This window comes from Streptomyces pyxinae (assembly GCF_024756275.1).
Taxonomy (GTDB): domain Bacteria; phylum Actinomycetota; class Actinomycetes; order Streptomycetales; family Streptomycetaceae; genus Streptomyces; species Streptomyces pyxinae.
Genome location: NZ_JANUGQ010000008.1, coordinates 172,186 through 263,191 on the forward strand (window position 1 = coordinate 172,186; position 91,006 = coordinate 263,191).

Annotated in this window: 83 protein-coding genes and 2 CRISPR repeat arrays (1 of these 85 cut by a window edge); of the genes, 58 read left to right on the top strand and 25 right to left on the bottom strand. The window is 72.7% G+C overall.

Features of this window, described 5'->3' with window-relative positions; genetic code table 11:
- The 13 genes from NX801_RS12150 to NX801_RS12210 form a co-directional block, all read left to right on the top strand.
- On the top strand, positions 1 to 837 hold the 3' portion of the coding sequence (locus NX801_RS12150) for a UDP-N-acetylmuramoyl-L-alanyl-D-glutamate--2,6-diaminopimelate ligase (RefSeq protein ID WP_258787504.1). Its footprint begins 825 nt before the window's first position; 837 of the gene's 1,662 nt are visible here — the last part of the coding sequence; its start codon lies off the left edge, out of view; the stop codon is at positions 835 to 837.
- A 4-nt stretch (positions 838 to 841) separates the two neighbouring features.
- A complete protein-coding gene (locus NX801_RS12155) occupies positions 842 to 2,272 on the top strand; it encodes a UDP-N-acetylmuramoyl-tripeptide--D-alanyl-D-alanine ligase (RefSeq protein ID WP_258787505.1) in 1,431 nt (476 codons plus the stop codon).
- A complete protein-coding gene (gene mraY / locus NX801_RS12160) occupies positions 2,269 to 3,339 on the top strand; it encodes a phospho-N-acetylmuramoyl-pentapeptide-transferase (RefSeq protein WP_258787506.1) in 1,071 nt (356 codons plus the stop codon). Before NX801_RS12155 ends, mraY begins: the two co-directional genes overlap by 4 nt.
- Complete coding sequence (gene murD, locus NX801_RS12165) at positions 3,321 to 4,751, top strand: UDP-N-acetylmuramoyl-L-alanine--D-glutamate ligase (RefSeq protein WP_258787507.1); 1,431 nt, start codon at positions 3,321 to 3,323, stop codon at positions 4,749 to 4,751. Before mraY ends, murD begins: the two co-directional genes overlap by 19 nt.
- Before the next feature lie 51 nt (positions 4,752 to 4,802).
- Positions 4,803 to 6,215, top strand: a complete 1,413-nt coding sequence (gene ftsW / locus NX801_RS12170; protein WP_258787508.1) for a putative lipid II flippase FtsW — start codon at positions 4,803 to 4,805, stop codon at positions 6,213 to 6,215.
- A gap of 6 nt (positions 6,216 to 6,221) precedes the next feature.
- Positions 6,222 to 7,313: an undecaprenyldiphospho-muramoylpentapeptide beta-N-acetylglucosaminyltransferase gene (murG, locus tag NX801_RS12175; protein ID WP_258787510.1), complete on the top strand. Its 1,092-nt coding sequence runs from the start codon at positions 6,222 to 6,224 to the stop codon at positions 7,311 to 7,313.
- 111 nt (positions 7,314 to 7,424) lie between these two features.
- Positions 7,425 to 8,243, top strand: coding sequence for a cell division protein FtsQ/DivIB (locus tag NX801_RS12180; protein ID WP_258787513.1), 819 nt, complete (start codon positions 7,425 to 7,427; stop codon positions 8,241 to 8,243).
- A 278-nt stretch (positions 8,244 to 8,521) separates the two neighbouring features.
- Positions 8,522 to 9,739 (top strand): cell division protein FtsZ, encoded by a 1,218-nt coding sequence (gene ftsZ, locus NX801_RS12185; protein ID WP_258787514.1) that lies wholly within the window; start codon positions 8,522 to 8,524, stop codon positions 9,737 to 9,739.
- A 4-nt stretch (positions 9,740 to 9,743) separates the two neighbouring features.
- Positions 9,744 to 10,487 carry a peptidoglycan editing factor PgeF gene (gene pgeF / locus NX801_RS12190; RefSeq protein ID WP_258787515.1) on the top strand — a complete coding sequence of 248 codons (744 nt, stop codon included), beginning with the start codon at positions 9,744 to 9,746 and terminating at the stop codon, positions 10,485 to 10,487.
- Positions 10,488 to 10,561: 74 nt separating this feature from the next.
- The gene (locus NX801_RS12195) at positions 10,562 to 11,281 is read left to right on the top strand and encodes a YggS family pyridoxal phosphate-dependent enzyme (protein WP_258787631.1); all 720 of its coding nucleotides are present in this window, start codon (positions 10,562 to 10,564) and stop codon (positions 11,279 to 11,281) included.
- A 133-nt stretch (positions 11,282 to 11,414) separates the two neighbouring features.
- Positions 11,415 to 12,104 carry a cell division protein SepF gene (locus NX801_RS12200; protein WP_258787516.1) on the top strand — a complete coding sequence of 230 codons (690 nt, stop codon included), beginning with the start codon at positions 11,415 to 11,417 and terminating at the stop codon, positions 12,102 to 12,104.
- A gap of 68 nt (positions 12,105 to 12,172) precedes the next feature.
- Positions 12,173 to 12,469, top strand: coding sequence for a YggT family protein (locus NX801_RS12205; RefSeq protein ID WP_258787517.1), 297 nt, complete (start codon positions 12,173 to 12,175; stop codon positions 12,467 to 12,469).
- A 76-nt stretch (positions 12,470 to 12,545) separates the two neighbouring features.
- A complete protein-coding gene (locus NX801_RS12210) occupies positions 12,546 to 13,718 on the top strand; it encodes a DivIVA domain-containing protein (protein ID WP_258787518.1) in 1,173 nt (390 codons plus the stop codon).
- Positions 13,719 to 14,192: 474 nt separating this feature from the next.
- On the opposite strand, the gene ileS is transcribed toward NX801_RS12210, so the two are convergent.
- Positions 14,193 to 17,324: an isoleucine--tRNA ligase gene (gene ileS, locus NX801_RS12215; protein WP_258787519.1), complete on the bottom strand. Its 3,132-nt coding sequence runs from the start codon at positions 17,322 to 17,324 to the stop codon at positions 14,193 to 14,195.
- Positions 17,325 to 17,881: 557 nt separating this feature from the next.
- Between ileS and NX801_RS12220 the strand changes: the two genes are divergently transcribed.
- The 5 genes from NX801_RS12220 (at position 17,882) to NX801_RS12240 (ending at position 22,772) form a co-directional block, all read left to right on the top strand.
- Positions 17,882 to 18,628 (top strand): TraR/DksA family transcriptional regulator, encoded by a 747-nt coding sequence (locus tag NX801_RS12220; RefSeq protein WP_258787520.1) that lies wholly within the window; start codon positions 17,882 to 17,884, stop codon positions 18,626 to 18,628.
- A gap of 94 nt (positions 18,629 to 18,722) precedes the next feature.
- Positions 18,723 to 19,277, top strand: a complete 555-nt coding sequence (lspA, locus tag NX801_RS12225) for a signal peptidase II (protein ID WP_258787524.1) — start codon at positions 18,723 to 18,725, stop codon at positions 19,275 to 19,277.
- A gap of 359 nt (positions 19,278 to 19,636) precedes the next feature.
- Entirely contained in the window at positions 19,637 to 20,578 is a 942-nt protein-coding gene (locus NX801_RS12230) for an RluA family pseudouridine synthase (protein ID WP_258787525.1), read from the top strand.
- A complete protein-coding gene (locus tag NX801_RS12235; RefSeq protein ID WP_258787527.1) occupies positions 20,575 to 21,054 on the top strand; it encodes a GNAT family N-acetyltransferase in 480 nt (159 codons plus the stop codon). The genes NX801_RS12230 and NX801_RS12235 overlap by 4 nt, the downstream gene beginning before the upstream one ends.
- A gap of 131 nt (positions 21,055 to 21,185) precedes the next feature.
- A complete protein-coding gene (locus NX801_RS12240; protein ID WP_258787529.1) occupies positions 21,186 to 22,772 on the top strand; it encodes a Na+/H+ antiporter in 1,587 nt (528 codons plus the stop codon).
- Positions 22,773 to 22,896: 124 nt separating this feature from the next.
- On the opposite strand, the gene NX801_RS12245 is transcribed toward NX801_RS12240, so the two are convergent.
- Positions 22,897 to 24,105, bottom strand: a complete 1,209-nt coding sequence (locus NX801_RS12245; RefSeq protein ID WP_258787632.1) for a mechanosensitive ion channel family protein — start codon at positions 24,103 to 24,105, stop codon at positions 22,897 to 22,899.
- Between the two features lie 30 nt (positions 24,106 to 24,135).
- Between NX801_RS12245 and NX801_RS12250 the strand changes: the two genes are divergently transcribed.
- Complete coding sequence (locus NX801_RS12250) at positions 24,136 to 24,705, top strand: dienelactone hydrolase family protein (protein ID WP_258787530.1); 570 nt, start codon at positions 24,136 to 24,138, stop codon at positions 24,703 to 24,705.
- Between the two features lie 51 nt (positions 24,706 to 24,756).
- On the opposite strand, the gene NX801_RS12255 is transcribed toward NX801_RS12250, so the two are convergent.
- The 4 genes from NX801_RS12255 to NX801_RS12270 form a co-directional block, all read right to left on the bottom strand.
- On the bottom strand, positions 24,757 to 26,472 hold the full coding sequence (locus tag NX801_RS12255) for an alkaline phosphatase D family protein (protein WP_258787531.1): 1,716 nt from the start codon (positions 26,470 to 26,472) through the stop codon (positions 24,757 to 24,759).
- Positions 26,473 to 26,705: 233 nt separating this feature from the next.
- Positions 26,706 to 27,518 (bottom strand): DsbA family protein, encoded by an 813-nt coding sequence (locus NX801_RS12260; protein WP_258787532.1) that lies wholly within the window; start codon positions 27,516 to 27,518, stop codon positions 26,706 to 26,708.
- Between the two features lie 85 nt (positions 27,519 to 27,603).
- The gene (locus NX801_RS12265; protein ID WP_258787533.1) at positions 27,604 to 28,290 is read right to left on the bottom strand and encodes a hypothetical protein; all 687 of its coding nucleotides are present in this window, start codon (positions 28,288 to 28,290) and stop codon (positions 27,604 to 27,606) included.
- A gap of 203 nt (positions 28,291 to 28,493) precedes the next feature.
- Positions 28,494 to 29,819 carry a DUF2252 domain-containing protein gene (locus tag NX801_RS12270; protein ID WP_258787534.1) on the bottom strand — a complete coding sequence of 442 codons (1,326 nt, stop codon included), beginning with the start codon at positions 29,817 to 29,819 and terminating at the stop codon, positions 28,494 to 28,496.
- A gap of 561 nt (positions 29,820 to 30,380) precedes the next feature.
- Between NX801_RS12270 and dnaE the strand changes: the two genes are divergently transcribed.
- On the top strand, positions 30,381 to 33,923 hold the full coding sequence (gene dnaE / locus NX801_RS12275; RefSeq protein ID WP_258787535.1) for a DNA polymerase III subunit alpha: 3,543 nt from the start codon (positions 30,381 to 30,383) through the stop codon (positions 33,921 to 33,923).
- A 158-nt stretch (positions 33,924 to 34,081) separates the two neighbouring features.
- On the opposite strand, the gene NX801_RS12280 is transcribed toward dnaE, so the two are convergent.
- Complete coding sequence (locus NX801_RS12280; RefSeq protein WP_258787639.1) at positions 34,082 to 34,297, bottom strand: hypothetical protein; 216 nt, start codon at positions 34,295 to 34,297, stop codon at positions 34,082 to 34,084.
- A gap of 240 nt (positions 34,298 to 34,537) precedes the next feature.
- Here NX801_RS12280 and NX801_RS12285 point away from each other — a divergent pair, with 240 nt between their 5' ends.
- The 4 genes from NX801_RS12285 (at position 34,538) to NX801_RS12300 (ending at position 39,431) form a co-directional block, all read left to right on the top strand.
- Positions 34,538 to 35,824 carry an NYN domain-containing protein gene (locus NX801_RS12285; RefSeq protein ID WP_258787537.1) on the top strand — a complete coding sequence of 429 codons (1,287 nt, stop codon included), beginning with the start codon at positions 34,538 to 34,540 and terminating at the stop codon, positions 35,822 to 35,824.
- Between the two features lie 360 nt (positions 35,825 to 36,184).
- The gene (locus NX801_RS12290) at positions 36,185 to 37,165 is read left to right on the top strand and encodes an ABC transporter ATP-binding protein (protein ID WP_258787538.1); all 981 of its coding nucleotides are present in this window, start codon (positions 36,185 to 36,187) and stop codon (positions 37,163 to 37,165) included.
- 672 nt (positions 37,166 to 37,837) lie between these two features.
- The gene (locus NX801_RS12295) at positions 37,838 to 38,674 is read left to right on the top strand and encodes an ABC transporter permease (protein ID WP_428986125.1); all 837 of its coding nucleotides are present in this window, start codon (positions 37,838 to 37,840) and stop codon (positions 38,672 to 38,674) included.
- A 34-nt stretch (positions 38,675 to 38,708) separates the two neighbouring features.
- Complete coding sequence (locus tag NX801_RS12300) at positions 38,709 to 39,431, top strand: DUF2567 domain-containing protein (protein ID WP_258787540.1); 723 nt, start codon at positions 38,709 to 38,711, stop codon at positions 39,429 to 39,431.
- Between the two features lie 51 nt (positions 39,432 to 39,482).
- Here the strand turns inward: NX801_RS12300 and ybaK are convergent, their stop codons facing one another.
- The 3 genes from ybaK to NX801_RS12315 all read right to left on the bottom strand — a co-directional run bounded on the left by ybaK (position 39,483) and on the right by NX801_RS12315 (position 42,050).
- Complete coding sequence (gene ybaK, locus NX801_RS12305) at positions 39,483 to 39,986, bottom strand: Cys-tRNA(Pro) deacylase (protein WP_258787634.1); 504 nt, start codon at positions 39,984 to 39,986, stop codon at positions 39,483 to 39,485.
- 115 nt (positions 39,987 to 40,101) lie between these two features.
- Positions 40,102 to 40,842, bottom strand: coding sequence for an LON peptidase substrate-binding domain-containing protein (locus NX801_RS12310; protein WP_258787541.1), 741 nt, complete (start codon positions 40,840 to 40,842; stop codon positions 40,102 to 40,104).
- 5 nt (positions 40,843 to 40,847) lie between these two features.
- Complete coding sequence (locus NX801_RS12315; RefSeq protein ID WP_428986126.1) at positions 40,848 to 42,050, bottom strand: hypothetical protein; 1,203 nt, start codon at positions 42,048 to 42,050, stop codon at positions 40,848 to 40,850.
- 299 nt (positions 42,051 to 42,349) lie between these two features.
- On the opposite strand from NX801_RS12315, the gene NX801_RS12320 reads away from it, so the two are divergent.
- The gene (locus NX801_RS12320) at positions 42,350 to 42,856 is read left to right on the top strand and encodes a nuclear transport factor 2 family protein (protein ID WP_258787543.1); all 507 of its coding nucleotides are present in this window, start codon (positions 42,350 to 42,352) and stop codon (positions 42,854 to 42,856) included.
- 31 nt (positions 42,857 to 42,887) lie between these two features.
- Here NX801_RS12320 and NX801_RS12325 read toward each other — a convergent pair whose 3' ends face one another.
- Positions 42,888 to 44,498, bottom strand: a complete 1,611-nt coding sequence (locus NX801_RS12325; protein WP_258787545.1) for an oxidoreductase — start codon at positions 44,496 to 44,498, stop codon at positions 42,888 to 42,890.
- Positions 44,499 to 44,955: 457 nt separating this feature from the next.
- Here NX801_RS12325 and hisD point away from each other — a divergent pair, with 457 nt between their 5' ends.
- The 10 genes from hisD to NX801_RS12375 all read left to right on the top strand — a co-directional run bounded on the left by hisD (position 44,956) and on the right by NX801_RS12375 (position 55,264).
- Entirely contained in the window at positions 44,956 to 46,278 is a 1,323-nt protein-coding gene (gene hisD, locus NX801_RS12330) for a histidinol dehydrogenase (protein WP_258787547.1), read from the top strand.
- A complete protein-coding gene (locus NX801_RS12335; protein WP_258787552.1) occupies positions 46,275 to 47,396 on the top strand; it encodes a histidinol-phosphate transaminase in 1,122 nt (373 codons plus the stop codon). The genes hisD and NX801_RS12335 overlap by 4 nt, the downstream gene beginning before the upstream one ends.
- Positions 47,393 to 47,986, top strand: a complete 594-nt coding sequence (gene hisB, locus NX801_RS12340; protein ID WP_258787553.1) for an imidazoleglycerol-phosphate dehydratase HisB — start codon at positions 47,393 to 47,395, stop codon at positions 47,984 to 47,986. Before NX801_RS12335 ends, hisB begins: the two co-directional genes overlap by 4 nt.
- A complete protein-coding gene (locus NX801_RS12345) occupies positions 47,983 to 48,150 on the top strand; it encodes a hypothetical protein (RefSeq protein ID WP_258787554.1) in 168 nt (55 codons plus the stop codon). The genes hisB and NX801_RS12345 overlap by 4 nt, the downstream gene beginning before the upstream one ends.
- 94 nt (positions 48,151 to 48,244) lie before the next feature.
- Entirely contained in the window at positions 48,245 to 48,889 is a 645-nt protein-coding gene (gene hisH, locus NX801_RS12350) for an imidazole glycerol phosphate synthase subunit HisH (protein WP_258787555.1), read from the top strand.
- A gap of 84 nt (positions 48,890 to 48,973) precedes the next feature.
- Positions 48,974 to 49,699 (top strand): bifunctional 1-(5-phosphoribosyl)-5-((5-phosphoribosylamino)methylideneamino)imidazole-4-carboxamide isomerase/phosphoribosylanthranilate isomerase PriA, encoded by a 726-nt coding sequence (priA, locus tag NX801_RS12355; RefSeq protein ID WP_258787556.1) that lies wholly within the window; start codon positions 48,974 to 48,976, stop codon positions 49,697 to 49,699.
- The gene (locus NX801_RS12360; RefSeq protein ID WP_258787557.1) at positions 49,696 to 50,130 is read left to right on the top strand and encodes a RidA family protein; all 435 of its coding nucleotides are present in this window, start codon (positions 49,696 to 49,698) and stop codon (positions 50,128 to 50,130) included. The genes priA and NX801_RS12360 overlap by 4 nt, the downstream gene beginning before the upstream one ends.
- Complete coding sequence (gene hisF / locus NX801_RS12365) at positions 50,127 to 50,882, top strand: imidazole glycerol phosphate synthase subunit HisF (RefSeq protein ID WP_258787558.1); 756 nt, start codon at positions 50,127 to 50,129, stop codon at positions 50,880 to 50,882. The genes NX801_RS12360 and hisF overlap by 4 nt, the downstream gene beginning before the upstream one ends.
- 507 nt (positions 50,883 to 51,389) lie before the next feature.
- Positions 51,390 to 54,836: an RHS repeat-associated core domain-containing protein gene (locus NX801_RS12370; protein ID WP_258787559.1), complete on the top strand. Its 3,447-nt coding sequence runs from the start codon at positions 51,390 to 51,392 to the stop codon at positions 54,834 to 54,836.
- A gap of 236 nt (positions 54,837 to 55,072) precedes the next feature.
- Entirely contained in the window at positions 55,073 to 55,264 is a 192-nt protein-coding gene (locus tag NX801_RS12375; RefSeq protein WP_258787560.1) for a hypothetical protein, read from the top strand.
- Between the two features lie 650 nt (positions 55,265 to 55,914).
- Here NX801_RS12375 and NX801_RS12380 read toward each other — a convergent pair.
- Positions 55,915 to 56,661 carry a hypothetical protein gene (locus NX801_RS12380; protein ID WP_258787561.1) on the bottom strand — a complete coding sequence of 249 codons (747 nt, stop codon included), beginning with the start codon at positions 56,659 to 56,661 and terminating at the stop codon, positions 55,915 to 55,917.
- Positions 56,662 to 57,174: 513 nt separating this feature from the next.
- On the opposite strand from NX801_RS12380, the gene NX801_RS12385 reads away from it, so the two are divergent.
- Complete coding sequence (locus NX801_RS12385) at positions 57,175 to 58,983, top strand: M4 family metallopeptidase (RefSeq protein ID WP_258787562.1); 1,809 nt, start codon at positions 57,175 to 57,177, stop codon at positions 58,981 to 58,983.
- A 116-nt stretch (positions 58,984 to 59,099) separates the two neighbouring features.
- Here NX801_RS12385 and NX801_RS12390 read toward each other — a convergent pair whose 3' ends face one another.
- The 6 genes from NX801_RS12390 to NX801_RS12415 form a co-directional block, all read right to left on the bottom strand.
- Positions 59,100 to 59,552 (bottom strand): hypothetical protein, encoded by a 453-nt coding sequence (locus tag NX801_RS12390; protein ID WP_258787563.1) that lies wholly within the window; start codon positions 59,550 to 59,552, stop codon positions 59,100 to 59,102.
- Positions 59,553 to 59,619: 67 nt separating this feature from the next.
- Positions 59,620 to 59,943 carry a hypothetical protein gene (locus tag NX801_RS12395; protein WP_258787564.1) on the bottom strand — a complete coding sequence of 108 codons (324 nt, stop codon included), beginning with the start codon at positions 59,941 to 59,943 and terminating at the stop codon, positions 59,620 to 59,622.
- Positions 59,837 to 61,363 carry a hypothetical protein gene (locus tag NX801_RS12400; RefSeq protein WP_258787565.1) on the bottom strand — a complete coding sequence of 509 codons (1,527 nt, stop codon included), beginning with the start codon at positions 61,361 to 61,363 and terminating at the stop codon, positions 59,837 to 59,839. The genes NX801_RS12395 and NX801_RS12400 overlap by 107 nt, the downstream gene beginning before the upstream one ends.
- A complete protein-coding gene (locus NX801_RS12405) occupies positions 61,360 to 62,076 on the bottom strand; it encodes an ABC transporter ATP-binding protein (RefSeq protein WP_258787566.1) in 717 nt (238 codons plus the stop codon). Before NX801_RS12405 ends, NX801_RS12400 begins: the two co-directional genes overlap by 4 nt.
- Before the next feature lie 167 nt (positions 62,077 to 62,243).
- On the bottom strand, positions 62,244 to 62,510 hold the full coding sequence (locus NX801_RS12410) for a hypothetical protein (RefSeq protein WP_258787567.1): 267 nt from the start codon (positions 62,508 to 62,510) through the stop codon (positions 62,244 to 62,246).
- 30 nt (positions 62,511 to 62,540) lie between these two features.
- Positions 62,541 to 62,909 carry a helix-turn-helix domain-containing protein gene (locus NX801_RS12415; protein WP_258787568.1) on the bottom strand — a complete coding sequence of 123 codons (369 nt, stop codon included), beginning with the start codon at positions 62,907 to 62,909 and terminating at the stop codon, positions 62,541 to 62,543.
- 502 nt (positions 62,910 to 63,411) lie between these two features.
- Here NX801_RS12415 and NX801_RS12420 point away from each other — a divergent pair.
- The 3 genes from NX801_RS12420 to NX801_RS12430 all read left to right on the top strand — a co-directional run bounded on the left by NX801_RS12420 (position 63,412) and on the right by NX801_RS12430 (position 66,045).
- Positions 63,412 to 63,723: a hypothetical protein gene (locus tag NX801_RS12420; protein ID WP_258787569.1), complete on the top strand. Its 312-nt coding sequence runs from the start codon at positions 63,412 to 63,414 to the stop codon at positions 63,721 to 63,723.
- A 393-nt stretch (positions 63,724 to 64,116) separates the two neighbouring features.
- Entirely contained in the window at positions 64,117 to 64,914 is a 798-nt protein-coding gene (locus NX801_RS12425) for a S1 family peptidase (protein WP_258787570.1), read from the top strand.
- 225 nt (positions 64,915 to 65,139) lie between these two features.
- The gene (locus tag NX801_RS12430) at positions 65,140 to 66,045 is read left to right on the top strand and encodes a LysR family transcriptional regulator (RefSeq protein ID WP_258787571.1); all 906 of its coding nucleotides are present in this window, start codon (positions 65,140 to 65,142) and stop codon (positions 66,043 to 66,045) included.
- Between the two features lie 42 nt (positions 66,046 to 66,087).
- Here the strand turns inward: NX801_RS12430 and NX801_RS12435 are convergent, their stop codons facing one another.
- Positions 66,088 to 66,270 carry a DUF397 domain-containing protein gene (locus NX801_RS12435; protein WP_258787572.1) on the bottom strand — a complete coding sequence of 61 codons (183 nt, stop codon included), beginning with the start codon at positions 66,268 to 66,270 and terminating at the stop codon, positions 66,088 to 66,090.
- A gap of 3 nt (positions 66,271 to 66,273) precedes the next feature.
- Entirely contained in the window at positions 66,274 to 67,155 is an 882-nt protein-coding gene (locus tag NX801_RS12440) for a helix-turn-helix domain-containing protein (RefSeq protein ID WP_258787573.1), read from the bottom strand.
- Between the two features lie 227 nt (positions 67,156 to 67,382).
- Here NX801_RS12440 and NX801_RS12445 point away from each other — a divergent pair, with 227 nt between their 5' ends.
- The 6 genes from NX801_RS12445 to NX801_RS12470 all read left to right on the top strand — a co-directional run bounded on the left by NX801_RS12445 (position 67,383) and on the right by NX801_RS12470 (position 72,616).
- Positions 67,383 to 67,778 (top strand): ATP-binding protein, encoded by a 396-nt coding sequence (locus tag NX801_RS12445; protein ID WP_258787574.1) that lies wholly within the window; start codon positions 67,383 to 67,385, stop codon positions 67,776 to 67,778.
- Positions 67,772 to 68,152, top strand: coding sequence for a hypothetical protein (locus NX801_RS12450; RefSeq protein ID WP_258787575.1), 381 nt, complete (start codon positions 67,772 to 67,774; stop codon positions 68,150 to 68,152). The genes NX801_RS12445 and NX801_RS12450 overlap by 7 nt, the downstream gene beginning before the upstream one ends.
- Before the next feature lie 340 nt (positions 68,153 to 68,492).
- Positions 68,493 to 69,278, top strand: a complete 786-nt coding sequence (locus NX801_RS12455; protein ID WP_258787576.1) for a class I SAM-dependent methyltransferase — start codon at positions 68,493 to 68,495, stop codon at positions 69,276 to 69,278.
- 103 nt (positions 69,279 to 69,381) lie between these two features.
- Positions 69,382 to 70,107 (top strand): tRNA-dependent cyclodipeptide synthase, encoded by a 726-nt coding sequence (locus NX801_RS12460; protein WP_258787577.1) that lies wholly within the window; start codon positions 69,382 to 69,384, stop codon positions 70,105 to 70,107.
- Positions 70,079 to 71,308: a cytochrome P450 gene (locus NX801_RS12465; protein ID WP_258787578.1), complete on the top strand. Its 1,230-nt coding sequence runs from the start codon at positions 70,079 to 70,081 to the stop codon at positions 71,306 to 71,308. Before NX801_RS12460 ends, NX801_RS12465 begins: the two co-directional genes overlap by 29 nt.
- Before the next feature lie 57 nt (positions 71,309 to 71,365).
- A complete protein-coding gene (locus NX801_RS12470) occupies positions 71,366 to 72,616 on the top strand; it encodes an MFS transporter (protein ID WP_258787580.1) in 1,251 nt (416 codons plus the stop codon).
- 66 nt (positions 72,617 to 72,682) lie between these two features.
- Positions 72,683 to 72,955: direct repeats of the CRISPR family, unit length 29 nt; unit sequence CGGAACACCCCCGCCTGCGCGGGGCCGAC.
- 1,045 nt (positions 72,956 to 74,000) lie between these two features.
- On the opposite strand, the gene NX801_RS12475 is transcribed toward NX801_RS12470, so the two are convergent.
- From NX801_RS12475 to NX801_RS12490, 4 genes are all read right to left on the bottom strand, one after another.
- The gene (locus NX801_RS12475) at positions 74,001 to 74,612 is read right to left on the bottom strand and encodes a hypothetical protein (protein ID WP_258787581.1); all 612 of its coding nucleotides are present in this window, start codon (positions 74,610 to 74,612) and stop codon (positions 74,001 to 74,003) included.
- A complete protein-coding gene (locus tag NX801_RS12480) occupies positions 74,609 to 75,904 on the bottom strand; it encodes a hypothetical protein (RefSeq protein WP_258787582.1) in 1,296 nt (431 codons plus the stop codon). Before NX801_RS12480 ends, NX801_RS12475 begins: the two co-directional genes overlap by 4 nt.
- On the bottom strand, positions 75,901 to 76,698 hold the full coding sequence (locus NX801_RS12485) for an ATP-binding cassette domain-containing protein (protein ID WP_258787583.1): 798 nt from the start codon (positions 76,696 to 76,698) through the stop codon (positions 75,901 to 75,903). Before NX801_RS12485 ends, NX801_RS12480 begins: the two co-directional genes overlap by 4 nt.
- A gap of 74 nt (positions 76,699 to 76,772) precedes the next feature.
- Positions 76,773 to 77,177: a hypothetical protein gene (locus tag NX801_RS12490; RefSeq protein WP_258787584.1), complete on the bottom strand. Its 405-nt coding sequence runs from the start codon at positions 77,175 to 77,177 to the stop codon at positions 76,773 to 76,775.
- 517 nt (positions 77,178 to 77,694) lie between these two features.
- Between NX801_RS12490 and NX801_RS12495 the strand changes: the two genes are divergently transcribed.
- Both NX801_RS12495 and NX801_RS12500 read left to right on the top strand, forming a co-directional pair.
- Entirely contained in the window at positions 77,695 to 78,708 is a 1,014-nt protein-coding gene (locus NX801_RS12495) for a threonine/serine dehydratase (protein ID WP_258787588.1), read from the top strand.
- A 126-nt stretch (positions 78,709 to 78,834) separates the two neighbouring features.
- A complete protein-coding gene (locus NX801_RS12500; RefSeq protein WP_258787589.1) occupies positions 78,835 to 79,362 on the top strand; it encodes a DUF6879 family protein in 528 nt (175 codons plus the stop codon).
- A 108-nt stretch (positions 79,363 to 79,470) separates the two neighbouring features.
- Positions 79,471 to 79,864: direct repeats of the CRISPR family, unit length 28 nt; unit sequence GGAACACCCCCGCATGCGCGGGGCCGAC.
- 378 nt (positions 79,865 to 80,242) lie between these two features.
- Here NX801_RS12500 and NX801_RS12510 read toward each other — a convergent pair.
- Positions 80,243 to 80,878 (bottom strand): TIGR03085 family metal-binding protein, encoded by a 636-nt coding sequence (locus NX801_RS12510; protein WP_258787591.1) that lies wholly within the window; start codon positions 80,876 to 80,878, stop codon positions 80,243 to 80,245.
- 58 nt (positions 80,879 to 80,936) lie between these two features.
- Here NX801_RS12510 and hisI point away from each other — a divergent pair, with 58 nt between their 5' ends.
- From hisI to lgt, 11 genes are all read left to right on the top strand, one after another.
- The gene (gene hisI, locus NX801_RS12515; RefSeq protein ID WP_258787593.1) at positions 80,937 to 81,287 is read left to right on the top strand and encodes a phosphoribosyl-AMP cyclohydrolase; all 351 of its coding nucleotides are present in this window, start codon (positions 80,937 to 80,939) and stop codon (positions 81,285 to 81,287) included.
- Positions 81,288 to 81,298: 11 nt separating this feature from the next.
- Positions 81,299 to 82,786: an anthranilate synthase component I gene (locus tag NX801_RS12520; RefSeq protein ID WP_258787594.1), complete on the top strand. Its 1,488-nt coding sequence runs from the start codon at positions 81,299 to 81,301 to the stop codon at positions 82,784 to 82,786.
- A gap of 14 nt (positions 82,787 to 82,800) precedes the next feature.
- A complete protein-coding gene (locus NX801_RS12525; RefSeq protein ID WP_258787598.1) occupies positions 82,801 to 83,466 on the top strand; it encodes a TIGR02234 family membrane protein in 666 nt (221 codons plus the stop codon).
- A 123-nt stretch (positions 83,467 to 83,589) separates the two neighbouring features.
- Complete coding sequence (locus NX801_RS12530; protein ID WP_258787599.1) at positions 83,590 to 83,841, top strand: HGxxPAAW family protein; 252 nt, start codon at positions 83,590 to 83,592, stop codon at positions 83,839 to 83,841.
- A gap of 326 nt (positions 83,842 to 84,167) precedes the next feature.
- On the top strand, positions 84,168 to 84,617 hold the full coding sequence (locus NX801_RS12535; protein WP_258787600.1) for a DUF2752 domain-containing protein: 450 nt from the start codon (positions 84,168 to 84,170) through the stop codon (positions 84,615 to 84,617).
- A 349-nt stretch (positions 84,618 to 84,966) separates the two neighbouring features.
- Positions 84,967 to 85,776 carry an indole-3-glycerol phosphate synthase TrpC gene (trpC, locus tag NX801_RS12540; protein ID WP_258787601.1) on the top strand — a complete coding sequence of 270 codons (810 nt, stop codon included), beginning with the start codon at positions 84,967 to 84,969 and terminating at the stop codon, positions 85,774 to 85,776.
- A 9-nt stretch (positions 85,777 to 85,785) separates the two neighbouring features.
- On the top strand, positions 85,786 to 86,067 hold the full coding sequence (trpM, locus tag NX801_RS12545; protein WP_428986127.1) for a tryptophan biosynthesis modulator TrpM: 282 nt from the start codon (positions 85,786 to 85,788) through the stop codon (positions 86,065 to 86,067).
- A 185-nt stretch (positions 86,068 to 86,252) separates the two neighbouring features.
- On the top strand, positions 86,253 to 87,545 hold the full coding sequence (trpB, locus tag NX801_RS12550) for a tryptophan synthase subunit beta (RefSeq protein WP_258787602.1): 1,293 nt from the start codon (positions 86,253 to 86,255) through the stop codon (positions 87,543 to 87,545).
- Positions 87,542 to 88,402: a tryptophan synthase subunit alpha gene (gene trpA, locus NX801_RS12555; protein WP_258787603.1), complete on the top strand. Its 861-nt coding sequence runs from the start codon at positions 87,542 to 87,544 to the stop codon at positions 88,400 to 88,402. Before trpB ends, trpA begins: the two co-directional genes overlap by 4 nt.
- Before the next feature lie 15 nt (positions 88,403 to 88,417).
- Positions 88,418 to 89,527: a DsbA family protein gene (locus tag NX801_RS12560; protein WP_258787638.1), complete on the top strand. Its 1,110-nt coding sequence runs from the start codon at positions 88,418 to 88,420 to the stop codon at positions 89,525 to 89,527.
- Positions 89,528 to 89,695: 168 nt separating this feature from the next.
- Positions 89,696 to 90,808: a prolipoprotein diacylglyceryl transferase gene (gene lgt / locus NX801_RS12565; protein WP_258787605.1), complete on the top strand. Its 1,113-nt coding sequence runs from the start codon at positions 89,696 to 89,698 to the stop codon at positions 90,806 to 90,808.
- The last annotated feature ends 198 nt before the right edge of the window (positions 90,809 to 91,006 follow it).

A 91,006-nucleotide genomic window follows, 5' to 3' on the forward strand; every position in this document is an offset into this window, starting at 1 on the left:
TACTTCCAGGCCAAGGCGCAGCTCTTCACGCCCCGCCGCTCCCGGCGCGGGGTGGTCAACCTCGACGACGAGTACGGCCGGCGGCTGGTCGACGAGGCGTCCGTGCCGATCGTCACCTTCTCCGCCGAGGGCCACCCGGACGCCGACTGGCGCGCCGAGGACGTGGAGATCGGCTCCCGCGGCTCCGACTTCACCGTGGTCGGCCCGCAGGGCAACCGGATCACCGCCCGCGCCCCGCTGCCCGGGCCGTTCAACGTGGCCAACACGCTGGCCGCGATCGTCACCCTCGCGGTGGCCGGAATCGACCCCCAGACCGCCGCCGACGGTGTGGCCGCCGTTCCCGGCGTCCCGGGCCGCCTGGAGCGGGTGGACGCCGGACAGCCGTATCTCGCGGTGGTCGACTACGCCCACAAGACCGACGCCGTCGAATCGGTCCTGCGCTCGCTGCGCAAGGTCACCGGCGGCCGGATCCACCTGGTGCTCGGCTGCGGCGGCGACCGGGACGTCACCAAGCGCGGCCCGATGGGCGCCGCCGCCGCCCGGCTCGCCGACACCGCCGTCCTCACCTCCGACAACCCCCGTTCCGAGGACCCGCTCGCGATCCTCGCCGCCATGCTCGCGGGCGCCGCCGAAGTGCCGGTGCACGAGCGCGGCGACGTCCTGGTGGAGGCCGACCGGGCCGCCGCCATCGCCGCCGCCGTGGCCCGCGCCGAACCCGGCGACACCGTGCTGATCGCGGGCAAGGGCCACGAGCAGGGCCAGGACATCGCGGGCGTGGTCCGCCCCTTCGACGACCGTCAGGTCCTCCGCGAAGCAATCCAGAACAGTCAGGGATGACAGAGTGATCGCCCTCTCCCTCGCCGAGATCGCCGGAATCGTCGGCGGGCAGTCGTACGACATACCGGATCCGGCCGTACGCGTCACCGGGTCCGTCGTCATCGACTCCCGCCGGGTCGAGCCCGGTGGCCTCTTCGCCGCCTTCGCCGGTGAGCGCGTCGACGGCCACGACTACGCGCGCGGCGCCGTCGAGGCGGGCGCGGTGGCCGTACTGGCCACCCGCCCCCTCGGCGTGCCCGCCATCGTGGTGGACGACGTCCAGACGGCCCTGGGCGCGCTCGCCCGCGCCGTCGTGGAACGCCTCGGCACCCATGTCGTGGCGCTGACCGGCTCGGCCGGCAAGACCAGCACCAAGGACCTCATCGCCCAGCTGCTCCAGCACAAGGCGCCCACGGTCTGGACGCCCGGCTCCCTCAACAACGAGATCGGCCTGCCCCTCACGGCGCTCACCGCCACCGAGGAGACCCGCCACCTCGTGCTGGAGATGGGAGCGCGCGGAATCGGCCACATCCGCTACCTCACCGGCCTCACCCCGCCGCGGATCGGCCTCGTCCTCAACGTCGGCACCGCCCACATCGGCGAGTTCGGCGGGCGCGAGCAGATCGCGCGGGCCAAGGGCGAGCTGGTCGAGTCGCTGCCCCCGGCCGACCGCGGCGGTGTCGCGATCCTGAACGCCGACGACCCCCTCGTACGGGAGATGGCCTCCCGCACCCGGGCCCGGGTGGTCCTCTTCGGCGAGGACCCCGAGGCCCCCGTCCGCGCCGGGAATGTCCGGCTCACCCCGGACGGGCGGCCCGCTTTCCGGCTCTACACCCCCACCGGGTGCGGCGACGTGACCTTGCGCCTGTACGGTGAGCACCACGTGTCGAACGCGCTCGCCGCGGCCGCCGTCGCCCATGAGCTGGGCATGTCCGTGGACGAGATCGCCACCGCGCTCTCCGGAGCGGGCACCCTCTCCCGCTGGCGCATGGAGGTCACCGAGCGACCGGACGGCGTGACGATCGTCAACGACGCCTACAACGCCAACCCCGAGTCCATGCGGGCCGCGCTGCGCGCGCTGGTCGCCATGGGCGGTCCCGCACGGGAACGGGGCGGGCGGACCTGGGCGGTGCTCGGCACGATGGCCGAGCTCGGTGACGACGCGCTCGCCGAGCACGACGCGGTCGGACGGCTCGCCGTCCGGCTCAACGTCAGCAAGCTCGTCGCAGTCGGGGGCAGGGAAGCGTCCTGGTTGCGACTGGGCGCTTACAACGAGGGTTCGTGGGGTGAGGAGTCGGTGCACGTGTCCGACGCGCAGGCGGCTGTCGACCTGTTGCGCAGTGAGCTGCGGCCGGGTGACGTCGTGCTGGTGAAGGCATCCAGGTCGGTCGGTCTGGAGCGGGTGGCGCAGGCGCTGCTCGACGACGCGACCGAGGGTGAGGTCGCCGGCCGATGAGGCAGATCCTCTTCGCGGGGGCCATCGGGCTCTTCCTCACCCTGATCGGTACGCCGCTGCTGATCAAGCTCCTCGCCCGCAAGGGCTACGGGCAGTTCATCCGGGACGACGGCCCGCGCACCCACGGCAGCAAGAAGGGCACGCCCACCATGGGCGGCATCTCCTTCATCCTGGCCACGCTGATCGCCTACGCCCTGGCCAAGGTCATCACCGGCGAGAACCCGTCCTACTCGGGCGTGCTGGTGCTCTTCCTGATGGCCGGCATGGGCCTGGTCGGCTTCCTGGACGACTACATCAAGATCGTCAAGCAGCGTTCGCTGGGCCTGCGGGCCAAGGCCAAGATGGCCGGACAGCTGATCGTCGGCATCGCCTTCGCCGTGCTGGCGCTCCAGTTCGCGGATCTGCGCGGCCAGACGCCGGCCTCCACCCGGCTCTCCTTCATCACCGACTTCGGCTGGTCCATCGGCCCGGTGCTCTTCGTGGTCTGGGCGCTCTTCATGATCCTGGCCATGTCCAACGGCGTGAACCTGACGGACGGTCTGGACGGCCTGGCCACCGGCGCCTCGGTGATGGTCTTCGGCGCGTACACCTTCATCGGGCTCTGGCAGTTCCAGGAGGCGTGCGCCAACGCCGAGACCCTCACCAACCCGAACGCCTGCTTCGAGGTCCGCGACCCGCTCGACCTCGCCGTGGTCGCCTCCGCGCTGATGGGCGCCTGCTTCGGCTTCCTCTGGTGGAACACCTCGCCGGCCAAGATCTTCATGGGCGACACCGGTTCGCTCGCCCTCGGCGGCGCCCTCGCCGGTCTCGCCATCTGCTCCCGCACCGAGCTGCTGCTCGCGCTGCTGGGCGGCCTCTTCGTGCTGATCACCATGTCCGTGGTCATCCAGGTCGGTTCCTTCAAGATGACCGGCAAGCGGGTCTTCCGGATGGCACCGCTCCAGCACCACTTCGAGCTCAAGGGCTGGTCCGAGGTCCTGGTGGTGGTCCGGTTCTGGATCATCCAGGGCATGTGCGTCATCGTGGGCCTGGGGCTCTTCTACGCGGGATGGGCGGCCGACAAGTGAGCGCCGGCTGGCAGGGCAAGCGGGTCACCGTCGCCGGGCTCGGGGTGAGCGGCATCCCCGCCGCCCGGGTCCTGCACGGCCTCGGCGCGGTCGTCACGGTCGTCAACGACGGCGACGACGAGCGTGCCCGGGCCCAGGCCGCGGAGCTGGAGGCGGCCGGGATCACCGTCCGCCTGGGCGACGGGGCCACCCTGCCGGAGGGCACCGAGCTGGTCGTCACCGCGCCCGGCTGGTCCCCGGACAAGCCGCTGTTCGCCGCCGCCGAGCGGGCCGGCGTCCCGGTCTGGGGCGACGTCGAGCTGGCCTGGCGGCTGCGCGGCCCGGACGCCGCCCCCTGGCTGGCGGTCACCGGCACCAACGGCAAGACCACCACCGTGCGGATGCTCGCCTCGATCCTGGAGGCGGCCGGGCTGCGCACCGCCGCCGTCGGCAACATCGGCGTCTCCCTGCTGGACGCGGTCACCGGCGACGAGCGGTACGACGTCCTCGCCGTCGAGCTCTCCAGCTACCAGCTGCACTGGGCGCCCTCGCTGCGCGCCCACTCCGCCGCGGTGCTCAACCTCGCCCCGGACCACCTGGACTGGCACGGCTCGATGGCCGCCTACGCCGCCGACAAGGGCCGGGTCTACGAGGGCAACACGGTCGCCTGCGTCTACAACGCCGCCGACCCGGCCACCGAGGACCTGGTCCGCGCGGCCGACGTCGAGGAGGGCTGCCGGGCCATCGGCTTCACCCTCGGCACCCCCGGCCCCTCCCAGCTGGGCGTCGTCGAGGGCATCCTGGTGGACCGGGCCTTCGTGCCCAACCGGCAGCAGCAGGCCCAGGAGCTGGCCGAGGTCACCGACGTGGACCCGCCCGCCCCGCACAACGTCGCCAACGCGCTCGCCGCCGCCGCGCTCGCCCGCGCCTTCGGCGTGCCGGCCACGGCGGTACGGGACGGGCTGCGCGCCTTCAAGCCGGACGCCCACCGGATCGAGCACGTGGCCGACGTGGCCGGGGTGCGGTACGTGGACGACTCCAAGGCCACCAACACCCACGCCGCCGAGGCGTCGCTCGCCGCCTACGACCCGATCGTCTGGATCGCCGGCGGCCTCGCCAAGGGCGCCACCTTCGACGAACTGGTCACCGCCTCGGCACCCCGGCTGCGCGGGGTGGTCCTGATGGGCGCCGACCGGGCGCTCATCCGGGAAGCCCTGGCGCGACACGCGCCGGAGGTACCGGTCGTGGACCTCGACCGGACCGACACTGGGGCGATGCCGGCGGCGGTCCAGGAGGCGGCCCGGCTCGCCCGGCCCGGGGACACCGTGCTGCTGGCCCCGGCGTGCGCCTCGATGGACATGTTCGTCAACTACAACAAGCGGGGCGAGGCGTTCGCGGAGGCCGTCCGCGCCCTCGCCGCCGAGCGCGCCTGATCCGGACACCGGGTCCGGGCCGCGCCGGGCACGACCGGAGGGGACAGCGACATGCGGGTCAGTGACACCGCCGCGCACGCGCCGCACCGCGCCCTGGGCCTCGCGTCGCGCGGCCGGACCGCGGGACCGGCCCGGCCGCCGGCCGCCCGGGGCGGTGCGGGCGCCGGCCGGACCCGCCGTCCCTCCGCCCCCCGGTCGGGCCCGCCGCGCGGCAACCGGCTGCGCGCCGCCTACGAGCGCGCCCGCCGGGCCTGGGACCGCCCGCTCACCGCGTACTACGTGATCCTCGGCGCCGGGCTGCTGATCACCGTGCTGGGCCTGGTGATGGTCTACTCGGCGTCCATGATCAAGGCGCTGGAGCTGTCGCTGCCCGCCTCCTACTTCTTCCGCAAGCAGTTCCTCGCCGCCGCCATCGGCACCGGACTGCTGCTCTTCGCCTCCCGGGTGCCCGCCAAGCTGCACCGGGCGCTCGCCTACCCGCTGCTGGTCGGCACGATCTTCCTGATGATCCTGGTGCAGATCCCCGGGATAGGGCACGCGGTCAACGGCAACCAGAACTGGATCTATCTGGGCGGCCCCTTCCAGCTCCAGCCCAGCGAGTTCGGCAAGCTGGCGCTGATCCTCTGGGGCGCCGACCTGCTCGCCCGCAAGCAGGACAAGCGGCTGCTCACCCAGTGGAAGCACCTGCTGGTCCCGCTGGTCCCGGTCGCCTTCCTGCTGCTGGGACTGATCATGCTCGGCGGTGACATGGGCACCGCGATCATCCTGACCGCCATCCTCTTCGGCCTGCTCTGGCTGGCCGGCGCCCCCACCAGCCTCTTCGCCGGGGTGCTCACGGTGGCCGCCACCATCGGCGCCGTACTGATCAAGACCAGCCCCAACCGGATGGGCCGGCTCGCCTGCATCGGCGCCACCGAACCGGGCCCCGGCGACTCCTGCTGGCAGGCGGTGCACGGGATCTACGCCCTGGCCTCGGGCGGACTCTTCGGCTCCGGACTCGGCGCCAGTGTGGAGAAATGGGGCCAACTGCCCGAGCCACACACGGACTTCATCTTCGCCATCACCGGGGAGGAACTGGGCCTGGCGGGGACGCTGTCGGTACTCGCCCTCTTCGCGGCTCTAGGCTATGCGGGTATTCGCGTGGCCGGACGCACGGAGGACCCCTTCGTGAGATACGCCGCGGGAGGCGTCACCACCTGGATCACGGCCCAGGCCGTGGTCAACATCGGCGCGGTGCTCGGACTGCTGCCGATCGCCGGGGTGCCCCTGCCGCTGTTCTCGTACGGGGGGTCGGCCCTGCTGCCGACCATGTTCGCCGTCGGACTGCTCATCGCCTTCGCGCGTGAGGAGCCCGCCGCGAGAGCGGCCCTGGCCATGCGGCAGCCCCGGTGGGGCAGACGGGCCGGGCTGAGTTGGAAGTCGATGCGACGGCGCGTGACGAAGCGCACGTCCGGAGAGCGGTGAATTTCGGTGCATGTCGTACTCGCCGGTGGGGGGACCGCCGGCCACATCGAGCCGGCGCTCGCCCTGGCGGACGCCCTGCGGAGGCAGGACCCGACCGTGGGGATCACGGCCCTCGGCACGGAGCGGGGTCTGGAGACCCGGCTGGTGCCCGAACGGGGTTACGAGCTGGCGCTCATCCCGGCCGTGCCGCTGCCGCGCAAGCCGACCCCGGAGCTGATCACCGTCCCCGGCCGGCTGCGCGGCACCATCAAGGCGGCCGAGCAGATCCTGGAGCGCACCAAGGCCGACTGCGTGGTCGGCTTCGGCGGCTATGTGGCCCTGCCCGGCTATCTGGCGGCCAAACGGCTCGGGGTGCCGATCGTGGTGCACGAGGCCAACGCCCGCCCCGGGCTGGCCAACAAGATCGGTTCCCGGTACGCGGCCGGGGTCGCCGTCGCCACCCCCGACAGCAAGCTCCGGGGCGCCCGCTACATCGGCATCCCGCTGCGGCACACCATCGCCACCCTGGACCGCGCCCGGGTCCGCCCCGAGGCGCGCGCCGCCTTCGGGCTCGACCCCAACCTGCCCACCCTGCTGGTCTCCGGCGGCTCCCAGGGCGCCCGGCGGCTCAACGAGGTGATCCAGCAGGTCGCCCCGGTGCTCCAGCGCTCCGGCATCCAGATCCTGCACGCGGTCGGCCCCAAGAACGAGCTCCCGCACGTCGACAACATGCCCGGCATGCCGCCGTACGTCCCGGTGCCCTACGTGGACCGGATGGACCTGGCCTACGCGGCGGCCGACATGATGCTCTGCCGGGCCGGCGCGATGACCGTGGCGGAGCTCTCCGCCGTCGGACTGCCCGCCGCCTACGTCCCGCTGCCGATCGGCAACGGTGAACAGCGGCTCAACGCCCAGCCGGTGGTCAAGAAGGGCGGCGGACTCCTGGTGGACGACGCCGAGCTGACGGCCGACTGGGTGCAGTCCCAGGTCCTCCCGGTGCTGGCCGACCCGCACCGGCTGTACGAGATGTCCCGCGCCGCCGCCGAGTTCGGCCGCCGGGACGCCGACGACCTGCTCGTCGGCATGGTGCACGAGGCGATCCAGCAGGCTCGCCGCTAGGGCCCCGCGTCCGGACCGGGGCCGGGCCGGGGCGGCATCCGGACCACAGGCCCCGGACCCGGACCCGGGGGCCGGCCGGGACCGGCCGGCCATGAACGGAAGGCAGGGAGCATGGCCGGACCGACCACCACCCGGCGCGGAGCGGGCCGGAAGCCCGCCGGCGCGTCGGCCCGGCCCGTGCGCCGCCCTCCGGCGCCCCGCGCCCCCCGGGCGCCCCGGCGGCACCGGTTCGGCCGCCGCCCGCTGCTGCTGCTCGCCGGCGTCCTGCTCGTGGTCACCGGGGTGCTCTGGCTGCTGTACGGCTCCGCCTGGCTGCGGGTGGACCGGGTGACCGTCTCCGGCACCCGGGTGCTGAGGCCCCAGGAGGTCACCGAGGTCGCCGCCGTGCGGCTCGGCCGCCCGCTCGCCGCCCTGGACACCGACGCCGTCGCCGGCCGGCTGAGCCGTGAACTCCCGCGCGTCGCCACGGTGGAGGTGGACCGGGAGTGGCCGGGCACGGTCGCGCTCAGGGTGACCGAGCGCAAGCCGGTGCTGCTGCTCCGCAAGGACGACCGGTACACCGAAGTGGACGCCGGGGGTGTGCGGTTCGCCACGTCCCGTCAGGCGCCGGCCGGGGTCCCGGTGCTCGAACTGACCGCCCGCGCGCGGGGCATCGCCGCCCGGCGCTTCTCCGCCGACCGGCTCACCCGGGAGGCGGTCCGGGTGGCGGGCGACCTGCCGGCCCCGGTGGCCAGGGCCACCCGGACGGTCAGGCTCGCCTCGTACGACTCCATCACCCTGGAACTGGCCGGCGGCCGGACCGTGGTCTGGGGCAGCGGCGAGAACGGCGGCGCGAAGGCCCGGGCGCTCACCGCGCTGATGAAGGCGGCGCCCGGAGCGGCGCACTTCGATGTGAGTGCGCCCACCGCCCCCGCCGTGGCGCGGAGTTGACGCGCATAAGCGCTGGCCAGCACCCTGGTTGGGCAGCGCTCAGGTTGATCACATAGGGTGAAAAGAAAAACGGGAGGTTCGGCGTGTTCGTTGAACGCGCGCCGCTTGTCGACTTAGTGTCCTGTTCGGAGAGTCCAACGAACAGTCACACTGGTAACCCTAAACTTCACCTTTAGGGTTTGGGTCGGCGTTCCGGACCGTCCCATCGGCATCCGTCGTCGCGACGCGTCAACCACAGCGGAGCGGCGACACGTAAATCGAGGCGAGAGGCCTTCGACGTGGCAGCACCGCAGAACTACCTCGCAGTCATCAAGGTCATCGGTGTCGGCGGCGGTGGTGTCAATGCCATCAACCGAATGATCGAGGTCGGTCTCAAGGGCGTCGAGTTCATCGCCATCAACACGGACGCACAGGCCCTGTTGATGAGCGACGCCGACGTCAAGCTGGACGTCGGCCGGGAACTCACCCGCGGCCTCGGCGCCGGCGCCAACCCGGCGGTCGGCCGGAAGGCGGCAGAGGACCACCGCGAGGAGATCGAGGAGGTCCTCAAGGGGGCCGACATGGTCTTCGTCACCGCCGGCGAGGGCGGCGGCACCGGCACCGGCGGCGCCCCCGTGGTCGCCAACATCGCCCGCTCGCTGGGCGCCCTCACCATCGGCGTGGTCACCCGCCCCTTCACCTTCGAGGGCCGGCGCCGCGCCAACCAGGCGGAGGACGGCATCGCGGAACTCCGCGAAGAGGTCGACACCCTCATCGTCATCCCCAACGACCGGCTGCTGTCCATCTCGGACCGCCAGGTCAGCGTGCTCGACGCGTTCAAGTCCGCCGACCAGGTGCTGCTCTCCGGCGTCCAGGGCATCACCGACCTCATCACCACCCCCGGCCTGATCAACCTGGACTTCGCCGACGTCAAGTCGGTCATGTCCGAGGCCGGTTCGGCCCTGATGGGCATCGGCTCGGCCCGCGGCGACGACCGCGCGGTGGCCGCCGCCGAGATGGCCATCTCCTCGCCGCTGCTCGAAGCGTCCATCGACGGCGCCCGGGGCGTGCTGCTCTCCATCTCCGGCGGCTCGGACCTCGGTCTCTTCGAGATCAACGAGGCCGCCCAGCTGGTCAGCGAGGCCGCCCACCCCGAGGCCAACATCATCTTCGGTGCCGTCATCGACGACGCCCTGGGTGACGAGGTCCGGGTCACCGTCATCGCGGCCGGCTTCGACGGCGGCCAGCCGCCGGCCCGCCGGGACAACGTCCTCGGCTCCACCCCGGCCAAGCGCGAGGAGCCGGCGCCGCCGGCCCGCGCCACCGAGCCGGCCCGCCCGCTCGGCGGCCTCGGCACCGTGCCGGCCCGCGAGGAGACCCCGGCTCCGGCAACCCCCGAGCCCGCCCCGGCGGCGAACGAGAGCCTGCCGTCCAGCACCCCGCCGGCCGTGCCCACGGCCCGCCCGTACCCGGACACCCAGGCCGAAGAGCTGGACGTCCCGGACTTCCTGAAGTGACCCCGTGATAGGACAGCACGACTCCGAGAGCGGCGCCCACTTCGCCTTCACCGACCGGTGGGGCGGGGTGAGCGCCGCTCCGTACGACGAGCTCAATCTCGGCGGCGCGGTGGGGGACGACCCCGCCGCCGTCACCACCAACCGTGAGCTGGCCGCCAAGGCGCTCGGCCTCGACCCCGGCCGGGTCGTCTGGATGAACCAGGTGCACGGCCGGGACGTCGCCGTGGTGGACGGACCCTGGCCGGCGGACACCCCGGTGCCCGCCGTGGACGCGGTGGTCACCGCCCGGCGCGGCCTCGCCCTCGCGGTGCTCACCGCCGACTGCGTGCCGGTCCTGCTGGCCGACCCGGTCGCGGGCGTGGCCGGGGCGGCGCACGCCGGACGGCCCGGGATGGTCGCCGGGGTGGTCGCGGCGACGGTCGCGGCGATGGTCCGGCTGGGCGCCGAGCCCGCCCGGCTGATCGCCCGCACCGGACCCGCCGTCTGCGGCCGCTGCTACGAGGTGCCCGCCGCGATGCGCGACGAGGTCGCCGCCGCCGAACCGGCCGCCCGGGCCGAGACCGGCTGGGGCACCCCGGCGGTGGACGTCGCCGCCGGCGTGCACGCCCAGCTCCGCGCGCTCGGCGTGCGCGACCCGCGCTCCTCCGGGATCTGCACCCGGGAGTCGGCCGACCACTACTCGTACCGGCGCGACCGCACCACCGGCCGGCTCGCCTCGTACGTCTGGAACGCGGAGGCGGGGGCGTGAGCGGGGAGCCGATCCAGGGCGCCGGGGCGCCGGGCGAGAGCAATGAGACCGGGGAGCCCGGTGAAACCGGTGACCTGACGGAGCGCCGGGCCGAGCTCGCCGGCAACCTCGCGCGGGTGGAGGAGCGGATCGCCGCCGCCTGCGCGGCCGCCGGCCGCCGCCGCGAGGACGTCACCCTCATCGTGGTCACCAAGACCTACCCGGCGAGCGATGTACGGCTCCTCCATGAGCTGGGCGTCCGTCAGGTGGCGGAGAACCGGGACCAGGACGCCGCGCCGAAGGCCGCCGCCTGCGCGGACCTGGACCTCACCTGGCACTTCGTGGGCCAGTTGCAGACCAACAAGGTCCGTTCGGTGGCGGGTTACGCTCAGTTCGTGCAGTCGGTCGACCGGTTGAAGCTCGTGGGCGCACTCTCCACCGCGGCGGTGCGCGCCGGGCGCGAACTGGGGCTTCTGCTCCAGGTGGCGCTGGACGCCGAGGCCGCCGGGCGCGGGGAGCGCGGCGGCGTCGGACCGGACGGAGTGGCCGAGTTGGCCGACGCGGTGGCCGCCGCCCCGGGGCTCCGGCTCGGCGGGCTGATGACGGTCGCGCCGCTGGCCGGACCGTACGCGGGACGTCAACGGGCCGCGTTCGACCGACTGGTGGAAATCTCGGCCCGCCTGCGCCTCGACCACCCGGCTGCCACCATGGTCTCGGCGGGGATGAGCGCGGATCTGGAGGACGCCGTGGCGGCCGGGGCGACACATGTACGCATCGGTACGGCGGTACTCGGAGTCCGTCCCCGGCTCGGGTAACGTCGCGAAGCAAGTCGGACCACAGCAGAAAATATGGTCATTTCCGTCAAACGGCGGAGGGACCCCGTGGATCGCGGGCACTCGGTGACGTTGCCGACGTTGCCGATCCACCACAGAGCGGAGGACTCAGAGCATGGCCGGCGCGATGCGCAAGATGGCGGTCTACCTCGGCCTCGTGGAGGACGATGGGTACGACGGCAGGGGCTTCGACCCCGACGACGACTTCGAACCCGAGCTGGAACCCGAGCCCGACCGGCACCGCCACCAGCCTCCGCACCAGGCCGTCCACCAGCCCGCGCCGGCCGCCGCCCACGCGGGCGGACCGGCCGCCCACCCGGTCGCGCACCCCTCCTCGGTGGCGACCGAACGCGAAGAGCCCCCGCGGGTGGTGGCCCAGCCGCCCGCCCAGCGCGAGCCCGTTCCGCTTCCCCTCGAAAGCGGACGTCCGGCGCGAATCGCCCCCGTGGCATCCATCACACCTGAACGCCCGAGCCTGGAGAAGAACGCACCGGTGATCATGCCCAAGGCCGTGTCCGAGCGGGAGCCGTACCGCATCACCACGCTGCACCCCCGGACCTACAACGAGGCCCGTACCATCGGGGAACACTTCCGCGAGGGCACTCCAGTGATCATGAATCTGACCGAGATGGACGACACCGACGCGAAGCGACTTGTCGACTTTGCAGCCGGTCTGGTCTTCGGTCTGCATGGCAGCATTGAGCGCGTGACGCAGAAGGTGTTCTTGTTGTCGCCTGCTAACGTCGATGTCACGGCGGAGGACAAGGCCCGCATCGCAGAGGGCGGATTCTTCAACCAGAGCTGAGAGCACGACACCGGAATCGGCCGGCCGCACGGCCGGCGCATGAGAGCCAGGGGAGAGGGAAGCGCGGGATGGGCGTGGCGCTGCAGGTGATCTACATCGCGCTGATGTGCTTCCTCATCCTGCTGATCTTCCGACTGGTCATGCAGTACGTCTTCCAGTTCGCCCGTTCATGGGAACCCGGGAAGGCGATGGTGGTCGTTCTGGAGGCCACCTACACTGTCACCGATCCACCACTGAAACTTCTGCAGCGGTTCATTCCGCCGCTGCGTCTCGGGGGTGTGGCACTCGACCTGTCCTTCTTCGTTCTGATGATCATCGTCTACATCCTGATCACCGTCGTGAACACCTTCGCGATGAGGGTGTGAGGGTCCCAGGTGTAGCCCAGGTGTAGAGCGATACCGGTCCTGCCGACTGCCGACGACTACTAGAGGTGAAGAAGAGATGCCGTTGACTCCCGAGGATGTGCGGAACAAGCAGTTCACGACCGTCCGCCTCCGAGAGGGCTATGACGAGGACGAGGTCGACGCCTTCCTCGACGAGGTCGAGGCCGAGTTGACGCGTCTGCTGCGGGAGAACGAGGACCTGCGCGCCAAGCTGGCAGCCGCCACGCGCGCGGCCGCGCAGAATCAGCAGAACCAGCAGCAGGGCATGCGCAAGCCTCCGGAGCAGCAGGAGCGGCCGAACGGTCCCGGCGCTCCGGTGCCCGCCGCCATATCCGGACCCCCGGTCCAGCAGCAGCCGCCGCAGATGGGTCCGCCCCAGCTGCCGGGAGGCGCGCCTCAGCTGCCGGCCGGTCCCAGTCACGGTGGTCCGCAGGGCCATGGCGGCCCGCAGGGCCATGGCGGCCCGCAGGGCCACGGCGGTCCGCAGGGGCCGCACGGACCCATGCAGGGCGGCCCGATGGGCGGTCCGATGGGTCAAGGGGGCCCGATGGGCCAGGGCATGGGCGGCCCCATGGGTGGTCCGATGGGCGGCCACGGTCCGCAGATGCCGCAGCCCGGTCAGGCTCCCGGTGGCGACAGCGCCGCCCGGGTGCTCTCGCTCGCCCAGCAGACCGCCGACCAGGCGATCGCGGAGGCCCGTTCCGAGGCCAACAAGATCGTCGGTGAGGCCCGGTCGCGCGCCGAGGGCCTGGAGCGGGACGCCCGCGCCAAGGCCGACGCGCTGGAGCGGGACGCCCAGGAGAAGCACCGCGTCGCCATGGGCTCGCTGGAGTCGGCCCGTGCCACCCTGGAGCGCAAGGTCGAGGACCTGCGGGGCTTCGAGCGGGAGTACCGCACGCGGCTGAAGTCGTACCTGGAGAGCCAGCTGCGCCAGCTGGAGACCCAGTCGGACGACTCGCTGGCCCCGTCGCGGACGCCGGCCGCCGCCTCGCTGCCGCCGTCGCCGTCGATGGCCCCGGCGGGTGCGGGTGCCCCGTCCTACGGGTCCAACCCGTCGCCCATGGGCGGCAACCCGAACGGGATGGGCGGTGCTCCGTCGTACGGCGGGCAGCAGCAGATGTCGCCCGCGATGACCCAGCCGATGGCACCGGTGCGGCCGCAGGCGCCGCAGCCGATGCAGCAGGCGCCTTCGCCGATGCGTGGGTTCCTGATCGACGAGGACGACAACTAGTCGGTCCGTGCAGGTGGTAGGGCCGGGCCCGGAACGCTTGTTCCGGGCCCGGCCCTTTTGTGTGTGCGGTGCGGTGCGCTGCCGTGCGGGGCGCGGTGGTGTGGGGTGCGCGCCCTGGTGGGTGGGGCGTTGCGGTTCTGCGCGCGGTGCGCCTTGTGGGTGGGGCGTCGCGGTTGCTTGGGCGGTGCGTGTCCGGGGTGCGTTGCGCTTGTGTGCGCGGTGCGGGTGGGGTGCTGCCGGTGGGGTGGGGGCGTGGCCCCTCCGGGCTCACCTCCTCGGAGCCGGCGGAACAACCGTTACCGGGATGAGTGGGCCGGGTATTACCGCCGTCTCCTGCGGGGGCGACCCTGGGCGCCCCCACCCCGGGCCGTCACTCACGTGTCCGTGCGTGGGTGGCCGAGCCCTCCTCCGGATGTCTGTCTGTACGGGGAAGGCCCCCCGCGGGTGAGTCGCGGGGGGCCTTCCGGGGGTGGGTCACGCCTTGTGGAGGCGGAAGGTGAGGGAGAGGGGTTCGTCGGTGAAGGGGGGGCCGTAGGAGTCGTCGGCCGGGCCGGTGGCGAAGTCGGTGGCGAGCACCTCGTCCGCGATCAGGGTCGCGTGGTCGGCCAGGGCTGAGGCGACCTCGGGGTCGGCGGACTCCCAGCGCAGGGCGATGCGGTCCGCGACGTCGAGGCCGCTGTTCTTGCGGGCCTCCTGGATCAGGCGGATGGCGTCGCGGGCCAGGCCGGCGCGGCGGAGCTCGGGGGTGATCTCCAGGTCCAGGGCGACCGTGGCGCCGGAGTCGGAGGCGACCGACCAGCCCTCGCGGGGGGTCTCGGTGATGAAGACCTCCTCGGGGGTGAGGGTGATGGTCTCGCCGTTGACGTCGAGGGTGGCCCCGCCGGTGCGGAGGGCGGCGGAGAGGGCGGCGGCGTCGGTGGCGGCGACGGCCTTGGCCACGTCCTGGACGCCCTTGCCGAAGCGCTTGCCGAGGGCGCGGAAGTTCGCCTTGGCCGTCGTGTCGACCAGGGAGTCGCCGACCTCGGAGAGGGAGGCGAGCGAGGAGACGTTGAGCTCCTCGGTGATCTGGGTCCGGAGGTCGGGCGAGAGGGCCGTGAAGCCGGTGGCCGCCACCAGGGCGCGGGAGAGCGGCTGGCGGGTCTTGACGCCGGACTCGGCGCGGGTCGCCCGGCCGAGCTCGACCAGCCGTCGGACCAGGTCCATCTGGGCGGAGAGCTCCGGGGAGATCGCGGCCCGGTCGGCCTCGGGCCAGCTGGTGAGGTGGACCGACTCGGGGGCGTCCGGGGTGACCGGGACGACCAGGTCCTGCCAGACCCGCTCGGTGATGAAGGGAGTGAGCGGGGCCATCAGGCGGGTGATGGTCTCGACCACGTCGTGCAGGGTGCGCAGCGCGGCCTTGTCGCCCTGCCAGAAGCGGCGGCGGGAGCGGCGTACGTACCAGTTGGAGAGGTCGTCGACGAAGGCGGAGAGCAGCTTGCCGGCTCGCTGGGTGTCGTACGCCTCCAGGGCCGAGGTCATCCCGTCGGTGAGCGAGTGCAGCTCGGAGAGGAGCCAGCGGTCCAGCACCGGGCGGTCGGCCGGGGCCGGGTCGGCGGCGGAGGGGGCCCAGCCGGCGGTGCGGGCGTAGAGGGCCTGGAAGGCGACGGTGTTCCAGTAGGTGAGGAGCGTCTTGCGGACGACCTCCTGGATGGTGCCGTGGCCGACCCGGCGGGCCGCCCAGGGGGAGCCGCCGGCCGCCATGAACCAGCGGACGGCGTCGGCGCCGTGCTGGTCCATGAGCGGGATGGGCTGGAGGATGTTGCCCAGATGCTTGGACATCTTGCGGCCGTCCTCGGCCAGGATGTGGCCGAGGCAGACGACGTTCTCGTAGGCGGACTTGTCGAAGACCAGGGTGCCGACGGCCATCAGGGTGTAGAACCAGCCGCGGGTCTGGTCGATGGCCTCGGAGATGAACTGTGCGGGGTAGCGCTGCTCGAACAGTTCCTTGTTGCGGTAGGGGTAGCCGTACTGGGCGAACGGCATGGAGCCGGAGTCGTACCAGGCGTCGATGACCTCGGGGACGCGGGTGGCGGTCTCCCGGCAGGTCGGGCAGGGGAAGGTGACGTCGTCGATGAACGGCCGGTGCGGGTCGAGGCCCGACTGGTCGGTGCCGGTCAGCTCGGACAGCTCGGCGAGCGAGCCCACGCAGGTGAGGTGGTCGTCGGCGCAGCGCCAGAGGGGGAGCGGGGTACCCCAGTAGCGGTTGCGGGAGAGCGCCCAGTCGACGTTGTTGGTGAGCCAGTCCCCGAAGCGGCCGTGCTTGACCGACTCCGGGAACCAGTTGGTGTTCTCGTTCTCCGCGAGCAGGCGGTCCTTGACGGCGGTGGTGCGGATGTACCAGGACGGCTGGGCGTAGTAGAGCAGCGCGGTGTGGCAGCGCCAGCAGTGCGGGTAGCTGTGCTCGTACGGGACGTGCCGGAAGAGCAGGCCCCGGGCGTCCAGGTCGGCGGTGAGGGCCTCGTCGGCCTTCTTGAAGAAGACGCCGCCGACCAGCGGGACGTCCTCCTCGAAGGTGCCGTCCGGGCGGACCGGGTTGACCACCGGCAGGCCGTAGGCGCGGCAGACCTTGAGGTCGTCCTCACCGAAGGCGGGGGACTGGTGGACCAGACCCGTACCGTCCTCGGTGGTGACGTACTCGGCGTTGACGACGAAGTGGGCCGGCTCACCGAAGGGGACCAGCTCGAAGGGGCGCCGGTAGGTCCAGCGCTCCATCTCGGCGCCGGTGAAGCTCTGGCCGGTGGGCTCCCAGCCCTCGCCGAGCGCCTTCTCCAGGAGGGGTTCCGCGACGACCAGCTGCTCCGTGCCGTCGGTGGCGACGACGTACCGGACGTCGGGGTGGGCGGCGACGGCGGTGTTGGAGACCAGGGTCCAGGGGGTCGTCGTCCAGACCAGCAGGGCGGCCTCGCCGGCGAGCGGGCCGGAGGTGACCGGGAAGCGGACGAAGACGGAGGGGTCGACCACCGTCTCGTACCCCTGGGCCAGCTCGTGATCGGAGAGCCCGGTGCCGCAGCGGGGGCACCAGGGGGCGACCCGGTGGTCCTGGACCAGCAGTCCCTTGTCGAAGATCTGCTTGAGCGACCACCAGACGGACTGGATGTACTCCGGGTCCATGGTCCGGTAGGCGCCGTCGAGGTCGGTCCAGTAACCCATGCGGGTGGTGAGCTCCGCGAAGGCGTTGGTGTGGCGGGTCACCGACTCCCGGCACTTGGCGTTGAACTCGGCGATGCCGTACGCCTCGATGTCCTTCTTGCCGGAGAAGCCCAGCTCCTTCTCGACGGCCAGCTCGACCGGCAGGCCGTGGCAGTCCCAGCCGGCCTTGCGGGCGACGTGGTAGCCGCGCATGGTGCGGAAGCGGGGGAAGACGTCCTTGAAGACCCGGGCCTCGATGTGGTGGGCGCCGGGCATGCCGTTGGCGGTGGGCGGGCCCTCGTAGAAGACCCACTCGGGGCGGCCCTCGGACTGCTCCAGGCTCTTGGCGAAGATCCTGCTCTCGCGCCAGAAGTCGAGCACGGCGTGTTCGAGCGCGGGCAGGTCGACCTGGGCGGGCACCTGGCGGTACTGCGGCATTCGGGTCCTCCGGCGGACTGTTCGTCGTTCCGTCCGGAGGGACGAGAGCCGGTCTGCTCCCGCGGTACCACCCTCCTTGGCCCCGGGCTGGCGCCCCGGGCCCCCTCATTGGGGTCGCGATGCCGGTTCTACTGACCGCGCGGGGATCCCGGCGGCGTTCTTCCGGCGGCTCCGGGGTGATGCTTCACGCCGGGCTCGCCTCCGGGCTCACACCGTCCCCGGATCGCTCTTGGCCGCTCGCGGCGCTACTCGGCCCCATCCGCGCCTTTCGCTGGGGCCAAGTGTACGGGCCCGGCGGGCGGGCGGCGGAATGGTTCACGGGGCCGGGCGCGCACCGGGAAGTGACCCGAATGGGCACCCGGGGGCGCGTCGGTCCCGGGCGGGCGCCCCCGGCGCGGATTACCCGGCGGGGAGCGGGGCACAACGGATGCAGGCTCGTCCCGTGGCACCGGGGGCGCTCCGGACCGGCGGCGTGCCCCGTTGCCGCGAGGCTGGAGTCGATTTATCGTCCCAGCACGGTGCGCGAGCAAGATCACAAAATGTGAAGGGGCCGCGGCATGGTGGCGAAGAAGACCGCCGTACGGAAGACCTCCCCCGCGGCCCCGGACGACAAGCCGGGCCCGGTGAGGAGAGCCCCCGAGGAGCCCGCGGAGCGGGTGGTGGACGCGCCGGCCGCGCGGAAGACGCCGGGGAAATCGGTGGGGAAGGCGCCGGGGAAGACGGCCGGGACGACAGCGGGGAAGAAGGCGGCCGGGAAGGCCGCGGAGAAGGCCGCTCCCGCGGCCCCGAGGGCGGCCGAGGCCGCGCGGCAGACAGGAGCCGACACCGTGACAGCCAAGAAGACGGCGGATGTGACCTCGGCGGACGCCTCCGGCGCGCCGGAGGCCGGCACGGCCGGGACCGCCCCCGGGGAACTCGCGGTCCGACCGGGGGAGGACCCCTGGAGCCCGGAGGAGGTGGCCGAGGCGCGGGCGGTCCTGCTGGCCGAGGTGACCCGGCTGGAGGCCGAGATCACCGCCTCCGAGCAGGCCCTCTCCGGGCTGATGCGGGACTCCGGCGACGGCGCCGGACAGGACGAGGCGGACACCGGCACCAAGAACGTCACCCGCGAGCACGAGCTGGCCATCGCCGCCAACGCCCGGGCCACCCTGGAGCAGGCCGGGCATGCTCTCCAGCGGCTGGACGCCGGGACGTACGGGCTCTGCGAGGTCTGCGGCAAGCCGATCGGCAAGGCGCGGATGCAGGCGTTCCCGCGCGCCACGCTCTGTGTGGAGGACAAGCAGAAGCAGGAGCGGCGGGGCTGAGGCCGGTTCCGGGCCGCGACCGGCGGGGACTGTGCCGGACGGGGTGTGCCGTACCCTCGTGCACAGTCGGGCTGGACGAGGTTGAGGGACTCACGTGGCAGAGGCGGAGCGCGTCATCGGTACGCCGGAGATGGACGACGAGGCCGTGGCGCCCGCCGGGCGGGGCAGGCGCCGGATCGCCGCCCTGATCGCGGTGGCCGTGGTCGCCTATCTGCTGGATCTCGGCAGCAAGATGCTGGTGGTGGCCCGGCTGGAGCACCACCGGCCGATCGAGGTGATCGGGGACCTGCTGCGCTTCCAGGCGGTCCGGAACCCCGGGGCGGCCTTCGGCATCGGTGAGGCGTTCACGGTGATCTTCACGGTGATCGCGGCGACGGTGATCGTGGTGATCGTCCGGCTGGCCCGGAAGCTCTACAGCCTCCCCTGGGCGATCGCGCTCGGGCTGCTGCTCGGCGGCGCGCTGGGCAATCTCACCGACCGGATCTTCCGCGCGCCCGGCGTGTTCAAGGGCGCGGTGGTGGACTTCATCGCCCCGGCGCACTTCGCCGTCTTCAATCTGGCGGACTCCGCGATCGTCTGCGGCGGCTTCCTGATCGTGATCCTCTCCTTCCGGGGGCTGGACCCGGACGGGACCGTGCACAAGGACTGAGGGCGGGAGCCCTTCTGACCGGTGGCCGCTGGTCGGTCCGGCTGTGGCCGGTGGCCGCTGGTCGGTCGGCTGTGGCTGATGGCCGCTGGTCGGTCGGCTGTGGCTGATGGCCGGTGGGTGATGCGCCGTGGCCGGTGCCCATGGGTGGCGCGCTGTGACCGGTGAGCGGTGCGCCGTGGCCGGTGCCCATGGGTGGCGCGCTGCCGGTGGGTGAGTGGTGGTCGCGGCCGTTCCGGGTTGCTGCCCGCCGGTTCCGTCGTCTCTTCTGTCTCTTCGCGGTGCCGCCGGCCCGGGGGCCCCGGGGCCCGGGGTGTGAGGGGCCGGGCGGGGCGGTGGGGGCGGCAAGGCATACTCGACGGGTGAGCACAGTTCCCGAGATCCGCACCCTGCCCGTCCCCGATGGCCTGGAGGGCGAGCGCGTCGACGCCGCCATCTCCCGGATGTTCGGGTTCTCCCGTACCAAGGCGGCCGAGCTGGCCGCCGCCGGGAAGGTGCTGGTGGACGGGGCCGTGGTCGGCAAGTCCGAGCGGGTCAGCGGGGGTGCCTGGCTGGAGGTCGAGATGCCCGGGGCGCCCGCGCCGGTGCAGATCGTGGCGGAGCCCGTGGAAGGCATGGAGATCGTCCACGACGACGACGACATCGTGGTGATCGTCAAGCCGGTCGGCGTGGCCGCGCACCCCAGCCCCGGCTGGACCGGGACGACCGTGATCGGCGGGCTGGCCGCCGCCGGGTACCGGATCTCCACCTCGGGCGCGGCCGAGCGGCAGGGCATCGTGCACCGGCTGGACGTCGGCACCTCCGGGCTGATGGTGGTGGCCAAGTCGGAGCGGGCGTACACGCTGCTGAAGGCGCAGTTCCGGGACCGGGTGGTGGACAAGCGCTACCACGCGCTGGTGCAGGGCCACCCCGACCCGCTGAGCGGCACCATCGACGCCCCGATCGGGCGCCACCCGAACCACGATTACAAGTGGGCGGTCACCGCCGACGGGAAGCCGTCGGTGACCCACTACGACCTGATCGAGGCGTACCGGGCCGCCTCGCTGCTGGACATCAAGCTGGAGACCGGCCGCACCCACCAGATCCGGGTGCACATGTCGGCGCACCGGCACCCCTGTGTGGGCGACCTCACCTATGGCGCCGACCCGACCATGGCCAAGCGGCTGAAGCTCACCCGGCAGTGGCTGCACGCGGTGCGGCTCGGCTTCGAGCACCCGTCGGACGGGCGCTGGGTGGAGTTCGCCAGCACCTACCCGGACGACCTCCAGGGCGCCCTGGACCGGATCGCCGCGGAGAGCGCGTGACCGGTACGGCCCCGGGCTTCGCCGTCCGGGAGGCGCGGGACGAGGCGGACCGGCGGGCGTGCTTCGCGGTGCGCCGGGCGGTCTTCGTCACGGAGCAGGGCGTGCCCGAGGAACTGGAGTACGACGCCCACGACGCGACCGCCGTCCATGTGCTGGCCGTCCACGCGGCCGACGGGACCCCGCTGGGCACCGGCCGGCTGCTGTACGGCCCCGGTGCCGCCGGCCGGACCGGTGGCGCGGCGGGGGTCGGGGCGCTGGGCCGGCTGGCGGTGGACCGGGCGGCCCGGGGACTCGGCGTCGGGGTGGCGCTGGTACGGGCGATCGAGGAGGCGGCCCGGGCCCGGGGCCTGACCGCCGTGGACCTGCACGCCCAGACCCATGCGCTCGGCTTCTACGAGCGGCTGGGCTACGCCGCGTACGGCGGGGAGTTCCCGGACGCGGGCATTCCGCATCAGGCGATGCGCCGGGAGCTCTGAGCCCGGCCCCGGGTGGTCTCCCGGGGCCGCGACCCGGCGGGGTGCGCGGGTGGTCGTCGGCGTCGTCGGGGCCGGTCATGGCAGGGTGGAGGCCCTGATCGTCGTGGCCGTGAGGGCCGGAGGGGCACACCGTGGATCAATTGGCTCTGCTGCTCGTGCTGCTGCTGGGAGCGGTGGTGACCGTACCGCTCGGGGAGCGGCTGCGGTTGCCGGCGCCGGTGCTGATGACGCTGGCCGGCATCGTGCTGGCTCTGCTGCCGTTCGTGCCGAACGTGGAGATCCCGCCCGACTTCATCCTGCCGCTGGTGCTTCCGCCGCTGCTCTACGCGGCCGTGCAGCGCACCTCCTGGCGCCAGTTCGCGGCCAACAAGCGGCCGATCTTCCTGCTGGCGGTGGCGCTGGTGTTCGTCACCACGGCGGCGGTGGCCGCGGTGGCGAGCGCGGTGGTGCCCGGACTGCCGATCGCCGCCGCCGTGGCGCTGGGCGCGCTGGTCGCCCCGCCGGACCCGGTGGCCGCGACCGCCGTCGCCGGCTCGCTGGGGCTGCCCCGCCGGCTGGTCTCCATCCTGGAGGGCGAGGGACTGTTCAACGACGTGACCGCGATCACCCTGTACCACGTGGCGATCGGTGCGGCCGTGGGCGGCAGCTTCTCCTGGGGCGGGGCCGTCGGCGAGCTGGTGCTCTCCGCCGTGGTGGCGGTCGCGATGGGGATGGCGCTCGGCTGGATGACCACCAAGCTGATGGGGCTGCTCGGCGAGGCGGTGCTCCAGACCGGGCTGACCCTGCTGGTGCCGTTCGTCGCCTATGTGCTGGCCGAGGAGCTGCACGGCTCCGGGGTGCTGGCCGTGCTGGTGGTCGCGCTCTATCTGGCCGAGCACGCGGTGGACGCCGACGACGTGATGGGCCGGCTGGCCGGGCGGACGTTCTGGGAGATCGTCGACACCCTGGTCACCGGGATCGCCTTCGGGCTGATCGGGCTGGAGCTGCACAACGTCTTCGGCACCTCCGAGGGCCGGTTGCCCGAGATGCTGGGCTGGGGGGCGGTGGTGGTCGCCGTGGTGGTCGGCGTCCGGCTGCTCTGGCTGCTGCCGGCGACCTGGCTCGCCAAGCGGCTGCACACCCGCCGGGACGTGGAGGAGGAGATCCCGATGTCCTGGCGGGAGACCGTGGTCATGTGGTGGGCCGGGATGCGGGGCGTGGCCTCGGTGGCGCTGGCCCTCGCCATTCCGCTGACCATGGACGACGGGAACCCGTTCCCGGGCCGGGACGAGGTGGTGTTCATCGCCTTCTGCGTCATCATGGCGACCCTGGTCGTGCAGGGGCTCACCCTGCCGTTCCTGGTCCGCCGGCTCGGGGTACGGGCCGACACGGACGCGGAACGCGAGCTGGAGCGGGCGCTCGCGGTCCGGGCGGCCAAGGCGGCCAAGCGGCGGCTGAAGGAGATCGAGGAGGTCGAGGAGCTGCCGGAGGACCTCCAGGAGCGGCTTCAGCGCATCGCGTACGACGTGGGCGCGCGGATCAGCCCGGACATGGTGGACGAGGAGCGGCGCTCGGCCTTCGCCCAGCGGACCAAGCGGTTCAAGGCGATGCAGCGGATCCAGCAGGAGCTGATGTCGGCCGCCCGGCACGAGGTGCTGTCGGCCCGCCGTGAGCCGGGCGCCGACCCGGAGGTGGTGGACCGGGTGCTCCGCCAGCTGGACGTGCGCAGCCTGCGCTGAGGGCTCCGCCCGGGTACGAGTGCGGCCCGGCACCGGGGGTGTGTCCCTCCGGGGCCGGGCCGCGGTCTGTGGGAGCGGGATCGTGGGCGGGTCGGCCGCGATCCGTGGGGGAGCCGCGGGCGGGTCAGCCGCGGCCGGTGCGGACGGGTTCCCCGTACCGGGTGGCGCCGTCCTTCTCGTACGCCTCCTGCTCCTCGGTCTCGGCCTTCCGGAGGCCGGCGCGGACATACCGCTCGGAGTTGTTGCTGTGCACCTCGGAGGGGTGCGGCGGGCGGTCCGGCCACTGGTCGCCGGGGGGCGTCTCGGCGGCGGAGGTGGCGATCCGGGGGAGGGCGTACGGGTGTTCCTCGCAGAGCCAGGCGATCATCTGCTCGCGCACGGCGCACCGCACGGTCCAGATATCGTCGGCGTCCTTGGCGGTGACCACGGCGCGGACCTGGATGGTGCTGGGCGTGGTGTCGGTCACGGCGAGCGACCAGTCGCGGCCGTCCCAGGCGCTGCTCTCCCGCAGGATGCTCCGGAGCTTCTCGCGCATCCGGGCGACCGGGGCGGAGTGGTCCAGGTGGAAGAAGACCGTGCCGGTCATCTGCACACCGCCGCGCGACCAGTTCTCGAAGGGCTTGCTGGTGAAGTACGACACCGGCATGGTGATCCGGCGCTCGTCCCAGGTCCGTACCGCGAGGAAGGTCAGCGTGACCTCCTCGACCACGCCCCACTCGCCGTCCACCACCACGGTGTCTCCTATCCGGACCATGTCGCCGAAGGCGATCTGGAAGCCGGCGAAGAGGTTGCCCAGCGTCGACTGGGCGGCGACACCGGCGACGATGCCGATGACACCGGCCGAGGCCAGCATCGACGTACCGACGGTGCGGAAGTCGGGGAAGGTGAGCAGCATCGCCGCCACGGCCACCACGGCGACCACCGCCGTGACGATCCGCATGATCAGGGTGACCTGGGTACGCACCCGGCGCACCCGGGCGGCGTCCCGGGTGGCGGAGGCGTACCGGGCGTACGAGGACTCCACTATGGCCGCGGCGATCCGGATCACCAGCCAGGCGCTGGAGCCGATCAGCACCAGGGACAGGCCCTGGCCGATGCCGAGCGCGTGGTCTTTCACCGGTGACCAGCGGATCTGCCGGTAGGTGCCGCGCAGCAGGGCGGTCAGCACCACCACCTGGAGGGGGAGGCGGCAGCGCCGCAGCAGCCCCCAGAGCGGGGTCTCGTGGTGCCGGGCGTCGGCTCGGCGCAGCAGGACGTCGGCGAGGTAGCCGAACAGCAGCGTGAGCACGACCGAGCCACCGACGACGGTCAACGGGCGCAGTACGTTCTCCATGGCTCCGTAGCTAACTGGCAGGATGGCCGAATGGACATCATGCTCTTCCATTCGGTTCACGGTCTCGGCCCGGCGGTGGTGGCCGCAGCCGACCGGCTGCGCGCCGCCGGGCACCACGTGCGCGTGCCCGACCTGTTCGAGGGCCAAACCGCCGCCACCACCGAGGAGGGCATGACGATCAAGGACCGGATCGGCCAGGAGGAGCTGCTGCGGCGGGCGGTGGCGGCGGCCGCGCCCCACTCGGACCAGGGGCTGGTCTATGCCGGGTTCTCGCTGGGCGCGGCGCTCGCGCAGACCCTGGCGCTCGGTGACGAGAAGGCCCGTGGCCTGCTGCTTCTGCACGGTACGTCGGACCTGGCGGACGACGCCTCGGTGGACGGGCTGCCGGTGCAGCTGCATGTGGCGGACCCGGATCCGTTCGAGCCGGACGACTGGCTGAACGCCTGGTACCTGCGGATGCGGCGGGCCGGCGCCGATGTGGAGGTCTTCCGGTACGCGGGCGCCGGGCACCTCTACACCGACCCCGAACTGCCCGACCACGACGCGGAGGCGGCCGAGCGGACCTGGCGCACGGCGCTCGGGTTCCTGGCGAGTCTGTAGGGGAGGCGGCGGGGCCCGGGGCGTGGCCGGGCCCCGGCGCGGGGCGTGTTGTCAGACGACCGGGGCGGACGCCCGCTCCACCCGCTGGGTGCCGCTGAGCGTCCGGTAGGAGCGGGCCCAGGCGGTGGTGGCGTCGGGGCGCCGCTTGTCGGAGACCGTGTAGTAGTCCATCTGCGAGCGCTCGGCCGTGACATCCAGCACGCCGTAGCCGTGGTGGTCCATGTCCAGCCACTTCACATGGCGGTTGGCGCCCCGGAGCGCGGCCGTGGCGGCGACCGAGACGGTGCCCGGCGCCACGTGCAGCAGGTCGTCCAGGTTGTCCGAGGTGACCGAGGTCACCACGAACTCGGTCGCGGCGGAGCGGGAGAGCGGATAAGTGGCGGCCGTCACCGGCACGTCGTTGGCCCAGGCCATGTGGATGTCCCCGGTGAGGAACACGGTGTTGGCGATGGAGTGGCCGGTCAGATGGGCCAGCAGCTCCCGGCGGTCGTCGGTGTAGCCGTCCCACTGGTCCACGTTGATCGCCAGCCCGCCCTGCGGCAGCCCGAGCAACTCGGCGAGCGGGGCCAGCAGATGGGCGGGGAGCGCGCCGAAGGCCACCGGCGAGATCATCACCGAGGTGCCGACCAGTTTCCAGGTGGCGTCCGAGGCGAGCAGTCCGGCCTTCAGCCAGTCGAGCTGGGCCCGGCCGGTGATGCTGCGGGCGGGGTCGTCCACCGTCCCGCTGCCGATCCGCGCCTGCTGGTCGCGGAAGGAGCGCAGGTCGAGCAGGTGCAGATCGGCCAGCCGGCCGAAGCGCAGCCGCCGGTAGACGGTGCCCGCGGTGGAGGCGCGGACCGGCATCCACTCGAAGTACGCCTGTCTCGCCGCCGCCTGCCGGGCCGCCCAGTCGCCCTCGGCACCCGGGGTGTGGTTCTCGGCCCCGCCCGACCAGCTGTCGTTGGCGAACTCGTGGTCGTCCCAGATCGCGACGACCGGGTGCGCGGCGTGCAGCGCCTGGAGGGCCGGGTCGGTCTTGTAGGTGCCGTGCCGCAGCCGGTAGTCCGCGAGGCTCACGATCTCGTGCCGGGGTTCGTGCGGCCGTACGACGTACTTGGCGGCCGGGTACTGACCGCTGCCGTACTCGTAGATGTAGTCCCCGAGGTGCAGCACCGCGTCCAGGTCCGTGCGGGCGGCGAGATGCCGGTACGCCGAGAAGTGGCCGGACTCCCAGTTGGCGCAGGAGACCACGCCGAACCGGACGCCGGGCGTGGCGGTGTCGGCCGCCGGGGCGGTACGGGTACGGCCGGTGGCCGAGACGGCCGGGACCGGGCCGGTGCCGGCCGTGAAGCGGAACCAGTAGGACGTCTCCGGCCGCAGCCCCCGGACGTCGGCCTTGACGGTGTGGTCGGTGGTGGCCGTGGCGAGGACGGCGCCCCGGGCCACGGTGCGGGTGAAGGCCCGGTCCTCGGCCACCTCCCAGCGTACCTCGGTGTCCGCGCCCCGCCCGGAGCCGGGCAGGGCGTCGGGGGCGGGAGTGACGCGCGTCCACAGCAGGACGCCGTCGGGGAGCGGGTCGCCGGAGGCGATCCCGTGCAGGAAGACCGGCGTCTCGGCGGCGGTGGCCCCGGCGGCCCCGCCGGCGGGCACGGGAGCCGGACCGGGCAGGGCGGCGGCGAGCGCGGGTGCCGGAGCGGCGAGCGCCGGAGCGGCGACGGCGGTGGCCGCGGCGGCCCGGACGACCGCACGGCGGCTCGGCGTTGAAATGTCTACGTCACGACTGGTCACGGCCGATCAGATTACTGACCGGTATGTCGCACGAAAAGGTGAACGGGCGGACGAACCCGAAGAGTTCGTCCGCCCGTCCCTCCCCGTCCGCCCACCGCTCACCCACCGGGCCGGCAGACCCGGGCGAGGCAGGGACCGAGCCGACCGGGGCCGAGCGGGGGCCGTGCCGGCCGGGGCCGGGCCCGGTGCGGAGGCGTGCCCCGCCGGGACCCCGGGCCCCGGCCCCGGAGCCGTCAGCCCTTGAGGGCCTTGTCGACGGCCGTGGTGAACTCGGCGGCGGTCATGGGGGCGTTCTTGCCGCCCGCGTCGGTGACCGGCTTGCCGTCCATCCGCAGGCTGGGCGTACCGGTGACCCCGCTCTTGTCGAAGGTGGCGGACATCTTCATCGCCCAGGCGTCGAAGGTGCCGTCCTCGACGTTCTTCTTGAACTGCGCGTTGCCCTTGAGCGCCGGGACCGTGTCGGCGACCTCCAGCAGGTAGGAGTCCTTGGCGAACTTGTCGTCCGACTCCTCCGGGTGCCACTTGGCGGAGTAGAGCGCCGCCTTGAAGTCCAGGAAGGCGTCCGGGCTCACGTTCAGCGCCGCGCCGAGGGCGGACAGGGCGTTCTTGGAGCCCTGTCCGTTGGCGGCGTTGTCGATGAAGGTGGCGCCGATGTACTTGATCTTGTACTTGCCGGCCTCGACGTCCTTGTCGATCGTCGGGCCGACCCCCTGCTCGAAGACCGCGCAGACCGGGCAGCGGGAGTCCTCGTACAGCTCCAGCGTCTTCTTCGCCGCCGGCTTGCCGATCACGACGGTGGTGCCGTCGTCGCCGGTGGTGTTCTTGGGCGCGGTGACCTTGGCGTCCTTGGCCGCCTCCCACTGGGAGGGCTTGTTGTTCTGGACCACGGCGTAGCCGATGCCGCCGGCCAGGGCGAGGACGCCGACCACCGACAGGGCGACGATGATCTGCCGCCGCGTCTTGTCCTTCTTGGCCTGGCGCTCGCGCTCCAGGCGCAGTCGCTCGCGGGCCGCCGCCTTGTTGGCCTGGTTGTTCCGTGCACTCATGATCGTGAATCTCCGTGGGGAAGGGTGTGACGGGACGGGGGACCGTTCCGGCCGGGCGGCGCGGGCCGCTCGGCGGGCCGGCCGCTCAGACGGTGAGGGCCGGGCGGGGCGGTCCCCGCCGCCCCACGGAGTGGGTGAGGAGCCGGGTGCGCGCGGACGGGCGCGGCTCCCCGGCGGGTGACGGCCGCCGGCGCGCCGGCTCCCCGGGCGTCCCGGTGGCGGCCACCGCGAGCAGCAACGGCCGGAAGGCGCAGGCGGCGGCCGAGCGGGCCAGCGCGGCCAGGGCGCGTTCGCCGCGCCGCAGCCAGCCGGCGGCGAGCAGCCCGACCGAGACATGGACGGCCAGCAGCAGCCAGGGCAGGGCCGGGTCGGGGGAGTGCGGCAGGGCGGCCATCCCGCCCTCCGGCACGACCACCCCGGGCAGCGGGGCGCCGACCTGTCCGCCGCAGAGCACATCGACCCCGACCGCCCGCAGCGAGCCCGCCACGGGGCCGCCGGCCGGGCCGTAACAGACGTGCTGGCCGGCGGTGAAGACGGTGTCGGCGGCCAGCTCCAGCGGGATCAGCAGCGCCGCGATCCGCCCGAAGCCGCGCTCCCGGCCGGCCAGCGCCCAGGCGGCCGCGAAGACCCCGGCGGCGACGGCGGCCACCGTGCCCAGCGGCAGCGGCACCCGGGACAGCAGCACATGGGAGGCGACGGACAGCGTCACGGTCATCGCCGTGAAGAGCGCCGCCCGCAGCCCCCTGAGCCGGGTCCCGGATATGTCGTCCATCGCCGCAGAGTGTGCCACGCCCACCGGTAAGTGTCCCCTAAAGGGTCCCGCCCCCGGCCTTCCTCGGGAAGGAGCCGGGGGCGGGGGCGGGCGGGGGGAGGGGCCGGAGACCCGGGACCTGGCCGTCGCGGAGGAGCCGGAGTCCCGGGGTACGGCCGTCGCGGAGGAGCCGGAGCTCCGGGATGCGGCCGTCGCGGAAGAGCTCAGAGCCCCGGGATGCGGCCGTTGCGGAAGAGATCGACGAAGATCTGGTGATCGGCCCGCGCCCGGGCGCCGTAGTCGTGCGCGAAGTCGACCAGCATCGCCCCGAAGCCGTCCTCGTCGGCCGCGATCGCCGCGTCGATGGCCCGTTCGGTGGAGAACGGCACCAGCGAGTGGCCGCTCTCGTCGTCCGCCGCCGCGTGCATGGTGGCGGTGGCCCGGCCCAGGTCGGCGACGGTCGCCGCGATCTCCTCCAGCTCGTCGATGTCGGACCAGTCCAGGTCCACCGCGTACGGCGAGACCTCGGCCACCAGCTGACCGGCGCCGTCCAGCTCGGTCCAGCCCAGCCACGGGTCGGCGTGCGCCTGGAGGGCGCGCTGCGAGATCACCGTGCGGTGGCCCTCGTGGTGGAAGTAGCCGCGCACCGCCGGGTCGGTGATGTGCCGGGAGACCGCCGGGGTCTGCGCCTGCTTCAGGTAGATCACGACGTCGTTCTCCAGCGCGTCGCTGTTCCCCTCCAGCAGGATGTTGTACGAGGGGAGCCCGGCCGAACCGATGCCGATGCCGCGCCGGCCCACCACGTCCTTCACCCGGTACGAGTCGGGCCGGGCCAGGCTGGAGTCGGGCAGCGTCTCCAGATAGCCGTCGAAGGCGGCCAGCACCTTGTACCGGGTGGCCGCGTCCAGCTCGATCGCGCCGCCGCCCGGGGCGAACCGGCGCTCGAAGTCGCGGATCTCGGTCATCGACTCCAGCAGCCCGAACCGGGTCAGCGAGCGGGCCACCCGGAGCGCGTCCAGCAGCGGCCCGCCGGCGGTGTCCAGGGTGAAGGGCGGGACCTCGTCGTTCTTGGCGCCGGTGGCCAGCGCGTGGATCCGCTCCCGGTAGGCGGCGGCGAAGATCCGTACCAGTTCGGTGATCTGGTCGTCACCGAGCGCCTTGGCGTAGCCGATCAGCGCCAGTGAGGCGGAGAGCCGCTTGACGTCCCAGGTGAAGGGGCCGACGTACGCCTCGTCGAAGTCGTTGACGTTGAAGACCAGGCGGCCGTTGGCGTCCATGTAGGTGCCGAAGTTCTCGGCGTGCAGATCGCCGTGGATCCACACCCGGCCGGTCCGCTCGTCCAGGAAGGGACCGCCGTGCCGGTCCGCCTCCAGGTCCGCGTAGAACAGGCAGGCCGTGCCCCGGTAGAAGGCGAAGGCCGAGCCGGCCATCTTCCGGAATTTCACCCGGAACGCGGCCGGGTCGGCGGCCAGGAGCTCGCCGAAGGCGGTACCGAAGACGGTGAGAATCTGCTCACCGCGCTCCTCGGCGGTGAACTGGGGGACCGACATCGCGGGGTGCCTCCTGATGGGGCTGGTGCTGGACGTGCTCGGGGGTACTGCGGGCGCCGGACCGGGACGCACGGCCCGCGCCGGTGGCGGCGGAGCGCGAACGGCCCCGCCGGTCACGACGGGTGACCGCGCGCCCCCGCCGGTGACCGTGACGGACGCGGACGCCCTGCCGGTGTCCCCGGTGGGACGCGTACGCCCGCCACCGGGTCGCGGTGGGACGCGTACGCCCGTGCCGGTGATCCCGGCCGGACGGGCGCCCTGCCGGTGTCATGGCGGGGCGCGTACGTCCTGCCGGGCGCGGGGGCGCGTGCGCCGGTGCCGCTCACGGCCGGACGCGTACGTCCGCCGGGTCGCGGCGGAACGCGTGCGCCCGTGCCGATCATGGCGCCGGTGCTCATCGTCGTACACCGGGGTGACGGGCGGGCGGACGGGGTTGTTCCGGACGCCCGCCCTCCCCAACGCGTGGCCGAGCCCCCGAGTGCCCGGCGGCTGTCAGTGCCGGGTCGTAGACTTCCTGGCTGTCCCCCATCCTCACCCTCACGAGCCCCGGGAGCCGCAGCCGTGTCGAAGCCGCCGTTCACGCACCTGCACGTCCACACCCAGTACTCGCTGCTGGACGGTGCCGCGCGGCTCAAGGACATGTTCGACGCGTGCAATGAGATGGGCATGACGCACATCGCCATGTCCGACCACGGAAACCTGCACGGAGCGTACGACTTCTTCCACTCCGCGCAGAAGGCCGGGGTCACGCCGATCATCGGCATCGAGGCGTACGTCGCCCCCGAGTCCCGGCGGAACAAGCGCAAGGTCCTCTGGGGCCAGCCGCACCAGAAGCGGGACGACGTCTCCGGTTCCGGCGGTTACACCCACAAGACCATCTGGGCGGCGAACGCCACCGGTCTGCACAACCTCTTCCGGCTCTCCTCCGACGCCTACGCCGAGGGCTGGCTCCAGAAGTGGCCCCGGATGGACAAGGAGACCATCGCCCAGTGGTCCGAGGGGCTGATCGCCTCCACCGGCTGTCCCTCCGGCGAGCTCCAGACCCGGCTGCGCCTCGGCCAGTTCGACGAGGCGCTGAAGTCCGCCTCCGAGTACCAGGACATCTTCGGCAGGGACCGGTACTTCCTGGAGCTGATGGACCACGGCATCGAGATCGAGCGCCGGGTCCGCGACGGGCTCCTGGAGATCGGCAAGAAGCTCGGCATCCCGCCGCTGGTCACCAACGACTCGCACTACACCCACGCGCACGAGGCCACCGCGCACGACGCGCTGCTCTGCATCCAGACCGGCAAGAACCTCTCCGACCCGGACCGGTTCAAGTTCGACGGCACCGGCTACTACCTCAAGTCCACCGACGAGATGTACGCCATCGACTCCTCGGACGCCTGGCAGGAGGGCTGCCGGAACACCCGGCTGGTCGCCGAACAGGTCGACACCGAGGGCATGTTCGCCAAGCGCGACCTGATGCCCAAGTTCGACATCCCGGCCGGCTACACCGAGGTCACCTGGTTCCAGGAGGAGGTCCGGCGGGGCATGGAGCGCCGCTTCTCCGGCCAGGTCCCCGAGGACCGGACCAAGCAGGCCGAGTACGAGATGGACGTCATCATCCAGATGGGGTTCCCGGGGTACTTCCTGGTCGTCGCGGACTTCATCATGTGGGCCAAGAACCAGGGCATCGCGGTGGGCCCGGGCCGTGGCTCGGCGGCCGGCTCGATCGTCGCGTACGCCCTCGGCATCACCGACCTCGACCCCATCCCGCACGGTCTGATCTTCGAGCGCTTCCTCAACCCCGAGCGCGTCTCCATGCCCGATGTCGACATCGACTTCGACGAGCGCAGGCGCGTCGAGGTGATCAGGTATGTGACGGAGAAGTACGGCGCCGACAAGGTCGCCATGATCGGCACCTACGGCACCATCAAGGCCAAGAACGCGATCAAGGACTCCGCCCGGGTACTGGGCTACCCGTACGCGATGGGCGACCGCATCACCAAGGCCATGCCCGCCGACGTCCTCGGCAAGGGCATCAACCTCGACGGCATCACCAACCCCCAGCACCCGCGTTACTCGGAGGCCGGCGAGGTCCGCTCGATGTACGAGAACGAGCCGGACGTGAAGAAGGTGATCGACACCGCCAAGGGCGTCGAGGGCCTGGTCCGGCAGATGGGCGTGCACGCGGCCGGCGTGATCATGTCCAGCGAGACCATCACCGAGCACGTACCCGTCTGGGTCCGGCACACGGACAACGTCACCATCACCCAGTGGGACTACCCGAGCTGTGAGTCGCTCGGCCTGCTGAAGATGGACTTCCTCGGTCTGCGCAACCTGACGATCATGGACGACGCCGTCAAGATGGTGAAGTCCAACAAGGGCGTCGACATCGACCTGCTGTCGCTGCCGCTGGACGACCCCACGACCTTCGAACTGCTCCAGCGCGGCGACACCCTCGGCGTCTTCCAGTTCGACGGCGGCCCGATGCGGTCCCTGCTGCGGCTGATGAAGCCCGACAACTTCGAGGACATCTCCGCCGTCTCGGCCCTCTACCGGCCGGGCCCGATGGGCATGAACTCGCACACCAACTACGCGCTGCGGAAGAACAAGCAGCAGGAGATCATCCCGATCCACCCGGAGCTGGAGGAGCCGCTCCGGGAGGTGCTGGACGTCACCCACGGCCTCATCGTCTACCAGGAGCAGGTGCAGAAGGCCGCCCAGATCATCGCCGGCTACTCGCTGGGCGAGGCCGACATCCTCCGCCGCGTGATGGGCAAGAAGAAGCCCGACGAGCTGGCGAAGAACTTCGTCCTCTTCCAGAAGGGCGCCCGCGACAAGGGCTACAGCGACGAGGCGATCCAGGCGCTCTGGGACGTGCTGGTGCCGTTCGCCGGCTACGCCTTCAACAAGGCCCACTCCGCCGCGTACGGACTGGTCTCCTACTGGACCGCCTACCTCAAGGCCAACTACCCGGCCGAGTACATGGCGGCGCTGCTCACCTCGGTCAAGGACGACAAGGACAAGTCGGCGGTCTACCTCAACGAGTGCCGCCGGATGCGCATCAAGGTGCTGCCGCCCAACGTCAACGAGTCGATGGCCAACTTCGCCGCCCAGGGTGACGATGTGATCCTCTTCGGCCTCACGGCGGTGCGGAACGTCGGCAGCAACGTGGTCGACTCGATCATCAAGTGCCGGAAGGCGAAGGGGAAGTACGGCTCCTTCCCGGACTTCCTGGACAAGGTCGAGGCGGTCGTCTGCAACAAGCGGACGGTTGAATCGCTGATCAAGGCGGGCGCCTTCGACGAGATGGGCCACACCCGCAAGGGGCTGGTCGCCCACCACGAGCCGATGATCGACAACGTGGTGGCGGTCAAGCGCAAGGAGGCCGAGGGCCAGTTCGACCTCTTCGGCGGCATGGGCGAGGAGAAGGGCGGCGACGAGCCCGGCTTCGGCCTGGACGTGGTCTTCTCCGACGTGGAGTGGGACAAGACCTATCTGCTCGCCCAGGAGCGGGAGATGCTCGGTCTGTACGTCTCCGACCACCCGCTCTTCGGTATCGAGCACGTCCTCTCCGACAAGGCGGACGCGGCGATCGCCCAGCTCACCGGCGGCGAGCACAGCGACGGCGCGGTCGTCACCATCGGCGGCATCATCTCCGGCCTCCAGCGGAAGATGACCAAGCAGGGCAACGCCTGGGCCATCGCCACCGTCGAGGACCTGGCGGGCTCCATCGAGTGCATGTTCTTCCCCGCCACCTACCAGCTGGTCTCCACCCAGCTGGTGGAGGACACGGTGGTCTTCGTCAAGGGCCGGCTGGACAAGCGGGAGGACGTGCCCCGGCTGGTCGCCATGGAGCTGATGGTCCCGGATCTGTCGTCGGCGGGCACCAACGCCCCGGTGGTGCTGACCATCCCGACGGTGAAGGTCACCCCGCCGATGATCAGTCGGCTCGGTGAGATCCTCAGCCACCACAAGGGCAACACCGAGGTGCGGATCAAGCTCCAGGGCCCGCAGAAGACCACGGTGCTCCGGCTCGACCGGCACCGGGTCCAGGCCGATCCGGCACTCTACGGCGACCTGAAGGTGCTGCTCGGCCCGTCCTGCCTGGCGGGGTGAGGCGTCCCGCCCGAGCAAGGCGGGGGCGGCGGCCGGGCCCGTCGGGTAGGGGGGCCGGTGCCCGCGCCTTCGTGAGGTGCGCGGGGGCCGGCCGGTGATCGCGCGAGGGGCGCGCCCGTGGAAACGGGTGCGCCCCTCGGCCGTGTCCGGCCGGCCGGTCAGTTGTGGCCGAACCGCTTCTGCCGGCCCTTGTGCGCCACGTCGGTCGGCGTGAGCTGCGAGACCCGGTGCTCGGCCTGGGCCTCCATCGACTGGCTCTTCGCCTGCTGGGTGCCGCGTTCGGCGGCCGAGGACTTGGGAGTCCGGTCCTTCTTGTTCTTGGCCATGGGGTCCTCCTGCGGGGTGGAGAGGGGGCGGGTCGCTGTCAGCCTCACATGACCGGATATATGCCGCATGTTGGATCATCGCGGACGGTAACCAGCGCCCCGGACAGCCCCGATGGGCGTCCCGGGGCGTCCCCGGGCGGACCGGTGGCGGGGCGCGAGGGGCCGTTGTCGGCCGGTGGTGGCCGATCCGCCACGCCGATGATCGAGTTCCGGCCGTCAACCCTCCGGCCGTCGGGCAGACTCGAAGCACACCCGAAGCAACTCCGATCCCGAGGTTCCCGAAAGAAGGTGGAACACGTGGACCGCTGCGTCGTCCTGGTGGACGCCGGCTATCTGCTGGGCGCCGCCGCCAGCCTGCTCGCCGGGGAACCGGCCCGCTCCCGGATCACCGTCGATCACGCCGCCCTGATCCAGGGGCTGCGCGAGCGGGCGGAGAGCGAGACCGAACGCCCCCTGCTGCGGATCTACTGGTTCGACGGCGCCCCCGACCGCGTACCGCAGCCCGAGCACCGCCGGCTGCGGGTGATGCCCCGGGTCACCGTCCGGCTCGGCGCCCTGACCCGCAGCGACGGCCGCTGGGCCCAGAAGGGCGTGGACGCGGCCATGCACGCCGAGCTCACCGAACTCGCCCGCAACCGGGCCTGCTCCGACATCGTGCTGGTCACCGGCGACGGCGATCTGCTGCCCGGACTGATGTCCGCCAAGGAGCACGGGGTCGCCGTCCATCTGTGGGCCGTCCAGGCCGCCGACGGGGACTACAACCAGTCCGAGGACCTGGTGGCCGAGGCCGACGAGCGCCGGGTGCTCGACCGCGCCTGGATCACCCGGGCCGTCCGGGCCCGGGACCTCACCGGCGGCTGCGCCCCGCAGCCCGCCCCGCGCCCCGAGATCGCCGCCATTCTCTCCGCCCCGCTCCCCGAGTCGGCGCCGGCCGCCTCCGCCGAGCGGGACACCGCCCCGGCGGTGCCCGCCGCCGCGACCACCGCGCCCGCCCGGGCCAACGGCAGTCCCGCCCGGGCCCCGGCCGCCGACGGGGCCCCGGAGCCGTCCGCCCCGGCCGCCCCGGCGACCGGCAAGGGGGTGCCGACCCCGAAGGACCTGGCCGGGCTGCGCTCCCCGGCGCCCCAGCCCGCACCGGCCGCCCCGGCCACGGCGACCCTGCGCTGGTCCTCCGACCGGGGCTGGATCGAGCGCCCCGCCCCGGTGGGGGAGCCGCCCGAGACCGCCTCGCTGCCCACTCTCGCCCAGCTCACCAGCGCCGAGCAGCGCTGGGCCGACCGGGAGGAGGACATCACCGCGGTCGGCGGCGACCCGTTCGAGGTGGGCCAGGTGTTCGCCCGGCGCTGGATGGAGCGGCTCACCGACCAGAGCCAGGTGGAGAAGCTCTCCACCCTGTACCCCCGGGTCCCGCACCGGATCGACGGCGAACTCCTCCGCTACGCGGCCAGGTTCGGACTGCTGGCGCACAAGGACGACCAGATCGACGAGCACGACCGGTACGCCATCCGGGCCGGCTTCTGGCGCGAGATCGACGTCCGGGCGCCCGGCGGCCAGCCACCGGCGGGGGAGGCGTAGACCGGCCGTCTCCCGGGCTCCGGCCTCCGGGCCCGGTCGTCTTCCGGGCTCCCGCCGTCTCCCGTGCTCCTGCCGTCTCCCGTGCTCCCGCCGTCTTCCGGGGCTCCCGGCCGCGTGGCGCCGGAGCGGGCGGATGCGCGGCGCCGCCGGGCCGGGCGGGGCGCCGTGCGCGGGGGCGGGACGCCGTACGCGGGAGGCGGGGACCGTACGCGGGGGCGGGGCTGTCGGGCTCGGGCCGTCCCCCGGGCTCCGGCCGCATGGTGCGGCGCCGGGTGGACGCGCGGGGTGCCGGGCCGGTGGATACGCGTCGGTACGCCCCGGCCGCGTTCCGGCCGGGCCGACCCCTTAGGCTCGTCCCTCGTGAGTACGGTGTGCGTGGTGCGGGACCTGGTGAAGACGTACCCCGCCGCGCGCGGCAGGCGCGGGACGCCCGCGACGCCCGAGGTGCGGGCCACCGACCGGGTGAACCTGGAGGTGCGCGGCGGCGAGATCTTCGGCCTGCTGGGCCCCAACGGCGCCGGCAAGTCAACCCTGGTCCGCCAGCTCACCGGGCTGATGCGCCCCGACTCCGGCACCGTCGACGTACTGGGCCACGATCTCGTACGCCACCCGGAGCGCGCCGCCCGGCTCATCGGCTATCTGGGCCAGGAGTCCACCGCGCTGGACGAGCTGACCGTCGCGCTGGCCGCCGAGACCACCGGCCGGCTGCGTGGGCTGCCCGCCCGGGAGGCCAGGGCCGAGCGGGACGCCGTATTGGACGAGCTGGACCTCGCCCCGCTCGCCGGCCGGCCGCTGAAGAAGCTCTCCGGCGGCCAGCGGCGGCTGGCCTGTTTCGCCGCGACCCTGGTGGGCCCCCGGCCGCTGCTGGTGCTGGACGAGCCGACCACCGGGATGGACCCGGTGGCCCGGCGCGCCGTCTGGGCGGCCGTGGACCGGCGGCGCGCCGAAAACGGCACCACGGTCCTGCTGGTCACCCACAACGTCATCGAGGCCGAGACCGTGCTCGACCGGGTGGCGGTCCTGGAACGCGGCCGGGTGATCGCCTGTGACACGCCCTCGGGGCTGAAGGAACGGGTGGCCGGCGAGGTGCGGGTGGAGCTGGTCTGGCGCGAGCGCGCCCCGCTGGACGTGCCCGAGGTGGCCGCGCTGCGCGGCATCGCCCAGGAGTCGGGCCGCCGCTGGGTGCTGCGGCTGGCGCCGGACGAGGCCAGGGCGGCGGTGGCGGCGGTGACCGGTGGCGCGGCCTTCGCGGCGCTGGACGACTTCACCCTCGCCACCCCCAGCCTGGAGGACGTCTACCTGGCCCTGGGCGGCCGGGCGAAGGGACTGATCAAGGCGTGACGGGACCAAAGGGACGGAAGGGGCTGGTCGGGTCGTGAGCGCGGGTGGGTGTACGGCGCCCCCTGGCCGTCCGGCGGTGAGCCTCGTCCGTCCGGGGATGGGCCCCGGCCACCCGGCGGTGAGCCCGGGTCGTCCGGCGGTCGATCTCGTCCGTCCTGGGATGGGCCTCGGCCGTCCGGTGGTGGGCCCCGGTCGTCCGGTGGTGGGCCGAGCGGGGCGCCCGTCGCCGCCGCGGCGCCGGTACGCGGAACCGGGACGACCCGGGTACGCGGAACCCGGACCGCGCCGGGCCTCGGGGCCGGGACGGCGTACGGCTCCGGTGCGGGTCCGGGCCCCAGGGGCTCACCCGGTCGTGGAGTGCGGCCCGGTCCGCGGGGCGCGTCCGCGCCCGGGACGGCGTACGGCTGCGCGACCTCGGCCGGATGCGGTCGCGCAGCCGTACGCGGGCCGGGAGGGCCGTCCCGGGGGGTGGCCGGGTGGGGGCCGGGGGCCCGGTGGCCGGGCGTCCTCGGGTACCGTCACGGCAGAGAACACCCGCACCGGAGCCGAGCGCGAGCACACCGGTGCCGCCGGTGGCGGAAACCACCCGGGCACCGAGGACACCGGCACCGAGGAGATGTGCGCGGTCGACCCGTGCGCGGAGAACACGGGCACGAACTGGAGCTGCGTCAGGTGAGCACACTGCCCGCGGAGGCCCTGTCGACGACGACCGGAGCCCTCCGCACCGCCGTGCGGGAGAACGACACCCGCCGCGCCGCGCCCCTCGCGCCCCGGGCGCGGCTGCTGCCGGCGCTCGTCGCCGTCTACCGCGCCCAGCTGTCCCGGGCCCGGGTCGCCCGGATCCCGCTGCTCTTCGTCGCCACCTTCCAGTCGATCGGGATCATGGTCCTGATGCGCGGGGTGGTGGACGGCGGTGCCGAGGCGCGGGCCGTGGTGGCCGGTTCCTCGGTGCTGGTCGTGGCGTTCGTCGCGCTCAATCTGCTCGCCCAGTACTTCGGGCAGCTCCGGGCGAGCGGCGGGCTCGACCACTACGCCACCCTGCCGGTCCCGCCCGCCGCCGTGGTGCTGGGCGCGGCCGGGGCGTACGCCTCCTTCACCGCGCCCGGGACGGTGGTCACCGCCGTCGCCGGCTCGGTCCTCTTCCAGCTGCCGCTGACCCATCTCTGGGTGCTGGCCGCGGTGGTGCCGCTGGCCGGGGCCGCGCTGGCCGGGCTGGGCGCCGCGCTGGGGCTGCTGGCGCCCCGTCAGGAACTGGCCACCCTGCTGGGCCAGCTCGGGATGTCCGCCGCGCTGCTGCTGGGCGTGCTGCCGCCCGACCGGCTGCCCGGGCCGATCGGCTGGGCCCGTGACCTGCTGCCCTCGACCTACGGGGTGGAGGCCCTGGCCCGTACCTTCGGCCCCCGCCCCGACTGGGCGGCCGTCGGGACGGACCTGGCCGTCTGCGCGGTGGTCGGGGTGGTCTCGCTGGCCGTGGCCACCTGGGCGTACCGGCGGGCAGCGGTCCGGTGAGGCGTGCCCCGGGGCCGCCTGGCACGATGGCGGGGTGACCGCACCGCAGACGCCCTCCCCGAAGCCGCCGTCCGACTCCGCGTGGCCGCCGCCCGGCACCTCCGCCGCGATCACCAGGGATGCCGAGACGCCGGACGTGGCGACCGAGGTGCGCCAGGGGCTCATGGTGTTCCTGCTGGTGGCGCTGGGCGGGGTGGCGCTGGGGCTGCTCTGGCTGTGGCTGGCGCCCCGGGTGCCGCTGATCTCGGACAGCCGGGCCGTCTTCCTCAAGGAGTCCGAGGGCGAGAACGCGGTGGGCGCCGACGGGACGTTCGCCCTGCTGGGGCTCGGCCTGGGCGTCCTGAGCGCGGCGGTGGTGTTCTGGTTCCGCCGGCGCGGGGGCGTGGCCGTGGTGGTGGGCCTGGCGCTGGGCGGACTGGCCGGCTCGTTCCTCGGCTGGGGGCTCGGCACGCTGCTCGGCCCCACCCATGACGTGGTCGCGCACGCCCGCTCGGCCGGCCCCGGGGTCGTCTTCGACGCGCCGCTGGAACTCCAGGCCCATGGGGCGCTGCTGGCCTGGCCGATCGCCGCCATGGTCGTCCACCTGGCGCTGACCGCCCTCTTCACCCCCCGCGACCCCGAGCCCGTCGCCCCCTGGTCCCCGGAGCCGTACGCCCACCGCGACCAGCCCGCGGACGGTCACCGGCACCTGCCGGAAGACGGTCACCGGGACCCGGCGCGCGGGGCGGACGCCCCGGGGGAGGGCCGGCGCCCGTAGACCGGAGGACACCGGCCGGCGACCGGGCCCCGGCCCGGGACCGTACGGGCGTCAGCCCCGGCCGACGGGGGCGAGGACGGCGCCGGTGAGGGCGGCGAGGTCGGCGGGGGAGAGTTCCACCTCCAGGCCCCGGCGGCCGGCCGAGACGCAGATGGTGGCGTGGTCCCCGGCGGAGGCGTCCAGCACCGTACGGAGCCGCTTGCGCTGCCCCAGCGGGGAGATGCCGCCGCGCACATAGCCGGTGGCGCGCTCGGCAGCCGCCGGGTCGGCCATCGCCGCCCGCTTGCCGCCGACCGCCGCCGCCAGCGCCTTCAGGTCCAGCTGGCCGGCGACCGGCACCACCGCCACGGTCAGTTCGCCGTCCACGTCCGCGACCAGGGTCTTGAACACCCGCTCCGGGGAGACGCCCAGCGCCTCGGCCGCCTCCTCGCCGTACGAGGGGGAGGCGGGGTCGTGCTCGTACGCGTGCAGGGTGTACGCCGTGCCGGCCGCGGTGAGCGCCACCGTCGCCGGGGTGCCGCCGCGCCCGCCGCCGGACCTGTCCTTCTTCGCCATGCCGGGTGAGGCCTCCTCGTGCCGTGCTGTGGTCCTGTCCATGGTTCGGATCCTGCCCGTGCTCCGGACCCGGTCCGTCCTGCGGGCACGGTACGCGGTGGGGGACGGGCCCCGGTCAGTTGGGGCTGGTCGGGGCGGTGGTCAGGTCCACCGCCGGCACGGACGGCAGATGGCGGAGGACCGCCGTCTCGGCGCGCAGCACCTGGAGCTCCTCGCGCAGCCGGGTGGCGATGTCGGGCGCCTGGAGGAGCCGCTGCTTCGCCGGGGTGTCCAGCACCGCGGCGGCGGCCACCAGATAGGAGACCACCGAGGGCTCGTCCGGCAGCTCCTGGTCGGCCGCGAGCGAGCGCTCCCGCGCCCCCGCCAGCCGCTTCTGGTACGAGCGGAACGCCCGGAGCACGCCCTCGGCCAGCTCCTCGGCGTCGTCGCCCGGCTCCTCCGCCAGCTCCTCCAGCTCGGCGGTGAGGTACGGGCCGCTCGCGTCCACCGAGAGCAGCTTCACCCGGGTCGTCCCGGTGGCGAGCACCTCGAAGCTGCCGTCCGGCCGCTCCCGGATGGTCGCCGCGTCGGCCACGCAGCCGACCCGGTGGAACGCCTGGGCGGGGTCGGCGCCGAAACCGGCCGCCGGGCCCTTCTGGGGCAGGGCGGTCTGGTCGGGCAGCCCGGGCGCGGTGGACGCCACCTCGCGGCCGTCCCGGATGGCGACGACGGCGAACCGGCGCGACTCGGACTCGTCGGTCTTCAGCAGCTCGCGCATCATGGCGCGATACCGCTCCTCGAAGACGTTCAGCGGCAGCACGAGCCCCGGGAAGAGCACCGTGTTCAGCGGGAAGAGAGGCAGGCGAACGGTGGTCACAGCCGCTAAGCGTAATGGTCGCCGTACCGCCCGCGTCCGGCGCTTCCCGGCAAAGGTTCGGCCAGTGCCCGCGCGACCCGGGCTCCGGCGCGCGCGTCCAGGAACCGGCCGAGCGGATCGTCGCCGCCCGCCGCCCAGGGAAAGGATGTGGCGAACGGGCCGATCAGCCGGAACTGGTCGAGCGCCGCCTCCCACCGGGCGCGGCCGATCAGCACGTACGCCAGCACATTGCGCGCCTCGGCCGGCCACGGGTCGCCGGGCGCGTACCGCGCGGACAGCCCGATCGCCAGGTCGGCCGCCGCGTCCAGCCGCTCGTCCGGTACGGCTCCGTTCCGCTCGGCCCGCTCGCCACCGGTCCGCTCGCCACTGGTCCGCTCGCCGCCGGGGCGGGTGTCGCCGTGGACGCGGCCGGAGGTGCCGGGGCCGCCGCTCCGGGTGCCGCGCAGCTGGGTGTGGGCGGCGAGCGCGGGGAGCGTCCGGATCAGCGAGTCGGGGCCCGCGTCGGCCGCCGCCTGCTCGGCGAAGTCGAAGCCGGCCCGGTACGAGCCGTGCCAGCGCGGCGAGAGATAGGTGAGCGCCGAGACATGGCAGCCGAAGTGGCGCGGGGAGCGCCGTACCGCCTGCTCCCAGCAGGTCTCGAAGGCGGACTCCGGGCTGTCGGCGCCCCGGGCGTGGTCCAGTGCCAGCCGCCAGGGCACCGGATCGGCGGGCGTCGCCCCGGCCGCCGCCTCGATCAGCGGCGCCACCTCGCGCAGCCGCTCCGCCCGGGCGGGCGACTCCCAGGCCCGCCGCACCGCGAGCTGGGCGTGGACCAGCAGGGCGTCCGGGTCCTCCGGCGCGGCGGCCAGCCAGCGGGTCAGCCACTCGTCGCGGCCGCGCGCGAAGGCGGCCAGCCGGGTGACGTACCGGTCCCGGCTCTCCCACTCGGCGGCGGCGCGGGTGGCGGCCAGCAGCACGGCGGCGGGCTCGTGGTCGCCCAGCGCGGCGGCGACCAGGGCCGGGCCCAGCCGCTCGTCCGGCGCGTCCAGCAGCACCGCGTCGTCGGGCAGCAGCCCGTCCCCCGGCAGCCGGTCCGGAGCGGCCGCGTCCGGCGGCGTGGTCCGGCCACGGAAGGGTCGGTCCGGGAGGTGCGGGACCCGGGTGCGGCTGCGCTGGACCGAGCGGGCGGAGCCGAGCAGGGAGCGGAGTGCAAGCATGGTGCGGACCATTGAAAACCGCAGGTGGGAGCGGCGCCAGAGGGGCGGCTGTGAAGCTTTGGTGGCGGCGGAATAGTTGTATCCGCGAACGTCAAGAGAAGGTAAAGAAAGCCGCCGGGTTGGGTGGATTTCAGCCAAGCGCTGCGGCGGGATGACCGGCCGGCCGCCCCCTGTCCCGTCTCCCCTCCCGCCTTCCGTCCCGCCGCCCGGCCCTCTTGACGACCGGGCGGCGGGGGGCTTGGCTCCGGTGCGGAGCACTCGCGCTCCGCGCAGCACGGCGCCCCGGCCCGAGAGCACGGAGGAGACCCGCCATGACCGCCCCGAGCATCCATGAGCTGTACGAGCGCTACCGCGACGCCTGGGCCGCCCGCGACCCGGACCGGATCGCCGGGCTGCACACCGCGGACTCGGTCTTCCATCTGCACGCGGGACAGCCGCCCGCGCGGGGGCGCGAGGCCGTCCGGAAGGCGGTGGCGGACATCTTCGCCCTCGCCCCCGATCTCGCCTTCGAGCTGGTCTCGCTCCACTTCGGCGAGGGTTTCTGGACCGTCCAGTGGAAGCTGTCCGGGACCGCCCCGGCGGGCGGCACCGTCGATGTGGACCTCATGGATCTGGTCGAGGTGGAGGACGGAGCGGTGAAGGCGAAGCACTCCTATGTGGACGGGGTGGCCATGCGGGCGGCACTCACCCCGGCCGCCGCCCCGCCCGCCGCCGCCGCGACTGCCGCCCCGCCCGCCGCCGCTACTCCGGCCGCCGCCCCGCCCGCCGCCGCCCCGCCCGCCGGGAGCCGGCCCGGAGCCGTGACCGAGAGCCACTGACGGCCCCGGGCCGGGGGCGGGTCGCCGGGCGTCACCCCCGACGGAGCAGCCGGGAGGCGCCGGCCGCCACGGTGGTCGCCAGGGTCCAGCCGAGCAGTATCAGGGCGGTGGAGATCCACTGCCAGTAGCCGTCCAGCCGCCAGTAGCCGTCCTGGCCCAGGTCGATCACCGGCAGCAGCAGGTCCAAGGCGAAGAGCGCGGCGCTCCACTCCGGGTGCTCGTCCGGCTTGATGGGCTTCGGCTCCCAGCAGGAGAAGGCGAGGGTGCCGGCCGCCCACAGCACCGCCATCCAGAGCGCGGCCCGCCCCGGCCGGTAGCCGTACGCCACCGTCCAGTCCTGGAGATGGCCCCAGAGCTTGCCCGCCAGCGGCAGGGTCTCCCGGCGCCGGCGCTGCTTGGCGAGCAGCACCTCGCGGGCGTCCGCGTCCTCGCCGCTGTTGCGCAGCACGGACGCCAGCCGCTCGTACGGCTCCGGGGCGAACTCCGGGGTGGCCGCCGCGACCCACTCCAGCCGCCGGGCCAGCGGGAAGTGCCCGTACGGCACCAGGTTCTCGTAGACGAAACCGCCCATCGCCAGCCCGCCCGGGCCCGGCCAGCTGGTGGAGAGGTCGATCAGGGTGACGATCTTCGCCCCGTTCAGCACCACCCGGCCCTCCTCCGGGCGCTCGCCGTTGAACCGCAGCTCGGGCGTGACGATCCGGCGCAGCGACAGCTCCTCCCGGCGGGCCGAGGAGAGGACGAACCGGGCGTGGTGGAAGTCGATCGCGTCCCCGAACCGCCCGTCGTCCAGCCGGACCCCGCCATGGCACTCGAACGGCTGCACCCGGGTGCCCCGCAGCGGGGTGGTGGCCTGCGCCAGGCCGTACGGGGGCGTGGTGCCCGGCTGGTTGCCGGTGGCCTCGCTGACCCAGGTGTACGTCATATAGAGGGTGCGCTCCACGGTGAGCTGCGGGGCGTTGAGCGCCCGCCGCCCGCCCGCGCCGCGCAGCCGGCTGCCGCGCAGGCTGAACGAGACGCCGACCTTGGCGCCGCGCAGGCTCAGCTCGCCATGGGTCTCGATCAGCTCCGCCTGGAGGTCCTGCGCCACCGTGAGCCCGTCCGCCACGATCGCCCGCCCGCGCCGGTCCGGGTGCACCTCTATCTGGTTGATCAGCAGATCCGTGCCGATCTGGGCGTCGGTGAGCCGCATTCCGCGCGCCACCCGGCAGCGCGGCAGATGCAGATCGCCCTCGGTGTGCAGCCGGGCCGCCTCCAGCCGGGGTATGGAGCACCCCACCAGGCGCAGGGTGGTGAACCGGGTCTCGGGCAGCACCACCTCGTCCTCGAACCGGCAGCGCACCAGCTCCACATAGGGCGCCACCGTGCCGCCCGCCAGGTCCAGCCGGCCGGTGACCTGCACCCCGCGCAGCTTGAGCGCCGAGACCCGCCCGGCGAGCGCCGGCGGCCCGTCGAGCAGCAGCAGCGCCACCACCCGCGCCCGGACGCTGCGCTCGGGCGGCCAGGAGCGCGCCGCGAACGGATCGTCCAGCACCGTGTTGCCCGCGCTCAGGTCGTAGGTCGCCCCTATCCGGAACGCCTGCCACATGCCCACTTCGGCCGGTGTGAGATCGCTCGGAATGTCGTCCTCGTGCGGCTCGGTCACTGCCGCCCCCTCCCTTTCCCCGTGATCCCCGTGATCCCCGTGGTCCCGCAGCCCCGCAGCCCCGCAGCCCCGCAGCCCCGTAGCCCCGCAGCCCCATAGTCCCCGCAGTCCCGCAGTCCCCGTGGCTCCGGGCCTGCCGGCCCGGCTCCCCGTGCTCCCCGTGAGCTCCCGGTTCCGGTGGCTTGCCCGTCGTGTCCCTGCCAACACCGTCCCCGTAGGGTCGTCCGCCGGGCATCGTCCCCGTACGGTCACCCCGTCCGGCAGCGCCCCTGTGCGGCCGTCCGCCGAGGCAGCGCCGTACGGGCGTCCGCCCGGCCGCACCCGTACGGGCGTTCTTCCCGTTTCTGTGACGGGTCGAACGCTATCGGTCAGGTGTGACAGCGAGCCCCTCCCGTGATGTGTATCAATCACTGATACGCGGGCTCGGGTGCGGGAAACCGTCTGCGAGAATTGACCTGTGATCTCACGAATCGATCTGCGCGGCGACGCCCTCCCGGAGGGCGGTGCGCTGCGTGACCTGCTGCCCCGTGCCGAGTTCGACGTGGAAGCCGCCCTGGAGCGGGTCCGGCCGATCTGCGAGGACGTGCGTCATCGGGGCGACGCGGCACTGATCGACTACGCGGAGCGGTTCGACGGCGTCACCCTGGACCGGGTCCGGGTGCCCGCCGCCGCCCTGGAGCGGGCCCTCGCCGAGCTGGACCCGGCCGTGCGCGCGGCCCTGGAGGAGTCGATCAGGCGGGCCCGGATCGTCCACCGCGCCCAGCGCCGTACCGAGCACACCACCCAGGTGGTGCCGGGCGGCACGGTCACCGAGAAGTGGGTGCCGGTCGAGCGGGTCGGGCTGTACGCGCCGGGCGGGCGCTCGGTCTACCCCTCGTCCGTGATCATGAACACGGTGCCGGCCCAGGAGGCGGGCGTCGCCTCCATCGCGCTGGCCTCCCCGCCGCAGGCGGACTTCGACGGCCTGCCGCACCCCACCATCCTCGCCGCCTGCGCCCTGCTCGGCGTGGACGAGGTGTACGCGGCCGGCGGCGCCCAGGCGGTGGCGATGTTCGCGTACGGCACCGAGTCCTGCGCCCCGGCCAACATGGTCACCGGCCCGGGGAACGTCTGGGTCGCCGCCGCCAAGCGGTACTTCACCGGCCGGATCGGCATCGACACCGAGGCCGGGCCGACCGAGATCGCGGTGCTCGCGGACGACTCCGCCGACCCGGCGCACATCGCCGCCGACCTGATCAGCCAGGCCGAGCACGACCCGCTCGCCGCCGCCGTGCTGGTCACCGACTCGGTGACGCTGGCCGACGCCGTGGCGAAGGAGCTGGAGCCCCAGGTCGCCGCCACCAAGCACGTCGAGGACCGGGTCCGCCCCGCGCTGAGCGGCAAGCAGTCCGCGATCGTGCTGGTCGACGGGGTGGACGAGGGGCTGCGGGTGGTCGACGCGTACGGCGCCGAGCACCTGGAGGTCCAGACCGCCGACGCCGCCGCCGTGGCCGCCCGGGTGCGGAACGCGGGCGCGATCTTCGTCGGCCCGTACGCCCCGGTCTCGCTGGGCGACTACTGCGCGGGCTCCAACCACGTGCTGCCCACCGGCGGCTGCGCCTGCCACTCCTCGGGGCTCTCCGTCCAGTCCTTCCTGCGCGGCATCCACGTCGTGGACTACACCCGCGATGCCCTCGCCGAGGTCGCCCACCACGTGGTCACCCTCGCCGAGGCCGAGGACCTGCCCGCCCACGGCGCCGCGATCAAGGCCCGGTTCGGCTGGAAGGTGCCCGGACAGTGACCGAGCCCGGCATCGACGACCTGCCCATCCGCGAGGAGCTGCGCGGCACGTCCCCGTACGGCGCCCCGCAGCTCGACGTGCCCGTCCGCCTCAACACCAACGAGAACCCGTACCCGCTGCCCGAACCGCTGGTGGAGCGGATCGCGGAGCGCGTGACGGAGGCCGCCCGCACCCTCAACCGCTACCCCGACCGGGACGCCGTCGAGCTGCGCACCGCGCTGGCCGGCTACCTCACCCGGACCACCGGGTACGAGATCGCCACCGCCCAGGTCTGGGCGGCCAACGGCTCCAACGAGGTCCTCCAGCAACTGCTCCAGACCTTCGCCGGGCCCGGCCGGCTGGCGATCGGCTTCGAGCCCTCGTACTCGATGCACGGCCTGATCGCGCGCGGCACCGGCACCGGCTGGATCTCCGGCCCGCGCCACGAGGACTTCACCATCGACGTGGCCGCCGCCCGCCGGGCCGTCGCCGAGCACCGCCCGGACGTCGTCTTCATCACCTCGCCCAACAACCCGACCGGCACCGCCGTCGACGCGGAGACGGTGGTGGAGCTGTACGACGCCGCCCAGGCGGCCAAGCCGTCGCTGGTCGTGGTGGACGAGGCGTACGTGGAGTTCAGCCACCGCCCCTCGCTGCTGCCGCTGCTGGCCGGCCGGCCGCACCTGGTGATCTCCCGGACCATGTCCAAGGCGTTCGGCGCCGCCGGGCTGCGCCTCGGCTATCTGGCCGCGCACCCCGCCGTGGTGGACGCGGTGCAGCTCGTCCGGTTGCCGTACCACCTCTCCGCCGTCACCCAGGCCACCGCGCTCGCCGCGCTGGAGCACACGGACACCCTGCTGGGGTACGTGGAGCAGCTCAAGGGCGAGCGCGACCGGCTGGTCGCGGAGCTGCGGGCCACCGGGTACGAGGTCACCGACTCCGACGCCAACTTCGTCCAGTTCGGGCGGTTCACCGGGGCGGGCGGCGCCCACGCCGCCTGGCAGCGGATCCTCGACCGGGGCGTCCTGGTCCGGGACAACGGCGTCCCCGGCTGGCTGCGGGTCACCGCCGGCACCCCCGAAGAGAACGACGCGTTCCTCGACGCCGTTCGCGCACTGAAGAAGGAGCAGAGTTCATGAGCCGTGTGGGACGGGTCGAACGCACCACCAAGGAGACGTCCGTCGTGGTCGAGATCGATCTCGACGGCACCGGCAAGGTCGATGTGTCGACAGGCGTCGGCTTCTACGACCACATGCTCGACCAGCTCGGCCGCCACGGTCTCTTCGACCTCACCGTGAAGACCGACGGCGACCTGCACATCGACTCCCACCACACCATCGAGGACACCGCCCTCGCGCTGGGCGCCGCCTTCAAGCAGGCCCTCGGTGACAAGGTGGGGATCTACCGCTTCGGCAACTGCACGGTCCCGCTGGACGAGTCGCTCGCCCAGGTCACCGTGGACCTCTCCGGCCGCCCCTATCTGGTGCACACCGAGCCGGAGAGGATGGCGCCCATGATCGGCGCCTACGACACCACGATGACCCGGCACATCCTGGAGTCCTTCGTGGCCCAGGCGCAGATCGCGCTGCACGTCCACGTGCCGTACGGGCGCAACGCCCACCACATCGTGGAGTGCCAGTTCAAGGCGCTCGCCCGCGCCCTGCGGTACGCCTCCGAGCGCGACCCCCGCGCGGCCGGCATCCTGCCCTCCACCAAGGGCGCGCTGTGACAGGACTCTCGACCGTACTGATCCTCGTCGGTCTGTTCCTGGCCGGCGGGGTGTACTCCTTCTCCAAGCAGCAGATGCCCAAGGGGGTCATCGTCCTGCTGGTCGTCGCCTCCCTGATGTGCCTGGTCGCCGGGGTCCTGCGGATCCAGGGCCTCTGGGACTGACCGCCCGACCGCCCCGACCGCCCCCGACCGGCCCACCTCCACCGGAACAGGTCCGGAGGGACCGGAACCGACCGGAAACTGGAAACTGACTGACATGAGCAGCACGGGCAAGAAGGTCGTGGTCCTCGACTACGGCTTCGGCAACATCCGCTCCGCCGAGCGCGCCCTCGCGCACGTCGGCGCGGACGTCGAGATCACCCGCGACTACGACACGGCGATGAACGCCGACGGCCTCCTCGTCCCCGGCGTCGGCGCCTTCTCCGCCTGCATGGCCGGGCTGAAGGCGGTGCGCGGCGACTGGATCGTGGAGCGCCGGCTCGCCGGCGGCCGGCCCGTCATGGGCATCTGCGTCGGGATGCAGATCCTCTTCGGGCGCGGCATCGAGCACGGCGTGGAGACCGAGGGCCTGGACGAGTGGCCCGGCACGGTCGGGCCACTGAAGGCCGAGGTCGTCCCGCACATGGGCTGGAACACCGTCGAGGCGCCGGACGACAGCGAGCTGTTCGCCGGGCTCGACCGGGACACCCGGTTCTACTTCGTGCACTCCTACGCCGTGCACGACTGGAGCCTGGAGATCACCAACGCGGCGATGGCCGCGCCCCGCGTCACCTGGGCCACCCATGGTGAGCGGTTCGTCGCCGCCGTCGAGAACGGGGCGCTCTGGGCGACCCAGTTCCACCCCGAGAAGTCCGGTGAGGCCGGCGCCCGGCTCCTCACCAACTGGCTCGACTCCTTCTGACCCGGCCCTGTTCCGGAGAGGGCCCGGCCCCGGGCCGTGCCGTCCCTCCCGCCACCCACCCACCCACCCCGAGGACCCGCTGAGATGAGCAAGCTCGAACTCCTCCCCGCCGTCGACGTCCGGGACGGCCAGGCCGTCCGGCTCGTTCATGGCGAGTCCGGTACGGAGACCTCCTACGGCTCCCCGCTGGAGGCGGCCCACGCCTGGCAGCGCGCGGGCGCCGAGTGGCTGCATCTGGTGGACCTCGACGCCGCCTTCGGCACCGGCGACAACCGGGAGCTGGTCGCGGAGGTCACCCGGGCCATGGACATCAAGGTGGAGCTCTCCGGCGGCATCCGCGACGACGCCTCGCTCGCCGCCGCGCTGGCCACCGGCTGCACCCGGGTCAACCTGGGCACCGCCGCGCTGGAGACCCCCGAGTGGGTCGCCAAGGTGATCGCGGAGCACGGCGACCGGATCGCCGTCGGTCTCGACGTGCGCGGCACCACCCTGCGCGGCCGGGGCTGGACCCGCGACGGCGGTGACCTCTACGAGACGCTGGCCCGGCTCGACGCCGAGGGCTGCGCCCGGTACGTGGTCACCGACATCGCCAAGGACGGCACCCTCCAGGGTCCCAACCTGGAGCTGCTGCGCGACGTCTGCGCCGCCACCGGCCGCCCGGTCGTCGCCTCCGGCGGGGTCTCCTCGCTGGACGACCTGCGCGCGCTGGCCGGTCTGACCGGCGAGGGCGTGGAGGGCGCGATCGTCGGCAAGGCGCTGTACGCCAAGGCGTTCACGCTGGAGGAGGCACTCGCGGCGGTGGCGGCATGACCGACTCCGTACGCCGGGTGACCACCGGCGCCCCCTGGGAGGAGCAGTTCGGCTACAGCCGGGCCGTCGAGCTGCCCAGCGGCCTGGTGCTGGTCTCCGGCTGCACCTCGGTGGTGGACGGCCAGATCGCCGGCGGCGGCCCGTACGAGCAGACCGTCAACGCCTTCCGGGTCGCCACCGACGCCCTGGAGCGGCTCGGCCTCTCCGCCGCCGATGTCGTCCGCACCCGGATGTACCTCACCCACGCCCGGGACGTGGAGGAGGTCGGCCGGGCGCACAAGGAGCTGTTCGGCGCCGTCCGCCCGGCCGCCTCCATGATCATCGTGTCCGGCTTCGTCGATCCCAGCCTGGTGGTCGAGGTGGAGGTCGAGGCGTACCGGGCGCCGGAGCCGAACGAGCGGAACGCACAGAACGAAGGGGCCGCGCCATGACGCTGGCCGTACGGGTCATCCCCTGCCTGGACGTGGACAACGGCCGGGTGGTCAAGGGGGTCAACTTCCAGAATCTCCGGGACGCCGGCGATCCGGTCGAGATGGCCAAGCTGTACGACGCCGAGGGCGCCGACGAGCTGACCTTCCTCGACATCACCGCGTCCTCGGGCAACCGGGAGACCACCTACGACGTGGTGCGCCGCACCGCCGAGCAGGTCTTCATCCCGCTCACCGTCGGCGGCGGCGTCCGCAGCGCCGACGACGTGGACCGGCTGCTGCGCGCGGGCGCGGACAAGGTGGGCGTCAACACGGCCGCCATCGCCCGCCCGGAGCTGATCCGGGAGATCGCGGAGCGGTTCGGGCGCCAGGTGCTGGTCCTCTCGGTCGACGCCCGCCGCACCCCGTCCGGGAGCTTCGAGGTCACCACCCACGGCGGCCGCCGCTCCACCGGTATCGACGCCGTCGAATGGGCCCACCGCGCCGCCGAGTTGGGCGCGGGCGAGATCCTGCTCAACTCCATGGACGCGGACGGGACCAAGGACGGCTACGACACCGAGATGATCGCGGCGGTACGGAAGCACGTCACCGTCCCGGTCATCGCCTCGGGCGGCGCCGGGGCCCTCCCGCACTTCCCGCCCGCCGTCACCGCGGGCGCGGACGCGGTGCTGGCCGCCTCGGTCTTCCACTTCGGCGACCTGCGCATCTCCGAGGTCAAGTCCACCCTGCGCGAGGCCGGCCACCCGGTCCGCTGAACCCCCGGCCGGGCCGGGCCCGGTGGACCCGCCCGCCCGGCCCCCGGCGAGCGGGCCCTCGTCGGCCCGCTCGCACCGCCCGCCACGGCCACCGCTCTCCCGTGCCCCTCGAAGCCCCGCCCCTCACCCCACCACCCCGTCATCCGACGCCCGGAGGCCCGGGGGAGAGGAGCGGGGCTTCACCGTGTCGCTCAGGCGGTGGGCACCATGCCCGTCCTGAGACCCGGAGCCCGGGCGGACATGGCGTCGCCACACGTCGATTTCACGCCATCTTCCGTCCCGAGGGCGCGCCCCGGCCCTTCCTGAACTCCCGCCCCGGGGCCCCCTTTGCGTACATTCCGCATCATGCGATCAGCCGGTGACCGGCCGAAGCGGCAGGACTGATTCCGCCGCACATACATACGAAATTCGGGGGCAGAGCCCGGCCCGCTGTGCAGATCCTGTGTCAACGTGTGTGCCCCCGGTGGTCGTTGGGGCCCGGGGTGAGTCTTTCCATGGGGGAATGCGATGCGTTCGCGTGCTTCGAGCACGTCTCTTCGGCGTGCCCGTAGATCTTCGTCCCGGTACGGCCTGGTCGCCGCCGTCGCCGCTCTGTCGCTGGCCGCCTCGGTGGCGCCGGCGCTCGCCGTGCCGGGTGCCGGTGCGGATCCGGGTGCGGCGTCGGTGTGGGGGAAGGAGGGGCCGCGGTTCGAGATGCCGCCGGTCCTGGTCGGCACCAACCGGCCGGTGCCCAGTGAGGCCGAGGCGCCCGCCTCGCCGGAGAAGGCGGCGTGGGAGGCGGCCGAGCGGGACCGCACCCGCCCGCCCGCCGTCGGAGAGTCCGCCGGGCAGCCGGGCGGGCCGTCCGCCGGGCAGCGCTCCCGGGTGGCGCGGAGTGTGCCGGACTATGTGCCGGCGGGGCAGGGCCAGGTGCCCTGGCACCAGATCTCGGCCTTCCGGATCACCGACTCGCTGGTGGCCCGGATCAATCTCTCCAACGGCAATCTGATGCTCGCCGCCACCGACTTCGAGGTGGCCGGTGTCGGCCGGAAGCTGCGGCTGGCGCGTACGTACAACTCCTTCGACGCCCCCTGGGGCAAGGTCTCCCAGCAGTGGTGGCAGGAGTACGAGCGCTACCTGCTCCTCCAGGACACCGAGGTCGTCCTCTATGACGCCACCGGCGCCGCGGTCCGCTTCGCCAAGGCGTCCAACGGCTCCTTCACCACGCCCAAGGGCCACTCCAAGGACCTGAGGAAGAACGCCGACGGCACCTACACCCTGACCGACCGCAAGTCCGGGGTGAAGGACACCTACGACGCCAACGGCACGCTCACCAGGGTCACCGACCGGAACAAGGGCACCATCACCGTCGACCAGCACGACGAGGGCGCCGAGCACAAGGGCTTCAAGCTCACCGAGACCCGCTCGGGCCGCTGGATCGACCTGGTCAAGACCTACCCGAGCCAGTGGCAGGCCAAGGACCACACCGGCCGCACGGCGGTCTTCGACCTGAACCCCGCCGGCGACCTCACGCGCACCGCCGACACCGAGGGCAAGGTCACCACCTTCGGCTACGACGACTCCCGCCGGCTGACGAAGATCACCACTCCGGAGGGGCGGGTGACGGTCTTCACCTACGACGAGCACAACCGGGTCCGCTCGATGCTGCGGGCCACCGAGACCGGTTCCTCTGGCCACACCGGGCCGGCCTACACCTACGCGTACTCGGGCGGGGTGCCGTCGGAGGCGGGGACGACCACGGTGACCGATCCGGAGAACCACGCGACCAGGCACGAGCACGACAAGGACGGCCGGGTCACCAGGACCACCGACGCCCTGAACCACTCGCGCTCCCGGTCCTACGACGCCAACCACAACGTCCAGACGGCGACCGACGCCATGGGTACCGGTTCCACCGGCGGGAATGTGACGACCTACGGCTGGGACGGGCGCAACAACCCGACCTCGGCCAAGCTGCCCACCGGCGCCACCGCCGCGGTGAGCGGCTATCAGACGATCTCCGGGGCGGATCTGCCCGGGTCGATGACCACGGCGGACGACGAGAAGACCGACTACACCTATGACGCGGCCGGGAACACCACCTCGGTCGCGGTCACCGGCACCGGCGGCGGAAAGCAGTCCTTCGACTACAACAAGGCCGACCCCACGTGCGGCGGGTTCGAGGGCCAGCGCTGCAAGGTGACGGTGAGAATGTCCGACACCAAGTCCGTCTCCACCTCCTTCGGTTACGACGCCAAGGGCAACCTGACCAAGGTCACCCCGCCCGCCCCGCTCGGTGTCACCACCTACACCTACGACTTTCTCGGCCGCCCGGAGACGGCCGTGGACGGCCGGGGCATCAAGACCGTCTATGTCTACGACGAGCGCGACCGGGTGGTGAAGGTGTCCTCCACCAACGCCACGGTCACCTACGCCTACGACGGCGACGGCAACCTCGTCCAGCGCTCGGACGGTTCCGGGGTGACGAAGTACGCCTTCGACCCGCTCTCCCGCGAGACCGTCCGCACGCTCCAGAACGGCTCCCAGACGCGCCTGACCTACACTCCGGCGGGCAATGTCGACACCTACACCGACCCGGCCGGCACCACCGACTACACCTGGAACCAGGTCAACAAGCTGACCGGGCTGAAGGATCCCACCGGCAAGGTGACCACCTACGGCTACGACGACAACGACACCCGGACCAGAACCACCTATCCCGGCGGCACCGTCCAGGCGGTCACCCCCGACAAGTCCGGCCGGCCCGAGAAGATCAAGGCGACCTCGCCCCGGGGGACTCTGGTCGACCTGTCCTACTCCTATGCCAACGGCACCAAGGACAGCACCAAGATCCGTACCCGTACCGACGCGGTGGGCGGCTACAAGACCACCTACACCTACGACAGCGCGGGCCGCTTCTCCTACGCCAAGGACGAGAAGAACGGCACGGTCGCCGATTCCTGGCAGTACTGCTACGACCAGGCCGGCAACCTCACCAGCCAGGGCACCGAGCCCGGTTGCCCGCGCGGCACCACCTACACCGTCAACGACGCCCAGCAGATCACCGCCAAGTCCGGCACCACCGGCGCCTGGTCCTACGACAAGGCCGGCAACGAGACCGCCGGCGCCTCCACCCCCGAGTACGCCCGCACCGGCGAGAGCTGGTCCGACTACTCCCAGCTGACCGCGATCACCGTGGACGGCAAGACGTATGCCGGGCAGTACGCCTCGACCGACCAGAGCGAGCGGATCAGGCTCGGTGACACCTTCTTCCACCACGGTCCCCTCGGCCTGTCGGCCACGACCACGGCCGGGGTGGACAGGGGGTTCAACCGGGAGCCCGGGGGCACCCTCAACTCCATGACGACCGGGGGCACGTCGTACTACTACCTCACCGACGCTATCGGCAGCGTCATCGCCCTCGCGGACGGTGACGGCAACAAGGTGAACACCTACGCCTACAGCCCCCGCGGCGTGCGTCTGCTGGCCCGCTCCAGTGAGCCGGTCGCCCAGCCCTACCGGTTCGCCGGCGGCTACCAGGACCCCACCGGCCTCTACCACTACGGCGCCCGCTACTACGACGCCAACATCGGCCGCTTCACCCAGCCCGACCCCTCCGGCCAGGAGAAGAACCCCTACCTCTACGCCGAAGGCGACCCCGTCAACCGCATCGACCCCAACGGGCTTCTGTCGCTGGACATCGGGGGAGAGGTCTGCCTCGGGGTGTGCATCGGTGGGGGAGTCTCCATCAATGAGGACGGGAGCGCCCACCCGTACTTGTCCGCCGGTGCCGGCAGCCCGGGCGGCAGCGTGGACGCCGGTCTGGCCTCCGGAGACGCGGAGAAGGGCTGGACGGGTGAGGCCGCCTGCGGCGTCGGCCCCGCCGAAGTCTCGGTGGCGACCGATGGCTCCGCGGGAGTGGGCACAGGAGGAAGCTCGGGCAAGTGCTCCGGTACCGCGAAGTACACATTCTGAGAGAGTGGAGCAAACTGTGATAGGCGAACTTCTACTGGCTGAGGGGAGAAGGCCCGACGGCCCCTCCTGGTCGCCCTATCTGATGGTGGGAGTGTTCATCGTCTTCGCTGTCATCATCGCCGTGCTCTATATCCGGAGACGCAAATCCTGAATCGCCAGTCTTGAGCGGGAAGTTCAGCCCTTCGCGGGGAGAACGCGTCACTGCGTTCTCCCCGCGAAGGCGCGGGAGGAGAGACATGCGCATCGTGGTAGGGCTGCTGATCGCCTTGTTCGGCGCCTTTCTGGCGGTGGCGGGACCGGCGTTCTCGGAGCGAGTGGGCAGCGAGCGCGGGAGAACTTTCCACTCGTCCGACAAAGTGGCCTTCCGGGGTCTGGGGGCCGTCATGGCGGTGGCCGGACTGCTGTACACCTTCGGGGTGTCGGGGTGATCGGGACGCTCCCCCTCGCACAGCTGCTGTAGGGGTGGCCCTCCTCGGCGCGGCAGAGGTGTCCTTGCTCTCCAGGCACCCTGGCCGATCCGTCCCACCTCTGCGCCAACGGCACCAAGGGCAGCGCCATGGTCCGCACCCGTACCGACGTGGTGGGCGGCCGCAAGACCACGGCGGGGGTGGACGTGCGTGCGACCGGGAGCCGGAGGACCCTGCGACGCCGACATCGGCCGCTTCGGCTGACCGGACATTGGCGTACGGAGAAGAACGGGGGAGGAGGTATGCGCGTACGTACCTGAGCCGACTGCCGAGTTCGCCTGCAAGGGAATGGACGGAATCCCCTTGTGGCTCATATGCGGAGTGGCGATTGTCGCCTTCATCGCGGTGGTGGGGATGATCCGCCGTAACAGGTGGCACAGCTTCACTCTCCATGCCTGGGGCCGTCGGTACCGACGGCCCCAGGCAGTCGGGGGTCCTCGGAGCGGTGGCGGTCGGATTGCCGGAGCAGAGGGTCCTGCCCCCGGAGCATGTCCTCCGTCCGGCGAGAGAGGCGCGGAAAGCTCGTGAGCCGCGCCCGGCCGGGCCGTGGTCCTGCGCCCACCGCCCGACGCCGCTGATTCCGTGCCGTCCTCCACGCGGAAGCCACCGGCTCAGCGGGTCGGCAGCCGTCCGGTACGGGTCTCCCAGCGCCGACAGGCGGCCTTGAGCCGGGCCAGTGCCGCAACCCGCTCGGGATCGAGGCGCTGTTCCTCGATGAGCTGGTCCAGTTCGGCCTGTACCGCCTCCTCCCGCCCGGTGTCGGCCTCGGCATCGGCCAGCCTCTGCCGCGCCCGGGCGACTCTGGTGTCCCGGGTCGCCCGGAAGGCGGCGTCGTGCAGGACGGTGTTGGCGATCAGGGCGGCGAACGCGTAGACGGCGTTCTCCTCGTGCTCGTCACGGTCCAACGGGACATGATGGACCTGGCCGTTGCCTTCGACCGCCGTCAGATGGTGGCTGCGGATGCCTACGTGAATCTGCACGGTCAGCCCGGTCAGCGGCAGGTGGACGTCGCCGCCGATGCTCAGCGCGTGCTCGCGCAGCACCAGGGCGCCCAGTTGGCTCACGACCTGACCGGTACCGGGACGAAGAGCCTCGTCCAGTGATCGCCGGGCCGTGTCGATCCGGCTGCGGCGCTCTCCCTCGGCCGCGCCCAGCTGCAGCTGCAGACTGACCCGTGCGGCCCACGCTCCGACCGCGCGCCGGGCGAGACGGCGCCGGGCCCGGGCGAGTTCCCGGCGTTCCGGTGCGTAGGAACGGCCGAACGCCGGTTGCCACCCACCGGGGTAGCGATTCCTCCGCCAGGCGACGGCCGAGATCACGGCGACGATCAGCCCTACCGCCCAGTGCGCCATGTTCACCGGCCCGTCCCCTCTCCGCGCGACCGGTTCTCCTTATATCGGGCCACACGTCATGATCGGACCCGGTTCGGCGGAAATAACCCGTTGGTGCGACCAGGCGGCCCGGGAGGTGGCGCTCGCGCCGGCACCCGGCCCGCCCGGCGGTGCGTGCGGGGGAAGGGGCGCTCGCTCCCCGAACAGGGGGAAATCATCGGGCGATCGGGTGCCTATGCCGCCATCGGGCATTGTCGGTCATGCCCGGAAAGACCCGCAGATCGGCCTCTGTGTCGTACACCGGAAAGACGGCTTTGTTTCATCCTGCATCCGTCATCCCGGCGTCACCATGGGTTCACCTCTGGCAAAGAGCCCATAAAGGAAGAGGCTCTTTTCCCTCTTTGATCTTTCGCTGAGGGCGGGGCGCGGGGGAGAGTTCCGGTCCGGAACCCCACAGGGCTTCCGCACCGGAACTTCCGTCGCATCAGAGCCGATCGGCGGTCGCTTCCCTCAACCCCCCTCACCTCGAAGGACTCCCTCATGCGTGGAGCACCCATACGCAGAGTCGCGGTCGCTGTTGTCATGGCGACGACATCAGCGGTGGTCGCCGGCACCCTCGGTACAGCAGCGGCCTCTCCCCACGCCGCGTCGCCGTCCCCCGGCGGCTCCGCTTCCCAGAAGGCCCCCGCGAACGTCGTCGCCGCCGCCGATGCCGCCGCCCACGCCCACCCGGGCGCGACCGGGGTCGGCGCGGACGACACCCTGACCGCCACCGAGGCGCTGGTGGACCCGGACGGCAAGGCCCATGTCCGTTTCGCACGGGCCCACGACGGCCTGCCCGTCCTCGGTGCCGACCTCATCGTGCACCTGGACGCCGCCCACCGGTACCTGAGCGTCACCCGGGCGACGGCCCATCAGGTCGATGTCCCCACCACGACCCCGAAGAAGTCCGCCGCCGACGCGCAGGCCACCGCCGCCGCGGCCGGCCAGGGCACGGCGGGCAAGCCGACCCTGGTGGTGAGCGCCCTCGCCGGCCAGGCGCCGGTGCTGGCGTACCAGGTGCGGGTGGCCGACAGCAGGACGACGGAGGACGGCGGAGCCCGTACCGTGGTCGTCGACGCGACCACCGGCAAGGTGCTGAGCAACGCACCGGTCAAGGACTCCTTCCTCTCCCCGGGCGTCCTCGCCAAGCTGCGCGGCGCGGCCAAGGCGCCGGCCGCTCCGTCGGGTTCGGCCCTCGCCTCCGGCCGGACCGCCCAGGCGCCCCGGCTGAAGGCGGCGAAGGCGGCGGCGGCCGGCACCACCGCGACCGGCTACTCGCTGTACGACGGCACGGTCTCCCTCAACGCCTCGCCCTACACCTACAACGGGACGCAGTACTACATCCTGCGCGACGCCTCGCGCGGCAACACCGAGGTCCGCGACGCCTACGACCAGGAGATCAACTCCTTCGACAAGGGCTACCTCGCCGCCAGCACCAGCACCTCGTTCGGCAACGGCGCCACCAGTGACCGCAACTCGGCCGCCGTGGACGCCATGTACGGCATCACCAGCACCTTCGACTTCTACAAGAGCACCTTCGGCCGCAACGGCATCCGCAACGACGGCACCGGCGCCCACGGGATGGTCCACTACGGCAACAAGGTCGGCAACGCCTACTGGGACCCGGACTGCGGCTGCATGCTCTACGGCGACGGCGACGGCAGCACCTTCAAGAAGCCGCTGGTCGTGCTGGACGTCACCGGCCACGAGCTGACCCACGGCGTGGTCGACGCCACCGCCAACCTCCAGCCCACCCGGGTCGACAGCCGGGGCAACCAGTACGGCGAGCCCGGCTCCCTCAACGAGTCGCTGGCCGACATCTTCGGCAGCGGGGTCGAGTTCGCGACCAACAACGCCAAGAACCCGCCCAACTACCTGATGGGCGAGAAGCTCGGGCTGTCCCAGGGCTTCCTGCGCCGGCTGGACCAGCCCTCGCTCGACAAGCTGGAAGGCACCGTCGACTACTGGTCGCGAGCCGCGTACGACACCGAGGTGCACGCCGGCTCCGGCGTCTCCTCCCACGCCTTCTACCTGCTCGCCGAGGGCAGCGGCCGGAAGACCATCGGGGGCGTCGCCTACAACTCCGCCACCTACGACGGCTCCACCGTGGCCGGCATCGGGCGGAGCAAGGCGCTGGCGATCTACTACCGCGCCCTGACCCGGTACATGGTCTCCACCACCGACTTCCACGGCGCCCGCACCGCCACCCTCAACGCCGCCAAGGACCTGTACGGCGCGAGCAGCGCGGAGTACCAGGCCGTCAACAAGTCCTGGGCCGCGGTCAACGTCACCGCCTCCAACGGCTGACGGCCAGTGGCCCGCGGTGACGGCTGACGTACGCCCGCCCCGCACCCGATGAACAGTTCCGCCCCGCCGGTCCGACCGGCGGGGCGGAGCCATGCCCGGGTCCCCGACAGCCGCCGCTATTCACCCGCCCGCCTCCGCAGCGCCCCGAACAAGGCGCGCCCGTCACCGAAGCAGGGCGCCAGGAACACCAGATGGGCCAGGTACCACCAGGCCAGCGCCCGGTCCAGGTCCGGCAGCCAGAGGAGCAGTCCGGCGAGGACGCAGGCCAGCGGACCGGCGGCGGCCACCCCGGCGGCCTCGCGGCCGGTCATGGTCCCCTCGGGGATCACCGACGTGCGCCAGGCGGTGCGCTCGATCGCGACGCGGGTCACCGTCCGCACCCGCCGCAGCGCGAGCACATGGGCCGACTCATGGAGGGTGAACGAGCCCACCAGGCCGAGCACCGCCGGTTCGCAGACCCACCACGCCAGCAGCGCGGGCCCCGCGTCGCCCGACCACAACCACCAACCTACTCCAGCAAGTTGAAAGAGACCCACCACCGCCAGCAGCGGCCAGACCTGGGCGGCCACGGCCAGGACGACGGTACGGAGCCGGAGTCGCCGGTCGTCGCCGTGCCGGCGCGGGACCCCGGAGGGCTCAGTGCCCGGACATCTCCCTGATGAGGTGCTCACGGCGCTGCTTCAACCCCCGATAGGTGAACTGGACCATCGTCAGCACGACGACCAGGACCAGGAACAGCACGATCAGCGCCGTCGGGTTCTCCACCCCCATGGACACCCCGGTCGCCCCGCCCGCCTTCTCCCGGCTCTCGAAGAACAGCGAGCCGAACAGCGCCTCCCGGTGGACGGTCCCGTCACCGTCCGTGGAGAACATGAGATACAGCAGCGTCGCCACCACGGTCGCCAGGGTCAGCAGGGCGGCCCCGGCGACGGACTTCACGACCGACTGTGCCTTCGACATTCCTTCTCCTCGACTCATTGGTCCGGATTCCCTGCACCGCGTGGACGACGAAGAGCCCGGTCGCCACCGCGAGGCTCCCGGTCATGGCCCAGGGCGGCAGGCTGAGCATCCCCAGCCCGATGGCGATCAGGGCGAGCACCACACCCACCACCGAGAGCCCGAGGAAGACGGAGAACGGATTGTCCTTCTCGGCCGGGAACACGATGCTGATACAGGTGGTCATGACCGCCCCGCCGGCGCACCCCAGGACGGCCGGACCGCTCTGCGCGAACAGCTCCGGGTCCAGGGTGAACACCACCCCGAGCCCGGGCACGGCGAAGACGGCGAGCAGCACCAACTGCGCCCTGACCAGCCGCCCGTACACCCGCCAGGCGGAGACCCGGGCGCCGGGCAGCAGCCGCAGCGGCTGGGTGGCGGTGAACTGGTAGAGCCCGCCCAGGGACAGCACGGCGAAGCTCCACATCGGGTTGGCCGCGGGCTTCAGCAGCAGATAGACGAAGAGCGCGACCGCCATCGCCGCCCCCGCCGCCGTCTGCGAACTCCGCAGCAGACACCAGTCGTACGGGCCGAGGGCCCGGCCCGTCCACCCGGCCGGCCGCAGGCTCAGATAGCGGGACTGGCGTACGTGCTGGTTCGGGGAGAGCGCGAGCGTCAGCGCCAGCAGCGCCGCGACCAGCAGCAGCGCCCCGGCCAGGACCGGCAGGGCCCCGTACCGCTGCCACGCCCAGGAGACGGAGGTGACCCAGAGCCGCTGGCTCCGCTTGTCCAGGTAGGCCCGGCTCAGCTCCTGGATCATCGTCGTCATCCGGGTGGAGTAGACGGCCAGCAGGGCGAAGAGCGCCAGCACGGAGAGGACGTTCGACATCCGCCGGAGCCCCAGCAGCCCCCAGACCCGGGCCAGCAGCTGGTAGAGCACGCTGAGCGCGAGATGGGTCAGGGCGACCGGCAGCACCACGGACGCGGTGAGGTACGGGACGGCGGACGGCCCGAGCAGCAGCAGCGCGCTGACCGCGAGGGCGACCAGGCCCATGCCCGCCACCACCCCGGTCATCGCGCCCTCGTACAGGAGGAACGCCGCCGAGCGTTCCCGGTTGGTGACCGGCAGCTGGTAGCTCAGCCGGAGCATCCCCTCCGCGTTGATGAAGAGCACCTTCACCAGCAGGAAGGCGATCTGCACCCAGAGGACGAGGGAAACCGTGGAGGTGTCGAACAGCAGCCGCCACACCGCCATGTCCCCGGCGAGCGGTTTGAGGAAGAGATAGGCGGCGGCGCACATCGCCGCCAGCAGCAGTGCCGCCGCGACCACGGTGAACACCCGTACCGGGGCGGAGCGCAGCACCCCCGCCCGCAGCACCCGGCGCCGGAAGAAGACCAGCAGCATGCCGGCGAGGGTGGCGGAGTGCCGCAGCCGCATGCTCATCGTTCGTCCGATCCGAGGTGGTCGAAGACCATGGTGGTCACCGAGCCGTGCGCGGCCACCAGCTCCTGGGTGGGCCGGTCGCACACCACCTGGCCGAGGTCGAGGAAGACGATGCGGTCGGCCAGCCGCTCCAGGACGGCGAAGTCATGGGTGCACAGCACGATGGACCGGCCCTCGTCCCGGACCCGCCGGAATTCCCGCTCGCTGAGGTGGAGTGCTTCGAGGTCGATTCCGTTGAGCGTCTCGTCGATCACGGTCAGCGGCCGGCGCAGCACGAGGGAGGAGACCAGCTGGGTCTTCTTCCGCATGCCGTGCGAGAAATCCTCGATGAGATGGTCGTAACGGCCCTCCATCGAGAATCTGCGGAAGAGTTCCTCCGCCTCGGCGTGGTCCGCCGCCACGCCGAACAGGCGGCCCATCAGTGTGAGATATTCCCGGGCGGTCAGAAACTCCGGCAGATAGTCGTTGCTGGAAAGGTACATGCCCAGGGTTTTCGCCTCGGGCGAGTCGTGCGGATGGCCGCCGATACGGAGCGAGCCCGACTGGAGGCGTACCAGGTCGAAGATGTTCTTGATGAGAGTGGACTTCCCGGAACCGTTGGGGCCGACCAGACCGGTGATCGTGCCCTCCTCGACGGAGAAGGACACGTCCGCGAGCACGTTGACGATTCCGTCGTAGGAGTAGCTGACGTTCTGCACGTCCAGAAGGGTCATGGCGGTGGGAATCCTTCACTGGATCCGCCGGCCGCGACCGGAGCGGTCCGGAAGCGGCCGGCGCGAGCGGAGCGGCGGTGCCCGGGCGGCCGGAGCCGCATGGAGAGGCCGGGCCGACCGGGCACCGCGCTGAACGGGAAGCCGGCCGGCCTACCCGGTGACGGCTACTACTTGCACTCGAAGTAGACCTTCAGGCCGAAGTCCTTGTACTGCCAGTTTCCGGTGAACGTCTTGTGCTGCTTGACCACGCACCAGATGGCCATTCCGGCGAGCAGGGTGGCGCCCAGCGCGAGGATGACCGCGATGAACACCAGAAACCAGGCGTCGTAGCGGACGAGCCCCCGGTCGATTCGCGTCCTGACCGAATCGATGCTGCGCGAGGCGATCCGCTGCGTGTGCGCGGCGGATTCCGGCACCAGGGTGGATATGGACATGCTTTCCTTCCTCTCTGTGAGGTGGGTCGATTACTCGACCGACGGTGCCATGTCCGTGCCGGACGGAACAGTGTCCGCAAGGACACCATGCGGGTACAGCTCCTGCTTTCGGCAGGTCGCTATGACGGCCGCTTCCGCCCGGGAGGATATTTCCAACTTGCCGAAAATGCTGGTGACATGCTTTTTGACCGTCCGTTCGGTCACACAACAGCGGTCGGCGATCCCGATGTTCGGCAGACAGTCGCCCAGCGCGACCAGGATTTCGCGCTCCCGATCGGTGAGCAGTGACAGATCCGCCGCGTGCACCCAGCGCGGTACGTCGAACGGTACGCAGCAGTCGCCGTCCCCGTCCTGCCCGTGCGTGGCACCGCTGCCCGGTGCGCCCGATGGTCGTCCCACTGTGCTCTCCCCCGTGACGACGGCGGCCCCCGGTGGCACGGCCGGCGCCGGGCACGTCCTGTCTCCCGGTGCCGAACGCGCTCCGGTGGGCCGGTCAGCGCCGCTGGTCGCGGCCATCTCACGGTAGTGGCGGGCAAATCCGGGAAGTGAGATTTCACGGTGAATGGCGCCAATGCGCCGCTGTGGAGGCCCCCGGCCCGACCCCCGGCCGCCCGGGGGTGGCGCCGGAGCGCACCTGACCTGCCGATGCGGTCCAACTCCCTTTCCCTAATGGCATATGCGCCACTGGCCAAAAGGCGCCGCCTCCACCCGTACGCCCCGTCACCTTCGCCGCCCCCGCCGCCCGTGCTTCCGGTGGGGCGCCGCAGGACCGGCGGCAAGACCGGCCGTGCGGGGGACGGCCCGCTCACCAGTGCCCCGCTCACCGCCCTTCGGCCGTACCGCCCGGATCCCTACCCTCACCGGCGACAGCCGGCACCCGGAGAGAAGGAGCGGTGCGCGTATGACGGAAGCGTCGGAACCGACCTGGCGCGCTCATGTGGATGGCCGCCTGACGGAGATTCCCGAGACCATCGAGGGGGTACGCACCGCTCTCGCCCCGAAGCCCGAACGCCTGGCGGAGTTCGAGGCGGAACTGCCCCGTACCCCGGCCCCCGAACTGCCCGCGCTGGTCGCCGCGTACGCGCTCCCACGACGAGCCTGGGACGCGATCGACGCACGGATCGAACGGCTCCGCGCGGGAGACTTCTCCGGCTGCGCGCCGCTGGAAGAGCTGGACGGCTCCGGCGGAGCCGTCACCGCCGCCCGGCGCTGACACCGGCGACACCGCCGGCCGCCCCCACCCGTGGCGACCGGTGCACCCCCATCGGGCCCCGTTCCTCTCCGCGAGGGACGGGGCCCGCCGCTGTTCCCTGCTACCCGGCTCGGCACATTGGTACGGACCTTCTGACCAGCCACTTCGGGCTGGAGTTATGGGCAGTTGGCAGTAGTGGCGGGCTCCCGGAGCCTCCCATACTCGGATGGACGGCGGATTGACGGGTCACGAACACGGCGCTGTGGGGTCGTGGCCAGTTCCTCCCCACCCGCTGTCGTACGGCCGCTCCCGGCGGCGGACGCCAGGGGATCCGCCGCCCGGGGCGCGCCGCGCCCACCCGCAGCCACCCATCCCCCCATTACCCCTGCCCCCCCATGGAGAAGGAACCGCACCATGCCTCTCTCGCGTTTCTCGCGCTCATTCCTCGCCTCCGGGTTCGCCCTCGGACTGGCGGCCGGCGCCTCGGCCCTCGGCGGTGCCGCGACCGCCACCGCCGCCCCGGCACCCATCGTCGGCGGCAGCCAGGCCGGCCAGACGTACTCGTTCATGGGATCGATGCAGGTCAACGGCCGTCACCACTGCGGTGCCTCGCTGATCGCGCCCGGCTGGATGGTCACCGCCAAGCACTGTACGTTCGGCCAGGGCGGCGGCCCGGTGCAGCCGTCCTCGATACGGGTGCGCATCGGCTCCAACGACCACCAGAGCGGTGGCACCGTGGCCGGTGTCTCGCAGATCATCCGGTCCTCCAACAGCCAGACCCTGGACGGCCAGGACATCGCCCTGCTCAAGCTCAGCCAGGAGGTCTCCAACACCCCGGTGGCGATCGCCTCCGGCACCCCCCGCGAGAACACGCCCATCAAGCTCCTCGGCTGGGGCCAGACCTGCCCCCAGGCCGGTTGCTCCCAGTCCCCGCCGCGCTACCTCAAGCAGCTCGACACCAAGGTCACCTCCAGCCGGTCCTGCCCGCAGATGTCCCAGCGTGAGCTGTGCATCAACGGCACCCGCTCCAGCACCGCCTGCTACGGCGACTCCGGCGGCCCCGCGCTGATCGGGGAGGGCGGCCGTCTGGAACTCGCCGGTGCCACCAGCCGCGCGGGTGTCGACACGCAGACCTGCGGCGACGGCGGCACCATCTACACCGATGTGGCCTCCTGGCGCTCCTGGATCCAGCAGTACACCGGGGCCAACTGAACGCGTCCGGAGGCTCCGGCGGTCGGCCCCGGGTCCGGACCGGAGGGGGCTCCGAGGACCCCTGAGGGGCCCGTACGGGACCTCCGGACGTAAAGGAGCCGCCGGGTGCCGGCCCCGGCGGCTCCCGTGGCCGGGCCGGTATGCCGCACCGGCCCGGCCACGGACTTTCCGGCATACGGACGAGCGTGGCCATGACATGAGCCTCGGGACTACGCTCGCACGGCCATGGAGCTGAAACTGCGCCATCTGCGGATGCTGCTGGCCATCGCCGAGATGGGCAGCATGAAACGGGCCGCCGCCGCGATGATGCTCGCGCCGTCCACCCTGTCCGCCCAACTCAAGGCGGTCGAGGGGGAGGTCGGCGGTCCTGTCTTCCACCGGACGCCCCGGGGTGCCGTCCCCACCGAGGCCGGGCGGCTGGTCCTCGCCCACGCCCGGGAGGCCCTGGCCAGCGCCGACCGCATTCAGGCGTGGCGCACTCCGCCGAACGGACCCGGCACCGGCGGACCGGTCACCATCGGCTGCTGCCCCGGCCCGATCCCCGGCCACCTCGCCCCGCTGCTGCCAGGCTCGCTGCCCCACCCCGTGGAGCTGACCCTGTACGGCGGCCCCGGCGAGGTCCTGGCGGCGGTCACCGCCCGTACGGCCGACGCCGGCTTCGTCATGGACGTGGCGGGCTTCGGCGCCCCCGCGCCCGAGCACGTCGCCCTCACCCTGGTCGGCACGGAGCCGGTCGTGGTGGTGCTGCCCGCCGCCCACCCGCTCGCCGCCCGGTCCCGGATCGACCTTCCGGACCTGGCCGCCGAGAACTGGCTGCTGCTCCCGGAGGACCCGGGCGCCGACGACGCCGGCGCGCTCGTCGCGGTCTGCGCGGCGGCCGGGTTCGTCCCCCGGGTGCGGCACCGCCTCGCGGACTTCGGCGCCCTCATCGACCTGGTGGCCCGGGGCCAGGGCGTGGCCGTCGGCCAGGGTTCCGCCCGTCCCCGCGAGGGCGTCGTCATGCGGCCCCTGACCGGCGACCCCCTGCGCGTACGTCACCTGCTCGCCCTCCACGAGCACTCGCCCCTCGCGAACTCCCGCGCCCTCCTGCTGAACCTGGCCGCCGAGGCCCTCCCGGCCGCCCACGACTGAGCCCCCGGCCCGGAATACGGACCAGGGGCTCACGTTGCCGGGCTACGCCTCGCCCCGGAGGCCGGCCCGGAAGGCGTCCCATGAAGCGGGCGCCATCCGAATGACCGGCCCGGCGGGCCGCTTGCTGTCCCGTACGGCGACGGCGTCGGGGACGTTGAGGGCGACTTCGACGCACTCGCCGTTGCCCATGGTGTAAGTCGACTTCACGAACTCGAACGGCGGCATGCTTTACAGCTCCCTGCGGATTTCCTTGATCAGAGCGATCGAGTCCTGCGGCACGAGCCCGTTACGGACAATGCGGTCGAACGTTCTGTCATGCCTCAGGGCGTCGGCCTGGCTCTCCAACCACAGGATAGACGACGTGGTTTCCGCATAGACCACGTCCATCGCGCCTGCGTCAGCGAAGGTCACGATGCTGAAAGTGCTGGACAGGCCGGGGTGCGAGCCCGCGAGAAACGGCACCACCTGGAGCTTGACGTTTGGCAACTCGGAGACATCGACCAGGTGCGTGAGCTGCTCGCGCATCACCTCGCGGCCTCCCACGAGCTGCCGCAGCGCCCCTTCGCCCACAACGGCCCAAAGTTCTAAGGGCGCACTGTCGGACAGGCGCCCTTGGCGCGCCATCTTTGCCGCGACGAACCTTTCGATCTCTTCAGGGTCTTCCCAGTAGGCGTTGCCTACCGCCAATGCGTGCGCGTAGGCCGGTGTCTGCAACAGACCCGGCACCATGGAGCCCTGCCAGGTCCGAACACCTCTCGCGATGTCCTCCAGCGCCACATACTCGATCAACGAGCCCAGCTCGGGGTACTGGTTCCACCATCCCTTCGCCTTGCGGCGGCCTCGATCCGTCTTGGCCAGCTCCAGGAGTCGGCTTATGGCCTCCTCGTCGTGCTCCCCGTAGAGATGGCACAGCGCACGCACGTCCGGGTCGCGCATGGGTACAAGTCCACGCTCCATCTTGGCGACCTTGGCCACCGATGCGGTGAGCGCCTCCGCCGCAGCCGCCTGGCGCAGGCCGCAAGCCTCCCGCATCCGCAGCAGTTCGCCGCCCAGGCGACGGCCGAGCACGGTCGATACGGATACTCCGCGATCGGGATTCGTTCCAGCCATCTGCTCCTACCTTCTGACGGGCCGTCACAGTCTCGCGGGGAACCGGTTCCACCCACAACTCCAGTTCGAGAGAATTCTATGCCCGCGTGACTTGATGCACATTGATTTGGCCCGCTACCTTCGGTACGCAGCCGCTCGCTGAGCGGAGCCGAGAGGCGGAAGTGCACCGCTGCGCGCTGCGCGGACGCGGCATGCCACCGCCCGATACGCCCACTGGAGGTGTGTTCATGGCCGTTGGTGCTCTGACCGACTCGATGTCCTACGTCCCGAGCAAGCGGAACGTGTCCCTGGCCCGTCGTCGTGTGGCGCGGCTGCTGGCGGACTGGGGCAGTCCCGAACTGGCCGGGGACGCGGCCCTCCTGGCAGGGGAACTCGCCGCCAACGCGCTGCTGCACGGCGGGGTCCCGGACCGGTTGTTCCGGGTGGAACTCCGGCTGGAGGACAAGACGTTGCGGATCGCCGTCACGGACCCGCGCGGCGAGCTGCTGCCGCGGCAGCGCGAGGCGGGGGATGAGGAGCAGCACGGACGGGGGCTCGCCATCGTCGCCGCCCTCGCCACGCGCTGGGGCGTGGACCCGCTCGTGGTCGGCAAGACGGTGTGGGCGGAGCTGGAGCTGTGCTGAGGTTCAAGCGGGCGAGGCCGCCGCTCACCGAGGAGCAGCGGAACGTGCGGCGCAACCTGGAGCGGCTCCTCAACCCGCCCCGCCCCAGCGTGCGCGAACGGCTCATGCGGCCCGTCCGGTGGGCCGAAGACCTCTGGTGCCGCCATGTCTCCCAGCGCCAGCTCCACCAGGCGCTGGACGCCGCGCGGGCCCGGGTGGAAGCCGCCATGCCTCCGGAATGGAGGTCGCCGGAACAAGCGCGCCGGCGTCTCGCTCGTCTCCGGGCCCAAGCCCCCAGGGACGTACGCCGGGAGCTGATCCGGCGGGCAGTTGCCGAGGCCGGCAGGCGTACGGACCACCAGCGTTCGGCCCCCGACGATCCCGGGAGCCGGTAGGACGCTTCCCCGTCCTGACCCCTGGGACCTGGCGGATCGGGCTGCGCCGGGGTGACGTGGATCCGAGACAGGTGCCTGGGGCGCATGGTGAGGTGCAACCGCGCACGGAGGGGGCGCATTCGCCGCCAAAGCGTGCGCCGGGGCATCGGCCGCGCCAAGTCAATGCCTCATCAAGGGGCTCGTGGGCTCTCCCGGCGGGTTGTTGTCCGTGGCCGGGACGAGTTTGTTAGGAGATGCAGCCCACCGCCGGCGCGACTCCACACGGGGGTGAGTCGCCCGATGCGTCCATGAGAGGCCGGCCGTTCGTGTCGAACGCCTGATCTGCCCGAGGGAGCTCACCATGGAGAGTCAGTTCGACGCGGCGGTGGCGGCGTACGAGGCCAGCATGGCGGAAATGCCGTTCCGTGAGCACATCGAGGCCCACAGCTTCCTGCGAACCGTGGGTGAGGTCGGTGGCCTGTCGGTTCTCGACCTGGGCTGCGGCAGCGGGACGTACGTGCGGCGGCTGCGCTCCCTGGGTGCGGCGAGGGTGGCCGGTGTGGACGAGTCCGGAGAGATGATCGCTCACGCGCGGCGGCGGGAAGAGCGCGAAGGGCTCGGGGTGTCCTACGCGGTGGGCAATGCCGCCGGGGAACTGCCGGAGTTGGACGGCCAGTTCGACGTGGTCACCGCCGTGTACGTACTGCCGTACGCGCCGACGAGGGACGCGCTCGCAGGGATGTGCGCGACGGCGCGGCGGGCACTGCGCCCGGAGGGCGGCCGGTTCGTGGCCGCCACCCTCAACCCCGACTTCGCCGAGGACCCCGGCTGGTACCGGCCCTACGGCATGCGGTTGACCGCGCCCACACCGCGTGGGGAAGGCGGCACCGGTCACCTGACGGCCTGGATCGGCCGTGAGGTGCTCGACGTGGACTTCTTCATCTGGTCCGTCGCGGCACACGAACAGGCCCTGCGCCGAGCCGGCTTCACCCACGTCTCATGGACCCGGCCCGAGGTCTCCGAGGAAGGGACCGGGCTGCACGGCGCCGAGTTCTGGCGCGCCTACCTGGCCTGCCCGCACGCGCTCGTCCTCGATGCCGTGGCCGGCCCGCCCCCGGGCGCCGGCGCGGCCGACCGGAGGAGATAGGGCACGTCCCCGTCCGTCCCCCGCCGCGTCCCACGACCTCACTCCGCCCAACGGCACGAGACGACGATCCCCACGCCCGCGCACTCGTCGGAAGGTGCACCTCATGACGTCACGTTTCCTGGTCCGGCACTGTTCACCGGAGAGCGCCATTCTGGTGGAGCGGGCCGAGTCCGTGGTCCTGGGCCTGTCCCCGTGGAACGGCTACTACAGACCCCGCGCCATCGAGGCCCTGATCGACTGGGCCTGCTCGGTCTTCCGCCGGGTGGACGTCTTCGTCCCCGGCTACGAGGCCGCCCACACCCTCACCGCGGCGGGGTTCACCGCGCCGGAAGCGGTGCACCGCACCCGCAGGGCACTGAGCCAGTTGCGCACTCCCGCGCGCCGGGCCCTGGAGCGAGCCGGTGTCGACGGCCCGGACCGGCATCTGCACACCTGGACCCAACTGGCCGGGCGTCCGCAGTACGCCGCCTCCCGGGCCCGCGCCGAGCACGCCTACCGGACGGATCCGGCGGTACGCCGGGTCTGCCGGGCCACCGCTCGGGCCGCGGTGCGGCATGCCGCCGGGACCGAGCCCAGCGAGGCACAGATCGACCGGGCCGTCAGCTACACGATCGCCGAACTTCCCCTGGTCGTCGACGGACCCGCGGTGTTCGGGACCACGACCTCGCTCTTCGTCTACCACCGTCCGATGGACCTCCTCGAACCCCTGATCACCGGCGAGGCCCGTGGTCTGCGGCCGGCTCCGGGACAGGGCTACGCGGTGGTGACCCCCGCCGGAACCGATCAGGAAGGCTTCCCCCATGACCGCCGCCAAGACCGCGACCGCTGATCCGGACCTACCCCTGCGGTACCCGTTCCCGCCGGGCGAACTGGGCACCCCGCCCCCGGTTCTGGCCTGGGCGCGCAAGTACCGCCCCGTATGCCCGGTCCGGCTGCCCTCGGGCACCCAGGTGTGGATGGTGACCCGCAAGACCGACATCGCCCAGGTTCTCACCGACGCGCGCTTCTCCCGGAACCTGGTCTACGAGGGAGCGCCACGGTTCGTGGGGGAGGACTTCACCTCCATGGCCGGTGGGATCTTCAACCTGGACCCGCCCGATCACACCCGGGTGCGGCGCGTGATCAGCCACTTCTACACCCGCGCCGGTGCCGAGTCGTACCGGCCCATGGTGCGGCGGCACGCCGCCCGACTGCTGGACGCGATGGCCGAGGGCCCCAACCCGGCGGACCTGGTGCCCGCGTACACGGCTCCGCTGCCGCTCGCGGTGAGCTCGGAGATCCTGCGGGTGCCGGTGGAGCAACGGGACGCCTACCACTCCTACTTCCGCACCCAGACCAACCTCGCGGTCAGTGCGGGGGAGATCGCCGCGGCCACCCGGGCCGTCATCGAGTTCACCGGCGAGGTGATCGAGGCCAAACGCCGTGAGGACCGAGGCGGAAACGACCGGGGGCCGATCGAGGCACTCATCCGGGCGCGGGCGGCCGGAGAGATCAGTGAGAGCGAACTCCAGGGCACAGTGGCGTACTTGTTCGTCACCGGCTCCGAACCCCTGGTCTCCCCGCTGGGCACCGGCGTGGTCACCCTCCTTGTCCATCCCCGCCAGCTCAGAGCCTGCATAAACGATCCTGCGCTCTGGCCCCGGGCCGTCGAGGAAGTCCTGCGCTACCACCACAACGGCGTACTGGGCCTGCCGCGCGTCGCGACCGAGGACGTACGCCTGCACGGTGTGACCATCGCGAAGGGTGACGGCGTCTGCACCCCGATGCTGGGCGCGACCTGGGACCCGGCGCACTATCCCAACCCGGCCAAGTTCAACATCCACCGCCGGACCGACGGCACCGCCACCTTCGGCGCCGGCCCTCACTTCTGCCTCGGAGCCGCGCTGGCCCGGATGTTCCTGACCACCGCCTACGAGGCCCTGTTCACCCGCTTCCCCGGCCTGCTCCTGGCCGTCTCCGAGTACGACATCCCCTGGGAGCTGGACCTGTTCTTCACCAAGCCGGCCACCCTCCCCGTCGCCTGGGCCTGATTCCCCGGGCGGGCAAAAGCGGTTGCGCGGGCCGGTGAGTGGATCAAGGGTGCGGGCATGGAGAAGCTCCGGGCGCCCGAACAGGCGCCAACTGCCGTGCACCGGCCCGCTCATCGGGATCCCGCGGTGTTGCGCTGGCTCGGCGCGTACACCGCTTCCACCGTCGGGGACAGCGTCTACTACCTGGCCCTGTCCTGGGCCGCCGTACGGAGCGGGACACCCGCCCAGGCGGGGGCCGTGATGGCGGTGAGCGCGCTGCCGCGTGCCGTGCTGATGCTCGGCGGGGGAGTGGTGGCCGACCGGTTCGGGCCGCGCCGGGTCGTGCTGGCGAGCGACGCCGCCCGGTGCGCGGCCACGGCCGCCGTCGCCGTGCTGCTGCTCACCACGAGCCCGGGGCTGTGGCTGCTGGCGGCGCTGGCAGTACTCTTCGGAGTGGTGGACGCGCTGTTCATGCCGGCGGTCGGGGCGCTGCCCGCCCGGATCGCACCGGCCGGTCAACTGGCCCGGATTCAGGGGCTGCGCGGCCTCGCCCACCGGACGGCGCTGCTCCTCGGGGCTCCGCTGGGCGGTCTCATGGTGGCCACCGGCGGAGCCTGGGCCGCCTTCGGGGTGGCCGCGCTGCTGTTCGGGTTGTCGCTGCCCCTGCTGCTGGGGCTGCGGGTGGCGCCGCTGCCCGACGACGGCCCCGAGCGGGCGGGTTCGACGGCGGTACGGGATCTGGTGGCGGGGCTGCGGTATCTGCGGCGACACCCGGTGCTGGCACCGCTGGTGGTGGTCATCGCCCTGGGCGACCTCGGGTTCGTCGGCCCACTGAACGTGGGGCTCGCCCTGCTGGCGGACGCCCGGGGGTGGGGCGCCCCCGGCATCGGCTGGGTGCTCGCCGGCTTCGGCGTGGGCGCGGCCGCGGCGTCGTTGCTGCTGACCGTACGGGCCCGGGTGCCGCGCGCGGGACTGGTGCTGGCCTGGGTCCTGGTGCCCGGCTCGGCGTCGATCGCCGCGCTGGCCCTGCTGCCGCGACTGTGGGCCGCCGTCGGCGCGGCGGTCGCCGTGGGACTGCTGGCCGGGCTCAGCGGCGTACTCTGCAACGCCCTGGTGCAGACCCACACCGACCCGGCCTACCTGGGCCGCGTCACCTCGGTGACCAGCCTCTTCAGCCTGGGCGTCGCCCCCCTGACCTTCCCCCTCACCGGAGCGGCCGCCGGCCTGTGGGGCGTCGCCCCCGTCTTCGTCGCCAGCGCCGCGATCTGCGCCTCAGCCGGCCTCTACGCCCTCTCCCGCCCACCCCTCCGGGGCGCCGAACTGCCCTGACGCCGCAGCCCGACGGGGCCGAAGCGGCGCCGACCCGCGAGTGGCGAGCGCAAGGGCCTGTTCATAGGGAACGCCCCCGCCTGCGCGGGGCCGACTCCAGCTGCTCCACCCTGTCGCTCATACCCGCCGGAACACCCCCGCCTGCGCGGGGCCGACCGCATGGTCGGACACCCACCAGTACGCGGGCTCGGAACACCCCCGCCTGCGCGGGGCCGACTCACCGGGGCGGACCGGCATCTGCTGGCGTTCAGGAACACCCCCGCCTACGCGGGGCCGACCGAGGGCCGGTGTGCCGTCCCAGGCGTCGGCTCGGAACACCCCCGCCTGCGCGGGGCCGACACTTGCTGAGCTGCGGTGATGCTAGCAAGAGGGGCGGTTTTCATTTACTTGTTCTTCGGGATCATGGCAGGCCAGAAGATTCTCATCGACTGTGCCGAGGCCGCTGTCAGGGCGGTCGGATGAAGAGGAAGCGGGCGGGGTCAGGACAGCCTGCTGCGGGCTGAGCGAGGGCCGGAGACCGCTCGGCCACCCCGTGCTCGCCGGGCGGGGCGCGCAGGGCGCCGCCGGCCGTCCAGCCCGGCGGCCTTGCGGGTCCACCGGGCAATGGTTTCCGCCGATACGCCGAATCCCTCGATGAGTGGCGTGGCCTTGACGCGGCATGCGGGCACGGAGCAGTGCACCGGGCTGGCGGCCAGGTCGAGACGGGGATAGGTCATGGACTCGGGCGGCAGGTACTGGGCTGCGCAGCCCAAGCAGACGTACCAGGTACGCATGGCTCTCCTAACTGGTGGTGCGTGTCCCGGCGCAAGTGGTGCAGGCGCCGGTCCATCGGCGCACGATGGGGGCCTGCGTGCCGTCGCCGGCCGTTTCCACCGTGTGTTGTTCGTGCTCGGTGAGCCCGGTACCGCCACAGGCCGTGCAGGTCTCGCTACTCATCCGTCCAGCATGACCGATCGGATTCGTGGCGTCAGACGTTCACTGACAAGAACGCCACCGCCCCGGCGGAAGCCTGGGCGCCACCCTGGTGGACCACATGCCGGTGGAACAACCCCCTTTGTGCGGAGCCGACATCGGCGTCCGCTCCGACGAACCCCTCAACCACCGAACTTCGCCGCCTGCGAGGCTGGCCGATGAGAGGCTTGAAGTACTACGTCGTATGCCGCAACCGTTCCCTCGCACCGGAGGTACCGTTCATCGTGGCCCGCCTCACCGCTCAACACCTCGCCAGGGTCCTGGCCACTGCCGTGCTCGGCGCAGCAGTTGGTGCCGCCGGGCTTCCCGAGGAGACCTCCCCGGGGTGAACGCGGGTGTTTGCCCGTCGGCCGTTGAGTACGGGCTTCGGCCACGATGACAAGCATGAGCGGCGCCCCGGCACCCTTCGGCGCTACGCCTCCGCGCGGTCGTCCGCCCGGGGTGGAGAGGTCGGCAGGAGAAAAGCGACCAGCCAGAGGAGGGCGGCGGTGGTCAGGGCCCCGGCGGCGGACGGCGCGTGGATCGACCAGGCCCACCACTCCGGCGTGTTGTCCGGCGCCACACCGAGCAGCAGGGTGGGACCGAAGGTGCCCAGCGGCAGCAGCCAGGCCAGGCCGCTGCCGAAGAACCGTGCGCTGATCCCGGCCAGGCCCAGATAGCCGACCGCGTTGCGGACCGAGGCGGCGGCGACGTCGGCGGGCAGCCCGAAGAGCATCGGCAGCGCGGAGAGGGCGGCCGCCAGCAGAGTGAGCGCGAGCAGATGCAGGCGCCGGAAGAGGGCCATGGGCTGTGCGGCGGTGTGTTCCAGATCGGCCATGGGGGAGTGCAGCGTAGTGCCCAGGACGACGGCGTGGGCCACCGGTGCGACCGCCGCCACCGGAATGCCGTAGTCGACCAGGTAGCGGAAGTCCGGGATCTCGACCCGTGTCCCGGCGAACACCCCGGTGGCCAGGGCCAGTACCAGCGCACCGGCCACCGCGCGGGGCAAGTTGCGGCTGCGGGCGAAGGCGAGGACGGGGTTCACCGGGGCGGTACGGGGACGGGCCGACAGGCGCCGACGGCGCCCGCGGCGGTGGACAGCCAGCGGTCCTGGTCTGCGGCCGGCGCGGCGAGAACCCGCTCCAGGGCTTTGGCGAAACGGTCCCCGTAGTACGGCGTGGGCCTCTTGGCACGGGAGTTGACCACGGCCTCCACCAGGAAGGCATCGGGGAAGCCATCGGTCTCCGGCAGGACGTGCGGCGCACACCCTTCCGGCCGCGACGGGAGGGTGGCGCTCAGCATGGCCTCGGTCATCGTGCCCGAGTCCAGCACCGGCTGATACACCGGGAGTTCCGCGCTGTCCGGTCCCACCAGGCGTAGCCCGGTCTGGCGGAAGTCGTGGCGGAACCCGGGCAGCGGGCCGACGGCCCGATCCACGGCCCGCGCCGCCTCGCGCGCTTGGGGCAGCAGATGCCGGTTGTCCGGCCACAGGCAGGCTCGGACGCGGCCCTCCGTCACACATGCCGGCTCGGCGGGCTGCTCGGCGCGTACCGCCCAGAACGGCTCGGACACCGGGGCGCGGAAGGTCAGCAGCGCTCCGCCGGCCGCCACCGCCAGAACAGTCGGTACGGCGACGAGCGGCCCCGGCGAGAGCGACGCGCGCCGCACCAGCGCGGGCAGCGCCAGCAGGGCGAGCGCTGCCGCGCCGCACCACAGAGCCCCCATCAGCAGCCGGCCCGTGTGCGGCTGGAACGTGGTGTCCCAGTGCTCGTCGATGGCCGGGAACAGTCGTGCCAGGGAGACGCCCGGGAGGAAGGCGAAGAGAACGAACACCAGATACCACAGCACCCCCATGGCCGGCGCGGTGATCCGGGACGGCAACAGGGTGCCCGCACAGACGCCCGCCGCGATCTGGAGCCCGGTCATCGCAGCGCCCAGCACCAGCGGGCTCCACACCGGCGCGGTGACCTCACTGACGGCCGCGGTGCGCTGGAAGGCGGCGGCGGCCATTGCCACATATACCAGCAGTGACCACAACCAGGCTGCTGCCCACAACAGCACCGCCTGTGCCCAGCCGCCGCGGGGCGTGGTGTCGGACCAGGCGTCCGCCCGGGTGCGCCGGGCGCGGCCCGCCGTCCACGCGGCGGCGGCACTCATCAGCGAGCCCATCACGATGACGCCGAAGACCTGGACCTTGATGCTCGCCTGATTCCACCAGCCGATCCAGTCACTGGTCGCCGCGTCCGCAGAGAGCAGGTACCAGACGCCGGCCACGCCCGACAGCAGCGCGACCTTGCCCGCCTCGCCGCGCCGCATCTCGGTGAGCAGCACCTTCATGCCGGCACCCCGTTCCGCTCCACCACGGCCAGGTAGCCGGCCTCCACCGCCGAGCCGTCCAGCGCCGTGCCGTCGTGGCTGTCGGCCTGGGCGCACAGCTCGGCGGCCGTCCCGGTGAAGCGCATCCGGCCCTCCAGCAGGACGTGTACGCGGTCGCAGACCTGTGCGACGTCCTCCGCCAGATGCGTGCTCATTACCACTGCCGAACGCTCTCCGAGCGCCCGGATCAGGGTGCGGAAGCCGATTCGCTGGGCCGGGTCGAGGCCCACCGTCGGCTCGTCCAGCAGGACCAGGGCCGGGCGATTGACCACCGCCTGGGCGATCCCCGCCCGGCGCAGCATGCCGCCGGACAGAGCGCCCATCCGCCGGTCCGCGTACCGCTCCAGCTCCACCAGGCTCAGCGCCTCGCGTACCCGCTCGGCCCGTTCCGCACGCGGCACCCGGCGCAACCAGGCCGCGTACGTGACGAACTCCCGGACGGTGTAGCGCGGATAGTAACCGAAGGACTGCGGCAGTACGCCAATGCGCTCCCGCACCTGGCGCACGCCGGCGCGCCCGCGCACGGAAGCGCCGAGCAGGCTCACCGTCCCCTGGTCCGGCTGCCGGGCGGTGCTCAGGAGCGAGAGGAGGGTGGTCTTGCCCGCACCGTTCGGCCCGAGCAGAGCGGTGGTGCCGGGGTGGAACTGCGCGTGGACGCCGTCGAGGGCGACCACGGTCCGATAGCGGACCGTGGCGCCCTCGACGGTCGCGGTCGGCGCGCTGTCGGCCGCGGTGCTGTAACTCTCTACGGACACGGTTTCCTGTCAGTTCGTCCGGCCTGTCGTCCGGTTTCCGGTCTGCCTACTGGTCTGTCCGGTCCGGCGCCCGGTCAGTTCTCAGCGGCCACGTAGCCATTGGCTCGGCTACCAGGGATGCCGGACCAGGTGGCCTTGGTGTAGTACTTGCCACCCGCGTTGGTGCCCTTGTACGCGCCGCAGCCGTAAGCCTGAGAATAGGCCCGCGAAGTCGAGGCGACCTGCGGGTCGGGCAGGAACGACTTGTCCTCGTAGATGTAGGCGCTGAACGAGTTGGGCTGCGAGGCCGGGACGTCCCCGCACGGCCTGGCGTGGCCGGAGCCTGGGCCGTTCCAGCGGTTGCCGTCCTCTGCGGAGCCGGACGTCGCGATGGAGAAGGGCAGACGGCTGCCGGAGATCTCCCCGGCGACAGCGGCGGTGGCGGGAAGCGCCAGTGCCGCCATGAGACCGATGGTCACTATTCGCTTCTTCAGGAACATGTACATGACTCCTTGCTCGATCTTCGGACGGTCGGGCCCGATGAACATAAGCGGTGATTACCGGGGCCCGAGTGAGGGGAGTCACACATGCGACGGAATGACTGGAAGCACCCTGCGGAACGGCCAATACCGCCCCTGCCAGGCGTGTTTCAGCGGATCGCCGTAACAAGCTCCGTGTCCGGGAGCCGGCGCGGCCCGCCCATCTGGTCGGGAGGGTGCGCATCGAGCGCACCGCATCCGAGGCGCCGTCACCCTCCGGCGCACACCGGGTGGAGCGGGAACGGCGCGGGATCGGCGGCTTCGGTGGTGTGAATGGCGCCGCGCGCGGCCGGGACGCGTTCGCGAGCTGCTGGAGGCGCGCTCCAGGCGCTCCAGGGCTGCGATCCACTCCAGGCCCTCCGGTGTGCGCATCCCCTTACTGGTTCCTCGGGGTGGGCCGGGCGCTGGGATGGGCAGTACGGTGAGGGGGTCTACCGGGTTCGGGAGGTCTGTCCCGGTTCTCGGCAGGAGAAGCGAAGTGCACCAGCTCACGTACGGCGACATCAAGACCGCCGCCGATCGGATCGCCGGACGCGTCCGACCCGTCAGCCTGGCTCCCATGGAGCCAGGTGTGGCCCGCGACTCCCGGGACGACCGGCCTGAGCGGTCCTGTGACGTGTGGCTGGCGCTGGAGTTCATGCAGCACACGGGCTCGTTCAAGGCGCGAGGTGCGCAGAACTTCCTTCAGGCTCACCGCGACGCCGCCACTCTGCCCGACGCCGGGGTGACCATCGCTTCCGGCGGCAATGCCGGTCTGGCCTGTGCCTGGGCGGCTCAGCAGCAGGGCGTTCCGGCTACGGTCTTCCTCCCCGCCACCGCCCCTGAGGTGAAGGCGGCCAGGCTTCGCGAGTACGGCGCTGAGGTCCGGCTGGTCGGTTCCGAGTACGCCGAGGCTCTGGCGGCGTGCGACGAGTTCGCCGCGACGACCGGCGCGCTCGCCTCGCACGCCTACGACCATCCGCTGATCGCCGCCGGGGCCGGGACGCTGCTGGAGGAGATCCGCCGGCAGGTCCCCGGCCTGGACACCGTGGTCGTCGCGGTCGGTGGCGGCGGGCTGTTCGCGGGTGTAGCGACGGCCGCCCGGCACCATGGCATCCGTACCGTCGCCGTGGAGCCGGAGAACTGCCGTGCGCTGAACACCGCGATCGAGGCCGGCCGGCCGGTCGACGTGCCGGTGGCGTCGGTCGCGGCCGACTCCCTCGGGGCCCGCCGCGCCTCCGCCATGGCCCTGTACGCCGCGCAGCAGGACGGCGTGCGCTCCGTCCTCGTACCGGACAGCGAGATCGTCCGGGCCCGCCAGAGGCTCTGGGACCAGCGGCGCATCGCGGTCGAACACGCCGCTGCCGCTGCCCTGGCTGCCCTCACCAGCGGTCTCGGGTCGTCCCACCAGGGCTTGGGCTACCGGCCGGGGGACGGGGAGAAGGTCGCCGTGGTGTTGTGCGGGGCCAATACCGACCCCACGGACCTCGTGAGTCGGCCCGCTGGGCTCTGAACCAGCCTTCTGGGACGTGGACGGGACTGCGCTCAAGGTGACTTGGGTAGCGTCGCAGCGGTGTCGGCCGGCGCTGAGCGGTGGCCCGATCGGTTCGCGTAGCACTCATTCCACAGGAGGCGTGTGATGTCGCAGGACGGCGTGCCGGACTTCGCTGAGCTGCTGCGGTCCGCGCGACGAAGCGCCGTCCACCTGGAGATGCGTGACATCTACAGCGTTGGCGACGAGAAGGACGGCTTCGAGGAGTTCCTGCGGACCGGTCGTACCGACCTTGATCCGGAATCGCCGTTCTGGCGGGGCTGGACGCCGTTGGTGCGCGAAACGGTCGCCAGAGGCGTCCGGATGCGCCGGGCCCGGATCGTCTCGGAGCCGGTCACCGATTACATCCGGTGGGAGCACGCTCTGACAGCGGTCAATGCCGCCGTCGGTGAGCACGTCCGGTGGCTCCCCCGCCGTCTCGCCTCCGACATCGCCCTTCCCGGGAACGACCTGTGGCTGATCGATGACCGACGGGTGATGTTCCACTGGTTCACCGGCGACGGCGACTGGGCGGGTCACGAGTTCACCGAGGACCCGGGCGTGGTGAAGATGGTGGTCGCCGCGTTCGAGGCTGTGTGGGAGCGGGCCGTCGACCACGAGAAGTTCACCGTCTGACCCAACTGGCCCCACCCCAGGCGCTTCCCGAGACCGGGCCTCCGTTTCGCTCACCACGTGGGGGAGAGACGCGCCCGCTCGGTCCGGTCCAGGAGAATCGCGGGCCATGGAATACCCCCGCGTCCGCAGGGCCGACTTGCCGCCCTGACCGGCAACAAGGCTGAACTCCGGGACACCCCCGCATGCGCGGGGCCGACTGGCCGAGAACACGGCGGTGGCGCGGGTCGCGGGGAACACCCCCGCATGCGCGGGGCCGACGGCGTACGGAACGTGATCGTCGGCCTGATCATCGGAACACCCCCGCATGCGCGGGGCCGACTCCCCGGCCTCTACCTCCCCCGCCTGCGCATCGGGAACACCCCCGCATGCGCGGGGCCGACCGGCCTGGGTCCAGCAGCAGGCGGCCGGGGACAGGAACACCCCCGCATGCGCGGGGCCGACGGCACGTGGCCGACCGGGGCGTACGGTCTGCAGGGAACACCCCCGCATGCGCGGGGCCGACACCTGCTGAGCTGCAGGGATGGGGGCCGGAAGGGTGGATTTCATTCAGGTGCTGCGGGGGCCGGGAGCGGGTTGACCGTCCGGTGTCACGTCGAAGGCGCGGCTCCATTCGGGGACCTCCAGGGGGCACCGTCCAGAAGGCCGGCAGGCAACCGGCCAGGGGTCCAGGAGGTCCCGCACCCGGCGGGCGGGGGCCAGGGGGCGGCCCGCATCCGCCGGGCGGGGGCCAGGAGGTCCCGCACCCGGTCGGCGCCGACGGGTGCGGGGGCCAGGGGGGCGGCCCGCACCCGGCGGGCGGGGCCAAGGAGCCCGGGAGGCCCGGGGCGAGGAGGCCCGGGGCCAGGAGGTCCCGGACCTGGCCCGCATCCGCCGGGTGGGGTCACATGCCGAGTTGCTTGGTCTCGTGGAGGCGGGTGACCGCGTCGGGGTCGCCGTCCTCGGTGACCTGGGCGGCGGACTGGCGGCCGAAGGCGTACAGGGTCAGTTCGCCGGGCTCGCCGGTCACGGTGACGACCGGGGTGCCGCGGCGGGCGACGGCGGTCTGGGCGTTCGGGCGGCGGAGGACCAGGCCGGCCGGGGCCTTGCGGCAGAGCAGCCGGGCCGACTTCTCCAGGCGGGACCAGAGGGCGTCCGCGAAGACGGGGTCCAGCGGGCGCGGGGTCCAGTCGGGCTGGGCGCGGCGCACGTCCTCGGCGTGCACGTAGAACTCGACCGTGTTGGCGCCCTCGTCCACCTGCTTGATCGCGTACGGCGACAGCCTCGGCGGCCCGGTGCGGATCAGCTGGACCAGTTCCTCGTACGGCTTGGCCGTGTACTCGGCCTGCACCTGCTCCAGCCGGGACCGGAGCGGGCCGATCAGCAGTCCGGCGGCGGCGTCCGGGCGGCGCTCGCGCACCACGACATGGGCCGCCAGGTCCCGGGTCCGCCAGCCCTCGCAGAGGGTCGGGGCCTCCGGGCCCGCCGCCTCCAACAGATCAGCGAGCAGCAGACGTTCACGCTTGGCATGGGTCGACATGCGGCCAGCCTACGACCGACCGGCCGGGGGACGGCGCGGGGCGCGGCACAATGGCGGGATGAGCAGCAATCTCGACCCGGCCATCGCCGCCCGCCTCAAGCGCAGCCCCGACGGGCTGGTGCCGGCCATCGCCCAGCAGTACGACACCGGGGAGGTGCTGATGCTCGGCTGGATGGACGACGAGGCCCTGCACCGCACCCTCACCACCGGCCGCTGCACCTACTGGTCCCGCAGCCGCCGGGAGTACTGGGTGAAGGGCGACACCTCCGGCCACGTCCAGCACGTGAAGTCCGTCGCGCTCGACTGCGACGCCGACACCCTGCTGGTCAGGGTCGACCAGGTGGGCGCCGCCTGTCACACCGGCGACCGGACCTGCTTCGACGCCGGCGCCCTGCCGCTCGGGCAGTAGGGTCTGACGCCATGGATCTGGAGACCTTCCGCAAGCTGGCCGCCGACCGCCGTGTCATTCCCGTCAGCCGCCGCCTGCTCGCGGACGGCGACACCCCGGTCGGGCTCTACCGCAAACTGGCCGCCGAGCGCCCCGGCACCTTTCTGCTGGAGTCCGCCGAGAACGGCCGCTCCTGGTCGCGGTACTCCTTCATCGGCGTCCGCTCCGCCGCCGCGCTCACCGTCCGGGACGGCGAGGCGCACTGGCTGGGCACCCCGCCGGTCGGCGTGCCCACCGCCGGCGACCCGCTGGAGGCGCTCCGGGCCACCGTGGCGGAACTCCACACTCCGCGCGACCTCTCCTCCGGGATGCCGCCCTTCACCGGTGGCATGGTCGGCTACCTCGGCTACGACATCGTCCGCCGGCTGGAGCGCGTCGGTGAGCACGCCGCCGACGACCTGGGCCTGCCCGAGCTGACCATGCTGCTCACCTCGGACCTGGCGGTGCTCGACCACTGGGACGGCACCGTGCTGCTGATCGCCAACGCGATCAACCACAACGACCTGGACACCGGCGTGGACGAGGCGTACCACGACGCCGTCGCCCGGCTCGACGCCATGGCCGCCGACCTCGCCCAGCCGCTCGCCGCGCCGCCGGTCGCCCTCCCCGAGTCGGCGCTGCCGGAGACCGTGGCCCGCTGGGGCGGAGCGGCGTACCAGGGGGCCGTGGAGGACATCAAGGAGCGCATCCGGGCGGGCGAGGCGTTCCAGGTGGTGCCCTCGCAGCGGTTCGAGACGCCCTGCGCGGCGAGCGCCCTGGACGTCTACCGGGTGCTGCGGGCCACCAACCCCTCGCCGTACATGTACCTCTTCCGGTTCGACGGCTTCGACGTGGTGGGCTCCAGCCCCGAGGCCCTGGTCAAGGTGGCGGACGGGCACGCCATGGTGCACCCGATCGCCGGGACCCGGCCGCGCGGCGCCACCCCGCAGGAGGACCAGGCGCTGGCCGAGGAGCTGATCGCCGACCCCAAGGAGCGCGCCGAGCACCTGATGCTGGTCGACCTCGGCCGCAACGACCTGGGCCGGGTCTGCGAGCCGGGCTCGGTCCAGGTGGTCGACTTCATGTCCATCGAGCGCTACTCGCACGTGATGCACATCGTCTCCACGGTGACCGGCCGGGTCGCGGCCGACCGGACCGCCTTCGACGTGCTCACCGCCTGCTTCCCGGCCGGCACCCTCTCCGGCGCCCCCAAGCCCCGGGCCCTCCAGATCATCGAGGAGCTGGAGCCCACCCGGCGCGGGCTGTACGGCGGCTGCGTCGGCTATCTGGACTTCGCGGGCGACTCGGACACCGCCATCGCCATCCGTACCGCCGTGCTCCGGGACGGTACGGCCTACGTCCAGGCGGGCGCGGGCGTGGTGGCCGACTCGGACCCGGTGGCCGAGGACACCGAGTGCCGGAACAAGGCGGCGGCGGTCCTCCGCGCCGTGCACACCGCCAACCGGATGAACGCCGGCTGAGCCGGTAGGGGATAGTGGGGTACGTGACTGCCGCATCCGTACCCCAGCCCCGCCCCGCCCGCGCGCTGGAGGCATCGGCCGCCGGCGGCCGTCGCAGCCTCGCCGCGGCCCTGCTCCTCGGTGCCGTCGGCGCCACCGTCGTGCTGCTCGCCTCCGGCCAGACCTGGACCGAGGGCCGGGTGGCGGTCGGCGGCGGAAGCGTCGCGCTGGACGCGGCCGGGGGCGATGTCACCGGCGTGCCGACCGCCCTCGCCATCGTGGGCCTCGCCGCCCTGGTCGCGGTCTTCGCGGTCCGCCGCGCCGGGCGCTTCCTGGTCTCGCTGCTGCTGACCCTGAGCGGTGCCGGGGCCGCCGCCGCCGCGCTGCTCGGCGCCGGTGACCGCGCCGCGCTCAACGAGCGGGCCGCCCGGACGACCGGCGACGCCGCCGCCCGGGTGCAGGCGCTCACCCAGACCCCCTGGCCGTACGTCACCGCCGCCGCGAGCCTGCTGCTGCTGGTCGCCGGGCTGCTGGCGCTGCGGTACGGGCGCGGCTGGCCCGCCATGGGCGGCCGGTACGAGCGCGACGGCGGCCCGCGGGCGCGCCGGACGCGGCCGGCGCGCCCCGGCGCCGACCCGGAGCGGCCGGAGGAGCTGTGGAAGGCGCTCGACCGCGGCGAGGACCCGACCCACGCGGGCTGACCACCCTGCGCCACCAGGTGTACCCCCGGGTCACCTCGATCGCGCGGGTGCGGAAGAATGTGCCCGAGCGTCCGCACCCCGGCGGGTCCTCACCGACAGAGCAACAGCAACGAGGAGCAACTCATGGCGGGCAGCGACCACGGACACACCCCGGCCGCCTGGACCGGAAGCATCATCTCCTTCATCGGCTTCTGCGTCGCCGGTGTCTTCATGGTGGCGGCGAACCCGGTCGGCTTCTGGGTGGGCATCGGCGTCATCCTGCTCGGCGGAGTGGTCGGCTGGGCCATGAAGCTCGCGGGCATGGGCCAGCAGGAGTCGCCCGCCCTCGTGGAGGCCCGCGCCCAGGCCGCCCGCCGGGACACCGCCTCCGCCTGATCTCCTCGGCGCCGGTGCGCAGGCGCGGTCCGGTTCCGGCCGGGTCGCGCCTTCTCGCTGCCGGGGGAGCAGTTGTCGCTCTGCCGGGGAGCCGGTCCCTGTCCGGGGAGCCGGTCCCAGCCCGGGGTGTCCGCCGTCTGTCCGGCTGACCGTCCGGCTGCCCTCTCCGTCCGGCCGCCGTCCGTCCGGCCGCTTTCCGCGCGCCCGGGGAAGCCGGCCCGAGGCCGCCGGCCGCCCGCTGCTCGCGAGAGCCGGTCCGGGGAGCCGTTCCGGGCCCCGGCCGCCCGCTGCTCGCGCGGGGACGCGGCAGCGGGGACAATCGCCGGGTGAACGCGCCCCCGCAGCCGCCCGCCCCGCCGCTCCCCGTCCCGCCCGCGCCGTCGCTCGTCCGGCGGCTGGCCGCGCCGCTGGGCACCCTCGCCGGAGTGGGTGCCGCCTTCGGGTATGTCGGGGCGGTCGACCCCAATGAGCCCGGCCACTACCCGGTCTGCCCGCTCTTCCGGCTCACCGGGCTGTACTGCCCCGGCTGCGGCGGGCTGCGCAGTGCCCACGCCTTCGCGCACGGGGACCTCGCGACGGCGCTGACCGACAACGCGCTCGCCGTCCTCGGGTACGGGGCCTTCGCCGTGGTGATGGCCGTCTGGCTGGTACGGGCGGTACGCGGCCGGGCCGGGAGGGTGGCGGTGCCGCCCGTGGTCTGGTGGGCGGTCGGCGCCCTGGCGGCCGTCTTCACGGTGGTGCGGAATCTGCCGCTGGGCGCCGCGCTCGTTCCGTAGCCGGGAGCGCGTGGGGTGCGTGCCGGTGCCGTGACCGGGTCGGTGCCGGGACCGCGTGAAGTGCGTGCCGGTGCCGGTGCCGTGACCGGGGCCGTGCCGGGATCGGTGACCGGGTCCGGGACCAGACGGATACGCGCAGCTCAGGGCGGTCCCGGTGGACCGGATGCGGACTCCGGGCGACGGGCCGGATACCATCGAAAAGGGCGGCCCGATCCGGTGCCGTGTCGTTTCGCCCGCACCGAGTCCCCCCGACCCGCACAGCCGAACGCCGGCGTCGACGTCCGTGTCGACACCGCCGACACCGCAGACACCGTGTTCACCGTCTTCGTCCCGGAAGGGGGCCTCTCGCGTGAGTGTGCTCGACGAGATCATCGACGGCGTCCGCGCCGACCTCGCAGAGCGACAGGCGCGGGTTTCCCTGGACGAGCTCAAGGAGCGGGCCGCCAAGGCGCCGCAGGCCCGGGACGGGGCCGCCGCGCTCCGTGGCGAGGGCGTGCAGGTGATCTGCGAGGTCAAGCGCTCCAGCCCGTCCAAGGGCGCGCTCGCCGCCATCGCGGACCCGGCCGGACTCGCCGCCGACTACGAGGCGGGCGGCGCCGCCGTCATCTCCGTTCTCACCGAGCAGCGGCGCTTCGGCGGCTCGCTGGCCGACCTGGAGGCGGTGCGCGCCAAGGTCGACATCCCGGTGCTCCGCAAGGACTTCATCGTCACCGCCTACCAGCTCTGGGAGGCCCGGGCGTACGGCGCCGACCTCGCCCTGCTGATCGTGGCGGCCCTGGAGCAGCCCGCGCTGGAGTCGCTCATCGAGCGCGCCGAGTCCATCGGCCTCACCCCGCTGGTGGAGGTGCACGACGAGGACGAGGTCGAGCGGGCCGTCGCCGCGGGCGCCCGGGTGATCGGCGTCAACGCCCGTAACCTCAAGACCCTGAAGGTGGACCGGGGCACCTTCGAGCGCGTCGCCCCCGAGATCCCGGCCGGCATCGTCCGGGTGGCCGAGTCCGGGGTGCGCGGCCCGCACGATCTGATCGCGTACGCCAACGAGGGCGCCGACGCCGTGCTGGTGGGCGAGTCCCTGGTGACCGGCCGCGACCCGAGGGCCGCCGTCGCGGACCTGGTGGCCGCCGGCGCCCACCCGGCCCTGCGCCACGGACGGGGCTGACCCCGGGCCATGGCCGCCGCCCGCCGCCCCGCCCCGCCGCACCGGACGCCCGCGCGCCCGGTGGCGGGCCGTGCCCGGCCGGCTCCGGCCGGGAGCACGGTGCCGGCCGGGGGCGCGGTGCCGGAGGCGTACGCCCGGCTTGCCCGGGGGTGCCGGCCGCGCGGCTGCCGGGCGCCCGCGCGCCGGGTGCATGGGCGCCGGGTGCGCTATGTGATCGGTGACGAGCCGGGCCAGGTCAACGGCATGCGATGGCGCCCGCTCCCCGCCCGGCGCCGTCCCGCGCCCCGCTGAGCCCTTACTTCTGCCGCTGTCCACGCCGTCCCCGGCGCCGTCCCTCAGGGCGCCGCCGCGGCCGGGGCGGACCGGCTGTCGGGGCCCGGGGCGTGGTGCGTCCGTACGGGCGGGACGCGTACCGCACTTCTCGCGTCAGCCGACACGTCCGGGGGCCGCAGGGCCCCGTACAGGAGCGTTTCCGCATGCCCAGTGAATTCTTCGTCCCCGACACCGAGGGGCCCGTCCCCGGCGCCGACGGGTATTTCGGCGCCTTCGGCGGTGCCTTCATCCCGGAGGCGCTGGTCGCCGCCGTGGACGAGGTGGCCGTCGAGTACGACAAGGCCAAGACCGACCCCGCCTTCGCCGCCGAGCTGGACGAGCTGCTGGTGAACTACACCGGCCGGCCCAGCGCCCTCACCGAGGTGCCCCGGTTCGCCAGGGAGGCCGGTGGCGCCCGGGTCTTCCTCAAGCGTGAGGACCTCAACCACACCGGCTCACACAAGATCAACAACGTGCTCGGCCAGGCCCTGCTGACCCGCCGGATGGGCAAGTCCCGGGTCATCGCGGAGACCGGCGCCGGACAGCACGGCGTCGCCACCGCCACCGCCTGCGCCCTCTTCGGGCTGGACTGCACCATCTACATGGGCGAGATCGACACCGAGCGGCAGGCGCTCAACGTCGCCCGGATGCGGATGCTCGGCGCCGAGGTGATCGCGGTCAAGTCCGGCAGCCGTACCCTCAAGGACGCCATCAACGAGGCGTTCCGCGACTGGGTCGCCAATGTGGACAGCACCCACTATCTCTTCGGCACCGTCGCCGGGCCGCACCCCTTCCCGGCCATGGTCCGCGACTTCCACCGGGTCATCGGCACCGAGACCCGCCGCCAGCTCCTGGAGCGCGCCGGCCGGCTGCCGGACGCGGCGATCGCCTGCGTCGGCGGCGGCTCCAACGCCATCGGCCTCTTCCACGCCTTCATCCCGGACACCGGCGTCCGGCTGATCGGCTGCGAACCGGCCGGCCACGGCGTGGAGACCGGCGAGCACGCGGCCACCCTCACGGCGGGCGAGCCCGGCATCCTGCACGGCTCCCGGTCGTACGTCCTCCAGGACGCCGAGGGCCAGATCACCGAGCCGTACTCGATCTCCGCCGGGCTCGACTACCCGGGCGTCGGCCCCGAGCACGCCCACCTCAAGGACAGCGGGCGCGGCGAGTACCGGGCGATCACCGACGACGCGGCCATGCGGGCGCTGCGGCTGCTCTCCCGCACCGAGGGGATCATCCCGGCCATCGAGTCGGCGCACGCGCTCGCCGGGGCCCTGGAGGTCGGCCGCGAACTGGGCCCGGACGGGCTGATCGTGGTCAATCTCTCCGGCCGGGGGGACAAGGACATGGACACCGCCGCCCGGTACTTCGGGCTCTACGACACCGACGCCCCGGTGGAGGCCGACACGGCCGCCGAGGACGGCGCGGCCGAGATCCGGAGGGACGTCAAGTGAGCGGCACGAGCAGGGTCACCGGTACGACCGGCACGAGCGGTGCGAGCGGGAACATCCGGCTGCTGAGCGACACCCTGGCGGCGGCGAAGGCCGAGAACCGGGCCGCGCTCATCGCGTATCTGCCGGCCGGCTTCCCCACCGTCGACGGCGGCATCGAGGCCGTCACCGCCGTGCTCGACGGCGGCGCCGACATCGTGGAGGTCGGACTGCCGCACAGCGACCCGGTGCTGGACGGCCCGGTCATCCAGACCGCCGACGACATCGCGCTGCGCGGCGGGGTGCGGATCGCGGACGTGCTGCGGACGGTCCGGGCCGCCCACGAGGCGACCGGCAAGCCGGTGCTGGTGATGACCTACTGGAACCCGGTCGACCGGTACGGCGTCGAGCGCTTCACCGCCGAGTTGGCCGAGGCCGGGGGCGCCGGGTGCATCCTGCCCGATCTGCCGGTCCAGGAGTCCGGGCTCTGGCGGGAGCACGCCGAGAAGCACGGTCTGGCCACCGTCTTCGTGGTCGCCCCCAGCAGCCGGGACGAGCGGCTCGCCACCATCACGGCGGCTGGCAGCGGCTTCGTCTACGCGGCCTCGCTGATGGGCGTCACCGGCACCCGCGCCTCGGTCGGCCACCAGGCCGCCGAGCTGGTCCGCCGCACCCGCGCCACCACCGACCTGCCGGTCTGCGTGGGGCTCGGGGTGTCCGACGCGAAGCAGGCCGCCGAGGTGGCCGCCTTCGCGGACGGGGTGATCGTGGGCTCCGCCTTCGTCAAGCGGCTGCTGGACGCCGACGACCACGCGGCCGGACTGGCGGCCGTACGGGAACTGGCGGGCGAACTGGCCCGGGGCGTACGCCGGAAGGCATAACCCGTACGGGTGGATCTGGACCGGGGAGGCGCGCCCGCGTCTCCCCGGTTCGTTGCTGTGGGCGTGAGCGAGAAGAACAGAGACAGTGCGGGGAATGCGGGACACGCGGGACACGCGGGAAACACAGCCGGTCCCGGGCGGCGGGGGAGCGCCCGTGAGCGGCTCCAGGCCGAGCGGGAGCGCGAGAAGGGCCGGGACCGGCGCAGGCGGACGCTGATCGTCTCCGCCGCCGTCGTCGGGGTGCTCGGGCTCGCCGCCGTCGCCGGGCTGATCGCCGCCAACGCGGGCCGGGACGGCGGCGGTCCGGGCTCCGGTCCGGTGGCCGCGCCGACCGGGGCGGCGGGCAAGGACGACCTGGCCATCCCGGTCGGCGCCACCGACGCCCCGTCCACGCTCACGGTGTGGGAGGACTTCCGGTGCCCGGCCTGCGCCCAGTTCGAGAACGCGCTGCGGGACACCGTCCATGAGCTGGAGCGGTCCGGGCAGCTCAAGGTCGAGTACCACCTGGCCACCATCATCGACGGCAACATGGGCGGCAGCGGCTCGCTCAACGCGGCCAACGCCGCCGCCTGCGCCCAGGACGCCGGAAAGTTCGCCGAGTACCACGACGTGCTGTACCAGAACCAGCCCGCCGAGCAGGACGACGCCTTCGCCGGGGACGAGAAGCTCTTCGAGCTGGCGGGCCGGGTGCCGGGGCTCAACACCCCGGCGTTCCGGAGCTGTGTGGCCGAGGGGCGGCACGACGGCTGGGTGAAGAAGTCGGCCCAGGCGTTCCGGGACGGCGACTTCAAGGGCACCCCGACGGTGCTGCTCAACGGGGAGTCGGTGTTCCCGTCGAAGGGCGGGGAGCAGATCTCGCTGGAGAACTTCAAGAAGTGGGTGGCGGAGGCCAACAAGGGCAAGCGCCCGGGCACCGCCTTCCCCTCGGCGCAGAGCTCCGCCCCGGCCTCGGCGCCGGCCTCCGGGGTTCCCTCGGAGGGCTCCCCGTCGGCCGGGGGCTCGCCCTCGGAGGGCTCGGGACCTGGCACCTCCGGCGGCGGGTCGTCCTCTTCCGGCGGCTCGTCCTCCACGGGCGGCTCGTCCTTCTCCGGTGGCTCGTCCTCGGGCGGCGGCGCCGTGGAGTGAGCCCGGCCCTGTCCGCCCCGGGCGGTCACGGATCCGGCGGCGTCCCCCGTGGCCGCGACGGGCGCGCGGGGTGCGGTCCCCGGCCGTGCGGCGCCCGTGCGGTGTTATGCAGTCTTTGCCGGGCGGGTTGTTCCGCCTCCCGCCCGGCAGGGTAGCGTCTGGTCTGCCATGGACCTTGCCTACATTCCCAGCCCGTCGACCGGCGTCCTCCACCTGGGACCGGTTCCGCTGCGCGGCTACGCCTTCTGCATCATCATCGGTGTCTTCGTCGCCGTCTGGCTCGGCAACAAGCGCTGGATCGCCCGGGGCGGCAAAGCCGGCACCGTCGCGGACATCGCCGTCTGGGCGGTGCCGTTCGGACTGGTCGGCGGCCGGCTCTACCACGTCATCACCGACTACCAGCTGTACTTCGGCGAGGGTGAGGACTGGGTCGACGCCTTCAAGATCTGGGAGGGCGGGCTCGGCATCTGGGGCGCCATCGCGCTGGGCGCGCTCGGCGCCTGGATCGGCTGCCGCCGCCGGGGCATCCCGCTCCCGGCGTACGCGGACGCCATCGCGCCCGGCATCGTGATCGCCCAGGCCATCGGGCGCTGGGGCAACTGGTTCAACCAGGAGCTGTACGGGCGGCCCACCGACCTCCCCTGGGCGCTGCGCATCTCGGCGGGCCCGAACCGCGAGGCGGGGCTCTACCACCCGACCTTCCTCTACGAGTCGCTCTGGTGCCTGGGCGTGGCCGCCCTGGTGATGTGGGCCGACCGGCGCTTCCGGCTGGGCCACGGGCGGGCCTTCGCGCTGTACGTCGCCGCCTACTGCGCGGGACGCGGCTGGATCGAGTACATGCGGGTGGACGAGGCGCACCACGTCCTGGGCGTCCGGCTGAACGTCTGGACCGCGATCCTGGTCTTCCTGGCGGCGGTGGCGTACATCGTCCTCTCGGCGCGGCTGCGTCCGGGGCGCGAGGAGACCGTGGAGCCGGAGCCCGGGGCGGGGAAGCCCGGCGAAGCCGCGCCGGAGAGGGCCGGGAAGCCCGGGGCGACGACCGGAATCGAGGGCGGGAAGGCCGGGACCGAGCCGGGGACCGAGGCCGGTAAGGAAACCGGGACCGAGGCCGGTCCGGAAACCGGGACCGAGGCCGGCCCGGGGACCGGCGCCCCGGCCGGTGCCGGATCCGGGGGCGGGCAGCCCCGGAAGGCGGACCTCGGGAAGGCGTCGCCGGGCGCCGGGCCGGCGACGGCTGCGGACCCCGAGGGCGCCGCCGACGCGGCCAACGGCACGCGGTGACTTCCCCGGCCCGGCGACGGGCCGGACAGTGCGGCGGCAGCAACCGGGGTTGGCTGTCCCCGGCCGCCACCCTCGCACCCCTGTGCCCTTGGCGCCATTGCACGCGACCCTCACACCACCCCCCACACCCTGGGAAATAAAACCTGCCTTTCTTGCGCGGCCCCTACCTCGCAAGGACACTCGTGGTCACTCAAGGGG

Bases quoted from the DNA above. Each gene is read 5' to 3' on its own strand.
- NX801_RS12500 (WP_258787589.1), top strand. From the start codon at position 78,835: ATGTCGCAGGACGGCGTGCCGGACTTCGCTGAGCTGCTGCGGTCCGCG.
- murD (WP_258787507.1), top strand. From the start codon at position 3,321: ATGGGCGGCCGACAAGTGAGCGCCGGCTGGCAGGGCAAGCGGGTCACC.
- NX801_RS12180 (WP_258787513.1), top strand. From the start codon at position 7,425: ATGGCCGGACCGACCACCACCCGGCGCGGAGCGGGCCGGAAGCCCGCC.
- NX801_RS12460 (WP_258787577.1), top strand. From the start codon at position 69,382: ATGACGTCACGTTTCCTGGTCCGGCACTGTTCACCGGAGAGCGCCATT.
- NX801_RS12465 (WP_258787578.1), top strand. From the start codon at position 70,079: ATGACCGCCGCCAAGACCGCGACCGCTGATCCGGACCTACCCCTGCGG.
- NX801_RS12370 (WP_258787559.1), top strand. From the start codon at position 51,390: ATGCGTTCGCGTGCTTCGAGCACGTCTCTTCGGCGTGCCCGTAGATCT.
- NX801_RS12490 (WP_258787584.1), bottom strand. From the start codon at position 77,177: ATGTTCCTGAAGAAGCGAATAGTGACCATCGGTCTCATGGCGGCACTG.
- ileS (WP_258787519.1), bottom strand. From the start codon at position 17,324: ATGCCGCAGTACCGCCAGGTGCCCGCCCAGGTCGACCTGCCCGCGCTC.
- ybaK (WP_258787634.1), bottom strand. From the start codon at position 39,986: ATGGCGAAGAAGGACAGGTCCGGCGGCGGGCGCGGCGGCACCCCGGCG.
- priA (WP_258787556.1), top strand. From the start codon at position 48,974: ATGAGCAAGCTCGAACTCCTCCCCGCCGTCGACGTCCGGGACGGCCAG.
- NX801_RS12265 (WP_258787533.1), bottom strand. From the start codon at position 28,290: ATGGACGACATATCCGGGACCCGGCTCAGGGGGCTGCGGGCGGCGCTC.
- NX801_RS12360 (WP_258787557.1), top strand. From the start codon at position 49,696: ATGACCGACTCCGTACGCCGGGTGACCACCGGCGCCCCCTGGGAGGAG.
- hisH (WP_258787555.1), top strand. From the start codon at position 48,245: ATGAGCAGCACGGGCAAGAAGGTCGTGGTCCTCGACTACGGCTTCGGC.
- NX801_RS12260 (WP_258787532.1), bottom strand. From the start codon at position 27,518: ATGAGTGCACGGAACAACCAGGCCAACAAGGCGGCGGCCCGCGAGCGA.
- NX801_RS12385 (WP_258787562.1), top strand. From the start codon at position 57,175: ATGCGTGGAGCACCCATACGCAGAGTCGCGGTCGCTGTTGTCATGGCG.
- NX801_RS12250 (WP_258787530.1), top strand. From the start codon at position 24,136: ATGGACATCATGCTCTTCCATTCGGTTCACGGTCTCGGCCCGGCGGTG.
- NX801_RS12530 (WP_258787599.1), top strand. From the start codon at position 83,590: ATGGCGGGCAGCGACCACGGACACACCCCGGCCGCCTGGACCGGAAGC.
- NX801_RS12315 (WP_428986126.1), bottom strand. From the start codon at position 42,050: ATGGTCCGCACCATGCTTGCACTCCGCTCCCTGCTCGGCTCCGCCCGC.
- NX801_RS12245 (WP_258787632.1), bottom strand. From the start codon at position 24,105: ATGGAGAACGTACTGCGCCCGTTGACCGTCGTCGGTGGCTCGGTCGTG.
- NX801_RS12220 (WP_258787520.1), top strand. From the start codon at position 17,882: ATGGTGGCGAAGAAGACCGCCGTACGGAAGACCTCCCCCGCGGCCCCG.
- NX801_RS12210 (WP_258787518.1), top strand. From the start codon at position 12,546: ATGCCGTTGACTCCCGAGGATGTGCGGAACAAGCAGTTCACGACCGTC.
- NX801_RS12205 (WP_258787517.1), top strand. From the start codon at position 12,173: ATGGGCGTGGCGCTGCAGGTGATCTACATCGCGCTGATGTGCTTCCTC.
- NX801_RS12410 (WP_258787567.1), bottom strand. From the start codon at position 62,510: ATGTCCATATCCACCCTGGTGCCGGAATCCGCCGCGCACACGCAGCGG.
- NX801_RS12420 (WP_258787569.1), top strand. From the start codon at position 63,412: ATGACGGAAGCGTCGGAACCGACCTGGCGCGCTCATGTGGATGGCCGC.
- trpB (WP_258787602.1), top strand. From the start codon at position 86,253: ATGCCCAGTGAATTCTTCGTCCCCGACACCGAGGGGCCCGTCCCCGGC.
- trpM (WP_428986127.1), top strand. From the start codon at position 85,786: ATGGCCGCCGCCCGCCGCCCCGCCCCGCCGCACCGGACGCCCGCGCGC.
- NX801_RS12445 (WP_258787574.1), top strand. From the start codon at position 67,383: ATGGCCGTTGGTGCTCTGACCGACTCGATGTCCTACGTCCCGAGCAAG.
- lgt (WP_258787605.1), top strand. From the start codon at position 89,696: ATGGACCTTGCCTACATTCCCAGCCCGTCGACCGGCGTCCTCCACCTG.
- NX801_RS12320 (WP_258787543.1), top strand. From the start codon at position 42,350: ATGACCGCCCCGAGCATCCATGAGCTGTACGAGCGCTACCGCGACGCC.
- hisF (WP_258787558.1), top strand. From the start codon at position 50,127: ATGACGCTGGCCGTACGGGTCATCCCCTGCCTGGACGTGGACAACGGC.
- NX801_RS12435 (WP_258787572.1), bottom strand. From the start codon at position 66,270: ATGCCGCCGTTCGAGTTCGTGAAGTCGACTTACACCATGGGCAACGGC.
- hisI (WP_258787593.1), top strand. From the start codon at position 80,937: ATGAGCAGCAATCTCGACCCGGCCATCGCCGCCCGCCTCAAGCGCAGC.
- NX801_RS12430 (WP_258787571.1), top strand. From the start codon at position 65,140: ATGGAGCTGAAACTGCGCCATCTGCGGATGCTGCTGGCCATCGCCGAG.
- NX801_RS12520 (WP_258787594.1), top strand. From the start codon at position 81,299: ATGGATCTGGAGACCTTCCGCAAGCTGGCCGCCGACCGCCGTGTCATT.
- NX801_RS12200 (WP_258787516.1), top strand. From the start codon at position 11,415: ATGGCCGGCGCGATGCGCAAGATGGCGGTCTACCTCGGCCTCGTGGAG.
- mraY (WP_258787506.1), top strand. From the start codon at position 2,269: ATGAGGCAGATCCTCTTCGCGGGGGCCATCGGGCTCTTCCTCACCCTG.
- NX801_RS12375 (WP_258787560.1), top strand. From the start codon at position 55,073: ATGCGCATCGTGGTAGGGCTGCTGATCGCCTTGTTCGGCGCCTTTCTG.
- NX801_RS12395 (WP_258787564.1), bottom strand. From the start codon at position 59,943: ATGTCGAAGGCACAGTCGGTCGTGAAGTCCGTCGCCGGGGCCGCCCTG.
- NX801_RS12425 (WP_258787570.1), top strand. From the start codon at position 64,117: ATGCCTCTCTCGCGTTTCTCGCGCTCATTCCTCGCCTCCGGGTTCGCC.
- NX801_RS12470 (WP_258787580.1), top strand. From the start codon at position 71,366: ATGGAGAAGCTCCGGGCGCCCGAACAGGCGCCAACTGCCGTGCACCGG.
- NX801_RS12455 (WP_258787576.1), top strand. From the start codon at position 68,493: ATGGAGAGTCAGTTCGACGCGGCGGTGGCGGCGTACGAGGCCAGCATG.
- NX801_RS12405 (WP_258787566.1), bottom strand. From the start codon at position 62,076: ATGACCCTTCTGGACGTGCAGAACGTCAGCTACTCCTACGACGGAATC.
- NX801_RS12400 (WP_258787565.1), bottom strand. From the start codon at position 61,363: ATGAGCATGCGGCTGCGGCACTCCGCCACCCTCGCCGGCATGCTGCTG.
- NX801_RS12270 (WP_258787534.1), bottom strand. From the start codon at position 29,819: ATGTCGGTCCCCCAGTTCACCGCCGAGGAGCGCGGTGAGCAGATTCTC.
- NX801_RS12440 (WP_258787573.1), bottom strand. From the start codon at position 67,155: ATGGCTGGAACGAATCCCGATCGCGGAGTATCCGTATCGACCGTGCTC.
- NX801_RS12480 (WP_258787582.1), bottom strand. From the start codon at position 75,904: ATGAAGGTGCTGCTCACCGAGATGCGGCGCGGCGAGGCGGGCAAGGTC.
- NX801_RS12510 (WP_258787591.1), bottom strand. From the start codon at position 80,878: ATGTCGACCCATGCCAAGCGTGAACGTCTGCTGCTCGCTGATCTGTTG.
- ftsW (WP_258787508.1), top strand. From the start codon at position 4,803: ATGCGGGTCAGTGACACCGCCGCGCACGCGCCGCACCGCGCCCTGGGC.
- hisB (WP_258787553.1), top strand. From the start codon at position 47,393: ATGAGCCGTGTGGGACGGGTCGAACGCACCACCAAGGAGACGTCCGTC.